The sequence below is a fragment of the Agrobacterium sp. rho-13.3 genome (assembly GCF_033957765.2).
Classification (GTDB): domain Bacteria; phylum Pseudomonadota; class Alphaproteobacteria; order Rhizobiales; family Rhizobiaceae; genus Agrobacterium.
In genome coordinates, this window is sequence record NZ_CP192774.1 from 1 (window position 1) to 114348 (window position 114348).

Annotated in this window: 108 protein-coding genes, 2 tRNA genes and 1 pseudogene (1 of these 111 only partly in view); 68 read left to right on the forward strand and 43 right to left on the reverse strand. The window is 56.9% G+C overall.

Annotation, left to right across the window (positions count from 1 at the left end; translation table 11 throughout):
• The 3 genes from dnaA to RMR16_RS00015 all read left to right on the forward strand — a co-directional run bounded on the left by dnaA (position 1) and on the right by RMR16_RS00015 (position 3969).
• Positions 1-1467, forward strand: a complete 1467-nt coding sequence (dnaA, locus tag RMR16_RS00005; protein WP_320201322.1) for a chromosomal replication initiator protein DnaA — start codon at positions 1-3, stop codon at positions 1465-1467.
• Between the two features lie 105 nt (positions 1468-1572).
• Positions 1573-2025, forward strand: a complete 453-nt coding sequence (locus tag RMR16_RS00010; protein ID WP_320201191.1) for a GNAT family N-acetyltransferase — start codon at positions 1573-1575, stop codon at positions 2023-2025.
• 219 nt (positions 2026-2244) lie between these two features.
• Positions 2245-3969: a methyl-accepting chemotaxis protein gene (locus RMR16_RS00015; RefSeq protein WP_320201192.1), complete on the forward strand. Its 1725-nt coding sequence runs from the start codon at positions 2245-2247 to the stop codon at positions 3967-3969.
• A gap of 109 nt (positions 3970-4078) precedes the next feature.
• Here RMR16_RS00015 and hemW read toward each other — a convergent pair whose 3' ends face one another.
• From hemW to rph, 3 genes are read right to left on the reverse strand one after another with little or no spacing between them, the layout of a single operon-like run.
• Positions 4079-5281 (reverse strand): radical SAM family heme chaperone HemW, encoded by a 1203-nt coding sequence (gene hemW, locus RMR16_RS00020; RefSeq protein WP_320201323.1) that lies wholly within the window; start codon positions 5279-5281, stop codon positions 4079-4081.
• Positions 5281-5925, reverse strand: a complete 645-nt coding sequence (rdgB, locus tag RMR16_RS00025; RefSeq protein WP_320201193.1) for an RdgB/HAM1 family non-canonical purine NTP pyrophosphatase — start codon at positions 5923-5925, stop codon at positions 5281-5283. Before rdgB ends, hemW begins: the two co-directional genes overlap by 1 nt.
• Positions 5926-5942: 17 nt before the next feature.
• Positions 5943-6659 carry a ribonuclease PH gene (gene rph, locus RMR16_RS00030; RefSeq protein WP_320201194.1) on the reverse strand — a complete coding sequence of 239 codons (717 nt, stop codon included), beginning with the start codon at positions 6657-6659 and terminating at the stop codon, positions 5943-5945.
• Positions 6660-6831: 172 nt separating this feature from the next.
• Here rph and hrcA point away from each other — a divergent pair, with 172 nt between their 5' ends.
• Positions 6832-7923, forward strand: coding sequence for a heat-inducible transcriptional repressor HrcA (gene hrcA, locus RMR16_RS00035; protein WP_320201195.1), 1092 nt, complete (start codon positions 6832-6834; stop codon positions 7921-7923).
• Between the two features lie 113 nt (positions 7924-8036).
• Entirely contained in the window at positions 8037-8672 is a 636-nt protein-coding gene (gene grpE / locus RMR16_RS00040) for a nucleotide exchange factor GrpE (RefSeq protein WP_320201196.1), read from the forward strand.
• Position 8673: 1 nt separating this feature from the next.
• On the opposite strand, the gene RMR16_RS00045 is transcribed toward grpE, so the two are convergent.
• From RMR16_RS00045 to RMR16_RS00080, 8 genes are all read right to left on the reverse strand, one after another.
• Positions 8674-8820 (reverse strand): hypothetical protein, encoded by a 147-nt coding sequence (locus RMR16_RS00045; protein ID WP_432353928.1) that lies wholly within the window; start codon positions 8818-8820, stop codon positions 8674-8676.
• Complete coding sequence (locus tag RMR16_RS00050; RefSeq protein WP_320201197.1) at positions 8817-9932, reverse strand: dienelactone hydrolase family protein; 1116 nt, start codon at positions 9930-9932, stop codon at positions 8817-8819. Before RMR16_RS00050 ends, RMR16_RS00045 begins: the two co-directional genes overlap by 4 nt.
• 29 nt (positions 9933-9961) lie before the next feature.
• Positions 9962-10423 (reverse strand): PTS IIA-like nitrogen regulatory protein PtsN, encoded by a 462-nt coding sequence (gene ptsN, locus RMR16_RS00055; protein ID WP_320201198.1) that lies wholly within the window; start codon positions 10421-10423, stop codon positions 9962-9964.
• Positions 10424-10505: 82 nt separating this feature from the next.
• Positions 10506-11084 (reverse strand): ribosome hibernation-promoting factor, HPF/YfiA family, encoded by a 579-nt coding sequence (gene hpf, locus RMR16_RS00060; protein ID WP_320201199.1) that lies wholly within the window; start codon positions 11082-11084, stop codon positions 10506-10508.
• A 224-nt stretch (positions 11085-11308) separates the two neighbouring features.
• Positions 11309-12856, reverse strand: coding sequence for an RNA polymerase factor sigma-54 (gene rpoN, locus RMR16_RS00065; RefSeq protein ID WP_320201200.1), 1548 nt, complete (start codon positions 12854-12856; stop codon positions 11309-11311).
• Positions 12857-13027: 171 nt separating this feature from the next.
• Entirely contained in the window at positions 13028-13816 is a 789-nt protein-coding gene (lptB, locus tag RMR16_RS00070; protein ID WP_413786031.1) for an LPS export ABC transporter ATP-binding protein, read from the reverse strand.
• Between the two features lie 34 nt (positions 13817-13850).
• Positions 13851-14429 (reverse strand): LptA/OstA family protein, encoded by a 579-nt coding sequence (locus RMR16_RS00075; RefSeq protein ID WP_413786030.1) that lies wholly within the window; start codon positions 14427-14429, stop codon positions 13851-13853.
• A 13-nt stretch (positions 14430-14442) separates the two neighbouring features.
• Positions 14443-15108 (reverse strand): LPS export ABC transporter periplasmic protein LptC, encoded by a 666-nt coding sequence (locus tag RMR16_RS00080; RefSeq protein WP_320201201.1) that lies wholly within the window; start codon positions 15106-15108, stop codon positions 14443-14445.
• A 254-nt stretch (positions 15109-15362) separates the two neighbouring features.
• Between RMR16_RS00080 and sppA the strand changes: the two genes are divergently transcribed.
• The 26 genes from sppA (at position 15363) to trmB (ending at position 44609) form a co-directional block, all read left to right on the forward strand.
• The gene (gene sppA / locus RMR16_RS00085) at positions 15363-16316 is read left to right on the forward strand and encodes a signal peptide peptidase SppA (RefSeq protein WP_320201202.1); all 954 of its coding nucleotides are present in this window, start codon (positions 15363-15365) and stop codon (positions 16314-16316) included.
• Between the two features lie 26 nt (positions 16317-16342).
• Complete coding sequence (locus RMR16_RS00090) at positions 16343-16648, forward strand: integration host factor subunit beta (protein ID WP_432353932.1); 306 nt, start codon at positions 16343-16345, stop codon at positions 16646-16648.
• Between the two features lie 83 nt (positions 16649-16731).
• Entirely contained in the window at positions 16732-17097 is a 366-nt protein-coding gene (locus tag RMR16_RS00095; RefSeq protein WP_320201203.1) for a DUF1049 domain-containing protein, read from the forward strand.
• Positions 17098-17197: 100 nt separating this feature from the next.
• Positions 17198-18346, forward strand: a complete 1149-nt coding sequence (locus RMR16_RS00100) for a class I SAM-dependent methyltransferase (protein ID WP_320201204.1) — start codon at positions 17198-17200, stop codon at positions 18344-18346.
• Positions 18343-19203, forward strand: a complete 861-nt coding sequence (locus RMR16_RS00105) for a TrmH family RNA methyltransferase (protein ID WP_320201205.1) — start codon at positions 18343-18345, stop codon at positions 19201-19203. The genes RMR16_RS00100 and RMR16_RS00105 overlap by 4 nt, the downstream gene beginning before the upstream one ends.
• On the forward strand, positions 19203-19700 hold the full coding sequence (gene lspA, locus RMR16_RS00110; RefSeq protein ID WP_320201206.1) for a signal peptidase II: 498 nt from the start codon (positions 19203-19205) through the stop codon (positions 19698-19700). Before RMR16_RS00105 ends, lspA begins: the two co-directional genes overlap by 1 nt.
• Before the next feature lie 56 nt (positions 19701-19756).
• Entirely contained in the window at positions 19757-22015 is a 2259-nt protein-coding gene (locus RMR16_RS00115; protein WP_320201207.1) for a hybrid sensor histidine kinase/response regulator, read from the forward strand.
• A 97-nt stretch (positions 22016-22112) separates the two neighbouring features.
• Positions 22113-22994: a GNAT family N-acetyltransferase gene (locus RMR16_RS00120; protein ID WP_320201208.1), complete on the forward strand. Its 882-nt coding sequence runs from the start codon at positions 22113-22115 to the stop codon at positions 22992-22994.
• A 227-nt stretch (positions 22995-23221) separates the two neighbouring features.
• Positions 23222-25876: a DNA mismatch repair protein MutS gene (gene mutS, locus RMR16_RS00125; RefSeq protein WP_413786032.1), complete on the forward strand. Its 2655-nt coding sequence runs from the start codon at positions 23222-23224 to the stop codon at positions 25874-25876.
• A gap of 81 nt (positions 25877-25957) precedes the next feature.
• Positions 25958-28786 (forward strand): [protein-PII] uridylyltransferase, encoded by a 2829-nt coding sequence (locus RMR16_RS00130; protein ID WP_320201210.1) that lies wholly within the window; start codon positions 25958-25960, stop codon positions 28784-28786.
• 6 nt (positions 28787-28792) lie between these two features.
• A complete protein-coding gene (gene murJ / locus RMR16_RS00135; protein ID WP_320201211.1) occupies positions 28793-30394 on the forward strand; it encodes a murein biosynthesis integral membrane protein MurJ in 1602 nt (533 codons plus the stop codon).
• Between the two features lie 82 nt (positions 30395-30476).
• The gene (gene trpS / locus RMR16_RS00140) at positions 30477-31541 is read left to right on the forward strand and encodes a tryptophan--tRNA ligase (protein WP_320201212.1); all 1065 of its coding nucleotides are present in this window, start codon (positions 30477-30479) and stop codon (positions 31539-31541) included.
• 123 nt (positions 31542-31664) lie between these two features.
• Entirely contained in the window at positions 31665-32156 is a 492-nt protein-coding gene (locus RMR16_RS00145; protein ID WP_320201213.1) for a universal stress protein, read from the forward strand.
• 112 nt (positions 32157-32268) lie between these two features.
• On the forward strand, positions 32269-32832 hold the full coding sequence (locus RMR16_RS00150; protein ID WP_320201214.1) for a NifU family protein: 564 nt from the start codon (positions 32269-32271) through the stop codon (positions 32830-32832).
• A 16-nt stretch (positions 32833-32848) separates the two neighbouring features.
• A complete protein-coding gene (gene tsaB, locus RMR16_RS00155; RefSeq protein WP_320201215.1) occupies positions 32849-33526 on the forward strand; it encodes a tRNA (adenosine(37)-N6)-threonylcarbamoyltransferase complex dimerization subunit type 1 TsaB in 678 nt (225 codons plus the stop codon).
• Between the two features lie 132 nt (positions 33527-33658).
• On the forward strand, positions 33659-34153 hold the full coding sequence (locus RMR16_RS00160) for an N-acetyltransferase (protein WP_320201216.1): 495 nt from the start codon (positions 33659-33661) through the stop codon (positions 34151-34153).
• A 67-nt stretch (positions 34154-34220) separates the two neighbouring features.
• On the forward strand, positions 34221-34649 hold the full coding sequence (locus RMR16_RS00165; RefSeq protein ID WP_320201217.1) for a Fur family transcriptional regulator: 429 nt from the start codon (positions 34221-34223) through the stop codon (positions 34647-34649).
• Between the two features lie 32 nt (positions 34650-34681).
• Entirely contained in the window at positions 34682-35482 is an 801-nt protein-coding gene (locus tag RMR16_RS00170; protein ID WP_320201218.1) for a lysophospholipid acyltransferase family protein, read from the forward strand.
• Between the two features lie 112 nt (positions 35483-35594).
• Positions 35595-36998, forward strand: coding sequence for a tRNA (N6-isopentenyl adenosine(37)-C2)-methylthiotransferase MiaB (miaB, locus tag RMR16_RS00175; RefSeq protein WP_320201219.1), 1404 nt, complete (start codon positions 35595-35597; stop codon positions 36996-36998).
• A gap of 40 nt (positions 36999-37038) precedes the next feature.
• Positions 37039-38094, forward strand: coding sequence for a PhoH family protein (locus RMR16_RS00180; RefSeq protein ID WP_320201220.1), 1056 nt, complete (start codon positions 37039-37041; stop codon positions 38092-38094).
• A 191-nt stretch (positions 38095-38285) separates the two neighbouring features.
• The gene (ybeY, locus tag RMR16_RS00185; RefSeq protein WP_320201221.1) at positions 38286-38792 is read left to right on the forward strand and encodes an rRNA maturation RNase YbeY; all 507 of its coding nucleotides are present in this window, start codon (positions 38286-38288) and stop codon (positions 38790-38792) included.
• A 17-nt stretch (positions 38793-38809) separates the two neighbouring features.
• Entirely contained in the window at positions 38810-39946 is a 1137-nt protein-coding gene (locus tag RMR16_RS00190; RefSeq protein WP_320201222.1) for a hemolysin family protein, read from the forward strand.
• 218 nt (positions 39947-40164) lie between these two features.
• Positions 40165-41754, forward strand: a complete 1590-nt coding sequence (gene lnt, locus RMR16_RS00195) for an apolipoprotein N-acyltransferase (RefSeq protein ID WP_320201223.1) — start codon at positions 40165-40167, stop codon at positions 41752-41754.
• 145 nt (positions 41755-41899) lie between these two features.
• Positions 41900-42319 (forward strand): helix-turn-helix domain-containing protein, encoded by a 420-nt coding sequence (locus RMR16_RS00200; protein ID WP_320201224.1) that lies wholly within the window; start codon positions 41900-41902, stop codon positions 42317-42319.
• Positions 42320-42547: 228 nt separating this feature from the next.
• The gene (gene metK / locus RMR16_RS00205) at positions 42548-43813 is read left to right on the forward strand and encodes a methionine adenosyltransferase (protein ID WP_320201225.1); all 1266 of its coding nucleotides are present in this window, start codon (positions 42548-42550) and stop codon (positions 43811-43813) included.
• Positions 43814-43910: 97 nt separating this feature from the next.
• Complete coding sequence (trmB, locus tag RMR16_RS00210; protein WP_320201226.1) at positions 43911-44609, forward strand: tRNA (guanosine(46)-N7)-methyltransferase TrmB; 699 nt, start codon at positions 43911-43913, stop codon at positions 44607-44609.
• Here the strand turns inward: trmB and RMR16_RS00215 are convergent.
• Both RMR16_RS00215 and RMR16_RS00220 read right to left on the reverse strand, forming a co-directional pair.
• On the reverse strand, positions 44606-45505 hold the full coding sequence (locus RMR16_RS00215; protein ID WP_320201227.1) for a ribokinase: 900 nt from the start codon (positions 45503-45505) through the stop codon (positions 44606-44608). The genes trmB and RMR16_RS00215 overlap by 4 nt on opposite strands.
• A 63-nt stretch (positions 45506-45568) precedes the next feature.
• Entirely contained in the window at positions 45569-46765 is a 1197-nt protein-coding gene (locus RMR16_RS00220) for a DNA recombination protein RmuC (protein WP_320201228.1), read from the reverse strand.
• A gap of 149 nt (positions 46766-46914) precedes the next feature.
• Here RMR16_RS00220 and def point away from each other — a divergent pair, with 149 nt between their 5' ends.
• The 4 genes and pseudogenes from def to arsC all read left to right on the forward strand — a co-directional run bounded on the left by def (position 46915) and on the right by arsC (position 49598).
• Positions 46915-47427 (forward strand): peptide deformylase, encoded by a 513-nt coding sequence (gene def, locus RMR16_RS00225; RefSeq protein WP_320201229.1) that lies wholly within the window; start codon positions 46915-46917, stop codon positions 47425-47427.
• Positions 47428-47475: 48 nt separating this feature from the next.
• On the forward strand, positions 47476-48411 hold the full coding sequence (fmt, locus tag RMR16_RS00230; protein WP_320201230.1) for a methionyl-tRNA formyltransferase: 936 nt from the start codon (positions 47476-47478) through the stop codon (positions 48409-48411).
• Complete coding sequence (gene truA / locus RMR16_RS00235) at positions 48411-49217, forward strand: tRNA pseudouridine(38-40) synthase TruA (RefSeq protein WP_320201231.1); 807 nt, start codon at positions 48411-48413, stop codon at positions 49215-49217. Before fmt ends, truA begins: the two co-directional genes overlap by 1 nt.
• A pseudogene (gene arsC, locus RMR16_RS00240) lies at positions 49195-49598 on the forward strand (arsenate reductase (glutaredoxin)). The gene truA and the pseudogene arsC overlap by 23 nt, the downstream one beginning before the upstream one ends.
• Before the next feature lie 54 nt (positions 49599-49652).
• Here the strand turns inward: arsC and RMR16_RS00245 are convergent.
• Genes RMR16_RS00245 through dapD form a run of 3 tightly spaced genes read right to left on the reverse strand, consistent with a single transcriptional unit; the run spans position 49653 to position 52301 of the window.
• Complete coding sequence (locus RMR16_RS00245) at positions 49653-50249, reverse strand: hypothetical protein (protein WP_320201232.1); 597 nt, start codon at positions 50247-50249, stop codon at positions 49653-49655.
• Positions 50236-51429 (reverse strand): succinyl-diaminopimelate desuccinylase, encoded by a 1194-nt coding sequence (dapE, locus tag RMR16_RS00250; protein WP_320201233.1) that lies wholly within the window; start codon positions 51427-51429, stop codon positions 50236-50238. Before dapE ends, RMR16_RS00245 begins: the two co-directional genes overlap by 14 nt.
• A 17-nt stretch (positions 51430-51446) precedes the next feature.
• Entirely contained in the window at positions 51447-52301 is an 855-nt protein-coding gene (gene dapD, locus RMR16_RS00255; protein ID WP_320201234.1) for a 2,3,4,5-tetrahydropyridine-2,6-dicarboxylate N-succinyltransferase, read from the reverse strand.
• Positions 52302-52456: 155 nt separating this feature from the next.
• Here dapD and RMR16_RS00260 point away from each other — a divergent pair, with 155 nt between their 5' ends.
• A complete protein-coding gene (locus RMR16_RS00260; RefSeq protein ID WP_320201235.1) occupies positions 52457-53317 on the forward strand; it encodes an LOG family protein in 861 nt (286 codons plus the stop codon).
• 149 nt (positions 53318-53466) lie between these two features.
• Here RMR16_RS00260 and RMR16_RS00265 read toward each other — a convergent pair whose 3' ends face one another.
• The gene (locus RMR16_RS00265) at positions 53467-54411 is read right to left on the reverse strand and encodes a nucleoside hydrolase (RefSeq protein ID WP_320201236.1); all 945 of its coding nucleotides are present in this window, start codon (positions 54409-54411) and stop codon (positions 53467-53469) included.
• A 182-nt stretch (positions 54412-54593) separates the two neighbouring features.
• On the opposite strand from RMR16_RS00265, the gene RMR16_RS00270 reads away from it, so the two are divergent.
• Together RMR16_RS00270 and RMR16_RS00275 are read left to right on the forward strand one after the other, a co-directional pair.
• Complete coding sequence (locus tag RMR16_RS00270) at positions 54594-55019, forward strand: Hsp20 family protein (protein ID WP_320201237.1); 426 nt, start codon at positions 54594-54596, stop codon at positions 55017-55019.
• A 60-nt stretch (positions 55020-55079) separates the two neighbouring features.
• Positions 55080-55337, forward strand: a complete 258-nt coding sequence (locus RMR16_RS00275) for a DUF1150 family protein (protein WP_320201238.1) — start codon at positions 55080-55082, stop codon at positions 55335-55337.
• Positions 55338-55412: 75 nt separating this feature from the next.
• Here RMR16_RS00275 and RMR16_RS00280 read toward each other — a convergent pair whose 3' ends face one another.
• Positions 55413-56018, reverse strand: a complete 606-nt coding sequence (locus tag RMR16_RS00280) for an EF-hand domain-containing protein (protein WP_320201239.1) — start codon at positions 56016-56018, stop codon at positions 55413-55415.
• A 103-nt stretch (positions 56019-56121) separates the two neighbouring features.
• Positions 56122-56841 carry a pyrimidine 5'-nucleotidase gene (locus tag RMR16_RS00285; protein WP_320201240.1) on the reverse strand — a complete coding sequence of 240 codons (720 nt, stop codon included), beginning with the start codon at positions 56839-56841 and terminating at the stop codon, positions 56122-56124.
• 105 nt (positions 56842-56946) lie between these two features.
• Between RMR16_RS00285 and RMR16_RS00290 the strand changes: the two genes are divergently transcribed.
• Complete coding sequence (locus tag RMR16_RS00290; protein ID WP_320201241.1) at positions 56947-57849, forward strand: DMT family transporter; 903 nt, start codon at positions 56947-56949, stop codon at positions 57847-57849.
• 56 nt (positions 57850-57905) lie between these two features.
• On the opposite strand, the gene argB is transcribed toward RMR16_RS00290, so the two are convergent.
• Complete coding sequence (argB, locus tag RMR16_RS00295) at positions 57906-58790, reverse strand: acetylglutamate kinase (RefSeq protein ID WP_320201242.1); 885 nt, start codon at positions 58788-58790, stop codon at positions 57906-57908.
• Between the two features lie 241 nt (positions 58791-59031).
• On the opposite strand from argB, the gene RMR16_RS00300 reads away from it, so the two are divergent.
• Positions 59032-59409, forward strand: a complete 378-nt coding sequence (locus tag RMR16_RS00300; protein ID WP_320201243.1) for a hypothetical protein — start codon at positions 59032-59034, stop codon at positions 59407-59409.
• 49 nt (positions 59410-59458) lie between these two features.
• On the opposite strand, the gene yihA is transcribed toward RMR16_RS00300, so the two are convergent.
• Genes yihA through rpmH form a run of 4 tightly spaced genes read right to left on the reverse strand, consistent with a single transcriptional unit; the run spans position 59459 to position 62533 of the window.
• Positions 59459-60178 carry a ribosome biogenesis GTP-binding protein YihA/YsxC gene (gene yihA / locus RMR16_RS00305; protein ID WP_320201244.1) on the reverse strand — a complete coding sequence of 240 codons (720 nt, stop codon included), beginning with the start codon at positions 60176-60178 and terminating at the stop codon, positions 59459-59461.
• A complete protein-coding gene (gene yidC / locus RMR16_RS00310; protein ID WP_320201245.1) occupies positions 60175-61980 on the reverse strand; it encodes a membrane protein insertase YidC in 1806 nt (601 codons plus the stop codon). Before yidC ends, yihA begins: the two co-directional genes overlap by 4 nt.
• Positions 61980-62363 carry a ribonuclease P protein component gene (gene rnpA, locus RMR16_RS00315; protein WP_320201246.1) on the reverse strand — a complete coding sequence of 128 codons (384 nt, stop codon included), beginning with the start codon at positions 62361-62363 and terminating at the stop codon, positions 61980-61982. The genes yidC and rnpA overlap by 1 nt, the downstream gene beginning before the upstream one ends.
• Positions 62364-62395: 32 nt before the next feature.
• The gene (gene rpmH / locus RMR16_RS00320) at positions 62396-62533 is read right to left on the reverse strand and encodes a 50S ribosomal protein L34 (RefSeq protein ID WP_320201247.1); all 138 of its coding nucleotides are present in this window, start codon (positions 62531-62533) and stop codon (positions 62396-62398) included.
• A gap of 373 nt (positions 62534-62906) precedes the next feature.
• Here rpmH and RMR16_RS00325 point away from each other — a divergent pair, with 373 nt between their 5' ends.
• The 9 genes from RMR16_RS00325 to RMR16_RS00365 all read left to right on the forward strand — a co-directional run bounded on the left by RMR16_RS00325 (position 62907) and on the right by RMR16_RS00365 (position 72952).
• A complete protein-coding gene (locus RMR16_RS00325; RefSeq protein WP_320201248.1) occupies positions 62907-64934 on the forward strand; it encodes a methyl-accepting chemotaxis protein in 2028 nt (675 codons plus the stop codon).
• 300 nt (positions 64935-65234) lie between these two features.
• On the forward strand, positions 65235-66599 hold the full coding sequence (locus RMR16_RS00330) for a HAMP domain-containing sensor histidine kinase (protein ID WP_320201326.1): 1365 nt from the start codon (positions 65235-65237) through the stop codon (positions 66597-66599).
• Positions 66600-66811: 212 nt separating this feature from the next.
• Positions 66812-66888, forward strand: a tRNA-Arg gene (locus RMR16_RS00335).
• Between the two features lie 225 nt (positions 66889-67113).
• Complete coding sequence (locus tag RMR16_RS00340; RefSeq protein ID WP_320201249.1) at positions 67114-68445, forward strand: alpha/beta hydrolase; 1332 nt, start codon at positions 67114-67116, stop codon at positions 68443-68445.
• Positions 68446-68512: 67 nt separating this feature from the next.
• The gene (locus tag RMR16_RS00345; protein WP_320201250.1) at positions 68513-69550 is read left to right on the forward strand and encodes a 4-hydroxyproline epimerase; all 1038 of its coding nucleotides are present in this window, start codon (positions 68513-68515) and stop codon (positions 69548-69550) included.
• Positions 69551-69647: 97 nt separating this feature from the next.
• Positions 69648-70685 (forward strand): dihydroorotase, encoded by a 1038-nt coding sequence (pyrC, locus tag RMR16_RS00350; RefSeq protein WP_320201251.1) that lies wholly within the window; start codon positions 69648-69650, stop codon positions 70683-70685.
• A gap of 69 nt (positions 70686-70754) precedes the next feature.
• Entirely contained in the window at positions 70755-71453 is a 699-nt protein-coding gene (locus RMR16_RS00355; protein ID WP_320201252.1) for an orotate phosphoribosyltransferase, read from the forward strand.
• 81 nt (positions 71454-71534) lie between these two features.
• Positions 71535-72461: a carbohydrate kinase family protein gene (locus tag RMR16_RS00360; RefSeq protein ID WP_320201253.1), complete on the forward strand. Its 927-nt coding sequence runs from the start codon at positions 71535-71537 to the stop codon at positions 72459-72461.
• A gap of 26 nt (positions 72462-72487) precedes the next feature.
• A complete protein-coding gene (locus RMR16_RS00365) occupies positions 72488-72952 on the forward strand; it encodes a GNAT family N-acetyltransferase (RefSeq protein ID WP_320201254.1) in 465 nt (154 codons plus the stop codon).
• 12 nt (positions 72953-72964) lie between these two features.
• On the opposite strand, the gene RMR16_RS00370 is transcribed toward RMR16_RS00365, so the two are convergent.
• Both RMR16_RS00370 and RMR16_RS00375 read right to left on the reverse strand, forming a co-directional pair.
• On the reverse strand, positions 72965-73552 hold the full coding sequence (locus tag RMR16_RS00370) for a hypothetical protein (RefSeq protein WP_320201255.1): 588 nt from the start codon (positions 73550-73552) through the stop codon (positions 72965-72967).
• Positions 73553-73569: 17 nt separating this feature from the next.
• Positions 73570-74562 carry an AraC family transcriptional regulator gene (locus RMR16_RS00375; protein ID WP_320201256.1) on the reverse strand — a complete coding sequence of 331 codons (993 nt, stop codon included), beginning with the start codon at positions 74560-74562 and terminating at the stop codon, positions 73570-73572.
• A 78-nt stretch (positions 74563-74640) separates the two neighbouring features.
• Between RMR16_RS00375 and RMR16_RS00380 the strand changes: the two genes are divergently transcribed.
• The gene (locus RMR16_RS00380; RefSeq protein WP_320201257.1) at positions 74641-75855 is read left to right on the forward strand and encodes an MFS transporter; all 1215 of its coding nucleotides are present in this window, start codon (positions 74641-74643) and stop codon (positions 75853-75855) included.
• Positions 75856-75909: 54 nt separating this feature from the next.
• Here the strand turns inward: RMR16_RS00380 and pgi are convergent, their stop codons facing one another.
• Positions 75910-77538: a glucose-6-phosphate isomerase gene (gene pgi / locus RMR16_RS00385; protein WP_320201258.1), complete on the reverse strand. Its 1629-nt coding sequence runs from the start codon at positions 77536-77538 to the stop codon at positions 75910-75912.
• Between the two features lie 107 nt (positions 77539-77645).
• Complete coding sequence (locus RMR16_RS00390) at positions 77646-79358, reverse strand: long-chain-fatty-acid--CoA ligase (protein ID WP_320201259.1); 1713 nt, start codon at positions 79356-79358, stop codon at positions 77646-77648.
• A gap of 247 nt (positions 79359-79605) precedes the next feature.
• On the opposite strand from RMR16_RS00390, the gene RMR16_RS00395 reads away from it, so the two are divergent.
• The 5 genes from RMR16_RS00395 (at position 79606) to RMR16_RS00415 (ending at position 84664) form a co-directional block, all read left to right on the forward strand.
• Positions 79606-80658, forward strand: a complete 1053-nt coding sequence (locus tag RMR16_RS00395; protein ID WP_320201260.1) for an ABC transporter ATP-binding protein — start codon at positions 79606-79608, stop codon at positions 80656-80658.
• Between the two features lie 147 nt (positions 80659-80805).
• The gene (locus RMR16_RS00400) at positions 80806-81828 is read left to right on the forward strand and encodes a Fe(3+) ABC transporter substrate-binding protein (RefSeq protein ID WP_320201261.1); all 1023 of its coding nucleotides are present in this window, start codon (positions 80806-80808) and stop codon (positions 81826-81828) included.
• Positions 81829-82217: 389 nt separating this feature from the next.
• On the forward strand, positions 82218-83792 hold the full coding sequence (locus tag RMR16_RS00405) for an ABC transporter permease (protein WP_320201327.1): 1575 nt from the start codon (positions 82218-82220) through the stop codon (positions 83790-83792).
• Positions 83793-83913: 121 nt separating this feature from the next.
• The gene (locus RMR16_RS00410) at positions 83914-84195 is read left to right on the forward strand and encodes a DUF2218 domain-containing protein (RefSeq protein WP_320201262.1); all 282 of its coding nucleotides are present in this window, start codon (positions 83914-83916) and stop codon (positions 84193-84195) included.
• Between the two features lie 76 nt (positions 84196-84271).
• Positions 84272-84664 (forward strand): PRC-barrel domain-containing protein, encoded by a 393-nt coding sequence (locus RMR16_RS00415; protein ID WP_320201263.1) that lies wholly within the window; start codon positions 84272-84274, stop codon positions 84662-84664.
• 131 nt (positions 84665-84795) lie between these two features.
• Here the strand turns inward: RMR16_RS00415 and RMR16_RS00420 are convergent, their stop codons facing one another.
• The 4 genes from RMR16_RS00420 to RMR16_RS00435 form a co-directional block, all read right to left on the reverse strand.
• Positions 84796-85041, reverse strand: a complete 246-nt coding sequence (locus tag RMR16_RS00420; RefSeq protein WP_320201264.1) for a DUF982 domain-containing protein — start codon at positions 85039-85041, stop codon at positions 84796-84798.
• Positions 85042-85399: 358 nt separating this feature from the next.
• Positions 85400-86617, reverse strand: coding sequence for a cyclopropane-fatty-acyl-phospholipid synthase family protein (locus RMR16_RS00425; protein ID WP_320201266.1), 1218 nt, complete (start codon positions 86615-86617; stop codon positions 85400-85402).
• The gene (locus tag RMR16_RS00430; RefSeq protein ID WP_320201267.1) at positions 86604-87431 is read right to left on the reverse strand and encodes a DUF1365 domain-containing protein; all 828 of its coding nucleotides are present in this window, start codon (positions 87429-87431) and stop codon (positions 86604-86606) included. The genes RMR16_RS00425 and RMR16_RS00430 overlap by 14 nt, the downstream gene beginning before the upstream one ends.
• Positions 87428-88789 carry an NAD(P)/FAD-dependent oxidoreductase gene (locus tag RMR16_RS00435; protein ID WP_320201268.1) on the reverse strand — a complete coding sequence of 454 codons (1362 nt, stop codon included), beginning with the start codon at positions 88787-88789 and terminating at the stop codon, positions 87428-87430. Before RMR16_RS00435 ends, RMR16_RS00430 begins: the two co-directional genes overlap by 4 nt.
• Positions 88790-89017: 228 nt before the next feature.
• On the opposite strand from RMR16_RS00435, the gene RMR16_RS00440 reads away from it, so the two are divergent.
• From RMR16_RS00440 to RMR16_RS00450, 3 genes are read left to right on the forward strand one after another with little or no spacing between them, the layout of a single operon-like run.
• Positions 89018-89587: a sigma-70 family RNA polymerase sigma factor gene (locus tag RMR16_RS00440; RefSeq protein WP_320201269.1), complete on the forward strand. Its 570-nt coding sequence runs from the start codon at positions 89018-89020 to the stop codon at positions 89585-89587.
• Entirely contained in the window at positions 89584-90243 is a 660-nt protein-coding gene (locus RMR16_RS00445) for a ChrR family anti-sigma-E factor (RefSeq protein WP_320201270.1), read from the forward strand. Before RMR16_RS00440 ends, RMR16_RS00445 begins: the two co-directional genes overlap by 4 nt.
• Positions 90244-90256: 13 nt before the next feature.
• Positions 90257-90652, forward strand: a complete 396-nt coding sequence (locus RMR16_RS00450) for a DUF2177 family protein (RefSeq protein WP_320201271.1) — start codon at positions 90257-90259, stop codon at positions 90650-90652.
• On the opposite strand, the gene RMR16_RS00455 is transcribed toward RMR16_RS00450, so the two are convergent.
• From RMR16_RS00455 to RMR16_RS00485, 7 genes are all read right to left on the reverse strand, one after another.
• Positions 90633-92015 (reverse strand): FGGY-family carbohydrate kinase, encoded by a 1383-nt coding sequence (locus RMR16_RS00455; protein ID WP_320201272.1) that lies wholly within the window; start codon positions 92013-92015, stop codon positions 90633-90635. The genes RMR16_RS00450 and RMR16_RS00455 overlap by 20 nt on opposite strands.
• The gene (gene rhaM / locus RMR16_RS00460) at positions 92012-92335 is read right to left on the reverse strand and encodes an L-rhamnose mutarotase (RefSeq protein WP_320201273.1); all 324 of its coding nucleotides are present in this window, start codon (positions 92333-92335) and stop codon (positions 92012-92014) included. Before rhaM ends, RMR16_RS00455 begins: the two co-directional genes overlap by 4 nt.
• 3 nt (positions 92336-92338) lie before the next feature.
• Positions 92339-93343 carry an ABC transporter permease gene (locus RMR16_RS00465; protein WP_320201328.1) on the reverse strand — a complete coding sequence of 335 codons (1005 nt, stop codon included), beginning with the start codon at positions 93341-93343 and terminating at the stop codon, positions 92339-92341.
• Positions 93344-93345: 2 nt separating this feature from the next.
• The gene (locus RMR16_RS00470; RefSeq protein ID WP_320201274.1) at positions 93346-94347 is read right to left on the reverse strand and encodes an ABC transporter permease; all 1002 of its coding nucleotides are present in this window, start codon (positions 94345-94347) and stop codon (positions 93346-93348) included.
• A gap of 13 nt (positions 94348-94360) precedes the next feature.
• Entirely contained in the window at positions 94361-95890 is a 1530-nt protein-coding gene (locus RMR16_RS00475; protein WP_320201329.1) for a sugar ABC transporter ATP-binding protein, read from the reverse strand.
• A 236-nt stretch (positions 95891-96126) separates the two neighbouring features.
• Entirely contained in the window at positions 96127-97137 is a 1011-nt protein-coding gene (gene rhaS / locus RMR16_RS00480) for a rhamnose ABC transporter substrate-binding protein (RefSeq protein ID WP_320201275.1), read from the reverse strand.
• 47 nt (positions 97138-97184) lie between these two features.
• Entirely contained in the window at positions 97185-98012 is an 828-nt protein-coding gene (locus RMR16_RS00485) for a DeoR/GlpR family DNA-binding transcription regulator (RefSeq protein ID WP_320201276.1), read from the reverse strand.
• Positions 98013-98226: 214 nt separating this feature from the next.
• Between RMR16_RS00485 and RMR16_RS00490 the strand changes: the two genes are divergently transcribed.
• Positions 98227-100323 (forward strand): bifunctional rhamnulose-1-phosphate aldolase/short-chain dehydrogenase, encoded by a 2097-nt coding sequence (locus RMR16_RS00490; RefSeq protein WP_320201277.1) that lies wholly within the window; start codon positions 98227-98229, stop codon positions 100321-100323.
• A 15-nt stretch (positions 100324-100338) separates the two neighbouring features.
• Here the strand turns inward: RMR16_RS00490 and RMR16_RS00495 are convergent, their stop codons facing one another.
• Complete coding sequence (locus RMR16_RS00495) at positions 100339-100497, reverse strand: YqaE/Pmp3 family membrane protein (RefSeq protein ID WP_082453484.1); 159 nt, start codon at positions 100495-100497, stop codon at positions 100339-100341.
• A 92-nt stretch (positions 100498-100589) separates the two neighbouring features.
• Here RMR16_RS00495 and rhaI point away from each other — a divergent pair, with 92 nt between their 5' ends.
• Positions 100590-101882 (forward strand): L-rhamnose catabolism isomerase, encoded by a 1293-nt coding sequence (gene rhaI, locus RMR16_RS00500; protein ID WP_320201278.1) that lies wholly within the window; start codon positions 100590-100592, stop codon positions 101880-101882.
• A gap of 690 nt (positions 101883-102572) precedes the next feature.
• Here rhaI and RMR16_RS00505 read toward each other — a convergent pair.
• Both RMR16_RS00505 and RMR16_RS00510 read right to left on the reverse strand, forming a co-directional pair.
• Positions 102573-102648: transfer RNA gene (locus RMR16_RS00505), tRNA-Thr, on the reverse strand.
• Positions 102649-102775: 127 nt separating this feature from the next.
• Complete coding sequence (locus RMR16_RS00510; RefSeq protein ID WP_320201279.1) at positions 102776-103732, reverse strand: NAD(P)H-dependent flavin oxidoreductase; 957 nt, start codon at positions 103730-103732, stop codon at positions 102776-102778.
• A gap of 253 nt (positions 103733-103985) precedes the next feature.
• On the opposite strand from RMR16_RS00510, the gene RMR16_RS00515 reads away from it, so the two are divergent.
• A complete protein-coding gene (locus RMR16_RS00515) occupies positions 103986-105146 on the forward strand; it encodes a hypothetical protein (RefSeq protein ID WP_320201280.1) in 1161 nt (386 codons plus the stop codon).
• 223 nt (positions 105147-105369) lie between these two features.
• Here RMR16_RS00515 and ppk2 read toward each other — a convergent pair whose 3' ends face one another.
• Positions 105370-106251 (reverse strand): polyphosphate kinase 2, encoded by an 882-nt coding sequence (gene ppk2, locus RMR16_RS00520; RefSeq protein ID WP_320201281.1) that lies wholly within the window; start codon positions 106249-106251, stop codon positions 105370-105372.
• A 191-nt stretch (positions 106252-106442) separates the two neighbouring features.
• Here ppk2 and phoR point away from each other — a divergent pair, with 191 nt between their 5' ends.
• From phoR to phoB, 7 genes are all read left to right on the forward strand, one after another.
• A complete protein-coding gene (gene phoR, locus RMR16_RS00525) occupies positions 106443-107714 on the forward strand; it encodes a phosphate regulon sensor histidine kinase PhoR (protein WP_320201282.1) in 1272 nt (423 codons plus the stop codon).
• 217 nt (positions 107715-107931) lie between these two features.
• Positions 107932-108966, forward strand: a complete 1035-nt coding sequence (locus tag RMR16_RS00530; protein ID WP_320201283.1) for a substrate-binding domain-containing protein — start codon at positions 107932-107934, stop codon at positions 108964-108966.
• A 248-nt stretch (positions 108967-109214) separates the two neighbouring features.
• Positions 109215-110699 carry a phosphate ABC transporter permease subunit PstC gene (gene pstC, locus RMR16_RS00535; RefSeq protein WP_320201284.1) on the forward strand — a complete coding sequence of 495 codons (1485 nt, stop codon included), beginning with the start codon at positions 109215-109217 and terminating at the stop codon, positions 110697-110699.
• Entirely contained in the window at positions 110696-112018 is a 1323-nt protein-coding gene (gene pstA, locus RMR16_RS00540; RefSeq protein ID WP_320201285.1) for a phosphate ABC transporter permease PstA, read from the forward strand. The genes pstC and pstA overlap by 4 nt, the downstream gene beginning before the upstream one ends.
• A 75-nt stretch (positions 112019-112093) precedes the next feature.
• Positions 112094-112909 (forward strand): phosphate ABC transporter ATP-binding protein PstB, encoded by an 816-nt coding sequence (pstB, locus tag RMR16_RS00545; protein ID WP_320201286.1) that lies wholly within the window; start codon positions 112094-112096, stop codon positions 112907-112909.
• Between the two features lie 85 nt (positions 112910-112994).
• Complete coding sequence (gene phoU / locus RMR16_RS00550; RefSeq protein ID WP_320201287.1) at positions 112995-113711, forward strand: phosphate signaling complex protein PhoU; 717 nt, start codon at positions 112995-112997, stop codon at positions 113709-113711.
• A 32-nt stretch (positions 113712-113743) separates the two neighbouring features.
• Positions 113744-114348, forward strand: partial view of a phosphate regulon transcriptional regulator PhoB gene (phoB, locus tag RMR16_RS00555; RefSeq protein ID WP_320201288.1) — the 5' portion only. It continues 79 nt past the right edge of the window; only the first 605 of its 684 coding nucleotides appear in the window; the start codon lies at positions 113744-113746; the stop codon falls past the right edge of the window.

Genomic DNA, 114348 nt, shown 5'->3' on the forward strand with positions numbered 1-114348 from the left:
ATGAAATATGACGCGCTATTCGAACGTTTTAGCGCGCGGTTGAAGGCGCAGGTTGGACCGGAAGTTTATGCAAGCTGGTTCGCGCGTCTGAAACTTCACTCCGTATCCAAAAGCGTCGTGCGTTTTACCGTTCCAACGACGTTTCTGAAATCCTGGATCAACAACCGTTACATCGACCTCATCACCACGCTGGTGCAGGCCGAAGATGCGGATGTCTTGAAGGTCGAAATTCTGGTGCGCTCGGCAAGCCGCCCTGTGCAGCCTGCACGGGTCGAAGAACGCGCTTTGCCCGTATCGGACATGAATGGCACGGCGCAGCGCGCCAAGCCGTTCATTCCGCCACAGCCAACAACGGCTGCACAGACCCATGCTGCGGCATCTGCACCCGTGGTGCGCCACTCGGGTTCCGGCCCGCTGTTTGGCTCTCCTTTGGACACACGCTTCACCTTTGATACCTTTGTCGAAGGCGCGTCCAACCGCGTGGCTCTGGCTGCGGCAAAAACGATTGCCGAAGCTGGCGCCGGTGCCGTGCGCTTCAACCCGCTGTTCATTCATGCGGGTGTGGGCCTTGGAAAGACGCATCTTCTTCAGGCCATCGCCAATGCAGCCATTGACAGCCCGCGCAATCCGCGTGTGGTCTATCTGACGGCGGAATATTTCATGTGGCGTTTCGCAACCGCGATCCGTGACAATGATGCGCTGACGCTGAAGGACACGCTGCGCAATATCGACCTTCTGGTCATCGATGACATGCAGTTCCTGCAAGGCAAGATGATCCAGCACGAATTCTGCCATCTGCTGAATATGTTGCTGGACAGCGCCAAGCAGGTTGTCGTGGCCGCAGACCGCGCGCCATGGGAGCTGGAATCGCTTGATCCGCGTGTGCGTTCGCGCCTTCAGGGTGGCATGGCCATCGAAATCGAAGGCCCGGATTACGAAATGCGATATGAGATGCTGACACAGCGTATCGCAACGGCCCGCGTCGAAGATCCCGGTTTCGACATTCCCGAAGACATCGTCTCTCACGTTGCCCGCAGCGTCACCGCCAGCGGTCGTGAACTGGAAGGCGCGTTCAACCAGCTGATTTTCCGCCGCTCTTTCGAACCGAACCTTTCGGTCGAGCGCGTGGACGAATTGCTGGCGCATCTGGTGGGTGCTGGCGAAGCCAAACGCGTTCGCATCGAAGACATTCAGCGTATCGTCGCACGACACTACAATGTCTCGCGTCAGGAGCTGGTCTCCAACCGCCGCACCCGTGTCATCGTCAAGCCGCGTCAGGTCGCCATGTATCTTGCCAAGATGCTGACCCCACGCTCCTTCCCCGAAATCGGTCGCCGCTTCGGCGGACGCGATCACACCACAGTGCTTCACGCCGTGCGCAAGATCGAGGAACTGATCGGTGGAGACACGAAACTCGGTCACGAGGTGGAGTTGCTGAAGCGGTTGATCAACGAAAACAACGCTTAAGATTAAAGCTTAAGATTAAAACGGCCAAGGACACTTGGCCGTTTTACAATTCAGTCTCAACAGATGGTTGAATGCGGGATTGGTTGACGCAAGAAGACGATGGCCATGCCCGAAACAGACATAAGGTTCAGCGCTGCCAGCACGGCAGATGCGGAAGAGCTTGCAGACATCCGGGTTGAAGCCATGCGGCCTAGCCTGGAGGCTGTGGGGCGATTTGATCGCCAGCGCGCGAAAGATCGCTTCCTCAATTCTTTCAATCCCACGGAAACGAGTATCATTCGCAGAGCGGAAGAAACCGTTGGCTTCTTTGTCGTGCGCAAAAAGGTGGATCATCTTTACCTTGATCACCTCTACATTCGTGATCGTCATCAAGGCATGGGTATCGGCCGTATTGTGGTCGATACGCTAAAAAATCAAGCGCGGGACTTGTCGTTGCCGATACGGTTGATGGCATTGAAGGGCAGTCCTGCGAACACCTTTTATCTGTCACTGGGTTTTGAGTTTGTCTCGGCTGACGCCTTCGACACCCTCTACCAATGGTTGCCTGAACCTGCATAGGGCGCGGATTGGTCGACATTTGGGATCGATGAGCGATAAGGCGATATGGATCGAGCTTTTTTCGAGAAGCCGGGATTTTACACCACCGGCATAATTGTTGTGTTTAAATACTAATTAACGGTCTTTATTTACTGTTCCCCCTTGGTACGGTTGCGCCGCCTTTTCCCTCGCTGGCAGAGCGCGTGCGGCTTCGACAGTTTTATCTTTCAGGGGTCCGGAATGTCTCGTTTTCCTCAATTCGGCTTTGATGCGTCGGCCGTGCTTGATGCCCTTGGGCGGTCACAGGCTATCATCGAGTTCGATCTTTCCGGTAACATCCTGACGGCGAATGAAAATTTCTGCAAGGCTGTCGGTTATGGCAAGGCCGAGATCGTCGGTCGTCATCATAGCATCTTCGTTTTGCCGGAAGAGGTTGCCTCGCCCGAATATAAGGCGTTCTGGGCAAGGCTGGCGCGTGGCGAATACGACCGCCGCCAATACCGCAGACTGGCAAAAAATGGCGACGAGATATGGATTGAAGCGTCCTATAATCCGGTCTTCCGTTTCGGCAAGCCCTACAAGGTCGTCAAGATCGCCACCGACATCACGCTTTTGAAGCGCAAGAGCGCTGAGGATGAAGGCAAGCTCGCGGCGTTGTCACGGGCGCAAGCCGTCATCGAATTTACGCCGGATGGCCAGATTGTCAGCGCCAACGAGAACTTTCTCGCCACGCTGGGCTATAGTGCGGACGAGATTATCGGCAAACATCATTCTATGTTCTGCGAGCCTGCCCATGCGCAATCGCCGGAATACAAAAACTTCTGGAAAGAGCTCCGCGCAGGCAGATTTTCGGTTGGACAGTTTATGCGGATCGGCAAGGATAACCGTCGCGTTTTCATCCAGGCCTCCTACAACCCGATCTTTGATGACAAGGGGCGGGTGTTCAAGGTGGTTAAATTCGCCGCAGATGTGACGGAGCGCATGCATGCGGTAGAAGAAATCGGTGCCGCGCTGGAGCGACTGTCGCAGTGCAATATTCGCGTGACGATGGATCAACCCTTCGTCGGTGAGTTCGAACGGCTGCGGCAGGACTTCAACAAGTCTATTGGCGAATTCCAGCGCACTCTTGTCAATGTTCTCGGGCAAACCGGTGATCTCAGCAAGGGCAGCCAAGAGGTGCGCGAAGCCTCCGAGGATCTGGCGCAACGCTCTCTCAAGCAAGCGGCCGCCCTTGATGAGACATCTGCCGCGCTCGGCGAGATTACCAGCACCGTTGTTTCCGCCACCGAGAACACGAAGCAAACGCGCCAGCTTGTGCAGAGCGCCCGTGCCTCCACGGCGACGTCGACCGAGGTTGTGGAGCAGACAATCAACGCCATGCGCCGCATCGAGACCGCATCGGGAGAAATCAGCCAGATCATCGGCGTGATTGATGAAATTGCATTCCAGACCAATCTTCTGGCCTTGAATGCAGGCGTGGAAGCTGCCCGTGCAGGCGAGGCTGGCAAAGGTTTTGCGGTGGTGGCGCAGGAAGTGCGTGAACTGGCACAGCGCTCTGCCAATGCCGCCAAGGAAATCAAGATTCTCATCAACAATTCCGGCACCGAAGTGCTCGAAGGCGTGAGGTTGGTCGGCAGGACCGGCGAAGCGCTGAAGGAGATCAACACGCTGGTGAAGGAAATCGATGACAATGTCGAAAAGATCGCCCATGCCGCCGATGAGCAGGCATCAAGCCTGAGCGATATCAGCCAAGCCGTCAGCCGCTTGGACAAGATGACCAAGGAAAACACGGCCATGAGCGCCCGCACGACCGCGATCAGCAGCACGCTGGCGCATGGTGCTGAGGCGCTTGCGGAACTCGTCAGCCTGTTTAAACTCAACCGCCGTAACGTGCAACGCGAAGACGGTTCGTCGATAAAGTCGGATTATCCGGCCCGTCAAGGTTCAGGTAGCAAGGCCGCATAGGGACGGTAGAAGTCATCATCGCGAATGTTCGTCAGACGGTGGTTCGGCGTCACGGCGATGATAAGGGCAAGGCTCTAAAAGCTGGCGAAGTGTTTCTTTCACCGGCTACTCACGCCAGATCGGCCACGACCGAATCCAATATCAACATGCCGGATGGCGTGCAGCGCAGGCGGGAATTGCCGATGCGCTCGATAAAACCGTGTTGAAGAAGGAAGTCTTCCTTATCCGGGTCAAGATCACGGCCGGAGAGGTCGCTCCAGCGGGCAAGGTCTATGCCTTCGCGCAGGCGCAGGCCCATGAGCAACAACTCGTCGGACTGTTCTTCGACGCCTAAAAGCTCCTGATCGACGATGCCGTGGCCTTCGCGTTCGACGGCGTCCAACCATGTTTCCGGGTGCCGTTCAGTGGCGGTGGCGAGTTTTGCGTTGCCTTTGGTCAGGCGTCCGTGCGCGCCGGGGCCGATACCGGCGTAATCGCCATAACGCCAATAGGTCAGGTTATGGCGGCTTTCCGCGCCGGGGACGGCGTGGTTGGAGACCTCGTAAGCGAGCATCCCGTGGCGCGCGGTGATTTCTTGCGTGGCTTCATAGAGAAGGGCAGATTGATCGCCATCCGGCACGATGAGTTTGCCGGCCTTGTGCAGACCGTAAAAGGCCGTGCCTTCTTCAATCGTCAACTGGTAAAGCGACAGGTGATCGACCGCATAGGAAATGGCTTCCGCGAGCTCTTTTTCCCATTCCTCGACAGTCTGGTTGGGGCGGGCATAGATGAGGTCGAAAGACATGCGCGGAAAAATTTCGCGGGCAAGCCTGATGGCCTTCAGCGCATCGGCCACATCATGCAGGCGTCCAAGAAATTTCAGGTCGCGGTCGTTCAGTGCCTGCACGCCCATGGACACGCGGTTGACACCCGCGGCGCGGTAGCCGCGAAAACGCTCCGCTTCCACGCTGGAAGGGTTGGCTTCCATGGTGATCTCAATACCGTCAGGCACATGCCAGAAACGGGCGATGCCATCCAGAATGGCACCCACAGTCTGCGGATCCATGAGGGAGGGCGTGCCGCCGCCCATGAAGATGCTGGTGACGACTTTAGAGCCACTCAGCTGCCGCATCGTGTCCATTTCCTTCAGGAAAGCGGCAACGAAACGGTCCTGATCCACCGGCTTGTGGCGGACATGGCTGTTGAAATCGCAATAGGGACATTTGGCCGCGCAGAAGGGCCAGTGCACATAAACGCCGAAACCGGGATCACCTGTATCCGGCGCTATTGTGTTATTTGGGGCAGGGGAGAACCTGCTCCCAAGATCGGTCATCATGCGCTGAGACAGGTTTCGACGAATTTCTTGAAGGCGCGGGCGCGGTGGGACAGGGCGTGTTCATCGCCCGGTTTCCAGCCGTGTTTTTCCTCTGCACTCATCTCGCCGAATGTCGTCTCATAACCTTCCGGCTGAAACACAGGGTCATAACCAAAGCCGCTGAGACCACGGGGCGGCCATGCGACCGCACCTTCGACCTCGCCTCGGAAAAACTCCGTGTGGCCATCCGGCCATGCAAGGCACAGAACGCTGACGAAACGGGCAGTGCGGGCTTGGCTCTCGGTTGCGCCGCGCTCTTGAAGCGCGTCTTCAACCTTCTGCATCGCCATGGCGAAGTCGCGGGTGCCATCAGCCGTTTCTGCCCAGTTGGCGGTGTAAACGCCCGGTGCGCCATCCAGCGCATCGATCACCAAACCGCTGTCGTCGGAAAGGGCTGGCAGGCCGGAGGCCTTGGCGGATGCCAGCGCCTTGATTTCCGCGTTTTCTTCAAACGTCGTGCCTGTTTCGTCAGGCTCTGCGAAGTTCAGTTCCGCAGCAGATTTGGCAGAGAAACCGAATGGGCCGATCAGGTCGGCGATTTCGGCAATCTTGCCCTTGTTGTGGCTGGCAACGACGATGGTTCTGGTATCGAGTTTGCGCATGGTTTTCCGGTCCCGGTTCAGGCAATCGCCTGCTTTTGCAGCGCGACAAGCTCGGCGCAGCCGTTTTTGGCAAGGCCGAGCAGGGTCAGGAATTCGTCTTCCGAGAAAGGTGCGCCCTCGGCAGTGCCTTGAATTTCCACGATGCCGCCGGACCCCGTGATGACGAAGTTGGCATCGGTTTCAGCCGAGGAATCTTCAAGATAATCCAGATCGATCACGGGCTGGCTGGCAAAGATGCCGCAAGAGATCGCAGCGATATGGTCTTTGAGAACCTTTTCGACCTTGATCATGTTGCGGCTTTCCATCCACTTCAAGCAATCGTGAAGGGCGATCCACGCGCCGGTGATGGAGGCTGTGCGGGTGCCGCCATCGGCCTGAATGACATCGCAATCGATGCTGATCTGGCGCTCGCCCAGCGCCTGAAGATCGACCACGGCGCGCAGCGAACGACCAATGAGACGCTGGATTTCCTGCGTTCTGCCGCCCTGCTTGCCTGTCGAGGCTTCGCGCTTCATACGCTCATGGGTGGAGCGGGGCAACATGCCGTATTCGGCTGTGACCCAGCCTTTGCCGCTGTTGCGCAGCCATGGCGGCGTTTTTTCTTCAAGGCTGGCGGTGACGAGAACATGCGTATCGCCAAATTTGACCAGACAGGAACCCTCAGCGTGCTTGGAGAAATTGCGCTCGAAGGAAACCTTGCGCATCTGGTCGGTTTTTCTGCCTGAAGGCCGCATGTCTTGTGTCTCCGTTTTAATCTCCGCCTTCTACGGCGGCGTTAACGGTTTTGCAAAGGAAAAGCGGGGCGGAGTACGGCAGAGGCAGAATTTCCGCAGAATATCCATTGTGAGTTCTGGACGGGGGCGACTATATTCATTGTGCTGAATTCCATTAAAAAGAACGGGCGATATGAGCATCTCTCCTCCAATCGGTAAAGAACCGGGTGCACTTCTGGATGATCGCTCCCGCGAGATATTCCGGCGCATCGTGGAAGGTTATCTCGAAAACGGCGAACCGCTCGGCTCGCGCAATCTGTCGCGCGTGTTGCCGATGTCGCTATCGCCCGCGTCCGTTCGCAATGTGATGAGCGATCTGGAAGAGCTTGGCCTGATCTATTCGCCGCATATCAGCGCTGGCCGTCTGCCGACGCAGATTGGTCTGCGGTTCTTCGTGGACGCCTTCATGCAGGTGGGTGATCTGCCGGAAGAGCAGCGCGCCAGCATAGACCGGCAGATTGGCCCGGTCTCTGGCCGCGAGCAGCCGATCGAGGGGTTGCTGACGGAGGCAAGCCGCATGTTGTCCGGCATGTCCCGCGGGGCAGGGCTGGTGTTGACCACCAAAAGCGATGCGGTGCTGAAACATGTGGAGTTCATTCGTCTGGAGCCCACCAAGGGGCTTGCCATTCTGGTGGGCGACCACAATCAGGTCGAAAACCGCATTATCGAACTGCCCGCCGGCATTACCTCTTCGCAACTGACGGAAGCGGCCAATTTCATCAACGCGCATCTGGGCGGTCAGACGCTGCCGGAGTTGCGCAATTCGTTGCTGCGGCAAAAGAACGAGCTTCAGACCGCACTCAGCACACTGGCGCAGGATCTGGTGGAGCGCGGGCTGGCGGTGTGGTCTGGCGACAATGAAGAGGGCAAGATCGGGCGGCTGATCGTGCGCGGGCGCTCCAACCTTCTGGAAGGTCTGGCGGGGGAAGAGGACATCGACCGCGTGCGCCTGCTGTTTGATGATCTGGAGCGCAAGGACAATCTGATCGAGGTTCTCAATCTGGCCGAAACCGGCTCAGGGGTTAGAATCTTCATCGGCTCGGAGAACAAGCTGTTTTCGCTGTCCGGGTCATCGTTGATCGTGGCGCCTTACCGGGATGACGAAAACCGGGTCGTGGGCGCGGTGGGCGTGATCGGTCCGACGCGGCTGAATTACTCGCGTATCGTGCCGATGGTGGACTATACCGCGCAAATCATGGCCCGCCTTTCCAGCAAAAGACGCTGATTGTTAAAAGCTTGGTCGAAAAAGCGGCGGTTTTATCTGCGAGCCTTGATTTTTGCATGGCAAAGTTCGATATCGGGCTCAACCTATGAACATTTGTGAAGCTGGAGAACGTCATGACCGATAACACCAATAAAGCCGGACCTGACGCAGACGTCGTTGACGAGGCGCTTGAAGCCGAAGTTGCGGAAAATGCAGTGCCTGAGCAGGCAGAGCCGGATCCGCTGGACGTGCTGAAGGCCGAGAATGCCGATCTGCGCGACAAGTTCCTGCGCCTTGCTGCCGAAATGGACAATCTGCGCCGTCGCACCGAGCGTGAAGTCAAGGACGCCAAGGCCTATTCCGTTTCAGGTTTCGCCCGCGACATGCTGGCCGTTTCCGACAATCTTCGTCGTGCACTGGAAACCATTCCGGCTGAACTCAAGGCCAACGCCGATGCCGCCATCACCGGCGTGATCGAAGGCGTGGACATGACCGAACGCTCCATGCTGTCGGCGCTGGAACGTCACGGCATCCGCAAGATCGACGCGGAAGGCGAAAAGTTCGACCCGAACTTCCACCAGGCCATGTTTGAAATCCCAAACACCGCCGTGCCGAACAACACGGTTGTTCAGGTGGTGCAGGCTGGCTTTACCATCGGCGACCGCGTTCTGCGCCCTGCCATGGTGGGCGTCGCCAAGGGTGGCCCGAAGGGTGATGTGCCTGCGGGTGCAGAGCCGGGTACGAGCAGCGTGAACGAGAAAGACGCTTGAGTTAAACCGTCATGCTGGACTTGATCCGTCCAGCAGCGCCGCGTCTGCGGCGCGCAAGAGCCTTTTGACCGCGCAGATGCGCGGTCGCTGGACCCCGGATCGGGTTCGCGGTGACGGAGGATTTGGGGTAGGTCAGGCGTCTAATCACCGCCCAAACCGACCATCCAGCCAACCAAAAGCATAATCCTGCTGTTCCGTCTCGAACACATGGCCACAAGGCCAGAATTTGCTTTCGAAGCGGTCTGCTGCATTCCAGGCAGCCCAGACATTTTTCATTTTATCAAAAGCGTCGTTTACGGATGGCACGGGGAAGAGTCTATCTTCCTCACCGGCAAACATCAGCATCGGGTTTGGCGCGCTGAGGCTTGCGACATCTGGGTAATCCAGATGCTGCATCAGTCCCGGATGGGTCATGTGCCAGGCCGAACCGCCCCGTAACTGATTGTTGCCGGGCACCATCAGCCCGCCTGCCGTCCCCATCCAGTTGACGGCAATGGTTGCCTTGATGGTGTCGGTGAGAGCTGCGGCCTGCCATGCGCGGAATGCGCCCATGGAAAAACCGACCGACGCGATGCGCGATGTGTCCACTCGGCGAATGCTGGCGAGAAAACCTGCGGCGCGTGTGTCCTCCAACGCCATCAAGCCCGCCAGCGAAAGGCCCAGATTGGCGACGTTGGCAGCAAGGGCCTGCTGGCCGTCATAAATGAGGGGGCCACGATCGCCCCAGCCCAAAGCATCGGCTGCCAGCACGACATAACCACGTCGCGCCAATTCATCACCGACAAAGCGACCGGAGAAAAACCGCTCGGCCCAGGCTTGGGAGGATTGTGATCTGGCATCGTTCCCCCACGTCTCGATCAGCTTTTCCTTGCCGATATCGAAGGTCGAGCCGTGATCGTGGTAGACCACCGCAGCGGGGAACGGGCCATCACCCTTCGGCACCAGCAAGAGGGCCAGCACGCGGCTGTCGCGTGTGAGATTGAAGGCAATCTTCTTGGCAACATATGTGCCGCGATCGACTTCATCTATGATCTCTGCGTTAAAGTCCGTCTGATCAGGGTTTTGCAGCGTCAGTTCCCAGAGCTTGGCTCGGGCTTTTTTTTTCCATTCGGGAAGATCGGTGACGTGCGCCGACCAGCCCATCGGGAAGGTCAGCCGCTGTTTCAGCGCATCTGCGAACACCGGTAGATTGTCAGCTGTAATCCCACTTGTCTGGTAGCCCGCACCGTTTGCCGAAAGGGTGTCGTTGCAGCCAGCCATGACCAATGCATCCGCCGTCACGTTTCGGATCAGGCGGCGTTGGCCTGTTCCTGATTGAGAAAGGTGTAAATTGCCGTATCGGAATCCGTGGCACGCAATTTGGCCACCAGTTCCGTGTCGCGCAGAACGCGGGCGATGCGTGACAGTGCCTTCAAATGGTCGGCACCAGCACCTTCCGGTGCCAGCAACAGAAAGACGAGATCGACCGGCTGGTCATCCAGTGCTTCAAAATCCACGGCATTGTCCAGCCGTGCGAACACGCCGACAATCGAATTGATGCTGGCGAGCTTTCCATGTGGAATGGCGATGCCATGGCCGACACCTGTGGAGCCAAGCCGCTCACGCTGCAAGATGACGTCGAAAACTTCCCGTTCCGGCACTCCGGTGATCCGGGCTGCCTTTGCCGCCAGTTCCTGCAAGAGTTGCTTTTTGGAATTGACCTTGAGGGCGGGAATAATCGCATCTTGTTGCAGCAAATCTGCCAACGCCATTCTGTATATCCTTAATGCCATCCAGACAAACCGGGAGTGCAGCCGCGTTAGGGGCCGCACTCCCGGTGTCTTGTCAGACTATTCAGCTCTTTATCGTCGCCGCGTCGATCCAGCCGATGTTTCCATCGTTGCGACGGTAGACGATATTCAGTTCCTTACCCGGGCTGCGGAACAGCAACACCGGCTCGTCTGTCATGTCCAGCGCCATAACCGCGCTTGCAACCGTCATTGTTTTGACCTGCTTTGAGGTTTCCGCAACGATTGTTGGCGCGAAATCTTCCGGCACTTCATCATCTTCATCTGGCACGGCATCCATGACCGTGTAGGCATATTCTTCCAGAGTGCCATTGGACGAAGACGCGTTGTGATGATGGTCCTTCAGTTTTCTCTTGTATCTGCGAAGCCGTTTTTCAATTCTCAAGGCTGCCGCATCGAAACTCACCTGTGGATCGTTCGCCTCGCCAGCAGCATGCAACACAACCCCGGTATCGAGGTGGATTTTGCAATCGCTAGAGAAACGCGAACCGGATTTCTCCACAGTCACTTGACCAGAATACCCCCCATCAAAGTATTTGGTAATCGCCAGGCTAATGTTGTCCTCGATCCGCTGACGGAACGATTCGCCGATATCCATATGTTTACCAGATACACGCACACTCATGGAATTTTTCCTTCTTCAGTGATTTGCGCATACCAGCTTACGTCAACCTAAGCGCTCCTCCAAGCCTTTCGAGTCTCTTTCGAACTCATTCCAGCTTTGCGCCCCGGCACGGTGAACACTTTATCGTTGGTCTAGGCCCTGCCTTCTGTGCGGCGAGCTTCTAGCCTTGGTGGCATGAAGAGTCAATTAAGATTATTAACAACTTGAAATGTATGAATTTTTGGTTACGCCATCGCAACTTTTGCCATGGCTTTTTTCTCCCGACGCCTCTGGACGGACGAGGGAATATTCATGGCTTCACGATATTTTGCGACCGTTCGCCGCGCCAGATCGACGCCATTTTTTTTCAGATTTTCAACGATATCGTCATCCGACAGCACCGCATTCGAAGCTTCCTGCGCAATCATGATCTTGATGCGGTGGCGCACGGCTTCCGCAGAATGATTGTCGCCGCCCTCGACGGCGCCAATCGAGACGCTGAAGAAATATTTCAGCTCGAAAAGACCGCGTGGCGTGAGCATGTATTTGCGTGAGGTTACACGGCTGACGGTGGATTCATGCATCTTGATGGCGTCTGCCACCTGCCTGAGATTGAGCGGACGCAGGTGATCCACGCCATGCATCAGGAAGGCATCCTGCTGGCGCACAATCTCGCTGGCGACCTTCATGATGGTCTTGGCACGCTGATCCAGGCTGCGGGTCAGCCAACTGGCGGTCTGCATACATTCCGACAGAAAATCTCCATCCTCACCTTCACGCACCTTCACCTTGGAGACCTGCGCAAAATAAGTCTGGTTGACCAGAACGCGCGGCAAGGTTTCGGGGTTCAGTTCAATCAGCCAGCTTCCGTCGCTCGCTGGTCGCACGATGATGTCAGGCACGATGGTTTCTGAAATGCCGGTTTCAAACCCCGCACCGGGGCGGGGATTGAGGGAGCGGATTTCCGACAGCATATCGAGAAGATCTTCCTCACCCACGCCGCAGAGTTTTTTGAGAGAGGCAAAATCACGCTTGGCCAGCACTTCCAGATTGGAGACAAATGCCTTCATCGCGGGATCAAGGCGATCTTTCTGGGCAAGCTGGATGGACAGGCATTCGCTGAGCGATCGGGCGAAAATGCCGGGCGGGTCGAGACTTTGCAATGTGTGGAGAACGCGTTCCACGTCACGCTCGGCTTTGCCCAGCCGGCTCGATATTTCAGGCACGGCATCGGTCGCAATATAGCCGGTCTCATCCAGATGATCGAGCAGCGCATCCGCAATCAGACGGTCCTGCGGCGAAGAGATGGTGAAGGGAAGCTGCTGGCCGATATGGTCGCGAAGGCTGGGTTTGCTGGCAACGAAGTCGTCGAGGTCATAGGCTTCCGTGGAATTTGCGCCCGGCATGGACTTCCACTGCCCGACGAGTTCCGGGGCGTCGGCTTTCTGCTGCGCGACATCATCTTGAAAGACGTTTTCGAAACTCGTGTCGAGCTGTTCGTTCAGGCTGCTGGCGCGGTCGCCATACCATTCCTCTGGTTCTGCGGAGGGTTCTGAAAACGGTTCTTGCGGTTCGCCCGGGCCATCGAAACTGTCATCATTGGCGGCAGACGTGCTGCCTAAATCGCTGTCATTCGCCACAATTTCAAGCAGCGGGTTCTTTTCGACTTCCTGCGCGATGAATTGCGTCAGCTCAATATGCGTCATCTGAAGCAGCTGTATGGACTGCATCAATTGAGGGGTCATGACCAGAGACTGGCTTTGACGCAGCAGAAGACTGGCGGATAAGGCCATGGTGGACGCAATACTCCCCTGAACCCCTGTTTTTTTAAGAATTACAGGGGCAAAGTCTCAACTGGCCCAAAAATTGCTTTTTATTTTTGTTTGGTCAAGCTCAACGAGGGGCTGGGCGGAAGAATCTTTGCTGTACGCGCTAGCCAAGCGTCGTTTTTTCTAACCAGCCACTTAGAGGCTAAAATTATTGCCTAGATACAGGCGTCGAACATCCGCATTGTTCACAATCTCGGAAGCCCTGCCATGGGTCAAGACTTCGCCCGCATGAATGATATAGGCGCGGTCGATGAGGCCCAAGGTCTCACGCACATTATGGTCGGTGATCAAAACGCCGATGCCGCGTGCGGTGAGGTGGCGAACGAGATTCTGGATATCGCTGACGGAAATCGGATCAACGCCCGCAAAAGGCTCGTCCAGCAACATGAAGGTCGGGTCTGTCGCCAAGGCGCGGGCAATTTCCAAACGGCGGCGCTCACCACCTGACAAGGCAACGGCGGGAGACTTGCGCAGTTGCGAGATGTGAAACTCTTCCAGAAGCTCATCAAGCTTGCGGTTGCGCTTCGTTTCGTCCTTCTCATGCACTTCCAGAACAGCACGAATATTATCTTCGACCGTCAATCCACGGAAAATCGAGGCTTCCTGCGGAAGATAACCGACGCCAAGACGCGAGCGGCGATACATCGGCATACCGGTGACGTCATTGCCGTTGATGGCGATCTTGCCGCTATCAACCGGAACGAGACCGGTGATCATGTAAAAACAGGTGGTTTTGCCAGCACCGTTCGGGCCCAGGAGGCCAACGGCTTCGCCACGGCGAACGACCAGCGACACGCCGTTGACAACACGGCGCGTGTTGTAGGTCTTCGTCAAGCCGTGGGCGATCAACGTGCCTTCGTAACGCGCCTTGTCACCAAGGGCGCTATCGGTTTCCGCTGGGCGCGGCTGATCTTTGCCGAACAACTTTGAAATGGAAGGTATCTTCACGGGGTACGGACTACTGCTTTTTCTGTGTTTTCGGGTCGAGCATGATGCGCACTGGCCCGCCACAGCTTTCCAGCTTCGCTTCGCCTGTGGTCATGAAGACTGTCAGTTTGCAGCCGGTGAAGACATTCGTTTCCTGCGACAGCACAACCTGCTTGCCGGACAGAATGAAGGTCTGCGCCGCCATGTCGAACTCACCCTTGTCGGCGGTCGCCTTCTGGGTGCCGGATGTCAGGTAGACGGAGTTGTCGACAAAAATCTTGTCGATATCCGCGCCACCGCTGGTGATCGACGAATTTGCGGCCGCGCCATCGCCCTTGCTCTTATAAAGAACGGTCATCTTGCCGGCCTGCAAGGTTGTCGTTCCCTGAACGACTTTCACATTGCCGGTGAAATAAGCCTTGTGCTCCTGATCGCGCACCTCGAGCTGATCGCTTTCGATCGCGATAGGCTGATCATTGGAAAGCTTGAGGCCTTCCATGCTGCTTGTCGCGTTTTGCGCGGCCACGGGACCGGCAAGACAGCCAAGCGTCATGGCAGCGGCGAAATAAGCGGCGTTGGTGCAACGGACGTGGCGCAAAATCTGCATCATCTGGGTCGGGCTCTCACTTGCCTGCGTTCTGAATGGTCGATGCAGCTATACGAGCTCGTACCTGCCCCGAAAATGTAATCGTTCTGCCATTATCTGCAATACGTAAACTTTCTGCAACAATCGAACCGTCATTTGTCGTGATGGTGACAGTCTCTTGGCTGTCCATCGTTCCGGCTTTCAGGTCGACATTCGCAGATTTGAACTTAGCTTGTATGCCATTGCTAAGATTGATGTCAAAGGGCGCGGTCATTTGCAACTTGTTTGTGGCGCGATCAAAAAGACCTTCCTGCGCAACAACCTGAGCCACGATATCATTCATCGGCACTGCCGCCAGCACTTTTTCCAGTGTCATCAGGTTGGGGCTGGTAATATCCTGCAAGGCGCGCTCGGCATTCATGGAGTAGTCGAAGCCCTTATTGTTGCGTCCGGCAAGGGCAGGTTTTTCCATGACGATCTTGCCGTCTTCCACCGTTGCGCTTTTGAGAGACACCTCATCGGGAACCCATGTGCGGGCAAGAGACACGGCAATGAAGGCAAACGAAATGATGGCTGCGCCAAGAGGCAGGATGATCTTCAACCGTCTGACCCGCGCAGAATGGCGCAACGCCAATTCATAGGCACGTATGTGCCCATCGGCGAAAGGAAAACCGGGCGCTGGCTGGGTTAGTCGTTCAAGCATCTTTTACGGGTCCGAGGTCAATATCGGCGCGGCATGGGGCACTTGGGAGGCACACGGGCGACGTCATCCATCATTACGGTTGTCTTTGGCACGAGGGCCTTGCTCTGCCAATATGGTTTTTATCTGAAATAGCGCAAGGGTTACGATATTTTTATCAAAACAATGCTTTCCCGTTTGTTTCCTTGCAAGAGGTCGGTACAAGGCTCATATGGCGAGGCTTGAAAGCTCTAGCTAATCTTATCAAGGGTGAGACAATGGACCAGATGGCAATCGCAGATCGCAGACAGTTGCGGCGCAAGCTGACATTCTGGCGCGTGGCTGCCGTTGTTCTTCTGGTCGCGGCGTGTTTTGCGATTTACCGTTTCGCTTTCTCCGAGCCTCAACAAAGTATGCGCCCGCACATTGCACGTGTGGACATCAGCGGTCTTATTCAGGACGATACCGAGCTTCTGGAGCGTCTGCAAAAAATTGCCGATAGCGATAATGCCAAGGGGCTGATCGTTTCCATCTCTTCACCCGGCGGCACGACATACGGCGGCGAGCGCATTTTCAAGGCCATTCGCGCCGTTGCCGAAAAGAAGCCGGTTGTGTCTGACGTCCGTACCCTGGCGGCGTCCGCTGGTTATATGATTGCCACCGCAGGCGACACGATCATCGCAGGCGATACCTCGATCACCGGATCGATTGGCGTTATCTTCCAATATCCGCAGGTTGGACCGCTGCTGGACAAGCTTGGCGTTTCCTTGCAGGAAATCAAATCCTCACCGCTGAAGGCTGAGCCTTCGCCCTTCCACGAACCGCCGGAAGAAGCGAAAACCGTGATCCGCAACATGGTGATGGACAGCTACAACTGGTTTGTCGATCTGGTGGCAGATCGTCGCAAGCTACCGCGTGAAGACGTTTTGAAACTGGCCGACGGGTCTATTTTTACCGGACGTCAGGCCGTTGCCGTCAAGCTGGTCGACACGCTTGGTGGCGAAAAAGAAATTCGGGCCTATTTCGACACGCGCAAGGTGGCCAAGGATTTGCCGATCGTGGAATGGACGGCACCATCCAAACGCTCGCCGTTTTCGCTCTTTAGCGTTGCGGGTGTTGCCAAACTGCTCGGTTATGATGAATTTCTACCCTTTTCTGCCGCCCGCCAGCTCGGTGCCGACAAGTTGTTTCTTGACGGTCTTGTTTCCGTTTGGCAGGTTGGTGAGCGTTAAAAGTCCAATTCTTTCAGGGGGCAACCGTGATTAAGTCTGAACTGGTGCAGATCGTTGCTGCGCACAACCCGCACCTCTACCACCGTGACGTGGAAAATATCGTCAATGCGGTGCTGGACGAGATCACGGATGCTTTGGCCGCAGGCAATCGCGTCGAGCTACGCGGCTTTGGGGCATTCTCGGTGAAAAACCGTCCATCACGTTCCGGACGGAACCCGCGCACGGGTGAGTCTGTTTTTGTCGAAGAAAAATGGGTTCCTTTCTTCAAGACCGGCAAAGAGCTGCGTGAGCGGCTTAACCCCGGCATGGGCGATGTGGAAGACGAAGACTGAGTTCCTTGAACTTGGTGTTCGGCTTCTTAGATGGACGTCCATGCAGGTTTGTCTGAAGGCCCCTAAAGACGGAGTATTGTTGGATGTCAAAAAAGATCGTCAACCTCGTGGTTCTCGTGCCGCTGGCCATCATTCTGGTGGTGTTGTGCGTAGCGAACCGTCAGGCCGTTACGTTGGCGCTCAACCCTTTCCGGCCAGATGACAGCGTTTTGTCGTTTTCCGCACCGTTCTTCGTGTTCATTCTTTTGTCGGTTATTTTCGGCATCGGGCTGGGTTCGCTTGTCACCTGGTTTTCGCAGGGCAAACACCGCAAGCGCGCTCGTGTCGAAGCCAAGGAAGCCATTCGCTGGCACAATGAAGCAGACCGGCACAAGGCTGCTGCCAGTGCGGTTGCCATCGGCGCACCTGCGGATGCGCGCATTGCTGCGAAGTCACTAAACCAGAATTGATAGGCGTTATCGCCACACCCTTTGATAATATCGCGCCGTGATGTTATTCGCTGTCGCATGAGATACGGTCAGACTTGGCCAAGAGCTGGAAAGATTCCCGTTGAAGAAAAATGATAACCGCCCGGGCGGAAAAACACGCGCGGGGCAGGATAACCGGCAAAAAGGTCCAGCCAAGCCGACACGGCAGAAGGATAGCGCACCGCGCGGTCGCTCTGCCGACTATGTGCGCCCTGCCGCCACTGCCAGCGTGAAGGCCCCCGTAAAAGAAAAAGTGCAGGTCGCGCCGCCAACGACCGACCAGGCCCCACCACGCCCGTTGAAGGAGCGCACCGGCGCTCTGCCGGGTGAGCAGGTTCCTGTCATTCTGGAATCAATGGGTGCCGGTGATTTCCATCTGATCGACATGGGCAACGGGTTGAAGCTGGAACAATACGGCCAATACCGCATCGTGCGCCCGGAAGCGCAGGCGCTGTGGCGTCCGGCGCTGCCGCAGCGCGTGTGGGACAATGCCGACGCCATCTTCACCGGCGATACGGATGAAGACGGCATGGGCCGCTGGCGCTTTTCGAAAGAAGCGACCGGCGAAACATGGCCGCTGTCTCTTCTCGGCGTTAATTTTCTGGGCCGGTTCACCGCCTTTCGCCATGTCGGTGTTTTCCCGGAACAGATCGTTCATTGGGAATGGCTGAAAAACACCATCGAGGCTGCTGATCGCCCGCTGAAGGTGCTCAATCTGTTCGGTTATACCGGTGTTGCCTCGCTGGTGGCGGCGGCTGCCGGTGCGGAAGTGACGCATGTGGACGCCTCCAAGAAAGCCATTGGCTGGGCGCGGGAAAATCAGGCGCTGGCCGGGTTGGAAAACGCGCCGATCCGCTGGATTTGCGAAGATGCAATGAAGTTTATCCAGCGCGAAGAACGGCGCGGCAACACGTATGACATCATTCTCACTGATCCGCCGCACTTTGGCCGTGGCACCCATGGCGAGATCTGGCAACTGTTCGAACATTTGCCGCTGATGCTGGATATCTGCCGTGATATTCTGTCGCCGAAAGCCGTCGGCCTCGTCCTCACAGCCTATTCGATCCGCGCCAGCTTCTATTCCATGCACGAGTTGATGCGGGAAACCATGCGCGGCGCGGGCGGCGAGGTCACCTCCGGCGAACTCGTTATTCGGGAAGCCGGGCTTGATGGCAAAACGCCGGGCCGTGTGCTTTCCACCTCACTCTTCAGCCGCTGGATGCCGAAATGACCGATGATCGCCGTGAAAACAGACCGGGGCGGGTAGGGCAGGTCAAAGAGGTCACGAGCCTCGCCAACCCCATTATCAAAGACATCAAGAACCTGACCCAGAAAAAGGGCCGGGAAGAGACCGGCACCTTCATGGCCGAAGGCCTGAAGCTGGTGATCGATGCGTTGGAACTGGGCTGGACCATCCGCACGCTGGTGTATGCCAAAAACGTCAAGGGCAAGCCTTTGGTCGAGCAGGTGGCGGCGAAGACCGTTGCCTCCGGCGGATTGGTGCTGGAAGTCACCGAAAAAGTGCTTTCCTCCATCACGCGGCGCGACAATCCGCAGATGGTGGTGGGCATTTTCGACCAGAAATGGACGCCGCTGAAGGATATCGAGCCGCAGGATGGCCAGACCTATATCGCGCTCGACCGCGTGCGTGATCCGGGCAATCTCGGCACGATTATTCGCACGGCAGACGCTGCTGGCGCGTCCGGCGTTATTCTGGTGGGCGATTGCACCGATCCGTTTTCGCTGGAAACCGTGCGCGCCACGATGGGCTCTGTGTTTGCGATACCTGTCGCACACGCCACCGTCGACGAGTTTCTGAGCTGGAAGAAATCCGCCGGTGTCAGCGTTGTTGCCACGCATCTGGCCGGTTCGGTGGATTATCGCACCATCGATTACAAAAAGAAGCCGACCGTGATCTTGATGGGCAACGAACAGGCCGGCCTGCCGTCTGAACTGGCGTCCAAGGCTGACCAGCTGGCCCGTATTCCACAACAGGGACGGGCCGACTCGCTTAATCTGGCGATTGCAACAGCGGTCATGCTGTTTGAATCCCGCCGTCATCTTCTCGAACTTGCACCGGTAAAATGATGGCAAAAGCCGCCCTGTTCTCAAAGCCTGTTCCAGCCGTGGCGTTTATCGCCTTTGCGCTGATTGCCGACCAGATCATCAAGCTGTTGGTGGAAGCCTATCTTCCCTTGCAGAAATTGGTGCCGGTCATCCCGTTCTGGGCGCTTTATCGCACCTATAATCTGGGCGTCGCCTTCTCCATGCTGTCTGGCATGGAAGGCTGGTTCATCGTCACCATGCGCCTGGTCATCGTGGCTTTCGTGATCTGGTTGTGGCGCAAGACAGATAAAGACCGCACCTTCGCGCATCTGGGTTTCGCGCTGATTATCGCGGGCGCGGCGGGCAATATTTTCGACCGTTTTCTCTATGGCCATGTGATCGACTATATTCTGTTCCACACGGATACCTGGTCCTTTGCGGTGTTCAATCTGGCGGATTCGTTCATTACGATTGGTGCCGGTTGCGTCATTCTGGACGAGATTCTGCACGCAAGGACATCGAAAGCCGAGAAAAGCTAAAAGTTTAGCGTTCACGCCAAGCCAATCAACACCGCTGCCGTGGTAGCGGTGTAGGCATGAGCGAACTGGCGAAACTGAAAGACCGGCTTTCCGATGCGTTCGGCCCCACCGAGGCGGATGGGGTTTCTCCTGTCGCGCCCGCCATCGAGGCCTCGCAGGTCAGCGGTCAAAAACCGTCAGTCTCGCGTTTTTATCTCGATCTTCTGCGCGCTATCACGCTGTTTACGGCAGGCTGTGGCTTTGCGTTTGCCAGTGCGGTTTATCTGGGTGGCAATGTCGCGCTCTACATGGCGGCGTTGTCGGTTTCCATTTGTGTGTCCTGCGCCTTCTACATGATGCTGCGGGCAGCAGCGTTGCGTCAGGCATCGGTGCGCGATGTGAAAGTCGTGGAAGCAAGGCAGATGCAGAACGCCGCACTGGTGGCGGAAATGCATGAAGCCATGGGCGATATCGTCGTGACCCGCGACATGAACCGCCGCATTGTGCACGCCAATGGCATCTTTAGCGAAATGACCGGCTGCGGCGAGCCGCACGGCAAGACATGCGAGGAAATCGGCATCGCCTTCCGCCCCGGCGGCAAGGTGCATTGTTACGATGTCGAGATCGCCACGCCTTACGGCCAGCGGATTTTCACATGGCATGATGTGATTACGCATGATGGAACCAGCAGCCGTCTGGTCATCAGCAGCATCGCTCGTGATGTGACGGACGAACGCGCCGCTCTCGTGACCCGTGAAGATGCAAGGCAAAGAGCCGAAAATGCCAACGCGGCCAAGGGTCGTCTGCTGGCCACCGTCAGTCACGAAATCCGCCTGCCGCTTTCCGGCATTCTGGGCATGAACCATCTTCTGTCGCAAACACGGCTGAACCACGAGCAGCGCAATTATCTGGATGGTATGCGCCAGTCCGGTCAGGCGCTCGTGCAGTTGGTCGAGGATTTGCTGGATTTTTCCACCATGGAAGCGGGCCGTTTCCGGCTCAATCCAAGGGCAGAAAACCTTCGGCAGTTGATCGAAAGCGTTGTAGAAATGCTGGCGCACCGCGCCCATGAAAAAGGCATCGAAATCGCCTCTATCGTGATGCCCGATGTGCCGGATTATCTGGATTTTGACCCGGCGCGGCTGCGGCAGGTGCTATTCAACCTCATTGGCAACGCGGTCAAATTTACGGCCAAAGGCGGTGTAGTGGTTCGAGCTTCGATGATAGACAACGCACTGTCCATCGCCGTGGAAGACACCGGCCCTGGCATGAGCAAGGTGGAACAGGCGCGGGTTTTTGGTGAGTTCGAACAGGCAGGCTCCACCGCCCAGCGCAGTGCAGGAACCGGCCTTGGCCTTGCCATTTCTGCCCGTATCATTCGCGAATTCGGTGGTTCGCTGACTGTATCCAGCAAAAAAGGCAGGGGCAGCACTTTCATGCTCTCCTTCAAACCGGTGGAAAACGGCGCACAGATGCAGTCATCCAGCCGTCACGGCGCGTTGGACCAATCCCGCGTTTTGCTGCTCGTGCCGAAAGGCATCGTCGCAAACGCAACGGCGCAGTCGATCCGCGCCTTGGGCGGCATGTGTTTCGAGGCTGCCACGGCTGCCGATGTGGATGGGTTGCGGATGCGGGATCCCGAAAGTCTGACGATGATCACCGACATCATCGTCGATCACCGTGTGGCGCCGGAATTCCGCAAAATGCTCCAGAACTGGCCATCCGTTCCCGGTCGTGCCGTGCGGCACATCTTGCTCGTCAACCCGGAAGAACGCGCCTCGCAGCCGCAGGACGAGTTTGATGCGTGGTTGATCCGGCCTTTGCGGGAAAAGTCGCTGACGGACGTTCTGTGCGGTCGCTTGCGTGGCGTGGAACGGCGCGATGCGATCAATGACAATCATCCCGGTTTCGGCTTTTCCGACCTGCTGGATGAAAAGACGCACGAACTTGATATTCTGGTGGCCGAGGATGATCCGGTCAATGCGCGCATCATCCGCGCCGTGCTGGAAAAATCTGGCTGCAAGGTGCGGCTTGTGGCGGATTTCAAGGCTCTTTCCGACGTGCTCTCTGGCACGGAAAGCCTGCCCGATCTGGTGATCTCCGATATCAACATGCCCGGTGGCGATGGGCTGAACATTCTGCCACGCCTCTGCGCCATGTTGCGCGCCAAAAAACCGGTCCCACTGATCGTGCTGAGCGGGGATACGGCACCGGATACGCGCTCTCATTTGCTGGATGCAGGCGTTGCGACGGTTCTGGCAAAACCGGTTGAGCCGAAACGGTTGATCGAAGAAGTCCTTCGACTGTTTCCGCAAAAACGCATCGGCCGAATTTAGCTTTGCGGACTGTCATATGGGCCGGGATCTGTCACTGTTCTGTCGTCAATAAGTGATTTATGACAGCAAGAACCAGTTGGTTGCGGGGCGATTCTGCATGGTCACGGAAATTCTAGAATATGACATTGGCGAACGTAATGTCGCCAGCAATGTGCTTCCCATTACTGCGAAGCGCAACGACGATGTTTTGGGTCGCATCGGCAAATTGGAAACGCGCCTCGCCAGAAACGAGCGCGAGGTGGACGCTGCACAGCATGTCCGCTTCCGCGTTTTCGTGGAGGAAATGGGCGCGCGTCTTCCGGCAGACACGATGCGCCGCAACCGCGATATCGACGCTTTCGATGCGGTCTGTGACCATCTGCTGGTGCTGGACACCTCCATCGAAGGCGACCCGGAAGATCAGATCGTCGGCACCTACCGCCTGCTGCGGCAGGAAACGGCCTTTGCCCATAATGGTTTTTATTCGGCCAGCGAATTTGATATTGCCGGGCTGATCGAACGTCATCCGGGCAAGCGTTTTATGGAGCTGGGCCGCTCTTGCGTGCTGCCGGAATATCGCACCAAAAGAACCGTCGAGCTGCTGTGGCAGGGCAATTGGGCCTATGCTGTGCGGCACCGCATGGATGCGATGATCGGTTGCGCGTCCTTCCCCGGTGTGCAGCCGGAAGCTCACGCGCTGGCGCTGTCCTTCCTGCATCACAGCTGTGGTGCCAAGGGTGACTGGTTTGCCGCCGCAAGGCCAGAGCTTTACCATGAAATGGATATGATGCCGATGGAGGCGATCAATCCACGCCGGGCGCTGTTTGCCATGCCACCGCTGATCAAGGGTTACATGCGCATCGGTGCCGTGTTCGGCTCTGGCGCTGTGGTGGATCATGCGTTCAACACCACGGATGTGCTGGTCATTCTGCCGGTGTCATCCATCGCGGGGCGCTACATCAATTATTATGGCAGTGAGGCTCAACGCTTCAACGGCTGAAGCATGTCCCGCAAAAGTGTGAGGCGGTTTTGCGATAACGACATGCGCAAAACAAAGAGTGCAGCTTCCTGTGGGCAGGCGCATTGGGCGTGTTGTCCTGATGATGGCGGGCGGTTAGTGTCTGCGCTTCTTTCCCGCAACACGAAGCTGATATTGAAAAGCCATTGACGGACGTTCATTCCACCGCCTCGCTCATTTCGGAAGAGAGCCGTGCTTCGGCCACGCCGATGATGGAGCAGTATATCGAGATCAAGGCGAACAATCCCGGTTCGCTGCTGTTCTATCGCATGGGCGATTTCTACGAGCTGTTTTTCGAAGATGCGGTGGAAGCATCACGGGCGCTGGGCATTACTCTGACCAAGCGCGGCCAGCATCTGGGGCAGGATATCGCCATGTGTGGCGTGCCGATCCATGCTGCCGATGACTATCTGCAAAAGCTGATCCAGCGCGGTTATCGCGTGTCCGTCTGTGAGCAGATGGAAGACCCGGCGGAAGCCAAAAAGCGTGGTTCGAAATCCGTGGTGCGGCGGGATGTGGTGCGGTTGGTCACGCCCGGTACGCTGACTGAAGAAAAGCTGCTGTCGCCGACCGAATCCAATTACCTAATGGCACTTGCCCGCATTCGCGGCGGTGGTGACGCACAGTTTGCGCTGGCATGGATCGATATTTCCACTGGCGTTTTTCGTCTGGCCGAAACCACGTTGACGCGGCTTCTGGCCGATATCTGGCGTATCGATCCGCGTGAACTGATTGTCGCTGACAGCCTGTTTCACGATGAGGAATTGAAGCCAGTCTTCGATATGCTTGGTCGCGTGGCTGTGCCGCAACCTGCCGTACTGTTCGACAGTGCTGTGGCGGAGGGCCGTATTGCCCGTTATTTCGGTGTTTCGACGCTGGATGGTTTTGGCACGTTTTCCCGTGTCGAGATGGCCGCTGCCGCTGCTGCCGTGGCCTATGTGGAAAAAACCCAGATTGCCGAACGTCCTGCGCTGGCTGCTCCGGAGCGGGAAAGTGCTGCCTCCACGCTGTTCATCGACCCCGCCACACGTGCCAATCTGGAGCTGACGAAGACCCTTTCGGGTGAGCGTGACGGATCGCTGCTGCATTCGATCAACCGCACCGTCACCGGCGGCGGCGCGCGGCTTTTGGCAGAGCGGCTGATGTCGCCGTTGACGGATGCGCAAAAAATCAATGCGCGGCTGGATGCGGTTGCCTATCTGCTGGATGATGTTTCGCTATCGGATAGCCTGCGGGATGCGCTGAAACAGGTGGCGGATATGCCGCGTGCGCTGTCTCGCCTTGCGCTGGACCGCGGTGGGCCACGTGATCTCGGTGCAATCAGGCAGGGGCTTGTTGCTGCCACTGAGGTTGCGCAATTGCTGGATCACGGGTTGTTGCCGGATGAGCTGGCGGAGGCGCTGGCCAATCTGAAAGCGTTGCCCGCAGCCCTTGAGGCCATGTTGGGCGCAACGCTTGGCGAAGAACTGCCCTTGCTGAAACGCGATGGCGGTTTTGTGCGTGAAGGCTCCGACGCGGAACTGGATGAGATTCGTGCGCTGCGTGACCAGTCTCGCCGCGTGATTGCCGGGTTGCAACTGCAATATTCCGAAGAAACCGGCATCAAGTCGCTGAAGATCAAGCACAACAATGTGCTGGGGTATTTCATCGAGGTCACGGCGGGAAATGCCGATGTGATGATGGGAACGGATGAGGCGAAGGCTCGTTTCATCCACCGTCAGACCATGGCGGGCGCCATGCGTTTTACCACCACCGAACTTGCCGATCTGGAAAGCCGCATTGCCAATGCCGCCTCGCAGGCACTGACCATAGAGTTGGCGGCTTTCGCGCAAATGGTTGAGGCGGTGGTGTCTCATGCCGAGGCTATCAAGGCAGGTGCATCCGCGCTTGCCGCAATCGATGTTTCTACGGCTCTGGCCTATCTTGCGGCTGAACAGGCCTATTGCCGTCCTGTTATCGATGGGTCGATGATGTTTGCGATCAAGGGTGGGCGACACCCGGTGGTGGAGCAGGCCTTGCGCCGCCAATCGACCGGCCCGTTCATTGCCAACCATTGTGATCTTTCGGCGGTGAATGGCAATCGCAATGGCGCAATCTGGCTGCTGACCGGCCCGAACATGGGTGGTAAGTCCACCTTCCTGCGTCAGAATGCGTTGATTGCCATTCTCGGCCAGATCGGTTCTTTCGTTCCGGCGGAATCCGCGCATATCGGCATTGTCGACCGTCTATTCTCCCGTGTTGGCGCATCGGATGATCTGGCGCGGGGACGCTCCACCTTCATGGTGGAAATGGTGGAAACCGCCGCAATCCTCAATCAAGCCACGGATCGCTCACTGGTGATCCTCGACGAGATTGGGCGCGGCACGGCGACCTTTGATGGTCTTTCGATTGCGTGGGCAGCGGTGGAGCATCTGCATGAGGTGAACCGCTGCCGTGGTCTTTTCGCCACCCATTTTCACGAGTTGACGGTGCTGTCCGAAAAGCTTGGACGTCTTTCCAACGCCACCATGAAGGTGCGCGAGTGGGAAGGTGATGTGATTTTCCTGCATGAAGTTGGCCCCGGCGCGGCGGATCGTTCCTACGGTATTCAGGTGGCGAAGCTCGCGGGGCTTCCTGCCTCTGTAGTCGAGCGTGCGCGGGCGGTGCTGACCCAGCTGGAGGATGCCGACCGCAAGAACCCGGCCAGCCAGCTGATCGATGATCTACCGCTGTTTCAGATCGCCGTGCGGCGCGAGGAAAGCCGTTCCCAGGGAAATTCCAAGGTGGATGATGCACTGAAAGCGCTGAACCCGGATGAAATGACGCCGCGTGAGGCGCTGGACGCGCTTTATGCGCTCAAGAAACAACTTGGAAACGCTTCATAATTACAGTCCTGTCCATCACGCCTAAAAATCGCTATAGCGCTATGCCAAAAGCTAGCCTGCATGGAATGGATATCGGCATCAATGGCCTCTAAGGACCTGGATTATTCCGCGATACTGGATGTTGCGGCACTCAAGCATGAATGCGACCTCGTCTTTCAGGGCGATGGAAAACGTGTTGCCGATGTGCGCTCAGATTTGCTACCGATTTTTAAGAAAGCCAGCGCGCAGGGGCGCGACAAGGCGCGGGAATTGCTGGACACCGAAGGCGGCGGCATTGATTGCGCCCGCCGTATTTCATGGCTTCAGGATCGCCTGATCGAAGTTCTCTACGAACTGGCCTGCCAATATGTTTATCCGAATGATGCATCGCAGGTCGGCATCACAGCCGTTGGCGGTTATGGGCGCGGCACACTGGCACCGGGGTCGGATATCGACCTTCTGTTCCTGCTTCCGCCCAAGAATACACCGGATATGAACAAGGCTATCGAGTTCGTTCTCTATATTCTCTGGGATCTGGGTTTCAAGGTTGGCCACGCCACCCGCACGGTGGATGAGTGCATTCGCCTGTCCAAAGCCGATATGACCATCCGCACCGCCATTCTGGAAATGCGCGCCATCTGCGGCAAACGATCGCTTGCCGATGAGCTTGAGCGGCGCTTCGAAACCGAAGTCGTGACCAATAGCGGCCCGGAATTCATCGCTGCAAAGCTGGCCGAACGCGACCAGCGCCACCGTAAGGCGGGGGATACGCGCTATCTGGTGGAACCGAATGTGAAGGAAGGCAAGGGCGGCCTTCGCGACCTGCACACGCTGTTCTGGATTGCCAAATATTACTACCATGTGCGCGACACCGCAGAACTGGTGAAGCTGGGCGTGCTGTCGCGGCGCGAGTTGAAACTGTTCGAGAAGGCCGATGATTTTCTCTGGACGGTGCGGTGCCAGATGCACTTCATCACGGGCAAAGCCGAAGAGCGGCTGTCTTTCGATATTCAGCGCGAAATCGCAGCGTCATTGAATTATCAGCCACGGCCCGGCCTGTCTGCGGTCGAGCGTTTTATGAAGCATTACTTTCTTGTGGCCAAGGATGTGGGTGATCTGACGCGCATTCTGTGTGCGGCGCTGGAAGACAAGCAGGCGAAAGATGTGCCGGGCCTTTCCGGCGTGTTCAGCCGTTTTGCCCACCGCCTGCGCAAAATTCCGGGGTCGACAGAATTCGTGGAAGACCGGGGCCGCATCGCGCTCGCCAATGCCGATGTGTTCCGCAATGATCCGGTCAGCCTGATCCGGCTTTTTCATGTGGCCGACATCAACAATCTGGAGCTGCATCCGGATGCGCTGCGCGTCGTCACCCGCTCTCTGGCGCTGATCAACCATGAACTGCGTGAAAACGAAGAAGCCAACCGGCTGTTTCTGGCAATCCTGACCTCACGGCGCGATCCGGCACTGACGCTGCGGCGCATGAACGAGGCCGGTGTGCTGGGCAAGTTCATCCCGGAGTTCGGCAAGATCGTCGCGATGATGCAGTTCAACATGTACCACCATTATACGGTGGATGAGCATTTGATCCGTTCCGTGGCTGTATTGTCCGAGGTCGATAAGGGGCAGGCGGTCGATACCCATCCTCTGGTCAATCAACTCATGCCAGCCATCGAGGATCGCGAAGCGCTTTATATCGCTGTGTTGCTGCATGATGTGGCAAAGGGCCGGCAGGAGGATCATTCCATTGCGGGTGCGCGTGTGGCGCGCAAGCTTTGCCAGCGTTTCCGGTTGAACAGCAAGCGAACGGAAACCGTCGTCTGGCTGATTGAACAGCATTTGCTGATGTCTATGGTGGCGCAGACGCGTGACCTGCACGACCGCAAGACGATCACCGATTTTGCCGACAAGGTGCAGTCCATGGAGCGGCTGAAAATGCTGCTGATCCTGACGGTCTGCGATATTCGCGCGGTCGGGCCGGATGTGTGGAATGGCTGGAAAGGCCAGCTTCTGCGCACGCTCTATTATGAAACCGAGCTTCTTCTCTCCGGCGGCTTCTCGGAAACATCACGCAAGGAGCGCGCCAAGATCGCCCGTCAGGCGTTGTATGATTCGCTGACCGACTGGGGCCAGAAGGCGCGGCGCAAATACACCAACCTTCATTACGAACCTTATTTGCTCTCTGTCGCGCTGGAAGACCAGATTCGCCACACGCGGTTCCTGCGTGAAGCGGACAAGCAGGAAAAAGCGCTGTCCACCATCGTGCGCACCCATTCGTTTCACGCGATTACGGAAATCACCGTTCTGGCACCGGACCATCCGCGTCTGCTATCGATTATCACCGGGGCGTGTGCGGCGGCGGGTGCCAACATTGCCGATGCGCAAATCTTCACCACATCGGATGGGCGGGCGCTGGATACCATTCTCATCAACCGCGAATTCCCGATTGATGAGGACGAGATGCGCCGAGGCAACAACATCGGCAAGCTGATCGAAGAAGTTCTTTCGGGCAAAAAGCGCATCCCGGAAATGATTGCGACGCGCACAAAGGGCCGCAAGAAAAGCAAGACATTCAACATTCCGCCGTCCGTCACCATTTCGAACGGCCTGTCCAACAAGTTCTCGGTGATTGAGGTCGAATGCCTCGACCGCACCGGACTGTTGGCGGATATGACGGCTGTTCTGGCTGACCTTTCGCTGGACATCACCTCTGCCCGCATCACCACCTTTGGTGAAAAGGTCATCGATACGTTTTACGTCACCGACCTTTTCGGCCAGAAGGTGATGACCGAAAACCGGCAGGCCAGCATCGCCTCGCGCCTGAAAGCCGTGATGGCGGATCAGGAAGACGAACTGCGCGACCTGATGCCTTCCGGCATTATTGCCCACCCCGATGTTGCGGCTCTGCCCGCCGCACGCACCGCGAAGGCGTAAAATCCGATGGGCCTGATCGCCAAATTCGCAACTGTCGGCACGGCGACATTAGGCAGCCGTCTTTTCGGTTTCGTCCGTGAAATGCTGATGGCCGCTGCCGTTGGCACGGGGCCGGTGGCGGATGCGTTTAATGCGGCATTCCGTTTTCCCAACACGTTTCGACGCCTGTTTGCCGAAGGTGCATTCAACTCCGCTTTCGTGCCGCTGTTTGCCAAGGAGATCGAGGCAAACGGCATGGAAGGCGCAAAACGCTTTTCCGAAGAGGTTTTCGGCGTTCTGTTCACCGTGCTGATGACGTTGACGATCCTCATGGAATTGTCGATGCCGTTTCTGGTCAGCACCATCATTGCGCCGGGTTTCGTGGAAGACCCGGTGAAATTCGACAACACCGTGCGGCTTGCGACCATCATGTTCCCTTATCTCGCCTGCATGTCGCTGGCGGCAATGATGGGTGGGATGCTGAATTCGCTGCATCGGTATTTTGCGGCAGCGATTGCGCCGGTTTTCCTCAATATCATCCTCATCGGCGTGCTGGGTTTTGCGTGGTGGAAAAATTACCACCCGCTGGAGATTGGTTACGCCCTGTCCTGGGGGGTGATGGCGGCGGGTTTCGTGCAGCTTGCCATTGTCTGGATCGCCGTGCGGAACGCCGGTATCAAGATAGGCTTTCGACGCCCGCGCCTGACGAAAAACGTGTCGCGTCTGCTTGTGCTGGCCTTTCCCGCCGCGATTACCGGCGGCATCACCCAGATCAACCTGTTGATCAACACCAGCATTGCATCGGGGGGCGAGGGCGTGATTTCTTCGCTGGCCTATGCGGACCGAATCTATCAACTGCCGCTCGGCGTCGTCGGTATTGCGGTGGCAACGGTGCTGTTGCCGGAACTGGCCCGCGCCCTGCGCGGCGGGCATCAGGTGGAAGCGGCCAATCTGCAAAACCGTTCTGTGGAATTCGTGCTGTTTTTGACCCTGCCAGCGGCGGCAGCTTTGCTGGTCATGGCAGAACCTATCGTGCGGTTCCTCTATGAGCGCGGCAATTTTTCGCCGTCCGCGACGATCACCGTTGCCGAAATTCTCGGTATTTACGGTCTGGGACTTCCGGCCTTCGTGCTGATAAAAGCCTTTATTCCCGGCTTTTTCGCCCGGGAGGACACCCGCACGCCGATGATATTTGCAGCGATTTCGGTCGTCGTGAATGTCTCATTGGCGCTGACGCTGTTTCCGATTTACGGCGGTCCGGGCATCGCGACTGCGGAAATCACGGCGGGTTGGGTGAATGCGGCTCTGCTGTTCGGAATGCTGCTGTGGCGCGGTCACTGGAAGATCGACATTCCGTTGCTGACCCGTATTCCACGGCTGGTTTTCGCGGCGGGCCTGATGGCGGTGGCGATCCATTATGCGCTTGCCTATTTTGCGTTTGAGCTGTCGTCCGCTTCGCCGATTGCCGTGCGGGCCGGAACGCTACTCGCCCTCGTGGGTGCGGCCATGCTGGTCTATTTCGGACTGGCATTTGCCTCGGGTGGTGCAAGTCTTGCCATGATGAAACGCGGGTTGAAACGGCGGAAGGCAAAAACGGAAACTCAGCCGGACACTGCCGAAAACCCTTGATTGCAGGCTGTTGCGGGTGCATAAGCGCGGCGAAATTTGAAACACAGGGCAAGGCCCTCCACCAGCCTTTTCGGGGATGATTATGAACGAATTCAAGCCGCTGGTTTTCTCAGGTGTCCAGCCAACCGGAAACCTGCATCTCGGCAATTATCTCGGTGCCATCCGCAAGTTCGTCGCCCTGCAAGACGAAAACGACTGCATTTATTGCGTTGTGGATATGCACGCGATTACCGCGCAGCTGGTTCATAGCGACCTGAAGGCGCAGACGCGTTCCATCGCGGCTGCTTTCATCGCGTCGGGGATCGATCCGGTCAAACACATCGTGTTCAACCAGTCTGCCGTGCCGCAACATGCGGAACTGGCATGGGTGTTCAACTGTGTGGCGCGCATCGGCTGGATGGAGCGGATGACGCAGTTCAAGGACAAGTCCGGCAAGAATGCCGAGCAGGTCTCCCTTGGTCTCCTGGCCTATCCGAGCCTGATGGCGGCGGATATTCTGGTTTACCGCGCCACCCATGTACCTGTGGGCGATGACCAGAAACAGCATCTGGAACTGGCCCGCGACATTGCCCAGAAGTTCAACATCGACTTCAGCGATCATATCCACAAGACTGGCCTCGGTGTGGATATCAAGGTCGGCGATGAGCCGGTGCACGCCTATTTCCCGATGGTGGAGCCGCTGATCGGTGGCCCGGCACCGCGTGTCATGTCCTTGAAGGACGGCACGAAGAAAATGTCGAAGTCCGATCCGTCTGATCTGTCGCGCATCAACCTGATGGATGATGTCGATGCGATTTCCAGAAAGATCAAGAAGGCAAAGACCGACCCGGATGCGCTGCCGAGCGAAGTCGATGGTTTGAAGGGCCGTGCGGAAGCGGAAAATCTGGTCGGTATTTATGCGGCACTGTCGGATAAAACCAAGGCGGACGTGTTGGCCGAATTTGGTGGACAGCAGTTTTCCGCCTTCAAGCCTGCGCTTGTTGAACTGGCGGTCGACGTACTGGCCCCGATCAACGGCGAGATGCGCCGCCTGCTGGATGATGTCAGCCATATCGACGCCATTCTGAAACAGGGTGGTGAGCGGGCCGGTGCCATCGCGGAAAAGACGATGAACGAGGTTCGTGATATCATTGGTTTCCTGCGCTGATCGTCAGACGTTTTCCTCTGCGAGAAACGGGCGCAGAAACGTTTTGCAATCTCAGGATTTGATATAAAGTCCGCCCGGAACCTTCGGGCGACTTTTTATCGCGGCGAGAATACGGAGTACGCAATGGTATCGAAACGGCTTTCGCGTCTCGAAGGACACCGCCGCAAATTTCTGGCGGTGATTGACGGAACGCCTGAATGCGAAAAGGCCGTTCATTATGCCGGTCGCCGCGCCAAAAACTCCAACGGCGGTCTGGTTCTGCTTTATGTGATCCCGGAAGGCGATTTCCAGCAATGGCTGGGCGTGGAGCAGATCATGCGGGCCGAGGCAATGGAAGAGGCGGAGGCCTCGCTTGCCAAGGTGGCGCAAAAGGTGCGCGAAAGCGTGGGAATAGAGCCGGAAACGGTGATCCGCGAAGGCAATGCTGCCGAGCAGATCCATGGGCTGATCGAGGAGGATCGCGATATCGCGATTCTGGTGCTGGCAGCCGGCTCCACCAAGGAAGGTCCGGGTCCGCTGGTATCGTCTATCGCAGGACGTGGTGCGGCATTTCCTATTCCTGTCACCGTCTTGCCTGACACGCTGACGGATGAGGAAATGGATGCGCTGTCATAAGATTTCTTGACTATGTTTATCATGTCAGGGCTTGAAGTCGTGCAGCGTTCGTCATACTTTGGAAGAGTTCTAAGTTCCGGGGCGCAACTGCGCTGCCTCGAAGGAGATTGAAATGTTCATTCAGACCGAATCCACGCCTAACCCTGCCACGCTGAAGTTTCTTCCGGGCAAGGTTGTTCTGGAAACCGGCACAGCGGAATTCCTGAATGCCGCGCAGGCGCAAGCCTCGCCGCTGGCGTCAGTTTTGTTCGAAATTCCGGGCGTTACCGGCGTGTATTACGGTTTCGACTTCATCACCGTGTCCAAGGACGGCGCCGAGTGGCAGCATCTAAAGCCAGCCATTCTGGGTTCGATCATGGAACATTTCATGTCCGGTCGCCCATTGATGGGAACGGCTGTGGCTGCTGAGATTTCCGATGAAGAAGAAGAGTTTTTTGAACCGGGTGATGAAACCATCGTTGCCACCATCAAGGAACTTCTGGAAACCCGCGTTCGTCCCGCTGTTGCGCAGGACGGCGGCGACATTACCTTTCGCGGCTTCCGCGATGGCACCGTGTTCCTCAACATGAAGGGCGCGTGCTCCGGTTGCCCGTCTTCGACGGCGACGTTGAAGCACGGCGTGCAGAACCTGCTGCGCCACTTTGTGCCTGAGGTACAAGAGGTCGAGGCCGTTTGATAAACGGCCTCACATCATGATCGTTCTTTCCATCGATACATCTGGCGTGGATTGCGCTGCCTGTGTTTATGACAGCGCGGCGGATGCCGTGCTGGGTGAAGTGACCGAAAACATCGGCAAGGGCCATGCGGAACTTTTGATGGGCATCATTGATGGTGCCTTGCAGCAGGCGTCCGTGACGCTTCAAGAAATTGAGCGGATTGCGGTCACCATCGGTCCCGGCTCCTTTACGGGCATCCGCGTCGGCGTTGCTGCGGCGCGGGGTTTTGCCCTGTCGCTCGGCATTGATGCGGTGGGTGTGACCACGCTCGAAACGCTGGCGGCGCACCATTTGCGGGAGCATCCCGGTCAGCCGGTCGCGGTTGGTTTCGATGCCAAACGAGAAGAATGTTATCTCCAGACATTTGCGGCGGATGGATCGCCAACCAGCGATGCCGCTTTGCTGTCTCTGGAAGACGCAAAAGCCATCCTCGTAAAATTTGATGGTGTCATCATCGGCTCTGCCGCGCCGCTGTTCGCAGGCGCTGAAACCGGCTCCGGGCCGGATCATTTCCTTATTTCGACGGTGGCCCGCATTGGTGCACAAAAGCCGCAAGGCATGCCCAAACCAGCACCGCTTTATTTGCGCGGACCAGACGCCAAGCCCCAATCAGGATTTGCATTAGAGCGCCGTGCCCCCTTACAGGCGCCCTAAGGACGCTCTGCTGTTTGAATCTGCGCATCGTGCTCTCCGAAAATCGTTTCGATTTTCGGGCCGATGCGCTGGAACGTCTTGCGGTTGCCTGATACGGGCCTGTGATAGCCTGAATGCGGATGATTCCTTGCGATGTTTGACGATTACCTGAGCTGGAAACCTTATTTCGAAATCGTGCCGATGGAGCACGCGGACTGTGCGGAGGTTTCCGAACTTCACGCCGTGCGGTTCCCGCGCCCATGGAATGATGGCGAGTTTTCAAGCCTTCTCAGTCAGGGTAGCGTGTTCGGTGCCGTTGCCCGCCAGACGAATGCATTTTTCAGCAAGCCAATGGGCGGGTTCATTCTGGCGAGAGAGGCGGGTGGCGAGGCGGAAATTCTGACCGTGGCCGTTGGTGAAAAATACGGGCGTTGCGGCCTTGGCTGGCGGCTGATGCAGGCGGCAATGCGGGAAGCCGTGATGCGCGGTGCGGAAACCATGTTTCTGGAGGTCGACGGCGGCAATGTGCCGGCAATCGGTCTCTACAAGAAGCTCGGTTTCAAGACGGTGGCCGAGCGGCAGGCCTATTACACCGCCAAAGACGGTACGAAATCGACAGCGCTTGTCATGCGGCGCGATCTTCGTTAGGTCGAATAGACGATTAAACTGGCGCTGACCGCGTCATTCCAATGAAAGCACCTGAAGGCCAGAAGACGTGATAGACCTTTCGAAAACGCTGGAAGAATTATGTGCCGAGCGCGGTATGCGCATGACCGATCAGCGTCGTGTGATTGCCCGCGTTATTCAGGAATCCGTGGATCACCCGGATGTCGAAGAACTTTATCGCCGTTCGTCGGCCGTCGATCCGCGCATCTCCATTTCCACGGTCTATCGAACCGTGAAGCTTTTCGAAGATGCAGGCATCATCGAGCGGCACGATTTCCGCGATGGCCGCTCTCGTTATGAAACGATGCCGGAAGAACATCACGATCATCTGATTGACCTCAAGCATGGCGTTGTGATCGAGTTTCACTCCGCCGAGATCGAAGCATTGCAAGAAAAGATTGCGCGTGAACACGGTTTCAAGCTGGTGGATCACCGCCTTGAGCTTTACGGTGTTCCGCTCAAGCCCGAAGATCGCTGAACAGGAACCGGGGCCACGGAGCATATGACGCGATGATGTGGCTGAGGTTTGTGTATATGATCGTGGTCATGGCGCTCGCGACGCTCATCTTGTTGCCCGTTCAGCTTGTCGGGCTTTATTTTGATTTGCCTTTCCGCCGCCGCTTGCCGAGGCTTTGGCACAGGATCGCGTGTCATGCGCTGGGGATCAAGGTTCAGGTCCATGGCGATCTAGAGCGGGCAAAGCCGCTACTGCTGGTGGTCAACCATGTGTCGTGGAAAGACATCATGGTTCTCGGCAGCGTTGTCGATGTGGTGTTCATCGCCAAGACGGAAGTGCGGGATTGGCCCATTTTCGGCATTCTGGCCCGCTTGCAGAAAACCATTTTCGTGACGCGAGAGCAGAAGCGCAGCACCGGAACGCAGGTCAACGACATTGCCGACCGGCTGGCGAAGGGTGAGATCGTCGTTCTTTTTCCGGAGGGGACCACATCTGATGGCAACCGGCTTTTGCCCATCAAGTCGTCGCTTTTCGGGGCGGCCTCCAGTGCGGCGGATCAGGTGCCGGGGCAGCTGGTGTATGTCCAGCCGGTAGCAATTGCCTATACCGGCATTCAAGGCATGGCGATGGGCCGTTACCACCGCAGCGTTGCGGCATGGCCGGGAAGTCTTGAACTGCTGCCCTCCCTTTTTGGCCTGATGAAAGCCGGGGCCATCGATGTCGATGTGTCCTTCGGCGATGCGATCCCCTTTCATCGCGGCGATAATCGCAAGGCATTGAGCGCAGATTCCACGGCCTCCATCCGCACCATGCTGAATTTCAGCCTTCGTGGCGGATGGCGAAAGTCTCGCTAATGCCGTGTTGAATCATCGGATTTTCCGAAAACCGCGGTGCACTTTTCGGTCCGATGCTCTGACCACACATTTTTCTGTTTAATATGGACGCTAGAATCATTAGATAATGGCCATGACCCAGGAAACACGCAGCCACGACGCCACACCCACCACCCTTCGCGATGGCGCGAACAGCCGCAAGGTCTTCATCAAGACCTATGGCTGTCAGATGAACGTCTACGATTCCGTTCGCATGACCGACGCTTTGGCGAAAGACGGGTACGTTGCCACCGAGGATATGGGCGAGGCCGATCTGGTTCTGCTCAACACCTGTCATATTCGCGAAAAGGCTGCGGAAAAGGTGTATTCCGCACTAGGCCGTTTGCGCGACATGAAGAAGGTCCGCGAGGCGGAAGGCCGCGAATTCATGATCGGTGTTGCCGGTTGCGTGGCGCAGGCGGAAGGCGAGGAAATTCTGCGCCGTGCGCCCGTCGTGGACGTTGTCATCGGCCCACAGACCTACCATCGCCTGCCGGAAGCGCTGAAACGTGCACGGGGCGGTGAGCGGGTCATCGAAACGGAATATGCGGTCGAGGACAAATTCGAGCATCTGCCGATGGCGGAAAAAGCGATGCTGCGCAAGCGCGGCGTCACGGCTTTTCTGACCGTGCAGGAAGGCTGCGACAAGTTCTGTACCTTCTGCGTTGTACCATACACACGCGGTTCAGAGGTGTCCCGGCCCGTGCACCAGATCGTCGATGAGGCGAAGAAGCTCGTCGATGCCGGTGTGCGTGAAATCACCCTGCTGGGGCAAAACGTCAATGCCTGGCGCAGCACTGGTGCCAATGGCGAACAATTGGGCCTTGCCGAGTTGCTCTACAGGCTGGCGGAAATTCCGGGCCTTGCCCGTCTGCGCTACACCACCAGCCATCCGCGTGACATGGATGACGCGCTGATTGGCGCGCATCGTGATCTGCGGATTTTGATGCCCTATCTGCATCTGCCGGTGCAATCCGGCTCGGACCGTATTCTGAAGGCCATGAACCGCCGCCACACCGGCGAAGAGTATATTAGGCTTGTCGAAAAAATTCGCGCCGCCCGCCCTGATATTGCCATGTCGGGGGATTTTATTGTGGGTTTCCCCGGTGAGACGGATCAGGATTTCGAAGATACGCTCTCCATCGTGGAACAGGTGAAATACGCGCAGGCCTTTTCGTTCAAATATTCCACACGTCCCGGCACGCCGGGTGCAGATTTGACCGATCAGGTGCCGGAAGACGTAAAGTCCGAAAGGTTGGAGCGTCTTCAGGCTTTGTTGTTGAAACAACAGCATGAATTTGCCGCTTCGCTTGTGGATAAAACCATGGATGTGTTGCTGGAAAAGCCGGGTCGTATGCCTGGTCAGCTGATTGGACGATCTCCTTGGCTGCAATCTGTGAATCTTGATGCAAAAGACATGAAAATCGGCGACATTATTCATGTACGAATCACCGCTACGGGTCCAAACAGCTTGTTTGCCGAGGTGGCAGAAAGCTAGAGTGAGGAACCGACACTGAATTGGACGGGAGCCTGACCGCTTGAACGCACATGAATTGGTATCACCCTCATCGCGCCAGCCACGCTCAGCCGCGACCGACGCCAATCACTTCGTCCTCACGTTCGAGAATAACAGGATAGCGGGAGAGCTATTCGGTCAGTTCGATCAAAACCTCAAATTGCTGGAACAACGCCTCCACGTCGATGCGCGCCCACGCGGTAATTCTGTTGCCATCACGGGTGATCTCGTTGCCACCAATCAGGCACGCCGCGCACTGGATTTTCTCTACCAACGCCTGCTGAAAGGCGGAAGCGTCGAGGAGTCCGATGTCGAAGGCGCGATCCGCATGGCGGTTGCCGCTGATGACCAGTTGACGTTGCCGACCATGGAGCGCAAAGCCAAGGTTTCCATGGCGCAAATCTCCACCCGCAAGAAAACCATTGCCGCCCGCACACCGACGCAGGACGTCTATATGCGGGCGCTGGAACAGTCCGAGCTTGTTTTCGGGGTCGGTCCAGCCGGTACGGGCAAGACCTATCTTGCTGTGGCCCATGCCGCGCAATTGCTGGAACGGGGTGCTGTGGACCGCATCATCCTGTCGCGTCCGGCTGTTGAGGCGGGTGAGCGTCTGGGCTTCCTGCCCGGCGACATGAAGGAAAAGGTCGATCCTTACCTTCGTCCGCTGTATGACGCGCTTTATGACATGATGCCGGGTGACAAGGTGGAGCGTGCCATTCAGGCGGGCGTCATCGAAATCGCGCCTTTGGCTTTCATGCGTGGACGCACGCTTGCCAATGCTGCTGTCATTCTGGACGAAGCGCAAAACACCACCGCGATGCAGATGAAGATGTTTCTGACGCGCCTTGGTGAAAATGGCCGCATGATCGTGACCGGCGATCCAAGCCAGGTGGACTTGCCGCGCGGCGTGAAATCCGGACTTGTCGAGGCTCTGCAAATCCTCCCCGAAGTCGAGGGCGTGTCGATCGTCCGCTTCAAGGATGTGGATGTCGTTCGTCATCCCATGGTCGCACGCATCGTTCGCGCCTATGAAGCACAGACGGCGGTGCCGGATGAAAGTCTTCCAAGAGGTAACTAAAAAGGAAATCTTTAGATTTCCGTCATCCTCGGGCTTGTCCCGAGGATCTGTTACGCCTCATTTATGTCAACGTGATTAGATACTTGGGACAGACCCGAGGATGACGGAATACTGGGAAAACGTTCTCATATTAGAAACAGCCTTCAGCCATAGTTTGTCAAAAGGCTGGCAAGGGAAACTAAAGCAAGCATATGTCGTCACTGGATATTCAGATCAGCGTCGAGGCCGAAGCATGGCCCTCGGAAGAAGAGCTTTTTGATTTCAGCAGCCGAGTTTTGAACCCGGCTGTCGATTTTCTGACATCGGAAGAACAGCAGCCGTTTCCGAAAATGCCCACGGAATTATCGCTGGTCTTCACCGATGATGCGGCAATCCGGGAAATAAATGCCGAGTGGCGTGACAAGGACAAGGCAACGAATGTGCTGTCTTTTCCGGCATTTCCGCTGGAACCGGGCGGTATGCCGGGGCCAATGTTGGGCGATATCGTCATCGCACGCGAGACAGTGGAGCGGGAAGCCCTTGATCTTGACAAGAGTTTCGAGGATCATTTGACACATCTGCTGGTGCACGGATTTCTGCATCTCTTCGGTTACGACCACATGGACACCGAAGATGCGGAAGAAATGGAAGGGCTTGAGACTCGCATTTTGGCGAAGCTTGGGCTATCTGATCCATACGCGGGACAAGAGCCGCTTTGATTTAACAGTTTGGGACAATGAACGAGAACTCTGCAAGACCGCCCCACGAGGGCAAAGAAACCGGGGAGCAATCCTCATCGGAGGAGGGCAGTAGTCCCTTACGTGTGGAATATAACGCCAAACCCAGAGCGACACTCTGGGCGCGTATTGCGAGGCTGCTAAAGCCATCGCAGGGCGAGCGCCTCCGGGAAGACATTACCGATGCGCTAATGACCGATACCGAAATCGGTGCCGCCTTCACGCCCGAAGAACGGGCGATGCTCAACAATATTCTGCGGTTCAGAGAAGTTCGCGTCGAAGACATCATGATCCCCCGTGTCGATATTGACGGGCTGGATCAGAACATGACGGTTGGCGAAGCGATGATCCTGTTTGAAGAAACAGGGCGTTCCCGTATGCCGGTTTACGATGAGACGCTGGATAATCCCAAGGGCATGATCCATATTCGCGATCTGCTGTCCTTCGTCGGAAAGCAGGCCCGCAACAAACGCCGTGTCGGGTCTCGTTATGCCGCCAATGGTGAACCCAAAGCGCCGAAATCACCCCGCGCAAACTTCGATCTTGCCCGCGTCGATCTCGAAAAGACTTTGGCCGAAGCCGGTCTGGTGCGCAAAATTCTCTTTGCACCCGCGTCCATGCTGGCCTCAAGCCTTTTGAAAACCATGCAGGCTCAGCGCACGCAGCTTGCGCTTATCATCGATGAATATGGCGGAACCGATGGTCTCGTCAGCCACGAAGACATCGTCGAAATGGTGATCGGTGATATTGACGACGAGCATGACAAGGACGAGACGATGTTCTCGCAGCTGTCAGACGATGTTTTGATCGCCGATGCGCGCGCTGAACTGACCGAGCTTGCAGAGGCCATTGGCCCGGATTTCGATGTGCGCGAACATATCGAGGAAATCGACACGCTGGGCGGATTGATTTTCTTCGCTCTCGGTCGCATTCCGACGAAGGGCGAGGTTGTCCGTGCCGTGCCGGGCTTCGAGTTCCATATTCTCGACGCCGACAGCCGCCGTATCAAGGGTGTTCGTATCGTGCGCAATCAGTCCTCCGAAGGTGAGGACGATCAGGCGCCGGCAAATGCCGGAGCGGAAGTGGTGCTTGCACTGCCCGCGCCGTCCAACCGCGCAGACAGCGCCTCGGCCTGATTTGGCGTGGATTTATCCATCGACAGCCGTAGAGCAACCACTCTGCGGCTGTCTTGCATTTGGACGAGCTGCATTTGGCGAAAACGCTTGTTCTGCCCGACGTGTAGGGCTGTGGACGTGCGCTTTTTTTTACAGTAAGTCCCGTTATACAAAGGCAGGACAGCGTGTGTCGCTTCCCGTGTGAGTCGGACGGTGCCTTGAAACGGGTTGGAGACTGCATGGAGCGACTGGCGGGCAAAATCATGTTGGGCAGTGGTTTTGGCCGCGTTTGTATTGCCATTTTTGCTGGAGCCTTTGGCGCTCTGGCATTTCCGCCATTTGGTTTTTTCGCCGCTCTTTTCATCTCATTTACGCTGCTGGTTTGGTTGATCGATGGCACCACGGGCAATGCCGATGGCGGCGTCTTTTCACGTGGCTGGAAAACCTTCGTTCTCGGCTGGCTCTTTGGCTTTGGCTATTTCGTCGCCGGTCTTTGGTGGATGGGCAATGCGCTGCTTCTGGAGGCGGATGAATTCGCTTGGGCGCTGCCGCTGGCAATATTCGGTTTACCCGCCTGCCTGGCTATTTTTTACGGTCTTGCCGTCATGCTCGCAAACCTGCTGTGGTCTGACGGTTGGGGCAGGATCGCGGCCTTGGCAGCATCCTTCGGTCTTATCGAATGGATACGTAGTTTTATTCTGACCGGATTTCCCTGGAATGCCATCGGTTACGGCCTGATGCCCATTCCCCTCATGATGCAAACCTCCAATCTGATCGGCATTTTCGGAATGTCGATGGTCGCCGTTTTCGTGTTTTCCAGCCCCGCTCTGCTGGGTACGAAAAAAGGCATGTTGCCCGGATTGTCGATCGCTGCTTTGCTGATGGCGCTTCATCTGGGTTACGGCGCGTACCGCTTGCAACAGCCATTGCCGCCGGTTGAAGGTGATATGACGGTGCGGATCGTTCAGCCTGGCATCGACCAATCCCGCAAGATGCTAAATGCCGATCGCGCCGAGATTTTCAAGGAACACCTGCGCCTTTCGGCCCTGCCGCCCTCTGCGGGACAAAAGCGGCCCGATATCATTGTGTGGCCGGAAACATCGGTTCCGTTCATTTTGACGCAGAACCCGGATGCTCTGGAAGAGATCGCCAATACGCTGGAAGACGGGCAGATATTGCTGACGGGTGCCGTGCGCATGGAGGATGCGGGTGCTGGCCATGCGCCGCGCTATTATAACTCGGTCTACGCCATCGATAGTCAGGGGCAGATCATCGGCGCCACCGACAAGGTGCACCTTGTGCCGTTTGGCGAATACGTCCCGTTCGAGGATGTGCTGCGGCACTTTGGAATCACCAATATCATAAGCCTGCCGGGCGGTTTTTCACCCGCGGCGACACGCAACCCGATTACCCTTCCTTCGGGTAAAAAACTGCATTCCTTCATCTGTTACGAAATCATTTTTCCGGGGGAGGTTCCCGCCGATATCGCGTCGTCCACAGCCATTGTGAATGTCACGAATGACGGCTGGTTTGGAGATACACCCGGTCCTTATCAACATTTTCAGCAGGCGCGACTGCGTGCAGTGGAGACGGGTGTTCCTGTGATTCGCGCCGCAAATACGGGCATTTCGGCTATAATTGATCCTCTGGGGCGAATTGTCGCAGGTCTTGACTATGGTCAAAAAGGAATAATCGATTCCACTTTGGGTGGCGTGGTGACTGGCGCACTCACTTCAGATATGCGACAGATACACTTTTGGTTGTCCTTTGGTGTATTGCTCGTCGTCGCGGTGATTTCGCGACTTGGTTTGATTGATCGAAAGAATTGACCAAAAACCCCTAAAATTGCATAGTGCACTTGTTAGGTTGCACAACGCACATGATATATATTGTGCTGTGACAATCCTACGGTTCAGGATTTTTACAAGCGTGTCGTCGATAACCCCGAATAATCTGAATGTCAGGACCACAACAATGACAGAGAACAAGAAAAAGCCGAACCCGATTGACATTCATGTCGGGAGCCGTATCCGCCTCCGCCGCACCATGCTGGGCATGAGCCAGGAGAAGCTGGGCGAAAGCCTCGGCATTACATTCCAGCAAATTCAGAAATATGAGAAGGGCACGAACCGCGTTGGTGCCAGCCGCCTGCAGAATATTTCGAGCATTCTGAACGTACCGGTTTCCTTTTTCTTCGAAGATGCACCGGGCGATCAGGGCGTCAGCGCTTCCGGCATGGCAGAGGCTTCGAGCTCCAACTATGTCGTGGATTTCCTTTCGTCTTCCGAAGGTTTGCAACTGAACCGCGCATTCGTGAAGATCAATGACCCGAAGGTTCGCCGCCGCCTCGTTGATCTGGTGAAGGCATTGGCTGCTGAAGGCGACGCTGAATAAGCGAGTTAAAGCAGGGTTTTCTAAAGTATGTCGCGCTAAGTGCGAGGCGGTTTTGCGAAAACGACATGCATACAACAAAAAGTTAAACGGTCCTTCGGGGCCGTTTTTTATTGCGTAACCCACAGTTAGGAATTCCGATATAAAGATATATTTATGTCGTTGTGTCCTTGTTTTTCTCGGGCGAAATGGCTAACAAACGCAAAGCTATTTCTTTGAGGGGAATCCCGCATGCGCGCTAATTACCTGTTCACCAGCGAGTCTGTTGCTGAAGGCCATCCTGACAAGGTCTGTGACCGTATTTCAGATGAGATCGTTGATCTCGTCTACCGCGAGGCCGCCAAGACTGGCGTTGACCCATGGACTGTGCGCATTGCGTGTGAAACCCTTGCAACCACCAACCGCGTCATTATTGCCGGTGAAGTGCGTGTGCCCGACACATTGTTGAAGAAGGACAAGGACGGCAACGTCGTGAAGGACGCTGCTGGCCACCCGGTCATCAATCCATCCAAGTTCAAGTCTGCGGCCCGCAAGGCCATCCGCGACATCGGTTACGAGCAGGACGGCTTCCACTGGAAGACCGCCAAGATCGACGTGCTGCTCCATCCGCAGTCTGCGGACATCGCGCAGGGCGTGGATAACGCGTCTGACAAGCAGGGCGATGAAGGCGCTGGCGACCAGGGCATCATGTTCGGTTACGCCTGCCTGGAAACGCCGGACCTGATGCCGGCACCGATCTATTATTCGCACCGCATTCTTCAGCTTCTGGCCACGGCGCGTAAAAGTGGCGAAGGCGAAGCATCAAAGCTCGGTCCTGATGCCAAGAGCCAGGTGACCGTGCGTTATATCGATGGCAAGGCAGCGGAAGCTGTTTCCATTGTTCTGTCGACGCAGCATCTGGACGCAAGCTGGGACTCCAAGAAGGTTCGCGACGTTGTCGAACCTTACATCCGCGAAGCGCTGGGCGACCTTAAGATTGCCAATGATTGCCAGTGGTACATCAACCCAACCGGCAAATTCGTTATCGGTGGTCCTGATGGCGATGCCGGCCTGACCGGTCGCAAGATCATCGTGGATACCTATGGTGGGGCTGCTCCGCACGGTGGCGGCGCATTTTCCGGCAAGGACACCACCAAGGTTGACCGTTCGGCTGCTTACGCTGCGCGCTACATCGCCAAGAACGTCGTTGCGGCAGGATTGGCCGAGCGCTGCACGATCCAGCTCTCCTACGCCATCGGTGTTGCGCAGCCACTGTCGGTCTATGTCGATTTCCACCAGACCGGCAAGTTCAGCGAAGATGACGTCGAAGCCGCGATCCGCAAGGTCATCGACCTCTCGCCATCGGGCATTCGCCGCCACCTGGACCTGAACAAGCCGATCTATGCCAAGACATCGTCCTACGGCCATTTTGGTCGCAAGGCTGGCCGTGACGGCTCCTTCTCCTGGGAGAAGCTGGATCTCGTCAAGCCGCTCAAGGACGCATTGAAAGCCGCATAAGGCTTGTCAATCGGCCTAGACTAAGAGATATGACCCGTGCAGCGCCCCCAAAAGGTGCTGTGCGGGTTAAATTTATCTGTTTGAGAGTAGTGTTGAAATGACGGAAGAGCGACGCTCACGCGCAACCGAGGCGTTTTTTGGCCGGCGTAAAGGCAAGCCTTTGCGCACCCTTCAGGTGGATTCGATCGAGAACCTTCTGCCGTTGCTGAAAGTCGATCTTTCGACACAGCCCCCGAAGAATCTCGCGGCACTTTTCCCGGCAGATGTAAAATCCATCCGCCTCGAAATCGGCTTCGGCGGCGGCGAACATCTCATTCACCGCGCCTCAGAAAATCCCGCCACCGGCTTTATCGGCGTTGAGCCCTTCGTCAATTCCATGGCCAAACTGCTTGGCAGCGTTCGCGAGCTGGAGTTGATGAATATCCGTCTCTATGACGATGACGCGACGCAATTGCTGGATTGGCTGCCGGACGCATCGATCGACCATATCGATCTACTCTACCCTGATCCGTGGCCAAAGAAAAAACACTGGAAGCGTCGCTTCGTGTCAGATGTGAACCTGGCCCGTTTCCACCGTGTTTTGAAATCCGGTGGCAAATTCTGCTTCGCCTCGGATATCGACACCTATGTGAACTGGACGCTGCAACATTGCGCCAGCCATGGCGGTTTTGAATGGACAGCGAAGACGTCTGCCGATTGGCTGACGCCATATGACACATGGCCGGGCACACGGTATGAGAACAAGGCGAAGCGCGAAGGTCGCAGCTCCGCCTATCTCACGTTCATACGAACTTAAAGCCTCGCATCGACGTCCGACGCGACCGGGATAGAGGGCTGAGCGCCCTCTTTCGTGCAGGCCAACGAACCGGCGACGGCGGCGCGACGCAGTGCGGCCTCAAAATCAAGGCCTGCATCAAGGCTGGCGGCGAGATAACCGCAGAACGTATCCCCCGCGCCGACCGTATCGACCGGAACAATTTTGAGACCCTGCGCCTTGAAAACCTTGCCGTTGCGAATGGCGATAACGCCGTCCGCGCCAAGCGTGATGATGAGGGTTTGCCCTGTTTCGCCATGACGTGCCACGAGTTCCTTCTCCCGCTGTTCAGCGGAAAGGTCACTTTTACCGATCAGCAATTCAAATTCGGTTTCGTTGGCGATGACGATGTCGACCAAACGCGAAAGCTGCGCGGCCTGCGCTGTAAGCGGTGCGGTATTGATGATTGTTGTGACGCGCTTTGCCTTCGCAGCTTTCAGCGCTGCTTCGATGGCGTCGGCTGGCACTTCGAGTTGCAACATCAAAATGTCGCCCGCTGCCATTTCGGAGACGGCGCGTTCGGCATCTGTTTCCGACACTTCGCCATTGGCAGCCGGAATGACTGAAATCATGTTCTCGCCGCCCTCGCCAATGAGGATGACGGCAGTGCCGGTTGGACCTGCAACCGTCTTGACCAGAGAAAGATCAGCTTTCGCATCGCGCAACAGCGTCAGGGCGGGGGCTGCAAATGCGTCATCACCAATGGCGCCAGCCATCTTGACCTCTGCGCCCGCACGTCGCGCTGCAAGCGCCTGATTGGCACCTTTGCCGCCTGCTGCTGTGGCAAAGGCTTTGCCCGTTACAGTTTCGCCGGGTTTGGGCAGGCGGTCAGACGTGGCAACGAGGTCCATGTTGATGGAGCCGAAAACTGTGATCATGCGGAAAATTCCATGAAAGATGCGGGTGCGGTTCTAGACAGAAGGAGACTTTGCCCGACTGCATCACTCGTCGTCAACCACCCTTAGTTTGGCGGGGCTGGAGCGAACATCGGCCACGCGGCGCAAATGTTCCGCCTCCGTGTGGACGACTTCTTTTTGTGAGGGCGAAAAATCAAGACTCTCGATTTTCACGCCACGCGCTAGCACTTTTTCAGAGGATGTCAGCATCATGTCGACGTCCTTCTGGGCCAGCCCGAAATGTGCCTGCAATTTGCGGGTTCGCTCATCCAGCCGTTTCACATCGTCCATCAAAACGGCGACTTCGCCTTGAATGAGGTGCGCTTGCTCGCGCATACGCTGGTCTTTCAGCACGGACTGAATGACCTGCACGGACAGCATCAATAGCGACGGCGAAACGATGACCACGCGCGAGCGTTGGGCCCGCTGCACCAGATGTTCGAAATGCTGGTGGATATCCGCAAAGATCGATTCCGATGGTACGAAGATAAAGGCCGTATCCTGCGTTTCGCCCGAAATCAGATATTTTTCGGCCACATCGCGAATATGCACTTCCATATCGCGGCGAAACTGCTGGCTGGCGGCGCGTTTGGCCTCCGGCGTATCGTCGGCCTTCAGCGCGTTCCACGCTTCCAGCGGAAACTTCGCGTCGATGACCAAAGGCGGCGCGTTGTTGGGCATTCTGATGGTGCAATCGGGCCGGAAGCCGTTGGAAAGCGTCGGCTGCAAGCTATAGGACGATGAGGGCAGGGCATCGGCAATCAGCACTTCCATGCGGGCCTGGCCAAATGCACCGCGTGTCTGCTTGTTGGACAAAATCGCCTGCAAGCCAATCACGTCCTTTGCCAGATCGCGAATATTGCCCTGTGCAGCATCGATCACGGCCAGCCTCTCCTGAAGGCGGCTAAGGTTTTCGTGCGTGGAGCGGGTCTGTTCGGTAATGGTCGAGCCAATGCGTTGCGACATGCCATCCAGGCGCTCGTTCATCGTCTGGCTCATCTCGTTCTGGCGGGCACTCAGCGTCTCTGCCATGGCGGCGATGCGACCATGCAGTTCCGATTGGGTTTTTAGAAGTTCGGTGATGTCGTCACGGGATTGATCGGGCGCGGCAGGCTTGCGCAAAAACAGCGCAGTGACCAGCAAACACCCCGCCACAAAAATGCCGAGCAACGTGCCGACCGAAATAGGGATGCTGCCGAGACTGAAAGCCGTTGTGCCGAGCGCATTGAGATCGATGTTCATGAGCAAATCTAACAGATTTTGTGTGATTCGTAAGATCAAAACAAGAACATTTCCACGGCGGAATTGAGTCCTGATTTCTCCCGTAATTCCGGCTATTCGACACCTCTATTTTTTGTTTCCTCCAAAGATGAGATGCGTTATGGGAAGCCATGACGATCAAACCGCTTATTATTTTGCCCGATCCGCTGCTGCGCCAGCAATCCAAGCCCGTCGAACAGGTGGATGCCGAGATTTCGCGTCTTGCCGACGACATGCTGGAAACCATGTATGATGCGCCGGGAATTGGGCTTGCCGCCATCCAGATCGGCGTGCCGCGCCGCATGTTGGTCATCGATGTTTCGCGTGAGGATGAAGACAACAAGCCGGTTGTTTTCATCAACCCGGAAATCCTTAAAGTGTCGGACGAGGTTTCGACCTATGAGGAAGGCTGTCTCTCCATTCCGGATTATTATGCCGAGGTCGAGCGCCCTGCATCGCTGACGGTGAGCTACATCGACCGTGATGGCAAGAAGCAGACAGTCGAGGCTGATGGCCTGTTGGCCACCTGCCTGCAACACGAAATCGACCATCTGAACGGCATCCTGTTCATCGACCACATTTCTCGGCTGAAACGGGATATGGTCATCAAGAAATTCACCAAGGCGGCCCGCGCAAAGATTTGATCCTGTGTCGGAAGGCTGGCGATCACATCCAAAGGGCAGGGGATGAGCATGGCTCTTCGCATTATTTTCATGGGAACACCAGATTTTTCGGTTCCCACCCTGCGCGCACTGGTTGATGCCGGTCACGAGGTCGTGGCCGTTTATTCCCAGCCGCCGCGCCCCGGCGGGCGGCGTGGTCTGGATTTGCAGAAATCTCCGGTGCATCAAGCCGCCGAACTGCTCGGCATTCCGGTTTTCACGCCGCTGAATTTCAAGGCGGAAGAAGACAGGGCGCAGTTTAATGAATTCGAGGCGGATGTGGCTGTCGTCGTTGCTTATGGGTTGTTGTTGCCCGAGGCTATTCTGAAAGGCACGCGGCTCGGCTGTTACAACGGCCACGCATCGCTTCTGCCGCGCTGGCGCGGTGCCGCGCCGATCCAACGTGCCATCATGGCGGGAGACTCGGAAACCGGCATCATGGTGATGCAGATGGAAAAGGGGCTGGACACTGGCCCAGTTGCGCTGACAGCAAAGATCACCATCGGACCGAATATGACGGCGGGCGAGCTGCATGACGCTCTGATGCTGGCAGGGAGCCGCCTGATGCGCGAAGCGATGCAGAAGCTGGAAGACGGTGATCTGCCGCTGACACCACAAAACGAAGACGGTGTGCTTTACGCCGCCAAAATCGACAAAAGCGAGACGCGCATTAACTTCTCCCGGTCGGGACAGGACGTGCACAACCATATTCGCGGTCTGGCACCCTTTCCGGGCGCGTGGTTCGAGATGGACATCGGTGGCAAACCTGAGCGCGTGAAGGTGCTGGAAACGGAACTCACCACCGGCATGGGTGAGGCAGGTTCGGTTCTGGATGATGCCTTGACCGTTGCTTGTGGAAGCGGGGCCGTTCGGCTGGTGCGTTTGCAGAAGGCGGGCGGAAAGCCTTTGCTGGCAGCAGACTTTTTGCGCGGCACGCCTGTCTCTGTCGGAACGAGGCTCGGCTGATGCCGCGTTTTCGCATGACCGTGGAATATGATGGCTCCCCCTATTATGGCTGGCAGAGGCAAACCAACGGACCTTCCGTGCAGGGCGCGCTGGAAGCGGGCATTCTTTCGCTGACGGGTGAGGTCGTGAGCTTTCGCGGCGCTGGCCGCACCGATTCCGGTGTTCATGCCAAGGGACAGGTGACGCATGTGGACCTGTCTCGCGATTGGCAACCCTATAAGCTGCGCAACGCGCTCAACGCCCATCTTGCCATGGCGGGTGAGGCGGTTTCTGTGCTGGATGTGGAGGCCGTGACCGAGGATTTCGACGCGCGGTTTTCCGCACTTCGCCGCCATTATCTTTACCGCATCATCTGCCGCAAATCGCGGCTGGCGCTGGAGCATAAACGCGCTTGGTGGGTATCGAAAGATCTCGACCATGAGGCCATGCACACCGCTGCGCAGATGCTGGTCGGCAGGCATGATTTCACCACGTTCCGGTCTGTCCATTGTCAGGCCAACAGTCCGGTCAGAACGCTGGACCGGCTGGATGTGACACGCGATGGCGACCTGATTGAAATTCGCGCGACGGCGCAAAGCTTTCTGCACAATCAAATCCGCTCTTTCGCTGGCACGCTGAAGCTTGCAGGTGATGGTGGCATGACGCCGGATGATGTGAAGGCGGCGCTTGAGGCGCGCGACCGCAAGGCCTGTGGGCCGGTGGCACCGCCAGAGGGGCTTTATTTCATGCAGGTGGATTATCCCGATGTGATACCGCCACGGCAACCCAGAACGGAGATCAACGATGACGGTCACGATCTATCATAATCCCGCCTGCGGCACGTCGCGCAACACGCTGGAGATGATCCGCCAATCCGGCGAAGAACCTGTCATTATCGAATATCTGAAAACCCCGCCATCACGGCAGGAGATCGTTTCTCTGGCGGACAAGATCGGTGTGACGTTGCGCGAGATTTTGCGGGAAAAGGCACGCCTTACGCGGAGCTCGGTCTGGCGGATGAGAGCTTGGACGATGCGGAGTTGCTGGATGCCATTGAGGCGCATCCGATCCTGCTCAACCGGCCCATCGTGGTGACGGACAAAGGTGCGCGGCTTTGCCGTCCGTCTGAACTGGTGCTGGAGATTTTTCCGAATGACGCGATTGGTACGTTCACCAAGGAAGATGGCGAGATCGGACCAAAGCGCTGATTCTTAACGCATCATCCGGACGCAAAACCGCTTCGCACTTTTGTTGGAAATGCTCTAGTTCGGATAAACGCCCAAAAAGCGTTGCAGAATTTCGGACAGGATCATGCCGGGAACGAGCAGAGTCATCACCAGCGCCGTGACCAGCAGCGGTTGGTCACGGATAAAGAATTTGACGATCCGTGAGAAGCTGAACACCAGCGTCAGCAGCAGCACAAACCACAGGATGGCCACCAGCCCCTGCATGGAAGGCAGCAGCATGGCAATCAGGATCAGTGCCGCATAGCCATAGGAAAACGGCAGGGACAGCCAGTTTGCGACGACGACCAATGCCGGAAACTTTTCTTTCGCACCCAACGCGTACAGCAACAAACCGATGAGAATGAGTGGCACCATCCAGCAGATGGCTTCGACCATTGCCAGCCGCACGAAGAAGATCGGGCCGGTGCGGACACCTTCGGGGAATGTGGCTAGGTAGGCTTCGTGCCACCAATACCAGGATAGCGCCATGGAGGGCAGGCACCAAACGGCGGCATAAAAGGAGCGCGACATACCGCGTGACGTGAGATCCAGCAAACGTCCGCCTGCGGGATCGCCAAGAAACAGCAGCCACAGGCCGCGCATATAATAGGCGATTTCGCTACGCGGCGGCATGGGAAAACCAGCGTTCTATGAAGGTTTCGTAGATGCGGGTCAGTGTTTCAAGGTCCGCCACGGCCACGCGCTCATCCACCATATGCATGGTCTGGCCCACAAGCCCGAACTCCACCACCGGGCAATAATCCTTGATGAAGCGGGCATCCGATGTGCCGCCTGTCGTGGAAAGCTTCGGCTCGTTGCCTGTCACGTCCGCAACGGCACCGGACAGCGATGAAATCAGCGCGTTGTTGCGTGTGAGGAAAACATGGGCGGGGCGATCTGCCCAGACGAGATCATATTTCACCGGCGCACGATCCGGGCGGAGAACGCCGTTGACGGCGGCCTCATCCAGACGTCGGATGATTTCGGCGCGTAGCGTCTCAACGGTCCATGTATCGTTGAAACGGATATTGAAGGCAGCCGTTGCCTTGGACGGAATGACGTTGGTGGCCGGATTGCCGGTATCGATGGTTGTCACTTCCAGATTGGAGGGCTGGAAGTTGTCCGTGCCATTGTCGAATGGCGGGTCCATCAGCGCGTGGGTCAGCTGTAGCATCCCGCGAACGGGGTTGTCTGCCAGATGCGGATAGGCCGCATGGCCCTGAACGCCGTGGACCACAAGGCGACCCGACAGCGAGCCGCGACGACCGATCTTGATCATATCGCCAAGCTGGTCCGGGTTGGTCGGCTCACCCACCACGCAGGCATCCCATGTCTCGCCCTTGGCTGCGGCCCATTCCAGAAGCTTGGAGGTACCGTTGATCGACGGGCCTTCTTCATCGCCAGTGATGAGGAAAGAAACGGAGCCGTTCGGGTTCCCGTGCTTTTCGATATGGCGGGCAATTGCCGCCACGAAGCAGGCGATGCCGCCTTTCATATCCACCGCACCGCGACCAAACATCTCGCCACTGGCAATGTTGGCAGAAAACGGCGGGTGGCTCCAAGCCGCCTCATCGCCCACGGGTACGACATCGGTGTGGCCCGCAAACATAAGATGCGGACCGTCCGTGCCAATCCGGGCGTAGAGGTTTTCCACATCAGGCGTGCCTTCTTCCGTCGCCAACACCCGATCGACCTTAAAGCCCAAAGGCGTCAGCAGACTATCGAGCAGGGTCAGCGCTCCACCTTCTGCTGGCGTGACCGATGGGCAACGGATGAGGGCGGCAAGATTTGCGACGGGGTCGGTGGCGGTCATGTGCAGGTCTATCCGGTTCAGTCTCGCAGCAACTCGTTGATGCCAGTCTTGGAGCGGGTCTTCTCATCGACGGTCTTGACGATGACGGCGCAATAGAGGTTCGGGCCGGGTTCGCCATTCGGGAAAGGCTTGCCTGGCATGGTGCCAGCCACAACCACCGAATAAGGCGGCACTTCGCCATAGGTGATTGCGCCGGTGGCGCGGTCCACGATCTTGGTGGATTTGCCAATGAACACGCCCATGCCCAGAACGGCACCTTCACGCACGATGCAGCCTTCAACGACTTCGGAGCGGGCGCCGATAAAGCAATTGTCTTCGATGATGGTCGGGCCAGCCTGAAGCGGTTCCAGAACGCCGCCAATGCCAACGCCACCGGATAGGTGAACGTTCTTGCCGATCTGTGCGCAGGAGCCGACCGTTGCCCATGTATCGACCATCGTACCCTCATCGACATAAGCGCCGAGATTGACGAAGGACGGCATCAACACGACGTTCTTGCCGATATAGGCAGAGCGGCGCACGACGGCATTTGGCACGGCGCGGAAGCCTGCGGCGCGGAACTGGTTTTCACCCCAGTTTTCGAATTTGGACGGCACCTTGTCCCACCAGGTTGATTCGCCCGGACCGCCAGTGACGATTTCCATATCGTTGAGGCGGAAGGACAAAAGCACGGCCTTTTTCAGCCACTGGTTTACTGTCCAGTTTCCGTCGGCCTGCTTTTGGGCAACACGCACTTCACCGGCATCCAGCAGATTGAGGGAGGTGACCACGGCATCGCGAATTTCGCCCTTGGTCGAGACGTTGACGTTATCGCGATTATCGAATGCGGCTTCGATGATTTTTTCGAGGGAGCCAAGTTCCGAGCTGCTCATGAGAATTCCTTAAACTTCGCTGACTATCGTCAATGCAGGGAAACATCCGCACCGCTGGCCGGACACGGTTAATTGCTCTAAGCGAGTGTTTCGAGGGCGTCAATGTGATCTGGGCGATTTGAACGATTTGGCGCGGTCAGATGAAAGGCATGGAAATGGCAAAAGTGAAAAACGGCAAATTGCGGCGCAAGGATGGGGTTTGGGATCCGCTGAAAACCAGTTCGGATGACAAGCAACATGCGGAAGGCCTTCCCAAGACACCGCAATCGGCCTCGCCGTCCTATCGCCTTGCCTATAGCGACACGGATTTCCTGTGCCGGGAAGAGCTGCGTCCCATTCGGCTTCAGCTGGAGCTTTTGAAAACCGAAATGATCCTGTCCGAGCGTGGCATCAAATCCACGGTGGTGATGTTCGGTGGTGCGCGCATTCCAGAGCCCGGCGGCGAAGCTTGGGCGGCGCGCAACGAGACGCAGAAAAAGAACCTGACGGCGGCCTCTGTCTATTATGACGAAGCACGTAAATTCGCAAAACTCTGCGCCAGCGTGTCGGAAAAATACGATCATCGCGAATATGTGGTGATGACCGGCGGCGGGCCGGGCGTGATGGAAGCGGGCAATCGCGGTGCTTCAGAAGCCGGTGCACCATCCATCGGTCTCAACATTCTTCTGCCGCATGAACAGGCGCCCAACCCCTATGTGACACCGGAACTCAGCTTCAATTTCCACTACTTCGCCATCCGCAAAATGCACTTTCTGATGCGCGCCAAAGCCGTGGTGATTTTCCCCGGCGGCTTTGGCACCATGGATGAGCTGTTTGAAACGCTGACGCTGATCCAGACCAAACGTATGGCACCCATTCCGCTGGTTCTGTTCGGCGAGGCGTTCTGGCGCTCCGTTATCAATTTCGAAGCGCTGGCGGATTTCGGCACGATTTCCCCGGATGATATGAGCCTTCTGCATTTTGCAGAAACGGCTGATGATGCTTGGAAAGTGATTGCGGATAATTACGAGCTTTGAGAACACCCACCACCGTCACCCCGGACTAGATCCGGGGTCCAGTGCGGTCAAGTCCTTGATCGCGAAGATTTTTTGCGCCGCAGACGCGACGCTGCTGGACCCCGGCTCAAGGCCGGGGTGACGGAAGTTTGGCTCTTACGCAGCGGCTATCAAAGACGCGCAAAACGCTCCGTCAACAGTTCGAAGAAACCGTCTGCATCCACATCACGGTTCACGCGGGCATTGATTGCGCGATCCGTCACGCCCCACCAGTCCACCACTGTCATGCCGACGGTCAGTTCGGAGTTGACTTCGATTTCCACGTTGCAATCCCTGCCATCAAACAGCTCCGGTTTGATGAGATAGGCAATCACGGTCGGATCGTGCAGCGGCCCGCCGTCTGAACCATATTTCTCCACATCGAAGCGCTCGAAGAATTCCAGCATTTCCGCCATGGCAATGGCCGGGCGTGTGCCGATATCGCGAATGCGGGCGACGCGGGCTTTTGTCGTGAGAAGCTTGTGAGTCACGTCCAGCGGCATCACGACCAGCGGTATGCCGGAGCGGAACACGATATCTGCGGCATGAGGATCGACATAGATGTTGAATTCCGCAGCAGGCGTGATGTTGCCGCCTTCGAAGAAACCGCCACCCATCAGCACCAGTTCCTTGACGCGTGAGGCGATATCGGGAGCCTTCTGCAAGGCGGTCGCGATGTTGGTCAATGCGCCCAGCGTGCAAAGCGTAATCGTGCCTTCCGGCTCACGACGTAGCGTTTCGATGATGAAGTCCACGGCGTGTTGCGACTGCGCGGCCATTTCAGGCTCCGGCAGAATGGGGCCGTCGAGGCCGGTGCTGCCATGGACGTGTTCGGCGGTGATCGGGTCGCGCACCAGTGGGCGTTCGCAGCCTTCATAGACGGGGATTTCGGTGCGACTGCACAGTTCCAGAACGATGCGGATGTTGCGGCTGGTCAGTTTCAAAGGCACGTTGCCAGCGACAGCGCACAGGCCCAGAATCTCGATTTCGTCAGGGCTTGCCAAGGCCAGCATGATTGCGGCGGCATCGTCCTGTCCGGGGTCGGTGTCGATAATGATTTTTTTGCGCTCAGCCATGATGTTCCCGCTGTTAATGAGTGATGCCTTTTCAAGCCTGTTTGAACGGCTTGTCAAGCGTGGGCGTTGAGCGACTTTTCCCGTCCCGCCATTCTTGCGCTATCCCTCCTATATTCCCATATGCGGAAAAGCTGCCGTGAACGGGGCAAACAATCGTCGCTTGGATGCAAGGACTGAAAGACATGAGCCGTATGACACCTTTTACGCACCCGCTGATGCTGGGCTTCGATGCCATGGAAAAAACGCTGGAGCGGATGGCAAAGGCCAACGACGGATATCCTCCTTACAATATCGAACGTCTGATTGCTGAAGGTGGCAGCCCGGAGCGCCTGCGCATAACCATTGCGGTTGCAGGATTTTCGGAAGATGATCTTGATGTCACCACTGCTGAAAACCAGCTCATCATTCGCGGGCGTCAGCAGGAGCAGGATGCGCGCGACTACCTCTATCGCGGTATTGCCGCACGACAGTTTCAGCGTGTTTTCGTGCTGGCGGATGGCATGCAGGTCAGCGATGCGCGTCTGCGCAACGGGTTGTTGTCCATCGATCTGACCCGCCCGGAAATCTCAAGCATAGTAAAGAAAATTAACATTTCCGTCTCACAGTAGGACTCTGAACGCCAAATGATTCACATCAGCGCGGCGTCACAAGAATGTGGAGGCTGAAAAATGCTCTTGAAAGAAGCGCATGCGCGTTTGACCAAGTCCCAGCTCGCTCATATTGGAGCCGGCGAAGTGGGCTATATTCGAAAAATGTGCGCCGAAGAGGTCAATCGTTGTTTCCCGGAAGCTCCGAATATCGATCCCGGCCTTGATCTGTGGGCACTGTTCGGCGCAGACGGTACGCCAATCCTCTTGACGGACAATCGCTCCAGCACCTTTTTCAAGGCTGCCGAGGACGAGTTGCGCACCATCAGCCTGCACTGATCTCGCGAAGACAATCAAATGGCCTAAAAGTGCAAAGCCCGCGTCGAGCGGGCTTTGTCGTTCATGGTCGATCGATCAGAGGAACGGACGATCTGGCATGTCATCGATGCTGATGAAACCGTCATTGTTCTTGTCGAGGCGAGCGAAGAGTTTCTCACCAGCGGTCGTAAACTCTGCCTTGCTGATCTGGCCGTTGCCATCCGTGTCAACCATGGCGAACATGCCGTTCATCTTGCCGTGGCGACCCTTGCCACCTTCCATGCGGGCTTCGTGTTTGCGGCCCTCGTGGCGTTTTCCGTCACGATCCGCATGTTCTGGACCACCCTTTTTGCCATCCGGGCCTTTGGCGTCTTCACGCTCTGGGCGGGGATGAGCGGCGCGGAATTCTTCCATCTTGGCCTGGCGATAGTCGCGCATTTCCTTCGGCGTGATCGAGCCGTCCTTGTCCTTGTCGATCTCGGTGAAAAGCGCATCCTGACGGGCTGCAAACTCTTCCTTGGAAATCTTGCCGTCCTTGTTGGTATCGGCCATTTTCAGCAGATAGACAAAAGCGGCCTCAGGGCGCATTGGCGGACCGTGTCTATCCGGGCCACCGCGTGGTGCCGCCATGGCGAATGGAGCAGTCGCGCTCATCATAAGGGCTGCGCCAAGCGCAGTGAGAGCGATTTTTCGTTTCATCATCGTCGTTACCTTTCTAATGGTGTCCCTAAGAGAAAGGTAGGCTGCCGGTGCGGCCTTCACCACTTAAAGATAGGTAATGTGCATGACAAATCCGTAATGAGCGTCAGGCCGATACGGCGTGAAGCCCTTTCAGAAAGCCCGTCAGATCATCGGTGATGAAATCGATATGATCGTCGGTGGCCGCTGGAATTTCCCAGCGTTCCATGACGATGCCTTCGAGATTGCGCGGCACGAGCAGGACCGTTTTCATACCCAGCGCCTTGGGGGCGGCCAGATTGCGCGGAAGATCTTCGAACATCGCGGCCTTGTTCGTGTCGAGCTTGGCAAGGGCGGCAAACTTCTCGTATGTCGCGCTGGCAGGTTTCGGCAGATAGTTGGCCGCAACGATATCGAAAATATCTTCGAAATGGTCGAGAATGCCAAGCGCACCGGCGGCGGCCTCCGCATGCGGAACACTGCCATTGGTCAAAATAAACTTGCGACCCGGCAACGCCTTGATCGCTTCACCCAGTTCCGGGTTGGGCGAGAGCGCGGAATAATCGATGGCGTGGGCGCGCTCCAGAAATGCGTCGGGATCGATACCATAATTGATCATCAGGCCCTGAAGCGTCGTGCCATGTTCATGGTAATACCGCTTTTGCAAGGCGCGGGCGTCTTCCGGCTCCAATTTCAGCAATTCCGCCACATAGGCGGTCATGTTCCTGTCGATCTGTGAGAACAGGTTTATCTCATGCGGATAAAGCGTGTTGTCGAGATCGAACACCCATTCGGTCACATGGGAGAATTCGGAGGCGTCGGGCTGATTTTTCGGTTTCGTGCTCATGAGCATTGTTATGCAACGGCTTTGCCGCAAAGAAAATCGAAAAGGCGACGTTGCGCAAGAAAAGCGACCTTGGCGGATGCTTAAGGCCCATGATACCGCAGCTTTATGGAACTCTGGATCCCCATTACGATAGCCGCTGCTTTCATGCAGAACCTGCGCTCTGCCTTGCAGAAGCATTTGCAGGGATCGCTTGGCACGCGGGGCGCGAGCTTCGTCCGCTTCGGTTATGGTTTTCCGCTCGCCATCCTTTATGTGCTGTTTCTTCGCTTCGGCTTCGGTGAAATTCCTCCAACCTTCACACCGTCCTTTTTCGTGTGGGCTGTGGTGGGTGGACTGGCGCAAATCTTCGCCACGATGATGCTGGTGCATCTTTTCTCATTGCGAAATTTTGCGGTCGGCACGGCCTATTCCAAGACCGAGCCGGTACAAGCCGCCGTGTTTGGTTTTCTTCTGCTGGGCGAGAAGCTAACGCCGGGATCCATCGTGGCTATCATCGTCGGCGTTATTGGCGTGATGACCATATCGATGGCGCGCATGCCTTTGTCTGTGCGCAATACGGTGACGGCAATGACCAGCCGCACGGCTTTGATCGGCATCGCATCTGGCGGCGTCTTCGGCATATCGGCTGTGGCCTACCGAAGCGCGTCGCTCTCGCTGGAAGGGGCGGGGCCGATCATGTCTGCGGCGGTGACGCTGGCTTGCGTCACCACGTTCCAGACGGCGTTCATGTTGGTCTGGATGTTGTGGAAAGACAAACAGGAAATCGTGCAGGTTCTCGTCACATGGCGCTCGTCAGCGCTGGTGGGCATTGCCGGCGTGTTGGGCTCAGCCTGCTGGTTCACAGCCATGACCTTGCAACAGGTGGCCTATGTTCGTGCACTCGGCCAGATCGAACTGGTCTTCACCTTCATGGCATCGTGGTTTTTGTTCCGCGAACGTGTCAATGCCATGGAGCTGGCAGGATGCCTGCTGATCGTCAGCGGCATCCTGGGATTGCTGTTCTGGTAAAAGCGCGTGCAGGAAAAGTGTAAGCGGGTTTCCGTCCGGACGCGCGTAAACGAACATCAGGGAACGATGAGCGTTCCGGCACCTTCGGTAAAGATTTCCAGAAGCACGGCATGTGGCGTTTTGCCGTTGAGAATGACGACGCCCTGAACGCCCGCCTTGATGGCGTCGATGCAGGTTTCGACCTTCGGAATCATGCCGCCGGAAATCGTGCCATCCTTGATCAGTGCGCGCGCCTGCGACACCGTCAGTTCCTTGATGAGTTCCTTGTTCTTGTCGAGAACGCCCTCAACATCGGTCAGGAACAGCAGGCGGCTGGCATGAAGCGCACCGGCAATGGCACCGGCAAAGGTGTCGGCATTGATGTTGTAGGTCGCGCCATCGCGGCCCGGAGCAACCGGGGCGATAACCGGGATCATCTCGGATTTGGCCAGCAGGTCCAGCAAGGTGCGGTCTACTTCGACCACTTCGCCGACGAAGCCCAGGTCGAGAACGCGCTCGATATTGCTGTCCGGGTCGATGACGGTCTTCTTCGCCTTTTCGGCAAAGACCATGTTGCCATCCTTGCCGCACAGGCCAATGGCCCATTCGCCGGTCTGGTTGATGAGCGCCACGATCTGCTTGTTGATCGAACCGGCGAGAACCATTTCGACGATCTCGACTGTGCTGGCATCGGTGACGCGCAGGCCGCCTTCGAATTTCGATTCGATGCCCATCTTGCTCAGCATGGCGCCGATCTGCGGGCCGCCGCCATGCACGACGATGGGATTGATGCCGGACTGCTTGAGAAGCGCGATGTCTTCGGCAAAAGCCTTACCCAAGCCCGAATCGCCCATGGCATGGCCACCGTATTTCACGACGATGGTTTTATTCTCGTATTTCTGCATGAAGGGGAGGGCCTGAGCCAGAAGCCGGGCCTGCATTTCGCTTTCGGAACTCGCCATGAAAAAACCTCGTCATTGATTGCCGCGCTTTTAGCGCAAGTTTTTGACGGATGAAACAACGATGCGGCCTTTGAAGAGCAGAAAATTCAAACACCATCTCTTGAGTGGCGGTCAACGTGATTGACATGGCCGCATAATCGGACCAGCTTTGTGTTCGGGGAGTATGCGCCGGTGGGTCAAGGGTTGTGACCTGCAAGCCGCAATGAGTGCGGTGGCGTCTCAGCCAGGAGTTCGATGACGAATGACCTTGCCGGATCGGGAGAAGCGCAGCGGTTTGATGGATGAGGTGCTGGCGGGCGAATATGTGCTCGGCGCGCTGCCTGCCGATGTGAAGGCTGAGCTTGCCAAACGCATCAAAAAAGACCGCCAGTTTGCGGCCATGGTGCGCCGCTGGCAGGAAAATCTTTCCGACACCCACACGCAGGAGCGCCGGGCATTTTCATCTTACGTCGATGCGTCGATGGATCACGCTTTGCGGCGGTCGGACGACAAGCTTCACCGCAGCATCTATGGCCGCTTTGCCATTGTTTCAGCTTTGTGGAATTCGGCGCGGTTCTGGCGCTTGACGACGTCTGCGGCTCTGGTGTGGGCGGCTGTCGTGTTGTTCTCGGTTCACTGAGATCAGCGTGAGCGAGGTGGCGAACTATCTACGCCGCCACTTCGAAATCTTACTTGATGCCGACTGTCTTGCAAATCTCGGCGCGCACAGCATCCAGACCATCAAACTTTTCTGACGATGTCGCCAGAATTTCCGGGTAGGCAGCGGGACGCTTGCGGATTTTTTCCAGCGCCTCGTTGATGACCCGCGGAACGCCAACGTCCTTGATCTTGTCGGTTTTCGTCAACACGATCTGGTAGGAAACGGCGGCCTTGTCGAGAAGCGTCAAAACGTCCTCGTCATTTTTCTTGATGCCGTGGCGGGAGTCGATCAGCAGGTAGACGCGCTTCAAGGTGGCGCGGCCACGCAGATAGTCGAACACCAGCTTTGTCCAGGCATCCACATGGTCCTTGGGAGCCTGCGCGTATCCATAACCCGGCATATCCACAAGCGCCATCGGCGGAAGATCGCCCGGTTCGCCGGAATAGCCTTCAGGAACGAAGTAGTTCAGTTCCTGTGTGCGGCCCGGCGTGTTGGACGTGCGCGCCAGCCCTTTGTGGCCGACGAGCGCGTTGATGAGCGAAGACTTGCCAACGTTGGAGCGTCCGGCAAAGGCGATCTCCGGCGGGCCCTCCGGCGGCAAGAACTTCATGGAAGGCACGCCGCGGATGAAAATCCATGGTCGTCCGAAAAGCGGCTTTTCCTTTTCCGTTACCGGCTGCTCAGGCGCGACTTGCGCGCCTTTTGCTGGTCCACCCCTAATCGGCCCGCCCTTGACTGGCCCTGTCATTTTGATTCCACCGATTTCCGCTTGAACAGCCCTTTGATATTATCAAACAACTCGATCTTGGCACCGTGGCGCTTCATGATCAAGGCCTGCTGGGTAACCGACAGGGTGTTGTTCCATGCCCAGTAGATGACCAGACCGGCAGGGAAGGATGCCAGCATGAAGGTGAAGATCAGCGGCATCCACGTAAAGATCATCGCCTGTGTCGGATCTGGCGGTGTCGGGTTCATACGCATCTGCACGAACATGGTGATACCCATGATGAGCGGCCATACGCCGATCATCAGCATATGCGGCACATCGTAAGGCAACAGGCCGAACAGGTTGAACAGCGATGTTGGATCCGGCGCGGAAAGGTCGTGAATCCAGCCAAAGAACGGCGCGTGGCGCATTTCGATGGTGACGTAGATAACCTTGTAGAGCGCGAAGAACACCGGAATCTGCAACAGCATCGGCCAGCAACCGGCCACCGGGTTGATCTTCTCTTCCTTGTAGAGCGCCATCATCGCCTGCTGCATGCCCATGCGGTCATCGCCGTGCTTGGCTTTCAGCTCTTCCATCTTCGGCTGCACGCGCTTCATGTTGGCCATGGAGGCGTATTGCTTGCTGGCCAGCGGGAAGAACAGCAGCTTGACGACGATGGTGGTCATAAGGATTGCAAGGCCGAAATTGCCAAAATAACGGAAGAAGAAGTCCATCATTTTGAACATCGGCTTGGTGATGAAGTAGAACCAGCCCCAGTCGATCAGGCGATCGAACTTCGGAATGCTGTATTCCGCCTCATAACGGTCAACCAGCGGCACTTCCTTGGCACCCGCGAACACGAGGTTCTTGAGTTCGATGGACTGGCCGGGTGCAACCGTGACGGCATCGCTGCGGTAATCGGCCTGATAACGCGGCTGACCATCCGTGAAGTGCGAGTAGCGGGTTTCAACGGCAACGCTCTGTGGCGGAACAATCGCCGCAGCCCAATATTTGTCGGTAATGCCGAGCCAGCCGCCCATTGCCTTTGGCAGCGTGACAGGCTTTTCCTCGATGTTCTTGTAGGTGTCTTCGGTCAGGCCCGCATCCGTGCCGGCCACGCCAAGGAAGCCTTCGTGAATCACGAACACGGCAGGCGTCGTTGGCTTGTTGTTGCGGGTAATACGGCCATAGGTCGAGAAGGACACAGGGTTCTGGCCGGGGTTCTCGATCTTGTCCGTCACCGTAATCATGTAATGATCGTCGATGGCGAGCGTGCGTGTGAACACCACGCCAGCCTCGTTGGTATAGGTCAACGTAACAGGTGTCGTTTCCGTCAGCTTCGCGCCGTCGGTTGCTGTCCAGACGGTGCCTGGGCCGGGAGCCGAACCGCCAGCCTCACCCGCGATATAACCAAGTTCGGTGAAATAACCGTCATGGGTATCGGAGGGAGAAAACAGGGTGATGAGCGGGCTCGAGTCGTCCACCGTCTCGTGATATTCCTTGAGGCGGATGTCATCGAGACGCGCGCCCGTCAGGTTGATGGAGCCTTGAACCGCGTTCGTGTCGATCTGAACGCGCTGCGATTTCGCCAGCGATTCCTCGCGCGAAACTGTCGCTGCCGGCTGGCCGGTGGCTCCGGGCAGGGAGCCGCTGGGCGCGGCTGATGTGCCGGGGGCAGCGTTGGTCGTAGTTTGTGTCTGTTGCGCGGCCTGCTGCGCCTGTCGCGTCTCTTCGACGCGGCGCTGCTGCTCGATGCGCGGATTCATATACAGGAACTGCCAGGCAAGCACGATGACAACCGAAAGGCCTATCGCGATAAAGTAGTTGCGGTTTTTTTCCATCATTCTTTCCTGGAGCGGGTCTCCCGGGAGCGTCCGGATTTCGCTCGTCCCTCGATCCGCTCTATGAGCAAGTGTTCCAGTACGGCGAATTCGGTATTCAATGCGTCCCTTCGGGCGACAATCACATAGTCATGTCCGGGTTTCATTGCAAACCCTGCTGAAAGCCTGACGGCTTCCCTTAAACGGCGGCGCATACGGTTGCGTTCAACCGAATTTCCCTGCCGTTTCGTTACAGTGAAACCCACGCGAGGTGCGGTTTCAGGGTCTTTGCGATCCAGCACTTCCAGAAGGAACGTGCTGCCACGCCTTTTTTCCCCTGCCTGAACAGCAAGAAACTCCGGTCGGTTTTTCAACCGACCGGGTATTTTTTTCTCATGCGTCATGTGCCACGACTTTCATCGGGCTCAAGGCCCAATTAGGCCGAGAGGCTTGCGCGGCCGCGTGTGCGGCGAGCAGCCAGAACCTTACGACCGCCGGCAGTCGCCATACGGGCACGGAAACCATGACGACGCTTGCGAACAAGCTTGGATGGCTGAAAAGTACGCTTCGACATTTATTTAATACCGCGGGGTGCGGCCCTTCTTGACTTTGCCCCTTCTGGAGCAAGAGCGTTTCGTTTGATGTCCGGGCCAACAGCACAAGCGGTAAAATGCCCGAACGTGCGGGCTTATAAGGGCTTAGGGGCTGTAAAGTCAATTGCTGCCAGTCAACCCTCTGTCATCAGTTTGATTGCTCTGCTGCGCGTTTGTTTCTGCCGACCGTTTGAATGCACCGCTAATGCCTTCTTTTCAAGAGCAAAGGGGCAAACCGTTAAAGTCCGAAATGCTTTCTTAATGGAGCATTGATAAAAGTTATCGCGACGGACAATTATTTCAGTTTCGTTCTCACGTATATGTGAGTGGGGCGTTTTTTGAGGGGAATACGCAGTGAGGATACGGGGTAGGATAAATCTTCTGGTGGGGCTTCTTAGTCTTGTCGCATGCGTCATCGGCGGCCTGTCGATCTATGCCGTGAACGAGTCTTACAATCAGACCATCAGGCTGGACGCGGTGGCTGACAGGGCGCGTCAGGGCGAAGCATTGAACCGTCTGGTGACGGCTGTAGTCATGGAAGCGCGTGGTATATACGCCGCCAAAGACACGGCAACTGCGGCAAAATTTGCCGATGGCGTGGTCAAGAACCTTGCCGATATGGAGGTGCTGCTCAAGCAGTGGAAGCCAGAGGTTCCTGCCAGCCAGTCCGCACAATTTGCCAATCTTGAAAAACGTTTCGCAGAATTCCGCACTTTCCGCCTGGAAACCGCGCGCCTGGGTCGAGATGTCAATCCTCAGGACGCCAACACGCAAGGCAACAACGAGGCAAACCGCGAGAACCGTAAAGCCTATCAGGCCGACATCGATGCCGTCGTAAAGTCCGACCTCGTGGAACTCGAAGCCGTCAAAGCGAATATTGAAAGTTTCGGCCGGTTTATTTTCCTCATCGTGGCTGTCGTGACGGTGGGTGGTGTCGTTGCCGGTGCCGCGTTCGGTCTTTACGTTGGTTCCAAGCAGCTCAGCGTGCCTATTCTCAAAGTTTCCGACGCGATGAACGCGGTTGCCGAGGGCAATCTCGAAACCGATGTCCCCTATCTTGGCCGCAAGGACGAAATTGGTGAGATGGCCGCCGCCGTCGAAGTGTTCAAGCGCAATGGCCTCGAGGTTCGCCGCATGAATGCGCAGGAAGCGGCAACGCGGGCAAGAAGTGACGACTTGCAGGCGGGTATGGCCGAAGTCGTCAGCGCTGCGGCTGCGGGCGATTTTTCGAGCCGCATCACCAAGGATTATGGTGACGAAAACCTCAACCGCTTCGCGCACAACATCAATGCCCTGCTTGGCAGCGTCGATAGCGGCGTAACGGAAACGGGCCGTGTCATCGCAAGCCTCGCACATGGCGATTTGACGCAGACCATGAATGGCAACTTCCACGGCGTATTTGCCGAACTTCAGGCCAATGTGAACGAAACATTTGCCAAGCTGAAGGATACGATGTCGGAGGTGCGCAGCACCACGGAAAGCATCAACGGTAACGGCAACGAGTTGCGCTCCGCCGCGGACGATCTTTCCAAACGGACCGAGCAGCAGGCTGCCGCGCTGGAAGAAACATCTGCCGCGCTGGATGAAATCACCGCCGTTGTTCGCTCTTCCACAGAGCGTGCACAGGAAGCCAGCACCATGGTTTCTGAAACCAAGGAAAAGACGGCACAATCTGCAAAGGTCGTGCGGGACGCCGTCACCGCCATGGGCCGCATCGAACAGGCCTCGCGTGAAATCAGCCAGATCATCAACGTCATCGATGAGATTGCTTTCCAGACCAACCTGCTGGCGCTGAATGCCGGTGTGGAAGCCGCACGCGCTGGTGAAGCGGGCAAGGGCTTTGCGGTTGTTGCGCAGGAAGTGCGTGAACTGGCGCAACGCTCTGCCAATGCGGCAAAGGACATCAAGGCGCTGATCACCAAGTCGGGTGAAGAGGTTGGCAACGGTGTGAAGCTGGTGCAACGCACCGGCGAGGCGCTGGACGAGATCGAAACGCGCGTTCTCGGCATCAACGACCACATTCATTCCATTGCAACCGCTGCGAAGGAACAGTCGACCGGCTTGCAGGAAGTGAACACGGCCATCAACCAGATGGATCAGGTCACACAGCGCAACGCGGCCATGGTGGAGGAAACCTCCGCTGCCACCCATAAGCTGAGCGGTGAGGCGGCAAATCTCGTTTCGCTGGTCGGTCGCTTCCGGCTGGGCAACGAAACGGGCTCCAGAGTGGCCTATGCGGCACCTGCTGTCAGACCCGCTGCTGCATCCACCAGATCAGCGCCGGTGGTATCGCCCGCCCGCAAGATGATGGGCAATGTGGCCCGCGCTTTTAACGGTTCGGCAGCCGTTGCCCAGAGCAAGGATGATTGGGAAGAGTTCTGAGAACTACAACAATCGAGACATCGGACGCCGCCAGACATGGCGGCGTTTTCGTTTTTGGGGTGCGGTTCACCGCAAGGATTGCCATGCATTTGAAAAACGAATGAAAAACCTTATTATGGCTTGGAATTCAGTCCTCGCGCCGATATGAAACCAGAGGCCCACGCATCAACAGGAACTGGCCCGGTGTTTTCGAAAGTCATAAACAGGACCGACCGTCAGAATGCGGAAACGCAGAGTGAGGTGCCTGCCTTGACCAAAGGGCTGTCCGGTCGTCTGCTGTTGCTGACCGTGATCTTCGTCATGATCGCCGAAGTGCTGATTTTCGTTCCCTCCGTCGCCAATATGCGCCTCTCATGGCTGCGTGACCGGCTCAACACCGCCGCCGCCGCAGGCGTGGTGATCGACGGCTTGCAGACCGAACTGCCCAGAAGCGTGCAAAACGACACGTTGCTGGCAACCGGCGCCAAACTCATAGCCTTGAAAAAAGATGGCACCTCTACGCTTCTTGCCGCCACCGAAGTGCCGCCCAGCGTCGATGACCAATATGATCTGTCCGATGTTTCACAACTGGAGGCGGTGCGCGACGCGTTTTCCGTTCTGCTGTTTGGCGGCAACCGCGTGATTCGCGTGTTCGACGTGATCGGTGACAGCAACATGATCATCGAAATCGTGATTGGAGAACACAAGCTCAGGGGGGCGATGATCGCTTACGCGGGCAATGTGCTGATGATTTCGATTGCCCTGTCGCTGATCACTGCAAGCCTGATTTTCGTGTCGATCAATCGTATTCTCATCCGCCCCATCCGCCGCCTGACGCTGGGTATGCAGGGTTTTTCCGAGCAGCCGGACGATCCTTCGCGTGTGTTCAAACCGGATGACGGCAGTGATGAACTGGCGGTGGCCGGACGGCATCTGGCCGATATGCAGACGCAACTTCAAAAAACCCTGAAGCAGCAAAAGAACCTTGCCGATCTCGGTCTTGCCGTCTCGAAGATCAACCACGACATGCGCAACATCCTGTCGTCCGCGCAACTGATGTCGGACAGGCTGGTGGATGTGGAAGACCCGATGGTGCGCAGCTTTGCGCCAAAACTGCTGCGCACGATTGACCGGGCCGTCGGTTATACAAGCGAGGTGCTGGCTTACGGGCAGGCGACCGAGGGCGCGCCGAAACGGCGTGTCATCAATCTGGATGAGCTTGTGCAGGATGTGAAAGACATTCTCGCCATCGATCCGGCAGGTGGCATAGAATTTATCGATCACGTTCCGCCAGAGCTGCGCATTGACGCCGATAGCGAGCAATTGTTCCGGGTGCTCTACAATCTCTGTCGCAACGCCGTGCAGGCGCTGCAACAGGCCAGTGGTGAGGCTTATCCTGACAAACGGCTGACCATTGCTGCCCAGCGCAACGCAAACGTTGTCAGCATCGTTATCGATGACAACGGGCCGGGTATGCCGCAGAAGGCAAGGGAGAACCTTTTCTCCGCCTTCAGAGGCTCCGCCCGCTCTGGTGGAACGGGCCTTGGTCTGGTCATTGCCCGCGAACTGGTGCTGTCCCACAAGGGCACCATCGCTCTCGTGGAGAAGCCCGGCCACGGCACCCAATTCCGCATCGAAATCGCCGATCGCACGGACGGTGAGCATGGTTCGTCCAACGGCGGCTGAACGTCCACTCCCATTTCGCATCCGAAAATTTTCAGCCAATTTTTAAGACCGTTTTTTTGGTCCTTATTTTATGCTTATCAAAAAAACCAATGATTTCAGCGCATTGCAAAATTCATTACACGAAAATGACAATTTCTCAGCAAAATCGCTTGCATTCGGAATGAGGACGTTTTAGAGGATCGCCACGCCAACGGAACACGCTTCCACGGCACGCACCCGTAGCTCAGCTGGATAGAGCACCAGACTACGAATCTGGGGGTCAGGAGTTCGAATCTCTTCGGGTGCGCCATTTTTTTTCCTAAAACCAACGGGTTTCCGGTGCAAAGCTGCAAATTGTTTGCGCTGAAAATCGCGCTTCTGTCTTGCCGTCTTGCCTAATCGACACAGTGTCTTTGAAAAACTGCCGCAGTCATTGCGATGGCTGGTCTCGCGGCTTCGCTTCTGCGATAACCGGATGAAGTTGAAGCCCTGTATCCGCGTGTTTTGGGCTGTGTGGCGTCCGGGAGAGTATACGATGGCCTTCAGGCTAGTGGCGATGTTGACGATGATCGCCTTTCTTGCGAGCTGCGGGGGCCGTCCTATTGGCGTGATGACGCCGACCGGGCAAATGGTGCAGGGCACGGCGCCGGTCAATCTTCTTGTTGCGACCACGCGTAAGCCGTCTGACGACAAGGCTATTCTGTTTGGTGGTGAGCGCGGCACAGGCTTGAAGGTCGATGCCATCACCGTGTCCATTCCACCGGCGGCCAACCGCACGGTTGGTCAGGTGCAATGGCCGAAGAAACTGCCGGCCGATCCGCTGAAAAGCTTCACCACCGTTTCCGTAGAGCCGATTGCCAATGAAGCGGAAAGCCGCAGCTGGATCAAACGCAATAGTTTGAAAAACAAGCGCGTGCTGGTCTTCGTGCATGGTTTCAACAACCGTTATGAGGAATCGGTCTATCGCTTTGCGCAGATCGTCCATGATTCCGGTTCCGACGTTTTGCCGGTGGTGTTCACATGGCCGTCACGCGCCAGCGTTTTCGATTATAATTACGATAAGGAAAGCACCAACTACTCCCGCGATGCGCTGGAAGAGATGTTAACGCGGCTGGCCAAGGATGGCTCTGTCAGCGATATCACCATCATGGCGCATTCCATGGGCACCTGGCTGGCCGTTGAGGCACTGCGCCAGATGGCAATCCGCAACGGTCAGGTCTATCCGAAAATCAACAATGTCATTCTCGCTGCACCTGATCTCGACGTGGATGTGTTCGCCCGTCAATATGAAAGCCTCGGCAAGAAAAAACCGAAATTCACCCTGTTCGTCTCGCAGGACGACAGGGCGCTCAGCCTTTCGCGCCGTATTTCCGGCAATGTCGACCGTCTCGGCCAGATCGATCCATCGGTGGAGCCTTATAGAAGCGCTCTGGAGAGTGCCGGCATTACGGTTCTGGACCTGACCAAGCTGAAATCCGGTGATAATCTCAACCATGGCAAATTTGCTGAAAGCCCGGAAGTCGTTCGCCTGATTGGGGACCGGCTGATTGCCGGGCAAACGGTCACGGACTCAGACGTGGGGCTGGGTGAAGCCATCGGCGCCGTGGGTATCGGTGCCGCGCAAACGGTCGGTACGGCGGCCAGCGTCGTCGTCAGTGCGCCGATTGCCGTGTTTGATCCGCGCACCCGTGAAAATTACGGACGTCAGGTGGAGCGGCTTGGCCGCTCGGTTGGCAACACGGTTGGTTCGGTGGGAGACACGGCAACCAGCGTCACCAATTCGCAGGGGCAGAGCAGCGGTGCGAACCGTTCCACCGATTGCGAATTATCGGTCAATCGCGGAAACTCGGAATGCCGGGATCGTTAAGTAATATACAAATAGTATATTATCGGCTATCACCGGCAAACGATAGTCCATTTTCGGAGTGACGCCCATGCGCATGAAACGCACCATTCAGCTTCTCGATGTTCATTGCGAGGGTGAAATCGGGCGTGTTGCGACTGGCGGCGTGCCGAAAATTCCGGGCAATACGGTGGCAGAACAGCTTGAATGGCTGAACACCGATCCAAAAGGCGAGGAGCTTCGCCGCTTTCTGACGCTGGAGCCGCGCGGCGCGCCCATCGGTTCCGTTAACCTGCTGTTGCCGCCCAAGCATCCGGATGCGGATGCGGCTTTCGTTATTCTCCAGCCTGATCAGGCACATGCAAGCTCCGGCTCCAACTCCATTTGCGCCACGACTGCGCTGCTGGAAAGCGGCATGGTGGAGATGAAAGAGCCGGAAACCATTGTGATGCTGGAAACGGCAGCCGGCCTGGTCAAGGCCACCGCCACCTGCCGCGATGGGCGTTGCGAGAAGGTGAAGCTCACCATGGTGCCGTCCTTCGTGCATGAGCTGGACGTGGAAATCGACACACCTGAATGGGGCCGCATCCGCATGGATATCGCCTATGGCGGCATTTTTTATGCGCTGGTGGATGTACAGCAGATCGGCCTGACGATCGATAAAGCCAATGCTGCGAAGCTGGTGGCGGCGGGCATGGTGCTGAAGGATATCGTCAACCGCGAAATCCCGGTGGCGCATCCTGAAATTCCTGCCATTTCTGGCGTGGCCTATGTGATGTTCCGCGATACGGAAGCCGATGGCACCATTCGCACCTGCACCACCATGTGGCCGGGCCGGGCAGATCGCTCTCCCTGCGGGACGGGCAATTCCGCCAATCTTGCCACGCTGCACGCACGTGGCAAGGTGAAGGTGGGTGACGTCTATAAATCCCGTTCCATCATCGGCACCGCGTTTGAAGTGGGCCTTTCCGCAACCACCGAGGTCGCTGGCAAGACGGCGGTGATCCCGACGATCGCCGGTCGTGGATTTACCTTCGGTTTGCACCAGGTATGGCTGGATCCGTTTGATCCGCTGGCGGATGGTTTTGCCATGACCGATGTGTGGGGTCCACAGGCGGGCGCGATTTAACCATTCTTTTGCGCTGAAAAAGTCGCTTCGGACGCTGTTTTCTTGCCGGGAAAGATGTTAAGCGGGCGGCACCCCAGCAAGTTCCGAGGTTCCCACGATGAAGTCGATCACCCTTCGCCGCCCTGATGACTGGCACCTGCACCTGCGCGATGGCGCAATGCTGGAAGGCGTGATTGGTGATAGCAGCCGGCATTTTGCCCGCGCCATCATCATGCCGAACCTCGTGCCGCCAGTGGTCACGACCGCAGATGCGATTGCCTACAGGGACCGCATCGTCAAAGCTATTCCGGCAGGCGACCGTTTCCAGCCGTTGATGACACTCTATCTCACCGAGCATACCAGCGCCGATGATGTGGAAGAGGGCAAAAACAGCGGACTCATCACTGCCGTCAAACTTTATCCCGCCGGTGCCACCACCAATTCCCACGGCGGCGTGCGGGATATGGACAAGGCGATGCCGGTGCTGGAGCGCATGGCGAAAATCGGCCTGCCGCTCTGCGTGCATGGTGAAGTCACGACCCCGGAAGTGGATATTTTCGACCGCGAAAAAGTGTTCATCGATACGGTTCTCGAGCCGCTGCGCCAGCGGCTGCCGGAACTGAAAGTGACGATGGAGCATGTGACGACCAAGGACGGTGTGGATTACATCAAGGCGTCCAAGGCCAATCTGGCCGGTTCCATCACCACCCATCACCTCATCATCAATCGCAACGCCATTCTGGTGGGTGGCATCAAGCCGCATTATTATTGCCTGCCGGTGGCCAAGCGTGAAGAACATCGCCTGGCCTTGCGCGCTGCCGCCATTTCTGGCGACAAGCACTTCTTCCTCGGCACGGATTCGGCCCCGCATGTGGACCCGCTGAAAGAATGCGCCTGTGGCTGCGCTGGCATTTACACCTCCATCAACACCATGAGTTGCCTAGCCCATGTGTTCGAGCAGGAGGAGGCGCTGGATAAGCTGGAGGCTTTCACCTCGCTCAACGGCCCGGCCTGGTATGGTCTGGCACCGAACGAGGACACCATCACTCTGGTCAAGCGCGATGCGCCGGTGAGCTTTCCAGGAAAAATCGAAACGGGCGATGGTCCGGTGACGGTGTTCGACCCCATGTTCCCGCTGCATTGGGACGTTGCCTGAATTTTCAATTGCTGCCGGTTCATCCGGCAGTTTTTTTATGCACTCGATGATCAAAAGAGGAAAACGCCGATGTCCCAATTCACATTCACGGATCGCGCCATTGTGGCAGAGCTTGTTGCGAAAATGTTGTGGGAGATAAAGGCGGTTCACTTCAATTCGGCCAGTCCTTACACGTTTGCATCCGGCATGAAGAGCCCCGTTTACATCGACATGCGCAAGCTGATTTCCTATCCGCGCATCCGCTCCGCGGTCATGGATTTTGCAGCGGCAAAGATCGTTGCCGATGCGGGCTTCGAGAAATTCGATTGCGTGGCCGGTGGCGAAACGGCTGGTATTCCGTTTGCGGCCTTTCTGGCGGAACGCCTCGGACTGCCAATGATCTACTGCCGCAAGAAGCCGAAGGGCCATGGCCGCAATGCGCAGATCGAAGGCCATATGCCGGAAGGTTCGCGCGTGCTGGTCATCGAAGATTTGACCACCGCTGGCGGCTCCATGTTTACCTTTATCGATGCAATCCGCGCAGCCGGTGGCATTGTCGATCACGGCATTGCGCTGTTTTATTACGGCATCTTCCCGGAAGCAGAAGCGCGTTTTGCCAACGGCAATGTGAAGCTGCACTACCTCAGCACATGGCGTGATGTCGTGGCTGCCGCGCGTGCTGAAAATCTGTTCGATGACAAGACCTTATCGGAAGTCGAGGCGTTTCTGGACAACCCGCTGCCATGGTCCGCTGCACAAGGCGGCGTCAGTGAATTGCCGCAATCCTGATTTTGGGTAGGGAAGAGCTTGACCGGCTGAATGCACAGCCGGTAAGCATCTAAATCGATTAGTATTCTGGAGGAGAGCCGAATGATCCTGTGTTGTGGTGAAGCCCTGATCGACATGCTGCCGCGTGAAACCACGAAAGGCGAGGCGGGTTTCGCACCCTATGCAGGCGGTGCGGTCTTCAACACAGCCATTGCTCTCGGTCGCCTCGGCGTCCCCTCCGCATTCTTCTCCGGCATTGCCGATGATATGATGGGCGAAATTCTGAAAGACACGCTGAAGGCCAGCAAGGTCGACTACAGCCTCTGCGCCTTCGCCAACCGCCCTTCCACAATCGCCTTCGTCAAACTGGTGGATGGCCACGCGACCTATGCTTTCTACGATGAGGGCACGGCGGGGCGGATGCTCTCTGAAACGGATTTGCCGAATTTGGGTGGCGATTGCGAAGCAATGCATTTTGGCGCCATCAGCCTCATTCCCGAACCCTGTGGTAGCACCTATGAAGCGCTGTTGGTGCGCGAACACGAAAAACGCGTCATCTCGCTAGACCCCAACATTCGCCCGGGTTTCATCAAGGACAAGCAGAAACACCTGGACCGCATCAACCGCATGGCCGCGCTGTCGGATATTGTCAAATTCTCCGATGAGGATCTGGCATGGTTCGGTCTGGAAGGCGATGAAGACACACTCGCCCGCCACTGGCTGCACCACGGCGCAAAACTCGTCGTCGTCACCCGTGGCTCCAAGGGCGCGGTTGGTTATACGGCAGGTCTGCGCGTCGAAGTGCCGAGCGAACGGGTCGAGGTCGTGGACACCGTCGGCGCTGGCGACACGTTTGATGCAGGCATCCTCGCGTCCCTCAAACTGCAAGGTCTCCTCACGAAGCCACAAGTTGCCGCGTTGACTGAAGATCAGATTGCCAAGGCGCTTGCACTAGGCGCGAAGGCTGCTGCGGTGACTGTGTCACGCGCGGGAGCAAACCCGCCTTGGGCGAATGAGATTGGGCTTTAAGCTTCAGGCGAGAACGGGCAGAACGAATGTTGCAGGTCAGAGCAGCCAATCGAAGCGACCTTCCTCAGTTGCTCGATCTCTATCAGCACCTTTCCGCAGGTGATGCGCGCCCGACTTTGGCTGAAGCGGAGAAGGTGTTTGAGCATTTCAACGCGTACTCCGGCAGCGTGATCTTCATCGGGGAGGTCGATGGTCTCGTTGTCGTATCCTGTTCGCTCATTGTCGTTCCGAACCTTACCCGCGGCGGCACGCCCTATGGGCTGATTGAAAACGTCGTTACGCACAGCGAGTTTAGAAAACGCGGCTTCGGCAAACGCGTTTTGCAATCCGCCACGGATGCGGCATGGGATGCGGGCTGTTACAAGGTTATGCTGATGACCGGTTCGCGGAACCCCGAAACGCTCAATTTCTACATGGGCGCTGGCTTTGAACAATCGAAGACGGGATTTCAGAAGCGGCGCGTGGAGGCGAGAGCAGAGTTCTCTCACTAAACTCCATATCTTTCATCGTTCACTGCTCCGTACCAACTCGTCGAAAAGAGCAGCTAAGGCAACGTCATCTGACACATCGACGGTTCTTAAACCGTGTTCCCGAGCAGTTGCATACATTTCCGAATTGTCACGCAAAGATCGATTTATGAATTTGTCGATGAGGCCGCGCCTGTTCTCGTCAGAGTGCGCGTAATGCGCTTCTGAACGCATTCTCTCTTTGAGGAAATCATTATCGGCGTGAAGACAAACACCCAACAGCCCGTCATTAAGGAGTGGTTTTATGTACTCCGGTCGAAGAGCGGTCCCTTCAAAAACGAATGGCTTGTTACGGTCGCTCTCCGCCTTGATTTTTTGTTTGATGCCAGGCCAAATGTTTTCGTGATGGACTTTGAGAAACCAGTAGATCGTCTCGTCAGACAGTCGAGAATAATATTCAGCTACGGGAACTGGCAGATTTGGCCAGGGCCTGCCCGGATGACGTGCCAAATTGTCGGTGGACGTTAGGCTGCATCTAAGAGCCTGAGCCAACAGTGTCGCAAATGTCGTTTTGCCAACGTGGGAACTTCCAGAGATCAATACGCCAAATGATTGTTTGGACATGTCCACCCACTATTTTTTCACGACGCTGCTTGTCCCAGACCGTCGCCCCTCGCATTCAAAGACCCCGGCGGATGTCCAACAATGCGTTTAAACGCACGGCTGAAGGCGGCTTGGGAGCCGTAGCCGAGTTTGAGGGCTGCTGTTTCGATGGGCATATGGTTTTTACCGATCCATTGCAGGGCGAGGCGCATGCGCAGTTCGGTGAGGTACCGCAGCGGCGTGACGCCGGTGACCTCTAGAAACCGTTCGGCAAAGACGGAGCGCGATGCGCCCATCTTGCTGGCGAGTTCGGCCAGCGACCAGTCGTGACCGGGATCATTGTGAATGGCCAGAATGACGCGGCCAAGGCGAGGGTCGCGGAGTGCTGCGATCCAGCCGGACGAATCGCCGCAGCCGCATTCCACCCATGCCCGTACGATGAAGGCGGCAACCACATCGGCAAGCCGTGCCAGAATGCCTGCAAAGCCCGCCCGCGCCTGCCGCGTTTCCCGCTCCATCGCTTCCAGCATTGGCAGCAGTTCGGGATAGCGGGTGATCAGTGTACTGACGAACATCACCTCCGGCATCAGGCCGACAAGCGGGTGCAGCCCACCCAGATCGAACTCCATGCAGCCGCTAAAAACCAAAATACGTTGTTCGTTTGGTGTGTCAGGATTGCAGGTCTTAATCGCGCTAACGGAATTGCACAGCGGCGCGGCATCCAGTAAGTGGATGTTCTGACAGGGCATGTCCGGGCTGGACACCAGCGAATGCGCCCCGCCACGCGGCAGCAGCACGGCATCACCCGTGTTCATGGTGTTGATGGTGCCAGATTGCGTTCGCAGATAGACGGGGCCACGTGCCACGAAATGGAACTGGGCCCGTCCTTCCACTTCGCCAAAGGTCAGACCAAAGGGGGCAGCGGCCTCTATCCGGCGGTAATCCAACCCGACCAGACGCATGCCCATCAGCAATTCACTGACAATATCGGGATCGGGCGAAAGATGATTTTCGGACGTTTGATCAAGCATAACGGATTATGTGACATAGATCGTCCGAAAAGTCCAGTTTATGGTGCATCATTCTCATCCTCCCCAAAGGACACGACTATGAACCCCACCTTTAATCCCGCTTCGACCGGGACAAGTCCGCAGGCGCCCGCTTGGGGCGCTGTTATTTCCATGGCACTTGGCGTATTCGGGCTGGTCACGGCAGAGTTTTTGCCTGCAAGCCTGTTGACACCCATTGCCGCTGAACTCGGCATTACCGAAGGCGCCGCCGGACAGGCCGTGACGGTCACAGCCGTTGTCGGCGTGTTCGCCAGCCTGTTCATCACCTCCGTTGCCAAAAACATAGACCGGCGGCATCTGATGATGTTGTTTTCGGCTCTGCTGGTTATCTCCAACCTGATGGTCGCTGCCGCACCCGACCTGACGATGCTTTTGATCGGGCGTCTGTTGCTGGGCGTGGCGCTAGGCGGCTTCTGGGCCATGTCGACGGCCATCGTCATTCGGCTCGTGCCGCCAGCCAGCATTCCGCGCGCCTTGTCCATAGTCTTCAGTGGTGTGTCTGCGGCAACCATCGCAGCGGCTCCCATCGGCAGCTATGTCGGTGAACTCGCCGGCTGGCGCTTCGTGTTCGTGCTGACGGCACTGTTGGGCGTCGTGGCTTTCGTCATGCAGTTCCTGACATTGCCAAAGCTGCCCGCCACTGGCACAAGCAGCTTGAAAACCCTCGGCGTCGTGCTGGCACGGCCCGGCATTGCACTGGGCCTTGCAGCGGCAACGCTGGTCTTCGGCGGTCATTTCGCCTTCTTCACGTACCTGCGGCCTTATCTGGAAGCAGATATCGGCGCGGGGATTGGCATGGTTTCGGCTTTGCTGCTCGGTTTCGGCCTTGCGAATTTCGTCGGCACACTGCTGGCCGGTTCGTTGATCAGCCGCAGTCTCAGATTTTCGCTGGCAGCCTTGCCGTTGCTGATGGCGTTGATTGCCTTGCTGATCGTGACGACCGAACCTCCTCTGCCATTCGCTGCGGTGATGGTTGCCGTCTGGGGCTTTTTGTTTGGTGCCGTTCCCGTGTCGTGGTCCACATGGCTGGCACGCACCATCCCGGATGAAGCCGAAAGTGCAGGCGGTCTGCTGGTGGCGTCGATCCAGTTTGCGATTGCCATGGGCGCCGCCGTTGGCGGAATTATCTTCGATCTGAACGGTGCGACAAGTGTGTTCGCCACAAGCGGTCTGGTCTTGGCCATCGCCGCAATCGGCATCATTCTCGGCGTAAAGCCGGGGCGGCAGGTGAGCGCGGCCATACCCGCAGAATAAATCGCAATAAAAAGCCGGGGCGCAAACCCCGGCTTTTTTGTTTTGTCGTGGTCGTTAGGCCTTCGCCAATCCGGCAAGCGCCTTGACCAATCCCTGCGTCGAGCTGTCGTGCCCGGCAGCACTCTCCTTGCCTTCCACCACAGGCAGCAGGCCGGTTGCCAGTTCCTTGCCCAGTTCCACGCCCCACTGGTCGAAGGAATTGATGCGGAACAGCACGCCTTCCACGAAGACGCGGTGTTCGTAAAGCGCGATCAGGCGACCCAGTGCAAAAGGCGTCAGCTTGTCATAGACGAAGGTGATCGACGGGCGATTGCCGGTGAAGACACGGTGCGGAGCAATGAAGTCAGCGTGTTTGTCGTCCGCACCCTTGGACGTCAGCTGAGCTTTGGCTTCTGCCAGCGTGCGGCCCTTCATCAAGGCCTCAGACTGCGCAAGGCAATTGGCGATCAACAACTGGTGCTGGTGGCGCAAATTCGGCTCGAAAGCGTTGGCGGCTATCAAGAATTCGGCGGGAATGACGCTCGTTCCCTGATGGATGAGCTGATAAAATGCGTGCTGGCCATTGGTGCCGGGCTCACCCCAAACCACAGGACCGGAATTGCCTTCCACCGGCGTGCCATCGATGGTGACGCCCTTGCCGTTGGATTCCATGTCGAGCTGTTGCAGATAGGCAGGGAAGCGCGACAGGCGCTGGTCGTAAGGCAGGATGGCGCGGGTCGAATAATCCAGAACATTGCGGTGATAAAAACCGATGAGGCCCAGCAGCACGGGCAGGTTCTGTCGTACCGGCGCTTCGCGGAAATGCGTGTCCATGGCGTGTGCGCCATCCAGGAATTTACCGAAGTTTTCTGGCCCGATGGCCAGCATCAACGGCAGGCCGATGGCGGACCAGATGGAGTACCGTCCGCCCACCCAATCCCAGAAACCGAAAACACGGTCGCTATCGATACCGAAGGCGGCAACCTTGTCGAGCGCGGTGGACACGGCAGCGAAGTGATGCTTCACGGCCTCTTCGCCCAGCTTGTCGGCGATGAATTTGCGGGCGGTGGCCGCATTCGTCATCGTTTCGATCGTGGTAAAAGTCTTGGACGCAACGATGAACAGCGATGTTTCCGGGTCAACCAGCTTTAGCGTATCGGCAATATGCGCGCCATCGATGTTGGAGACGAAATGCGCGCGCGGGCCGTCATGGAAAGGCGCCAGCGCCAGCGTCACCATCACCGGGCCAAGATCCGAACCGCCGATACCGATGTTGATGACATCGGTGATCTTTTTGCCGGTTGCGCCCTTGAGCGTACCGGAGCGGATGGCATCCGAGAACTTGCCCATGGCGGCCAGTACGCCGTTGACGTCAGGCATGACATCCTTGCCGTCCACCAGTACAGACGTGTTGGAACGGTTGCGCAAAGCCGTGTGCAAAACGGCGCGGTCTTCGGTGAAGTTGATGGCCTTGCCGGAGAACATCTCTTCGCGCTTGGTTTCGACGCCGCCTTCGATGGCCAGCTTTTCCAGCAGCGCCAGAATGTCGTCATTCACGGCACATTTGGAAAAATCCATCAGCAGGTCATCGAACCGCACGCTGAACCGCTCGAACCGTTTGTCGTCGGCGGCAAAAGCAGCGCGAATATCGGTGGCGTGGGTTGCGGCGGCGGTAGATTTCAGGGTCTCGACGATGGCCTGCATGGAATGCTCCTCATGCTCCGGGGAAGGATGAGGAAACTATTCTTTTTCATCAGCCTAAATCAAGGTGCGTTCCTCTAAATCGATTGAAATATCGCAAATGACCCCAATCAGTTAGCCAGCTTACGAAGTTCCCGACGCAATATCTTGCCAACATTGCTCTTGGGCAGTTCCGCAATGAACTCGATGTGTCTTGGCCGCTTGTAGTTTGTAAGGCTTTTGGCGCAGAAGGCTTTCAACTCTTCCACCGTCAGAGACTGATCTTTTTTCACCACATACAGTTTCACGGTTTCGCCGGAATGCTCATCGGCTACGCCAACGGCTGCACATTCCTGAACGCCGGGATGGGCCGCGGCCACTTCCTCGATTTCATTGGGATAAACGTTGAAGCCGGAAACCAGAATCATGTCCTTCTTGCGGTCCACGATTTTTGTGTAGCCGCGCTCATCCATGAAACCCATGTCGCCGGAGCGGAAAAACCCGTCCGCCGTCATCACCTTGGCGGTTTCATCCGGGCGCTGCCAGTAACCCGTCATCACCTGCGGGCCGCGAATACAAATCTCGCCCACGTCACCCAAAGCCAAACTGTTGCCGTCATCGTCGCGAATATCGACGTCGGTAGAAGGCATGGGCAGGCCGATGGTGCCGCTGAAATCCGATGTGCCCAGCGGGTTGACGGTGGCAACGGGCGAGGTCTCGGAAAGGCCATAGCCTTCACAGATGTGCGTGCTGGTGACAGAGGCCCAGCGCTCCGCGATGGGACGCTGCACGGCCATACCGCCGCCCATCACCAGAATAAGCGATGAGAGATCGAGCTTGCGGAAATCTTCGTTGTTCAGCAACGCGTTGAACAGCGTGTTGATGCCGGGGAAAATATGCGGTTTGTAGGTGGAAAGCTCCTTCACGAAGCCGGGAATATCGCGCGGGTTGGCAATAAGAAGATTGTGGCCTCCCAGCGCGATGCCCATCAGCGAATTCACCGTCAGCGCGAAAATATGATAGAGCGGCAGGGCGCAGACGAAATTCAGCACGTCTGGCCTGCTTTTGGCGACGAAACCGGGTTCCATCCAGAGCGCGATCTGGGCCTTGTTGGCCAGCAGATTGGCGTTGGACAGCGCAGCGCCCTTTGATATGCCCGTGGTGCCGCCGGTATATTGCAGGAAAGCAATGTCGTTCAGCTTGGCGCTGATGGGTTTCAGCTGCATCTGTCGGGATTGGTTGAGAACAGTCTTGAAGCTGATGGCCTGTGGCAAGGCAAAAGCGGGAACGAGCTTTTTGACCTTGCGCACCACCAGATTGACGATGTGGCCCTTGAGGCCGAGCATGTCGCCCATGGTCGCGACGATGACGTGTTTCACATCGGTTTTCGGCAGCGCCTGCTGCACCACATGGGCAAAATTTTCCAGCACGAACAGCGCCTTGGCACCGGAGTCCTTCAGCTGGTATTCCAGCTCCCGCGGGGTGTAGAGCGGGTTGACGTTTACGACCGTCAGGCCAGCGCGCAAAATCGCGTAGGTGGCAACCGGGTTCTGAAGAATATTCGGCATCATCACCGCAACGCGGTCGCCTTTTTGCAGGCCCAGCTGCTGAAGCCACGCGCCAATCCGGCGGGTCTGCTCTTCAAGCTGCCGGTAAGTCAGCGACTTTCCCATGCTGGTAAAAGCCTTGCGGTCCGCATAGCGGGCGCAGCTTTTTTCCAGAAGCTCTGCAATGGAGTTATGAACGGGATCGGGAAGCTCGGCAGGCACACCTGCGGGATAAGAGGCGAGCCAGGGACGCTGCACAATGCGCATTTGCTCGCTGCTCAAATTCGTGTCGCTCATAGTCTTCCTCCCATGCTGGCATTTGCAGCAATCCCCGGCATTCTATCACATGTGTCAGTTCCTCATCCCGACAGATATGGCCAGCGATTTTTGCAATCGTAGATGAAGCCTCCAAAACCATCTACTCACATCAGCGTATTTAACTCTAACGTAAACGTCAACTGTGGTTGTGGTGCGATTGGCTTTTGACTTTAATCCTGATTTGCGCGATCAACAAAACCACCAGCAATATATATGGAAACCGGGAATGTCAGATATAGCGGCGCTACAGCTCAACAATGTCGGAAAACACTTCGGCGGCGTAGAGGTTTTGGCCGGGATAGACCTTGATGTGAAGCGCGGTGAGATCATTTGCCTTGTTGGGCGTTCCGGCTGCGGCAAATCCACGTTGCTGCGCATTATTGCGGGTGTGGAAACCCCTGACGCCGGTTCCGTCAGCATGAATGGACAGGAAATCGCCGGTCCTGCCGCTTTCGTGGAACCGGAAAAACGCCGGATCGGCTTTGTGTTTCAAGACTACGCGCTGTTTCCGCATCTGACGGTTGAGCAGAACGTGCTCTTTGGCCTCAAAGGTCTGCCCAAGGCGCAAGCGCTGGCGCGCGCTGCGGATATGATCGAACATGTGCGCCTGACGGATCTGGCCAAGCGTTATCCGCACACGCTGTCGGGTGGCGAGCAGCAACGTGTGGCACTGGCGCGTGCGCTTGCACCAAAGCCCGATATTCTGCTGATGGATGAGCCGTTCTCCAATCTGGATCGCGGCCTTCGTGACAGCGTGCGGGAAGAAACCCTTGGCCTTTTGCGGGCGCTGAAAACCACCGCCATCATGGTGACTCATGACCCGGAAGAAGCGCTTTCGGCGGGAGACCGCGTGGTGTTGATGCAAAAGGGCTGTATCGTGCAGAGCGGTACGGGCTATGAGGTGCACGACAACCCCGTCAGCCGTTATGCCGCAGATTTTTTCTGCGCCTTCAACAAGGTGGAAGGCACAGTTCGCAACGGGCATCTGGAAACGCCGGTCGGTAATTTTCCGCATGGCGGTGATCTTCGTGAGGGCAGTGTGGCCCTTGCCTATATTCGCCCGAGCGCAATTACCCTTTCGCCACAGGGCGCGGGCACCGATATTTCCGGACGCATTGAAAGCAAAGTTTTTCTAGGCGAGATCGAACAGGTCTCCGTCAGCGTGCCTGGACTTGCGCATGAATTGCGCGTTCGCAGCATGGGTCGTAGCCCGGCAGAGATGCAGAATGTCAGCCTTTGGGTTGCTCCGGCAAGTGTTCTGGTTTTTACCGCTGATTGAATGGAGAGCTTTTCACCCACAAAATTGGCCGTTTATTCAACTCAAAGTGAAGATTGCCCCTAGGAATCTATGGGAAATAACTTGATCTTTTACATCATGTATGGTCGATGCATCTCCGACGTCAGTTTCAAGTGATAGGGGATACACATGACATCGTTGACTGCTACCAAGATCGCGCTTCTCGCGGGAACATTTGCTTTTGCGACCGGCACCGTAAACGCCGCCGAGCTGAACATCTACACCACTCGCGAACCTGCACTGGTTCAGCCGCTGCTGGATGCTTTCACCAAGGAAAGCGGCGTGAAGGTCAACACGGTGTTCCTCAAGGACGGTTTGGCCGAGCGTGTTCTTTCCGAAGGTGCCAGCTCTCCTGCCGACGTGCTGATGACGGTCGATGCCGGTAATCTGGTTGATCTGGCTGAGAAGGGCGTCACACAGCCGGTCGAGTCGGATGTTCTGACGAAGGCCATTCCAGCGGAACTTCGTGATGGCAAAGGCAACTGGTTTGCGCTTTCTCTGCGTGCCCGCGTTCTTTATGCTGCTAAAGACGTCGACGTTTCCTCATTCAACTACGAAGACCTTGCAGACGCCAAGTGGAAGGGCAAGGTTTGCATTCGCTCCGGCCAGCACCCTTACAACACGGCATTGTTTGCAGACTACATCGCCCACCATGGCGCTGAAGCCACTGAAACGTGGTTGGCAGGCGTGAAGGACAATCTGGCCCGCAAGGCTGGCGGCGGTGACCGTGACGTTGCCAAGGACATCCTCGGCGGCATTTGCGATATCGGCATCGCCAACTCTTACTATGTTGGCCTGATGAAGTCCGGCAAGGGCGGCGAAGAGCAGGTCAAGTGGGCCGAGGCTATCAAGGTCGTTCTGCCGACCTTCAAGGATGGCGGTACGCAGGTCAACGTATCAGGTGCGGCTGTTGCCAAGAACGCACCAAACAAGGCTGAAGCCGTGAAGCTTCTCGAATATCTGGTGTCCGATGAAGCCCAGAAGATTTACGCCGAAGCCAATTTCGAATATCCGGTCAAAAAGGGTGCAGCCCTGAACGACATCGTGGCATCCTTCGGCGATCTGAAGATCGACAACAAGCCTCTGGCTGAAATCGTTTCCCATCGTAAGGAAGCAAGCCAGTTGGTCGACAAGGTCGGTTTTGACAACTAAAGGCTGATGCGTAACTAACGCGGTCAATTTGGTGCATATAGCGCTCTTCAAACTCCGTCACTCCGCACTTGATGCGGGGTCCAGCCGCCCAAGTCATTGGGCGTAAGACTCTTCTACCGCGCAGACGCGCGGTGCTGGATACCGGCTCAAGGCCGGTATGACGGAACATGGTGTTTTTAACGCTACAGAAGTTGGCCGCCATTCATCTAAAGGCACCCGTTTTCAAACGGGTGCCTTGCCTGTTTTCAGCATCCGGTGTTCCTGCACGGCAAATTCTCAAGATCAGCATGGTTTCCAATATCAGCACCGCCACCTCCGCCAAACCACGCGTCCGGATCACCTCCGCGCTGTGGTGGCTGGTGGCGTCATGCATCATTGCCGCGCTTGCCATGCTGCCCGTTCTGGCGCTGTTGTCGCAAGCGATTCAGGGGTCGGAAGGCCTGTGGGCGCATCTCGGCAATACCGTCCTTGCCACCGCCCTGCCTGAAACGCTGATCCTGCTTCTCGGTGTCGGCGTGCTTGCCGGCGTTTTGGGAACCGGCACCGCGTGGCTGGTGTCGGCCTATGAGTTTCCCGGGCGCAAATTGCTTGAATGGGCCTTGCTGCTTCCTCTGGCCATGCCGACCTACATCATCGCCTATGCTTATCTGGATATCATGCATCCGCTGGGGCCGGTGCAGGGTGCCGTGCGCTGGGTGCTTGGATATTCCAGCCCGCGAGAGTTTCGCCTACCCGATATCCGCAACATGACCGGCTGCATTTTTCTGCTCGGTTTTGTGCTTTATCCCTATGTCTACATTCCTGTGCGGGCCATGTTCATGACGCAGGCCGGAAATCTGCTGGAAGCGGCGCGGATGCTGGGAACCTCACAGCGCTCTCTTTTCCTCCGGGTTGCCGTGCCTCTCGCTCGACCGGCCATTGCGGTCGGTGTCAGTCTGGCGTTGATGGAAGCGCTGAACGATATCGGCGCCTCGGAATTCCTCGGCGTTCGAACGTTGACCGTCTCGATCTACACCACATGGGTCACGAAGTCTGACCTGCCGGGCGCTTCGCAGATTGCGCTTTGTATGTTGCTTCTGGTGGTCGCGCTGGTGGCGATGGAGCGATGGGCGCGGCGCAGGCAGCGCTACTCTGTCTCGGCGCAGAAAAGCAACGTCCTGTCACCTCAGCGCCTCAACGGTTTGCGAGGCTGGTCGGCCTTTCTGCTGGGGACGGGGCCGATTGTTGTCGGCTTTATTGCCCCGGCCATCTATCTGGTGGTCGAGGCGTGGAAGCGGTTTCAGTTCAGCGGTCTGTCGTCCCGGTTTGCCGCGGAAGCGCTCAACACCATCATTTTTGCGGGCATCGCGACGTTTGCAACGCTGTGCGCAGGGCTGATCGTTGCTTATGCCATGCGGCTTTCTCCCGGCAAGACATCTCTCTGGTCCTTCCGTCTCGCGACCGTCGGCTACGCCGCGCCCGGAACCGTCATCGCTATTGGTGTTCTCATCGCACTCGGCGGGTTTGACAGATTTCTCGATCAAACCATGCAGCACTGGTTCGGCGTTTCGACGGGTCTTCTGCTCATCGGCAGCGGCGCGGCTTTGATCTTTGCCTACACAGTGCGGTTCCTGACCATTGCGGGTGGCGGCATCGATGCGGGGCTGAGCCGAATTCCGGTTTCGTTCGATCAGGCGTCGCGCACTTTGGGGCGCACGTCCACGTCCACATTTCGGGCGGTGCACCTGCCTTTGTCCAAAGCGGCCATGGCGGCAGCGGCACTCTTGGTTTTCGTGGACTGTGTGAAGGAACTGCCCGCAACCTTGCTTCTTCGCCCGCTGAATTTCGAAACCTTCTCCACCCATCTTTACGGTGAAGCGGCGCGCGGAACCTATGAGGAGGCCTCCATTGCCGCACTCGCCATCGTTCTGATTGGGATTTTACCCGTTATGTTGCTCGCCCGCGTCGGGCGAATAAAGTCGTAAAGCAGAGCGCTGCCGCTGCGGGTGGTGGGCGGAGTTTTGTTACCGCTTGTTCATTTGCCAAGTTTGTTCTCTCACTATAATCATGATTATGAAATTCATATTATAAGAGAAAGGCGATGACATGCTGGAAGCCAAGTCTGAATTGAAGACCGAAAGCGCGAGCAAATATCTCGTGCAACTTTTCAAACATTTTGCCCATAAAAGAGAAGTTACCTATACCGAAACGCACGGCGAAATCGCCTTCGATTTCGGAACCGCCAGCCTGGATGCAGAGCCGGACACGCTCAAAATTTTCGTGACTGCACCGGATGAAGAAAGTCTCGGACGTGCCAAGTCTGTCGTCGAAAGCCACCTGCTTCGGTTTGCGTTTCGCGAAAAAATCGAAACTCTCCACTGGCATTGATGAAATAAAACGCGGAACGATTTCGGCGTTGCGGGGTTTATAAACCATAACTGATACGAACAAAGAGGAGTATGTTATGGTACATCAGGAACCCACAGCTGGTCAGGATCCATACGTCAAGGATACGCCAAGCTTTATCGCCAGTGATAAAGTAGAGGGCACCAATGTATACGGTGCCGATAGCAAAAAGATCGGTTCCATCCAGCGCATAATTCTTGAAAAGCGCGGTGGAAAGGTTGCTTATGCTGTCCTTAGCTTCGGCGGCTTCCTAGGCATCGGTGATGACTATTACCCGCTGCCATGGGAGAAACTCCGCTACGACGAGGAGCTCGATGGCTACCGCATCGACCTGACGAAAGCGCAGCTTGAGAACGCTCCACGTTTCTCGGACCTCGACGACGAGAGCTATCTCGGTCGCGATGACCGGAAGGTCTATGATCACTATGGCGTACCGCCGTATTGGATGTAAAACCTAAAAAGAACGGCCCCGAAAGGGGCCGTTTCTTTATGCGCACTCACAGATGATGCCGTACTGTTAAGTACGCAATTACGACAAGCAAAAGCGCCATGCCTCTTTCGATGCACGGCGCTTGAAACTTTTTAATGTGAACTGTCACGCGTCGCTTCTGACACCGCATCCTCGAAGCATCTGCGGGCTTCTTCGGGCGTTTTGCGTCCATCCAGCGCTGCACGGCACGCACTTCGTGCTCTCACAAACGTCAGGCCACGCACATGCGGCCAATTGTCAGTCAGCAGCTCAAGGGCATCAAAAGGCCCGGAGACGACGTTTCTGGTATTTGTGTCGAAACTCACTTCGACTGGCTCTGTCCATATTGTTGGTTTCATCGGACGCCTCCCTAATAGCCCATGTCAACGATCAAGCCGTCGCCATGGTTCCCATCAAAGAGAATATTCGCAACTTCCGAAATTTACAATCACAATGTCGCGTTCAGCGGAAGCCGAAGAAAGACAGGATGGCGAGCACGATAACGACCAGGCCGACGATGTAGATAATCTGGTTCATGACACTATTCTCCGCGTTGTGGGCCGAGCTGAAGCTTGAGTTTGTTTGCGACAACATCCGGCTTTGATACATAAGACACTCACGCTAACGTGAGTGTCTTCGCGAAGTTCCATGGTCATTGGTTTTTTCGTTGTGCACGAACAGATTGTGCTCTGCGCAGACGGACCCAAAAGCTTTCGCTCAAGCCGCTTTCAGTTTGAACTGCACGACGTCGATCGTGCCGGCTCTGAAACCCGCCGCGCAATAGTGCAGATAATATTGCCACATTCTGCGGAAGCGTTCATCGAAACCAAGCGGCTCGATGCGGTGCCAGTTGTTGATGAAGGCCCGGTCCCACAGCATCAATGTGTGGTCGTAATCCTTGCCAAAACGAAGCAAATCCGGCACGGCAAATCCTTCGGTCGCTGCCGCCTCACGAAAAGCGGTAATGGAAGGCAGCATTCCGCCCGGAAAGATGTAGGTCTGGATAAAATCGGCGTTACGACGATATTCGTCAAAACGCTCCTCATCGATGGTGATGACCTGCACCATGGCTTCGCCGCCTGCCGCCAGCAGTTCGCGCACACGGCGGAAATAGGTGGGCCAATTTTCCTCACCCACAGCCTCGAACATTTCAATGGACACGATCTTGGAATAATGGCCCTGACAATCGCGGTAGTCTTCAAGCCTGATATCGGTGCGGTCTGCAAGACCCGCTTTTGCAAGGCGGGCTTTGGCAAAATCCGCCTGTTCGCGTGACAGTGTCAGGCCGGTGATGCGACATCCCGTTTTGGCCGCCGCATATTCTGCAAAACCGCCCCAACCGCAGCCGATTTCCAGCACGTGGTCATCAGCGCCAATCTGCAACTGCTCGACAATGCGGTCGTATTTGGCATTTTGCGCATCTGCCAGACTTTGCCCCGGATGCTCGAAAAGAGCCGAAGAATAGGTCATCGTCTCGTCAAGCCACGCCGAATAAAAGCGGTTGCCGAGATCATAGTGGAAGGCAATGTTGCGGCGGCTGCCGGATTTGGAATTGCGGCGCAGGCGGTGACGAAGATAGGCGAAGGCGGAGAAAAGGCGCGACGGCTCGGACACGGACGACCAGTTCTTCTCATTGGCAATGGCGACTTCCAGCAGGGTCGCAATATCAGGCGTGTCCCAATCTCCATCCATGTAGGATTGCGCAAAACCAAGGCTTCCGCCCATCAGCAACCGGCGCACAACGCGGCCGCGGTTCAGGGAAATGACGCCATGCGGGCCGGGATATTGCCCGTGCACCACATATTCATATCCGCCGGGAAATAACACAGTCAGACGCCCGTGTTGCATGTTGGTCAGGCGACGGCACAGCATACGTTGCCAGAGGGGGGCGTCCTCCATGAGAAAGGGAATGGTTTCCTGCTCAGCGTGGCTCATTTTTCATTCCTCCCATTGGTGCGCCCGCTGCAACGTCATTGACGTTGATAGAGCTGGCGATGCGATTGCTCGCGGGTTTGTGTCGGTAGATTGGATTGCCTTTTGCCCAAAGAAGCAGCGCTTCCCAATGGATCGCGCCCATGATTTTGAGCGTCATCAGCGGATAGGAAAGCAGTGCCCGCAGCAGTGCGCCGCTTGTCAGCGGGCGGCGTTCGCCAGCGAAGGACGCGAATAACAATGCGCCTTGGTCGTCGCTCTCGTTGATGGCGACAAGAACCTTTTCGCTGGGCGGCAGGATGCGAAAATCATAGGTGCATTCCATCGGCACGAAAGGCGAGACATACATCTCCTTGGCGCAGGAATGCCGCACCGTTCCGGTCTGCTCTGCATCTGTTGGGATGATATAGGTGTGGCGCTCGTGAAAGGTGTTGCGCACTTCGTAGAGAATGGCGACGAGCTGATTTTGGTCATAACAAAAATAGACGGTCAGCGGATTGAAGACATAACCGAACATGCGCGGATAACACAGCATATCGACGCGCAAGCTGCCGTCCGACACGGCCACGCCCGCATCCGCCAAATGCTGTCCCACCCAGCGCTTCAAACCGCCTGTTTCGCCTGCGCCATGGTCACTGTCACGGAAGCTGAACACGGCGCGGCGGTTATGGCCGAACAGGCGCAAGCCCTTATCCAGCAGTGGCAATTCATCCAGATCGAGCAGAAGCGAAAAAACCCGATAGCGCATTTTATGCGCACGAGGGCGGTGGCGCGCATGCACGACGTGACCGGCGTAGATGGCGGAGCGAAGGGTCATGGTGCCAGCACCGTTTCCGGGTTCAGGAAAATCCGCCCGGACTCGTTTTCCACTGTCCATGGACGTTTCACGCCGCCCAGGGCTTCGGCCACGGCGAGGCCCGATTGAATGCCATCCTCATGGAAGCCGCTGCCGAAATGCGCGCCGCAGAACCATGTGTTGCGCCGGCCTTGCAGGCTCCACAACAGCTTTTGCGCCTCCAGCGCCTTGGTGTTGAACAGCGGGTGCGCATAATCGAAGGCCCGGATCAGCTTGGCGGGATCGATGGCGCGGGACGGGTTGAGTGTGACGAACAGCGGGGTCGCCTCATCGATGTTTTGCAGCTTGTTCATCCAATAGGTCAGGCATAACTGTTCCGTGCCATCGGAATTGGGCTCGCTCAGATAATTCCAGCTGGACCAGACATTACGGCGCTTCGGCATCAATGTTTCGTCGGAGTGCAGAACGGCGGCGTTTCGGGTATATTCGAAGGCACCCAGCAACGAACGTTCGTCTGCATCCGCATCCGCCAGCAGCGCCAAAGCCTGATCGGCATGGGTGGCGATGACCACATCGTCAAAAACCGAAAGATGGCCGTATCGATCCAGCACCTTCACGCCTTCGTCGCTGCGTTGAATGCCGGCAATCTGGCTATCCAGAACGATGGTGCCTTTAAACTCCGCAATCAGGCGAGAGATATATTCACGGCTTCCGCGCTTCACCGTCCGCCATTGGGGGCGATCCGAAAGCTGAACGAGGCCGTGATTGACAAAAAACCGGATGAATGCTTGCAGAGGATAAGCACGCATATCGGCTGCGGTCGTGGACCAGATCGCCGCGCCCATCGGCAGCAGATGGTCATCGATGAAGCTTTTCGAATAACGGTTCCTATCCAGATAGTCGCCAAGGCTCATGCCATGCAACGAAGCATCGTTCAGCAAGGCAGGCGCCTGTTTGTAAAACCGCAGCACATCCCGCACCATGCGCCAGAAGCGTGGGCGAAACAGGTTCGACTTTTGCCCGAAAAGGCCGCCGAGACTGGAGCCGGAATATTCCAGACGGCCCGCCTGCAACGAAGCGGCAAAGGACATGTCCGAGGCTTCGGTCGGCACATCTAAATGTTCGAACAGTGCGACGAGGTTGGGGTAGTTGCGCACATTATAGACGATGAAGCCAGTATCGACGGGAATGGCGGCCTTGCCGGGTTGATCCACGAAAACCGTATTGGCGTGGCCGCCCAGTCGGCTATCGGATTCAAACAGGGTCACATCTGCGGATTTATCCAGCAACCAAGCCGCCGAAAGACCGGAGATGCCGGAACCGATGACGGCAATCCGACGCTTTGCATCTCGTTTGTTGGTCCCTGTCGTCAGATCCATATTATGCAGTCCCATTTTCTTTATGACAAACAATACGCACGGGGCGGGCATACGGATTGCTCGGATCGCATTTTTTTGTTCGGAGTGATCCACAAGGGCAGGGTTGGCGTAATCCGTTTCATGACAATAAACGTTTCCATAGCCGCGCCTGCGTGCCAGTATATAAGCCGAAACCGAAACGATCCGGTTGCGGTGAAACTGTTTGGAAGCGGAGTGAAGCCGATCCGCATGAATGATACCGTCAAGAACAATATCGATAGCGTGTGTCCGGGATTGCTCAAGGCAGTTGCGACAGAGCGTAGCGTCGAGGCGTTTGAAGTGATTTTCCGTCACTTCGGGCCACGCGTGCGGATTTATATGTTACGGCAGGTGCGTGATGCGCAGGCCGCTGAGGAACTGATGCAAGAAACCATGATGACGGTCTGGAACAAGGCCGCCCTGTTTGATCCGGCGCGAGGCAATGTCTCGGCGTGGATATTCAGAATAGCCAGAAATCTGAGAATAGACGCCCACCGCAGGGACAAGCGCCCCGAATTCGACATCAACGACCCCGCCTTCGTGCCGGATGATGCCCCTGCCGCTGATGTTCAGATGGAAGAGGTGCAGGATGCGGAGCGTCTGCACCGGGCGCTGGCGCTTCTGCCAAAAGAGCAGCTCGATCTTCTGAAACGCTCGTTTTTTGATGAGGTTTCTCACAGTGCCATTGCCGAGCAGTTGGGTCTGCCCATCGGCACGGTCAAATCGCGCATCCGGCTTGCCTTTGCCAAGCTGCGCGCAGCCTTGGAGTCACGCACATGAGTGTACGGCACCACGTTAGTGATGAATTGCTGATGGACTACGCATCCGGAAGTCTCGGCGAAAGCTGGAGCCTTGCAGTATCCACCCATCTGGCCCTGTGTCCTGAAAGCCGCCAGCGGCTTGCTGCATTTGAAATGACGGGCGGCGCGCTGCTGGACGATATCGAACCGACGCAACCGGCATCTGATGACGAGTGGCAGAAGATGCGGGCGCTGTTGCAGGCCCGTCCAGACCATGCCTCAGTGAACGGTACGCAAGACCAGACGAGACCCGCCGTGCTGCCGGAACCTCTTCGCTCTTATGCGGGCGGGGATGTGGACGCCTTGAAATGGAAGCCGCTTGGTCCCGGTGCCTATCATTTCCCCATTCGCACCGGCGATGGCGAAGCGAATGTCCGGTTGCTGCGCATCCCGGCTGGAAAACCGGTGCCGGAACATACCCATGGCGGACGGGAACTGACGGTCGTTCTTTCCGGCTATTTCCGCGATGGAGAAGACGTCTTTCGCCGTGGCGATTTCGAAGAGGCAGACGAGGATTTGACGCATCAGCCGATTGCGGGTGAAGGCGAAGATTGCATCTGCCTTGCCGTGACCGACGCGCCGCTGAAATTCAAAAGCTGGCTCGTTCGTCTGGTGCAGCCGGTTTTGGGTATTTAAGGAAAGTTGAACGATGGAATTTCTAGTCGCCTACATCGGCACGGCCATCGTTTTCTTCGGACTGGATTTCGTCTGGCTTTCGAAAGCATCCGGTTTCTACAAACGCGAGATTGGGCCGCTTTTGCTGCCGAAGCCCAACCTCACTGCTGCCGGTGTGTTCTATCTCTTTTACATCGCCGGCATCGTCTATTTCGCTGTTATGCCCGCGCTGAATGGCGGCGGCTGGCACACGGCGCTGCTTTCCGGCGCGGTCCTCGGTTTTATTGCTTATGGCACCTATGAGATGACCAACCTTTCCACGTTGAAAGGCTGGTCATTGCGGATGTGTCTTGTCGACATCGTCTGGGGAACGGCGCTGACCGGCGTTGCCTCCGTTGGCGGGTTCTGGATCACACGGGCCGTTGCGTAAGTTCACGCCACGTCCGATAATACTCTGAAATACCCTCAAGCGGCTGCGATGGGTGATAGGACTGTCTGGGCGCGTGGCGCGTTGCCAGCAATGCAGCCCCAAGCGCAGTGCCCGATGGGCTATTGCCATCCGTCACCAAGACGTGCCCACCGGTAATCCCAGCCAGCGCTTGCGTGAAATGCACATTCCCCCCAAACGGTCCTTCCACGATGGTCGTTTCCGCATGGCCGACAAGGTCAAGGCAAGTCGCGGTCATCATCGCCGCGTAGAAGGATGCGGCGACATAACGCTCCGCGTCGCTGCGCGGCTCATGCAGCCACCGACCTTTGCGACCCGGAAATGGCCCTGAACCCTCCACCGCATTTGGCAGATAGAGAATATTCCCAGCCAGAACACTTTGCCGCGCCGCGTTGAGTTCAGATTGTGTAAGCGGCGTTAGGCCTGCGGTCAGCATCTCGAATTCCCGCCCGCCCATGAAGCGGGCCGAAGGCACGGGTTTTCCGAAAGCATCGACATTGACGAGCGTATCGCGTGCCGGGTCCAGCTTTTCGAGCGGCGCACCGACACCAAAACAAATAACCCATGTTCCCGTCGAAACGACAGAGAAAGGCCCTTTGCGCACCATCAGATGCGGCAGAAGCGAGGCGTTGGAATCGTGCAGCCCGCAATAGACTGGCATATCGCCGGCAATGCCAATCCTGCCTGCGATTTCCGGAAGCACCGGCCCCAACGCATCGAAAGCGGAACGCACGGGCGGGAAAAGATCGGCGATGCCGAGCGTTTCCGGCAGGCTGGAAAAAGTGGCTTTGCCCGGTTGCCAGAGATCGGTGTGGCAACCCAGCGACGTCGATTCATTGGCTTTTACGCCAGTCAGGCGATAGGCCCAATATTGCGGATAGGTCAGAATATCGGTCACAGAGCCGAACGCATCGGCAAAGGCCATTTTCTGATAATGCAACTGCGCGCCGACATTCAGCCCCATGGACAGCGCGGGGGAGAAGGTTTCCGCAAAGGGCGGGCGCAGCGCGGCATAGGCCCTTTGAATGTCGTCTGGATAGCTGTGTTCATAATCCAGAACCGGCAGGGCAAGCTCACCTGTTGCATTCAACAGCACGGCACTCGCGCCATGGGTGGTGATGGAAATCGCCTGATATCCCGGCTGGGCGTGAAACGCCGCCAACCCTTCGATCATAAAATTCCAGAGCGTTTCGATGTCGTAATGCGGGTAGGGTGGCCCGCTCAAAACCCTGTTGGCAATTTTTCGAGAGGCGATTTCCTCGCCGGTCTCACCATCCACCACGATCAGTTTTGCATGGGTTTTGCCGATATCGATGACGGCGATATTGCGGATGGCTGCGCTCATGGCAGATGAAACAGCGTCACGAGGTTACGTACAACCGGGGAATTATCCGGGTTGCTTTCCATGATATCCGCCATATGCGCCCACCATCTTTTCATCACCGGATGATCGGGCAGCGATGCCATGCCATGGTTCTTCGGGCGGGTCAAAACGCCGAAGAGGATGTTGGTTTCCGAGTCCAGATGAATGGAATAATCGCTAACGCCAGCCTCGTGCAGAAGCTCTACAAGTTCCGGCCAGATGTCATCATGGCGCTTCTGGTACTCAGCCTGTTTGCCGGGAAAGAGCTTCATTTTGAAAGCGTGTTTTTCGAACTCTGACATAGCTCAAGACCTCATAAGGCGAAGACGGCGAACGACGATTGGGATGGCAATCGTCACGATCAGCAACAGGCCGACGAAGATCGACATGACGATGCCGGGTACGTTGAGCAGGCCCAAGCCGAAGGTGACGAGGCCCATGACAAAGGCCGCGATGACCACACCCCCGATGGTGCCGGAGCCACCGAGGATCGACACACCACCCAACACCACCATCGTCACCACTTCCAGCTCCCAGCCTTGGGCGATGGAAGGGCGGGTGGAGCCGAGGCGCGAGGTGAGGCAGACGGCGGCGATACCGCTCATCAAGCCGGTTAGCAGGAAGAGGATGAACTTCACCTTCTCCACCGGAATGCCGGAAAAGCGTGCGGCAAACGGATTGGTGCCGATGACGAAGACCTGGCGGCCGAAGTTTGTCGCGTGCAGCAGGATGGCGAAAATCACCGCCATCACGACGAACAAGACAAATTCAAACGAGATGACCCAGAACACATAACCCTGGCCGAAATAGGCGAAGTCTTCGGGGTATTTGCCAAACGCCTGATCGCCCAAAACCAGATAGGAAATGCCACGAAACAGGCTCATGGTGCCGATCGTGACGACAATGGAAGGCAGCTTTAGCCCTGCCACCAGAAAGCCGTTGAACGCGCCGCAGGCAAGGCCGGTGCCGATGCCTATCGCAACGAGGCCCGGCGTGCCAACGCCCATCTGCACTGCATACCCCATGGCCGTCGAGGCCAGCGCGATGATGGCGGCGACCGAAAGATCGATTTCACCGGCAATGATCAGAAGTGCCATGGCGAAGGCGATCAGGGCTTTTTCGGTGAAATTGAAGGTGGCGTCCGAGAGGTTATAGGCATCGAGGAAATAGGGCGAGGCAAGCGAGTTGGCGATGAAGATGAGGATCGCAACGCCTAGAAGCAGTACTTCCCAGCTTGCCATGATGCGTTTGAACGGCGTGCCGAGCTTATCGGGAATGACGCGCGGTGTTGTGGTGTCCGGTGCGGTCATGCTCATGCAGAGACCTCCTTGGCGATATCGGTTGCCGCCCTGTCACGCAGGATGATGCGGCCCTTCTTGGCTTCGGCGCGGGCGTTGAAGACCACGGCCAGAACGATGACGATGCCGGAAATCGCCATCTGCGCGAAGGGCGAAATGCCGATGACGGGCAGGGCGTTTTTGATAACGCCGAGGAACAGCGCGCCAAGCACGGCACCCGCGACCGAGCCGATGCCGCCCGCGATGGAAATGCCGCCGATGACATTGGCCGCAACGCTGTCCAGTTCGAAACCGGAAGCGATATCCACATAGGCCACGGCGTAACGCGATACCCAGAGATAGCTGGCAAGACCCGCCAGTGCGCCAGACAGCACGAAGGCCAGAAACCTCGTGCGACCCACATCAATGCCGGCATAAACGGCGGCGCCAGGATTGCCGCCGGAAGCATAGGCCGAGCGCCCGAATGACGTTCTGCTCAGCACCAGCCATGCGCCTGCCACGATGATGATCGCGACCCATGAGAGTGCAGGCACTCCAAGGATTGGCGTACGAGGCACATTCAGGAATGTTGGTGACATCTGGTGCGCGTTGACCCAGCTTCCGCCCGACAGAACGAAGGCCATGCCGCGGTAAATAGTGAGTGTACCCAATGTCACGACAATCGGCGGAATGCGCAGCCACCAGACGAGAACGCCGTTGATGGAACCGAGAAACGCGCCGATAGCCACCGCCATGATGACCAGCAGGGGCAGGGGGACACCCGGAAGGGCGGCATTGGTCATGGCCACGGCCATGCCGGTGAAGGCAAGATTGGCGGCGACGGAAAGATCGATGGATTTCGTCAGGATCACCGCCATCTGGCCGAGCGCCAGAATGATGAGGATCGACGTATCATTGAAGATATTGACCAGATTACCCGGCTTTTCGAAACCGGGTGCGCGCAGCGAAAACCCGGCGATCATCAGCACGATAATGCCTGCCAGCAGCACTTCGCGATTTTTGAGAAAACGTTGCATGGTCTGGCCCTTTTTAAGCATTACCCGTGGCTGCTCGCACCAGCTTTTCCGGTGAAAAATCGGCCCGGGCAAATTCCCCGGCCATCAGCCCTTCGCGCATGACGATGGCGCGGTCGGACATGCCGAGAATTTCCGGCAGCTCGGATGAAATCATGATGATGGAAAGCCCCTCTGCCGCCAGTTCGCTGATGAAACCGTGGACGGCAGCTTTGGAGCCGATATCGATGCCCTTTGTCGGTTCATCCAGAATGATGACCTTGGGCTGTGTCGCCAGCCACTTGCCAATGACCACCTTCTGCTGATTGCCACCGGACAGCGTGCCGACCGGAACGGAAAGGGCGGCGGCGCGAAGATCAAGCCGAGAGGCATATTTGCGGGCAAGCGCGAATTCATTGGCCGCAGTCAGAAAGCCCTTGCGGGAGGTGCGCGCCAGCGACGGCAGCGACATGTTCTGGTAAATCGGCATGTCCAGCGCCAGCCCATGCCGTCCGCGCTCTTCCGGCACATAAACGATACCGGCGCGGATCGCATCTTCCGGGGAGCGAATGGTGAGCGGCTGACCATTCAGCGTTAGCGCACCGGAGGCCGGGCGGGTAATGCCGAACAGCGACTGGCAAAGCTCGGAACGTCCCGCACCAATCAGGCCGTAAAGGCCGAGAATTTCGCCCTTGCGCAGATCAAAGGAAATGTCGCGGAACTCGGTGTCGTGGCAATATTTCTGCACGGAAAGAACGGTGCTGCCGATGTTGACTGCCTGTTTGGGGAAGGCGTCCTTCACATCGCGACCGACCATCAGGCGCACGATCTCATCCTGCGGCGTTTGCGCAAGCTCTCCGGAACCGACCATTTTTCCGTCCCGGAAAACGGCGTAGTTTTCGGCAATTTCATAAACTTCATCGAACTTGTGGCTGATGAAGAGGATGGCTTTGCCTTGACGTTTCAGGTTTTCGACAATGCGGAATAGATCGTCGATTTCCTTGCGCGAAAGCGCAGCTGTCGGCTCATCCATAATGACGATGCGTGCCTCCACAGACAGCGCACGGGCAATGGCCACCAGATGCCGCTGTGCAATCGACAGGTCTTTAAGGCGGATCGTCGGGTCGATCTTGCTTTCCAGCCGCTCCAGCAGGGCGCGGGATTTTTCGTTGATGGTTTTCCAGTCGATCAGTCCGAAACGACCTTTTGGCGCATGGCCGAGGAATATGTTTTCGCCCACCGATAACTCATCGAACAGCACGGTTTCCTGATGAATGGCGGTGACGCCCGCGTCGATGGCATCCTGTGCGCTGTGGAAATGGACCGGCTGATCATCCAGCAGAATTTCGCCCTCGTTGGGGCGGTAAATGCCGGTGAGGATTTTGACGAGCGTGGATTTGCCAGCACCGTTTTCGCCGATCAAGGCCGTGACTTTGCCGGCATAAAGGCGGATGTTGACGCCATCCAGCGCTTTGACACCGGGGAATATCTGGCTGATGCCGCGCATTTCGAGAATGGGCGTGGAGCTCGCCAATACCTGTGCGTGAGGCGCTACCGCGTCGGTCATTTTTTCTACAGCCATCGTCATTTACTGCGAACCTGAGCGCTCGTGATTGAGCAAGAAGAACACCACACACTCGACGTCATCCTCGGGCTTGTCCCGAGGATCTACTCACGTTGAATAATCCGATACGTCGCAGATCCTCGGGACAAGCCCGAGGATGACGTCGAGTGTGTGGTTTAAGGCGAAGGGCTCCCGGCGACGGTCTTCAAAAGAACGATGCCGCCGGGAGAACCGTCAGATCAGAAAATCTTCGAGAACTGATCGATGTTCTTCGCGTCATAAACAAACGGATCGGCCATGGCCGCTTCGCTGTTTTCACCGACCTTGATCTTGCCCATGCGGCCCGCCGCAATGTCCGAACCCGGCTTGCCGTCGGTTTCACCCTTTACCAAACGATAGGCGATCTGGGTTGCGGAGTAGCCGAGGTCGATCGGGTTCCAGATGGCGAATTCCTTTGTCGCACCGGACTTGATGGCACCCGCCATTTCAGAGGGAAGGCCAAGGCCGGTGACAAAAACCTTGCCGATCTTGCCCGCATCCTTCACCGCCTGAGACGCCGCCAGCACACCAACGGTGGTCGGGGCTACGATGACCTTGACGTTTGGCTGCGAGGTCAACAGGCCCTGTGCTTCACGGTAGCTCTTGTCGGCCAAGTCATCCCCATAAACGGTGGTAACGAGATTGAGACCGGGGAAATCCTTCAGCTGCTTTTTCATCTCGTCGATCCAGATATTCTGGTTCGTGGAAGTGGTGGTGGCAGAGAGGATTGCAAAATCACCCTTGCCGCCGTCCAGATGCGCTGCGGCGAGTTGCAGGCACATCTTGCCGATCAGCGCGTTGGACGATGGGTTGAGCTGAAGAATGCGGCCTGCCGGTGCAACGCCACTGTCCCAGGAAATAACCTTTATGCCGCGCTGTGCAGCTTTTTTCAGCGCTGGAACAACGGCATCCGGGTCGTTGGCGGAGATGGCGATGGCATCCACGCCCTGCGCGATCAGCGAGTTGATGACTTCGATCTGGCCTTCCGCCGTGGTGCTGGTCGGGCCGGTGTAGATGATCTCGACGCCGCCGAGTTCCTTGGCCGCTTCCTGCGCGCCCTTGTTGGCGGCTTCAAAGAAGCCATTGCCGAGCGACTTGACGACGAGCGCGATCTTGATGTCTTTCGCCTGTGCCACGCCGCCAAAACCGGCAACGCCGATTGCAACGCTGAGTGCCAAAGCCTGGCTGAGTTTTCTGCGTGTAAGTTTCATGTCCCTTTTCCTCCCGTTATGAACATTATTTTCCCCTGCGGTGCTCCTCAAGCAACCGAAGCGGAACTCTCCCCATCCGGCGGTCGCTGCGTTTGCGCAGCCACGGCACCGGCAATCAATAATTGAACGCCTGCATTTTCCACCATGCGGGCCGCCTCATCTGAAATCCCCTCATCGGTGATGATGGTGGTGACGTTTTCCAGTGGGCATAAAATAAGGCTGGAGCGTTTGCGGAACTTCGAGGAATCGACCATCACGATCAGCTCTTCGGCTTGGCGCATCAGCTTCTGTTCGCTCTGGATGACCATTGCGTCCGATTCCATGATGCCGAGTGCACCGATGCCCTGTGCGCCCAGAAAAATGCGGCGCGCATAAAAATTGCGGATCGCATCATTTTCGAACGGCGACAGGATCAGGCTCTGGTCGCGATAGATCGCGCCGCCGGGAACGCTGACATTGCACTTGGAATGTTTGACCAGATGTTCGGCAATGGCGAAAGAATTGGTCATGACCTGCAAACGGCGGGCGGCCATGTAATGCACCATCTGAAACGTCGTGGTGCCGCCATTGAGGATAATGGCGTCACCATCCTCACAGAGATCAACGGCTTTGCGCGCGATTGCGCGTTTCTTATCGATATTGACCGATTCGGATACGCGGAAAGGCCGTGCGGCCAGATTGCCGAGCTGCGGAGGGTGGACAGCTTCTGCCCCGCCACGCACACGGCGCAACTTTCCCTGCACATGCAAAGACGCGATATCCCGGCGGATTGTCGCTTCGGACGCATCCGTCAGTTCGGCAATATCCTGCACCGTCACCACAGGTTTTTCCTGTATCGCGCTCAAGATTATGCGATGGCGTTCGCGTTCGTGCATGGTGTCCTCCTGATCGCAATTATTCGTAAACTCTTTACAATGTCAATCAAGAACGATCAAATTATTCTATGTTGCGGCGCACAATGAAAATTTATGATCGTTTATGATTGACATTGCGCTTTTGAATGCGCGATACCTGCGTGCAATGGGAGGCGGGTCAGCATTGCGGCCCGCGAGTGAAGCGCACGATAGTTAAGTAATGGGAGGAAACGTCATGACGGGCAAAACCCGCCTTCTCGATAATCGCTGGGATGATGCCTATGCGGCCAAGCTGGATGAACCCGGCAAGCTGCTGTATCGCTCCAACCTCTTGGGTGCGGACAAGCGCATCACCAATTACGGTGGCGGCAACACCTCCGCGAAAGTTCTGGAAACCGATCCGCTGACGGGCGAAAAAGTTCGCGTCATGTGGGTCAAAGGTTCCGGTGGCGATGTCGGCACCATCAAGCTTGACGGGTTTTCGACGCTCTATCTCGATAAGCTGGAAGCCCTGAAGGGCATCTATAAGGGTGTGGAAGACGAAGACCGCATGGTCGGTTTCCTTCCCCATTGCACATACAATCTCAATCCGCGCGCGGCCTCCATCGATACGCCGCTGCATGGTTTTGTGCCGTTCGCGCATGTCGATCACATGCACCCGGATGCGATCATCGCCATCGCGGCCTCCAAGAACTCCAAGGAACTGACTCAGAAGATTTTCGGTGCCGATATCGGCTGGCTGCCATGGCGCCGCCCCGGTTTCCAGTTGGGTCTGGATCTGGAAGCTTTCGTCAAGGCAAACCCGAATTCCAAGGGCGTCGTGCTGGAAAGCCACGGCCTGTTTACGTGGGATAATGATGCAAAGGCCTGCTACGAGCTGACGCTGGATATCATCAACAAGGCCATTGAGTGGTTTGCCGCGGAAACCCAAGGCAAGACGATTTTCGGCGGTGCCGTTGCCAAGAGCCTGAGCGTTGAAGAACGCCGCACCATTGCCGCCCGCCTGATGCCGGAAATCCGTGGCCGCATCGGTCGTGCGGAACGCAAACTCGGTCATTTCGATGATCAGGATGCGGTGCTGGAATTCGTCAATTCCAAGGAGTTGAAGCCGCTGGGCGCTCTCGGCACATCCTGCCCAGACCACTTCCTGCGCACCAAAATCCGCCCGCTGATCCTCGATCTCGACACGGCAAAGCCGGATGTCGATGCTGTCGTGGCCGGTCTGGACAAGGCGCTGGAAGATTACCGCGCCGATTACACCCGCTATTACGAAACCTGCAAGCACGACAATTCACCAAAAATCCGCGATCCGAACCCGGTGATTTTTCTCATTCCCGGCGTCGGCCTGCTGTCCTTCGCCAAGGACAAGGCAACGGCGCGCATTGCCGGTGAGTTTTACGTCAACGCCATCAACGTCATGCGCGGTGCATCCACCGTGTCCGAATATCAGGGCCTGCCGGAACAGGAAGCTTTCGATATCGAATATTGGTTGCTGGAAGAGGCAAAACTTCAGCGTATGCCAAAGCCGAAAAGCCTTGCGGGCCGCGTGGCCTTCATCACCGGCGGCGCTGGCGGTATTGGCCGTGCGACAGCGGAGCGATTGGCCAATGAAGGTGCTTGCGTTGTGCTGGCGGATATCGATGAAAGCGCGCTGGAAAGCACCAAAGTCGATTTCGAGAAGCGTTTCAGCGCCGATGCGGTTCGCACAGTCAAGCTTGATGTGACGAAAGAAGATGCCGTGCTGTCTGCCTTTGTGGAAGCGAGCGTCGAGTTTGGTGGCGTCGATATTCTGGTGTCCAATGCGGGCATCGCCTCGTCCGCGCCGGTGGAAGATACAACGCTGGCCATGTGGAACAAAAACATCGATATTCTGGCGACGGGTTATTTTCTCGTGTCACGAGAAGCCTTCCGCCTGTTCCGCCGTCAAAATCTGGGTGGCAATGTTGTCTTCGTGGCATCCAAAAACGGCTTGGCCTCATCGCCCAACGCTTCCGCCTATTGCACGGCGAAGGCTGCGGAAATCCATCTGGCCCGTTGCCTGGCACTGGAGGGCGCAGACGCCGGTATTCGCGTCAACACGGTCAACCCGGATGCGGTTCTGCGCGGTTCGAAAATCTGGAATGGCGAGTGGCGCGAACAGCGTGCGGCTTCTTCCAAGATCGAAATCGATGATCTGGAGGAGCATTACCGCAAGCGTTCCATGCTGAAGCTGAATGTCTTCCCGGAAGACATTGCCGAGGCGATCTACTTCCTCGCCTCGGATGTTTCGGCAAAATCAACTGGTAACATCATCAATGTCGATGCCGGAAACGCACAGAGTTTCACCCGCTAATCGCGGGTGAAAACCTTATCTGCGCAGGATGACCCAGATGGCGTGAATAATGCCGGGGATGTAACCGCACAGCGTCAATAGAATGTTTAGCCAGAACTGAAGGCCAAGCCCGACCTGCAGAAACACGCCGACTGGCGGCAGGAAAATGGCAAGAAGAATACGAATAACGTCCACGATTGAATGCCCCATCTGTTTGTTTGCACGCTCATAACGTGGGAAGTGCGCAATTGGTTTCAATCGGCTGGCAAAAGGAGAGGGAGGAAGACATGACGGAATTGAAAATTGCGGCAGATATCGTAACCCGCGAGAATGAGAAGCGCGCTACCGCCCATGCCGCTGACTACGATGCGCTCGGCGCAAATCTGGCCCGCCGCAATATCGATATTGAAGCCATAACAGTGCAGGCCTCGAAATTTTTCGTGGCCGTTCCCTCCTGGGGTGTTGGCACCGGCGGTACGCGCTTTGCCCGCTTTCCCGGCACGGGAGAGCCGCGCGGCATTTTCGACAAGCTGGACGATTGCTCCGTCATCAATCAGTTGACTTCGGCAACGCCGAATGTGTCGCTGCATATTCCGTGGGACAAGGAAGATCCGAAAAAGCTGAAAGCTCACGCCAATGCTCTGGGCCTCGGCTTCGATGCCATGAATTCCAACACGTTTTCGGATGCGCCTGATCAAAAGCATTCTTACAAATACGGCTCTCTCAGCCACGCCGATGCGGCAACACGCAGCCAGGCGGTGGACCACAACATCGAATGTATCGAAATCGGTAATGCCCTTGGCTCCAAGGCACTGACGGTGTGGGTTGGCGATGGCTCGAATTTCCCCGGCCAGAGCAATTTCACCAGAAGCTTCGAGCGTTATCTGGCCGGAATGGCGGAGATTTATAAGGCTCTGCCGGATGACTGGCGGCTGTTCTCCGAACATAAAATGTACGAACCGGCCTTCTATTCCACGGTCGTGCAGGATTGGGGCACGAACTATCTCATCGCCAATACGCTGGGTGAAAAAGCCTTCTGCCTCGTCGATCTTGGCCACCACGCGCCAAACACCAACATCGAAATGATCGTCGCCCGCCTCATTCAGTTCGGCAAACTCGGCGGCTTCCACTTCAATGACAGCAAATACGGCGATGACGATCTGGATGCAGGCTCCATCGATCCTTACCGTCTGTTCCTCGTGTTCAACGAGTTGGTGGATGCTGAATATCGCGGCGTCAAAGCCTTCCATCCAGCCCACATGATCGATCAGTCGCACAATGTGACGGACCCGATTGAAAGCCTGATCTCCAGCGCCAACGAAATCCGCCGCGCCTATGCGCAGGCGCTGCTCGTGGACCGCAAAGCGCTGGATGGTTTCCAGCAGGACAATGATGCGCTGATGGCATCCGATACGCTAAAACGCGCCTATCGCACCGATGTGGAGCCCATTCTGGCCGAAGCCCGCAAACGCGCAGGCGGTGCCATCGATCCTGTAGCGACCTACCGCGCCAGCGGTTACCGCGCGAAAGTCGCAGGCGAACGCCCCGCATCCAAAGGCGGCAGCGGCGGCATCATCTAACGCGAACGCGCACCAACATGGTCAAAACAGTTACGGCACTCCATCGCGGGTGCCGTAACTGTTTGATAACCAAATATGTCCCGCCGTAAAGAAATGTGTGCTCCGCCCCACCATCTCCACATTCAAGTCTATGGTTGCGTCACATGAGAAAGCCAATAGACAAAGCAGGCCTGATTTTCGTGGCGCTCCTATGCGTGCTGATCGGCATCGTTCTCAGCATCACATTGCTGAATAAAAACAATCAGTTTGCTCCACAAACGCAAGATGGATCATTGATCCCGCGGACCGTGCAGCCGCAGCAATAATTGCTTGTGGTATTGAGCGTCAGTCAGATGTCCCGGATAATGAAATACTCCATAGGGTCTTCACCTTTGGTGTGGTCCCCTTTTCGGAACTTTAATCCGGCGCGCCCCAAAGTTTTTGAAAGATTGACAGGGCAAAGGCACAAATCCATTCGACGCCAATCTTGATCAACAGGCCAGCGTGAAAAAGGGTTTTTGTCTTGCCACACCAGGTTATCTATTCCGACGAGTTTTATCAACTCGTCGGGCCGGCTATACCCAAGATTGCCATCGATCACTGCGTTACACATCTCATCCTCTGTGGTTTTAAATGAGCGACCAAGTATTCCATTCGCGGAGAAATTCGCGTGGTTTCATATGTGTTGGTTCTGTCAAGCATATGGAAAACTGGTGCCGCTTACAGGACTCGAACCTGTGACCCCATCATTACGAATGATGTGCTCTACCACCTGAGCTAAAGCGGCTTGCCAAGCGCGGATGTAAGTCGGCGCGGCGTTATGGCGGGCTGATACAGGCAATGGGGATGGATTTCAAGTCTTGAGTTTGGCTTTGACAAAAAATCCATCACCGTTTTCACGCCCGCCTTGGCCGTCACGCGCAGAGCTTGGCCTTGGCTACGGTATATTCCGACGCGAGGCGGTCGACGAGTGCCGATACAGGCTCGACTGCCTTCACCGCGCCCACGCCTTGGCCTGCACCCCAAATATCCTTCCAGGCTTTTGCGCCGGTGGCGGCGGCTGCGAAATCCATTTTGGATGGATCGGCTTCTGGCAGGTTCTCCGGGTCGAGACCCGCGGCGATGATCGAGGCTTTCATGTAATTGCCGTGAATGCCGGTGAAATAGTTGGAATAGATGATGTCGCCGGCTTGGGCGTCCACGATGGCTTGTTTGTAGGCATCGGTTGCCCGCGCTTCTTTCGTGGCGATGAAGGGAGAGCCGATATAGGCCATGTCCGCGCCCATCGCTTGAGCGGCAAGGATTGCGCCGCCATTGGCAATCGCACCGGCCAGAAGCAGCGGGCCGTCAAACCATTCGCGAATTTCCTGCACCAGCGCGAAGGGTGAGAGCGTGCCAGCATGGCCGCCTGCACCCGTGGCGACGGCAATCAGCCCGTCTGCGCCTTTGCGAATAGCGGAATTGGCGTGGCGGTTGTTGATGATGTCATGCAACACGATGCCGCCATAAGAATGGATTGCGGCATTCACCTCCGGCACGGCGCCGAGCGACGAGATGACAATTGGTACTTTATATTTGACGCAAAGGCCGAGATCATGCTCCAGCCGCTTGTTGGAAGTATGGACGATCTGGTTGACGGCAAAGGGTGCTGCCGGGCGCTCGGGGTTGGCCGCATTGTGGGCAGCAAGGTCTTCCGTCAACATCGCCAGCCATTCATCCAGCTGGCTTTCCGGGCGTGCATTCAGCGCTGGAAATGAACCCACGACGCCAGCTTTACACTGCGCCAGTGTCAGTTCCGGGTGAGAAATGATGAACAGCGGGGATGCGACCACCGGCAGTCGAAGATTGTCCCTGAGTACGGACGGCAGCATGTTTCCTCCCATGAGTGACGTTTACGCGCACGTAAGATGTAGCGAAGCCGCTTTGATATGGAAAGCGAAAAGAGCAGAGTTTTGCGGTTTCTCGCCATGTCCTTCGGGCTATATTATGGATGTTTTCCCCAAGCCATTCCGACATTTGCGCAAGACTTCCCTTGCGGTTGGTCGTGCTTGTCGTTACCGAATCGTAAATGAGCATGGCGTAATGCCCAAAACCTTTTTGCATGGCAAAGAATAAGGACCGGTAGTGAGCGGACTGGAAACGGCAATCAGAAATGCCCTCGATAAATCGGACCGATCAAGCGCCGAGGTTCGTGCACGCATTTACCAGTCTTCGCGCCAGGCGCTGGAAGCGGGTTTGCGCAAGCAGGGTGTCGATGATCCCAATGTCGTGGCGCAGCAGCGCCAGCGGCTGGAGGCGCTTATTCACGCCATCGAGGGTGAAGAGCGAAACCGCCTTCTGGATGTCGTGCAGGATCACGTTCGCCGTGAGGCTTCAAGAACGACCGCTCCGCCGCCGCCCACGCGGCCGGTGACACCGAGTGTTTCTGCGACGCGGGATGACGACGATTTCTCCGTGGATGCGGAGGTGCGCGGTGACACACAGGATGCATCCGCGCCTGCTCAGGATAACGGTGATTTTCGCGCAGACCGTGGGCCTGAAACCGTTGCTCCAAGACCGATTGGCGGCGCCGATGCCGCATCGCTTGCTTTCACGCCGGAACGAGCCGCAAAGGCGCGTCGCAAGAAAGGGCTTGTCGCCCGACTTTTCATTTATTTCACGCTGCTGGCATTTATCGGCTTTGGCGCGTGGTGGGTGTATAGTTCCGGTCTGCTTTTGACGCCGGAGCAGCGCGATACCGGCGTGCCAAACCCGCCACCGGAAGTGCAATCGGAAGATTTCACCGGGGCGGAAGCAAAGCCACAACCAAGTCTTGAGGCGGGTCGCGGCTTTTCCGATGCATGGGAAGAAATCTTCAATGCCGAGAGCGGCAGCGCGGCTCTCAAGGCCGGCTCCTCCGCCGGTTTGGAAGGGATTGCGACCCCTGCCGGAAAAGCAGTTCGTCTCACCTCCCGCAGCGCGGATGACGCAGGTAATATTGCGATTACCGTTCCCGCTGATGTCCTGCGCGAAATGGCTGGCAAATCCTCGACCATCGCCGTGACCCTGCAATCATCCAGCGACCGGCAGACCCAGCTTTCCATCAGTTGCGATTTCGGCAGCCTCGGCAATTGCTCACGCCATCGGTTTACGGCAACGCCGGAACGGGCGGATATGTTGATCAACGTCACCTTCAACCGCACGCTGGCACCCAACAGCCCTGGCCGCATTCTCATCAACAGCGATATCGATGGCAGTGGCCGCCCGGTTAATCTCTATTCTGCGCGGATTTTGCCGGGAGAGTGAGGGAACCGGAAGGTGAGGGTGGACGAGCGTACTCACCACGTTCCACCGTCATGCCGGGCTTGACCCGGCATCCAGTGACCGCGCGTCTGCGCGGTCGAAGGAGTCTTTCATGATCAAGGACTTGATCATGCTGGACCCCGGATCAAGTCCGAGGTGCCGGAGATTTGGGAGACGTTTTCGGATACAATAAACTCTCGAGAACGTTTGCTGGCCATAACTCCTGCTACTTCAAAAAATCCGGCCCAAACCCCAAAATCTTGTCATCAACGTCACCAATCACCTTCTTGTCCTTGCCGTCATAATCCAGCGATTTCAAAATGTGCTTGATGAGGTTGATGCGCGCCCGGCGTTTGTCATTGGCCCGCACCACCGTCCACGGTGCGTCGTCGATGTGGGTTTTTTCCAGCATCAGGTCACGCATGGCGGTGTAGTCGTCCCACTTGGTCAGGGCAGCAATGTCCATGTCGGAAAGTTTCCACGATTTCAGCAGGCTGTGCCGCCGGTCGTGAAAGCGGTCGATCTGGGTTTCCCGGCCGGTGTCCAGCCAGAATTTGAACAGATAGGTGCCTTCATGCACCACCATCTTTTCAAGGCGCGGTGTTTCTTTCAGAAAACGCTTGTGTTCCTCCGGCGTGCAGAACCCCATAACGGGTTCGACACCGGCGCGGTTGTACCAGGAACGGTCGAACAGCACGAACTCGCCCGCCGTTGGGAAATGCGAAATGTAGCGCTGGAAATACCATTGGCCGCGTTCGGTTTCCGTCGGTTTCGTCAACGCCACGACGCGGGCGGCGCGGGGGTTGAGATATTGCGTTACGACCGAAATCGCCCCGCCTTTTCCGGCAGCATCGCGGCCCTCGAAAACAGACATGACGCGCTTGCCGGTTGCCTGAAGCCAGAACTGAACCTTCACCAGCTCGACTTGCAACGCCTCAAGCGTCTTGTCATAGTCGTCGCGGTTCATCTTTTTGTCGTAGGGAAAGCCGCCAGCGGAAAGCTTCTTGTCTTCCACCCAGTCCGGCAAAACAGGATCATCGATGTTAAAGATGCGGGTCTTTCCGTCGATTTGAAGTTCAACCGAACGGTCCTTGGCGTTTTCGCTCATCGTCGCTCCCTGTGTTCTGCCGTCTGGTCTCCGGCGTTGTTTTGATCAGGTCATATGTCGTGCTGGATTTCAAGAAGGCGCATCCGGCAAGAAGTAGCTGTGGGAAAAGACATAGTGATGAATCTCTGTCATGAAAGAGGGATAAGAGGTTTCGTTGCGCCGATTGCGACGCACGAGGAAAGCGGATGGATATGGCAGTGACGGAAGGCGGCGGCACGTTGGGGCGGTATTTGCGGAATCTTCGCCGCAGTTGGCTGCCCATTCTGGTTGTTTCCATGCTTGCTGTTGCGGCACTTTCAGAATTGCGGACGCCTTATGTCCCGGTGGTCCTGTGGTTAAGCGCCGTGCTGGCCATTCTGGCGTTACGCTCTGGCACAGGTGCGAAAGCGCCGAAACAAGTCGCCGCCAAGGAGGATACGGATTCAGAGCAAACCGTCAGCGAAAGCATGATTGCCGGTGTAAGGGCCGGTCTTGCCGCTCTCGACACGCCGGTTTTTATTCTGGATCGCAATGCCAGCGTGCTGTTTGAAAACAGTGCCGCAGACCGTGCTTTCGGCACGCTTCCCGTCGGTTCGCATATTTCAGGCCGCTTGCGTTCGCCAGGATTGCTGGATGCCATTCGCGAAACCATCGCAACCGGCGAACCCAACCAGTTGGAACATTCAGAACGCCTGCCGTCTGAGCGTGTCTTCACCATGCGCATCGCGCCTGCCGCCGCTCAGGCCCAACCCAGCGCGCCACTCTATATCCTCTCCTTCCGCGATATTTCAGAGCTGCGCCGTCTGGACCGGATGCGCAGTGATTTCGTTGCCAATGCCAGCCATGAGCTGCGTACGCCGCTGGCCTCGCTGCGCGGTTTCATCGAAACCATGCAAGGCCCGGCGCGGGACGATCCGAAGGCGCGTGAGCGGTTTCTGGGCATCATGCTGGACCAGGCCACCCGCATGAGCCGCCTTGTGGACGATCTCATGTCGCTCTCGCGGCTGGAACTGCGCGCCAATATTGCCCCGGATCAGAAGGTCGATCTCGTGCCGCTTCTAGGGCATGTGCGCGATGCACTTCTGCCGCTGGCGGGAGACCTCGATATCGCCATCAATCTCCACATGCCGGAAGGTAAGGTGGAGGTGACCGGCGACCGGGACGAGCTTGTGCAGGTCTTCCAGAACCTTGTCGAAAATGCCTGCAAATACGGGCAGGATGGCAAAGTGGTGGACGTGTTTTTGCGCACTGAGGTGGGAAAACACGTTGAGGTCAGCATCGTGGACAAGGGGCCGGGCATTCCGGCAGAGCACGTTCCGCGTCTGACGGAGCGGTTTTACCGCGTCAGTGTGGCCGATAGCCGCTCCAAAAAAGGCACGGGGCTGGGCCTTGCCATCGTCAAACACATCCTCACCCGCCATCGCGCCCGGCTTCTCATTCGCTCGGAACTCGAGGTCGGAACTGACTTTACCGTGAGATTTTGACATAAAGCCATTTAGTAGATTGTTTGAAAATAAAAAAGACCAATAAAATCAATAGATTAATCTGTCACAAATACTTCATCAAAGTGACATAAAAGGGTGTGGCAAGACTGGGTATGAAGAGGCCGCCGGGGCAGCTCAGTTTTGGGCGATAGGGTAAAAAGCTCGATGCCGGCAGCGTCCACAAAAGCCCACCACGGGCCCCATACGGGAGAGTCACATGAATATTCTTAAGTTGTCCGCAGCAGCCCTGGTGGCTTCCGTTGCTTTTGCCGGTGCTGCCGCTGCTCGCGATCAGATCCAGGTTGCTGGTTCGTCCACCGTTCTGCCTTACGCAAAGATCGTTGCTGAAACCTTCGCTGAGACCTATCCCGATTTCAAGGCTCCGGTCGTTGAATCCGGCGGCACAGGCGGCGGCTTGAAGGCATTCTGCTCCGGCGTTGGCGAAGGCACCATCGACGTTGCCAATGCTTCGCGGAAGATCAAAGCTGATGAGCTTGCAGCGTGCAAGGCCACTGGCGTGACCGACGTTCAGGAAGTGAAGATCGGTTATGACGGCATCGTGTTTGCGATGGACAAGTCCAACAAGGACGTCAAGCTCGAGCCTAAGGACCTCTACCTCGGTCTCGCCGCTGAAGTTGTCAAAGACGGCAAGCTGGTTGCCAACCCTTACAAGAAGTGGTCGGAAATCAACAAGGAACTGCCGGACGTAACGATTGCAGCTTACATTCCTGGTTCCAAGCACGGCACACGCGAAGTCTTCGAAGAGAAGATCATGGCTGACGGCTGCAAGGAAGCTGGCGCGACGGACGCTCTCAAGACCCTCGTTCCCGACGCCAAGCAGGCTGCTGCAAAGTGCATCGCAGTCCGTAAGGATGGCGCTGCTGTTGATATCGACGGCGACTACAGCGAAACGCTTGCTCGCATCGACGCCAACAAGACCGGCCTCGGCGTCTTCGGTCTGGCGTTCTACGAAAACAACAAGGACAAGCTGAAGGTTGCGACCGTCAGCGGCGTTGTTCCTTCCACTGAAACCGTTGCAAGCGGCAAGTACCCGGTTTCTCGCCCACTGTTCTTCTACGTCAAGAAGGCACATGTCGGCGTTATTCCTGGTCTCAAGGAATATGTAGAGTTCTTCGTTTCTGACGAAATGATCGGCCCTGACTCTCCACTCGCAAACTACGGTCTGGTTGCTGCTCCAGAAGCAGAGCGCAAGGAAATCCGCGCCCAGTTCGAAAAGGGCGTTGGCCTTTAATTTTACCGGAAAGCGCGGCTTAACCGCCGCGCTTTCCACCCAACTTTCTGTTGGCAAGCCTTTGTGTGGGTTGACAGTTCCTATTTATCATATGACCAAGCCGCTGATAAATATGATGTATCAACCCGGAATACTTGAGCCGAAATAAGAAGACGGCACGTCCATGCCTAACACGCTGAAAGCCGTTTTCTTCTCTGAACGTGTCTGATACCCGCATCGCGCCTGTTGGTGCGCCAAGGAAAGTTTCCATGAACACATCCATCCTTTTGCTGATATTGGCGCTGATCGGCATTGCCAGCTATCTGCTCGGCTCGCGCCGCGCCGTGGCTTTGGCGGGCGGTCGTCCATCGTCCATGCACTCCCGTGCCGGTTATCATGGCTCCTATGTTCTGATCTGGGCTATCATCCCCTCGGCGCTCATTCTGGGCCTGTGGCTTGTTATCAGCCCGCTTATCGTCACATCGTCGGTGCGCAGCGGATTTCCCGATGAGATCAAGGCGCAGTCCGAAGCCCAGCAGAGCCTGAGCTATGGCATGGTCGGCTCGATTGCCCGCGGCCTTTCGCTTCTGACGCCGGATGAGTTCAAGCAGGCGAAAGCCGATCCCGCCGCGGTGCGTCCGCTGCTCGGCGCCAAGGGCGTTGCCATCGCGGGTGATCCTCAGCCCTACATGATCGAGGCGGCCGAAACGCTCAACGCGCTGACGACAGCCAGCCGTATCGGGATGATCCTTGTGGTGTTCGGTGCAGCAATCGGTGGCGCAGTTTATGCTCTGCGCGGCATTGCACCACGGTTTCGTGCACGCAATACGGTCGAGAAAGTTATTCTCGGCGCTCTGGTGCTGGCGTCGTCCATCGCCATTCTCACGACGGTCGGCATCGTCCTGTCGATGCTGTCGGAGGCGATCCAGTTCTTCAACATGGTGCCGGCCCACGAGTTTTTCTTTGGAACCGTCTGGGATCCGCGTTTTGCTGCGGCTGGTTCCACGGATAGCTCGGGTCAGTTCGGTCTTATTCCTCTGCTGGCTGGTACGCTCTACATCGGCTTCGTCGCCATGGTGGTTGCCGTTCCGGTGGGTCTGTTTTCGGCCATCTACATGGCGGAATATGCCACGCCGCGTTTCCGCTCTGTGGTAAAGCCGCTGCTGGAAGTGCTGGCCGGTATTCCAACCATCGTTTACGGCTTCTTCGCGCTCACCACCGTTGGCCCGTTCCTGCGGGATATCTCCGCGCAGATCAACGGTCTGGCCACGGGCGACTACTCCAACTTCATTCAGGCACAGAGCGTCATCACCGCCGGTTTCGTCATGGGCATCATGTTGATCCCTTACGTCTCCTCGCTGTCGGATGACATCATCACCGCTGTTCCTGGAGCGATGCGTGACGGTTCGCTTGGACTTGGTGCGACGCGATCGGAAACGATCAAAAAGGTCATCCTTCCCGCCGCCCTTCCTGGCATCGTGGGCGCTATTTTGATGACCGGTTCGCGCGCCATCGGTGAAACGATGATTGTGGTTCTGGCTGCCGGTGTTGCCGCCCGCCTGCAACTCAACCCGTTCGAGCCGATGACGACTGTGACCGTCAAGATCGTCAGCCAGCTGACGGGTGACCTTGAGTTCACCTCGCCACAGACACTGGTTGCCTTCGCGCTTGGCATCACACTCTTTGCCATCACGCTTTGCCTCAATATCTACGCGCTCTATATTGTGCGCAAATACCGGGAGCAGTACGAATGACCGACATCGTGACTTCGGGTATCAATGCCCCAGCCGCAACGAAGAAGGTCCGTCGCGATATCGGCATCAAGCGCCGCTACGCCGCCGAGCGCCGCTTCCGGACTTACGGACTTGCCGCGATTTCCTTCGGCCTGCTTTTCCTGGCCCTGCTTCTCTGGTCCGTCGTCGGCAAAGGCTATACGGCCTTCCAGCAGACCATGATTACGGTGCCGGTCGAGTTCTCCGAAAAGGTTATCGACCCCGATAACGTCCGCGCCCAGAACCCAGGCAAGCTGATGACGGCCAACTATCCCGTCATCGCCCGCAATGCCGTGGCAAAGGTGCTGGGTGTTTCGCCGGATAACCGCGATGGTCTGAAAGCTGTCAACGCCTTGATTTCGGACAGTGTCCGCACCCAGCTTCGCGACATCGTCGTGTCCGATCCATCCGTGATCGGCACCACACGCAACGTGTCCCTGCTCGCTGCGGGAGATATCGACAGCGCCGTCAAAGGCCAGGTCGATCTCTCCGTGAACGAGGCGAACCGCCGCGTTTCCGATCAGCAGCTTGGCTGGATGAAACAACTGACCGATAGTGGCCAGATGGCCAAACAGTTCAACACCGGCATCTTCTTCAACGGCGCATCCAGCCGTCCGGAAGCCGCAGGTGTGGGCGTGGCCCTCATCGGCTCCTTCTACATGATGCTCATCGTGCTGGTGTTGTCGCTGCCGATCGGTGTTGCCGCGTCCATCTATCTGGAAGAGTTCGCACCGAAGAACCGCCTGACGGATCTTATCGAGGTCAATATCAACAACCTCGCTGCCGTTCCGTCCATTGTTTATGGTCTGCTTGGCCTTTCGGTGTTCATCAACTTCATGGGCTTTCCGCGCTCGGCCTCGCTGGTGGGTGGTCTGGTTCTCACGCTGATGACGCTGCCCACCATCATCATCGCCACCCGCGCTGCCCTGAAGGCCGTGCCGCCATCCATCCGCGCCGCAGCCCTTGGCCTTGGCGCGTCGAAAATGCAGACGATTTTCCACCATGTGCTGCCGCTGGCCATGCCCGGTATTCTGACCGGCACCATCATCGGTCTGGCACATGCCCTTGGCGAAACCGCACCGCTGCTGCTCATCGGCATGGTGGCCTTCGTCGCGAATTATCCGACAACACCCATGGATCCATCCACGGCCTTGCCGGTCCAGATTTACATGTGGGCGAACGAAGCTGAGCGTGCCTTTGTTGAAAGAACCTCTGGCGCTATCATCATCCTGCTTATGTTCCTCATCGTCATGAATGTTGGCGCAATCCTGTTGCGTCGCCGCTTTGAACGGCGCTGGTAGAGCATCTCCACACACAGTGGAGATGGTTTTTCCGTTCGGAAATGCGACGAAACGCTCTAAGAAGGAGCTGAAGCTATGAACATGTTGTCGGAAGCAGCAGTTGAAAAGGCGCTGGACAAGAAAATGAATGAAGTTTCATACAAGATGATCGGCAAGGACGTTTCCGTCTATTACGGTGAAAAACGCGCCCTTTACGATGTGAACCTGAACGTTCGCGAAAACACCGTTACCGCACTGATCGGTCCTTCGGGCTGCGGCAAGTCCACGTTCCTGCGCACATTGAACCGCATGAACGATACCATCGATGGCTGCCGCGTCACCGGCAAGATCACGCTGGATGAGGACGATGTTTACGATCCAGCCATCGATGTGGTGGAGCTGCGCGCCCGTGTTGGCATGGTGTTCCAGAAGCCGAACCCATTCCCGAAGACGATCTATGAAAACATCGCCTACGGCCCGCGCATCCATGGTCTTGCCCGCAACAAGGCGGATATGGACCAGATCGTTGAAGCCAGCTTGCAGAAGGCCGGTCTCTGGAACGAAGCCAAGGATCGCCTGCATGAATCCGGCACGGGTCTGTCCGGCGGTCAGCAGCAGCGTCTGTGCATCGCACGCGCCATCGCTGTTTCCCCTGAAGTCATCCTCATGGATGAGCCATGCTCGGCGCTGGACCCGATTGCGACGGCCAAGGTGGAGGAGTTGATCCACGAACTGCGCGCCAATTACACCATCGTCATCGTTACCCACTCCATGCAGCAGGCTGCCCGCGTTTCGCAGCGCACGGCCATGTTCCACCTCGGTCATCTGGTGGAAGAGAACGACACCGACAAGATGTTCACCAACCCGGATGACCAGCGCACACAGGACTACATCATGGGTCGCTTCGGCTGATCCAGCCATTGCTGTGAGGAAATCGCGCTGCCGCTTGAGCCTGATAGGGCTTGTGGAGCGCGCCACGAAACTGGAGAATTCGAACATGCCGACACATTCGCATATTATGTCCGCTTACGATGAAGAGCTGAAGTTCCTCAGCCGCCGCATTGCCGAAATGGGCGGTCTGGCTGAGCAGATGTGTGCCGATGCGGTGCGCGCGCTCGTCAATTCGGATATGGCGCTGGCCCAGAAGGTCATCTCGGATGATGCCATCCTCGATCACGCAGAACGCGAGATCGGCGATAAGGCCATCGTCACCATCGCCAAACGCCAGCCTATGGCGTCCGACCTGCGCGATATCATCGGTTCACTGCGCATCGCAGCCGATCTGGAGCGCGTTGGCGATCTGGGCAAGAACACGGCCAAGCGCGTGATCGCAGTGTCTGGAACCGGTGTGCCGCGCAAGCTGGCCCGCGGTCTGGAGCATCTGTCCGAACTGGCGCTGGTGCAGCTAAAAGAAGTGCTGGACGTCTATTCCACGCGCTCCGCAGAAAAGGCGCAGGCCATCCGCGAGCGCGACGAGGAAATCGACGCCATGTACACCTCGCTGTTCCGCGAGCTGTTGACCTACATGATGGAAGATCCGCGCAACATCACCACCTGCACACACCTCTTGTTCTGCGCCAAGAACATCGAGCGCGTCGGTGACCATGCCACCAACATCGCGGAAACCATCTATTATATGGCCACCGGCAGCCAGCCTGAGGGTGAGCGTCCGAAGGACGATAGTTCCAACACACTCGGCGCAGTCACCGAGTAAGCCACAGATAAGACTGGCGGAGTTTCATGCCCATGGTGCCGAAAATCGCAGTTGTTGAAGATGAAGAGGCTTTGAGCGTTCTTCTTCGCTACAATCTGGAATCCGAAGGTTACGACGTCGACACCATTCCGCGTGGTGACGAAGCGGAAATCCGCTTGCAGGAACGCACGCCGGACCTGCTGATCCTCGACTGGATGTTGCCCGGCGTTTCCGGCATCGAACTCTGCCGTCGCTTGCGGATGCGTCCAGAGACCGAACGCCTGCCGATCATCATGTTGACGGCACGCGGTGAGGAAAGCGAACGTGTTCGTGGCCTGGCAACGGGTGCGGATGACTATGTGGTCAAGCCGTTCTCCACGCCGGAGCTGATGGCGCGTGTGAAAGCCATGTTGCGCCGCGCCCGCCCGGAAGTGCTGTCTTCCGTGCTGAAATGTGGCGATATCGAACTGGATCGGGAAACCCACCGTGTTCACCGCAAGACCCGCGAAGTGCGCCTTGGGCCAACCGAGTTCCGCCTGCTGGAATTCCTGATGGCATCTCCCGGTCGTGTTTATTCGCGCTCCCAACTTCTCGATGGTGTCTGGGGTCACGATATCTATGTGGATGAACGCACCGTCGACGTCCATGTCGGGCGCCT

Excerpts from the sequence above, each read along its gene's own strand:
- RMR16_RS00405 (WP_320201327.1), top strand. The coding sequence starts at position 82,218 with ATGCTGCCCGTTCTGGCGCTGTTGTCGCAAGCGATTCAGGGGTCGGAA.
- RMR16_RS00375 (WP_320201256.1), bottom strand. The coding sequence starts at position 74,562 with ATGCTTGATCAAACGTCCGAAAATCATCTTTCGCCCGATCCCGATATT.
- RMR16_RS00145 (WP_320201213.1), top strand. The coding sequence starts at position 31,665 with ATGGTATCGAAACGGCTTTCGCGTCTCGAAGGACACCGCCGCAAATTT.
- hemW (WP_320201323.1), bottom strand. The coding sequence starts at position 5,281 with ATGACCGATCTTGGGAGCAGGTTCTCCCCTGCCCCAAATAACACAATA.
- RMR16_RS00435 (WP_320201268.1), bottom strand. The coding sequence starts at position 88,789 with ATGGATCTGACGACAGGGACCAACAAACGAGATGCAAAGCGTCGGATT.
- pgi (WP_320201258.1), bottom strand. The coding sequence starts at position 77,538 with ATGCAGGCCATCGTCGAGACCCTGAAATCTACCGCCGCCGCAACCCAC.
- RMR16_RS00420 (WP_320201264.1), bottom strand. The coding sequence starts at position 85,041 with ATGAAACCAACAATATGGACAGAGCCAGTCGAAGTGAGTTTCGACACA.
- ybeY (WP_320201221.1), top strand. The coding sequence starts at position 38,286 with ATGTCGTCACTGGATATTCAGATCAGCGTCGAGGCCGAAGCATGGCCC.
- rhaM (WP_320201273.1), bottom strand. The coding sequence starts at position 92,335 with ATGTCAGAGTTCGAAAAACACGCTTTCAAAATGAAGCTCTTTCCCGGC.
- lnt (WP_320201223.1), top strand. The coding sequence starts at position 40,165 with ATGGAGCGACTGGCGGGCAAAATCATGTTGGGCAGTGGTTTTGGCCGC.
- RMR16_RS00340 (WP_320201249.1), top strand. The coding sequence starts at position 67,114 with ATGGCCTTCAGGCTAGTGGCGATGTTGACGATGATCGCCTTTCTTGCG.
- RMR16_RS00465 (WP_320201328.1), bottom strand. The coding sequence starts at position 93,343 with ATGACCGCACCGGACACCACAACACCGCGCGTCATTCCCGATAAGCTC.
- RMR16_RS00530 (WP_320201283.1), top strand. The coding sequence starts at position 107,932 with ATGAATATTCTTAAGTTGTCCGCAGCAGCCCTGGTGGCTTCCGTTGCT.
- RMR16_RS00470 (WP_320201274.1), bottom strand. The coding sequence starts at position 94,347 with ATGCAACGTTTTCTCAAAAATCGCGAAGTGCTGCTGGCAGGCATTATC.
- sppA (WP_320201202.1), top strand. The coding sequence starts at position 15,363 with ATGGACCAGATGGCAATCGCAGATCGCAGACAGTTGCGGCGCAAGCTG.
- RMR16_RS00190 (WP_320201222.1), top strand. The coding sequence starts at position 38,810 with ATGAACGAGAACTCTGCAAGACCGCCCCACGAGGGCAAAGAAACCGGG.
- RMR16_RS00510 (WP_320201279.1), bottom strand. The coding sequence starts at position 103,732 with ATGCTGCCGTCCGTACTCAGGGACAATCTTCGACTGCCGGTGGTCGCA.
- murJ (WP_320201211.1), top strand. The coding sequence starts at position 28,793 with ATGGGCCTGATCGCCAAATTCGCAACTGTCGGCACGGCGACATTAGGC.
- RMR16_RS00170 (WP_320201218.1), top strand. The coding sequence starts at position 34,682 with ATGATGTGGCTGAGGTTTGTGTATATGATCGTGGTCATGGCGCTCGCG.
- RMR16_RS00105 (WP_320201205.1), top strand. The coding sequence starts at position 18,343 with ATGACCGATGATCGCCGTGAAAACAGACCGGGGCGGGTAGGGCAGGTC.
- RMR16_RS00160 (WP_320201216.1), top strand. The coding sequence starts at position 33,659 with ATGTTTGACGATTACCTGAGCTGGAAACCTTATTTCGAAATCGTGCCG.
- mutS (WP_413786032.1), top strand. The coding sequence starts at position 23,222 with ATGATGGAGCAGTATATCGAGATCAAGGCGAACAATCCCGGTTCGCTG.
- grpE (WP_320201196.1), top strand. The coding sequence starts at position 8,037 with ATGACCGATAACACCAATAAAGCCGGACCTGACGCAGACGTCGTTGAC.
- RMR16_RS00285 (WP_320201240.1), bottom strand. The coding sequence starts at position 56,841 with ATGAGCACGAAACCGAAAAATCAGCCCGACGCCTCCGAATTCTCCCAT.
- RMR16_RS00370 (WP_320201255.1), bottom strand. The coding sequence starts at position 73,552 with ATGTCCAAACAATCATTTGGCGTATTGATCTCTGGAAGTTCCCACGTT.
- metK (WP_320201225.1), top strand. The coding sequence starts at position 42,548 with ATGCGCGCTAATTACCTGTTCACCAGCGAGTCTGTTGCTGAAGGCCAT.
- RMR16_RS00130 (WP_320201210.1), top strand. The coding sequence starts at position 25,958 with ATGGCCTCTAAGGACCTGGATTATTCCGCGATACTGGATGTTGCGGCA.
- RMR16_RS00395 (WP_320201260.1), top strand. The coding sequence starts at position 79,606 with ATGTCAGATATAGCGGCGCTACAGCTCAACAATGTCGGAAAACACTTC.
- phoU (WP_320201287.1), top strand. The coding sequence starts at position 112,995 with ATGCCGACACATTCGCATATTATGTCCGCTTACGATGAAGAGCTGAAG.
- RMR16_RS00050 (WP_320201197.1), bottom strand. The coding sequence starts at position 9,932 with ATGGCTGGCTGCAACGACACCCTTTCGGCAAACGGTGCGGGCTACCAG.
- RMR16_RS00215 (WP_320201227.1), bottom strand. The coding sequence starts at position 45,505 with ATGATCACAGTTTTCGGCTCCATCAACATGGACCTCGTTGCCACGTCT.
- def (WP_320201229.1), top strand. The coding sequence starts at position 46,915 with ATGACGATCAAACCGCTTATTATTTTGCCCGATCCGCTGCTGCGCCAG.
- yihA (WP_320201244.1), bottom strand. The coding sequence starts at position 60,178 with ATGACAGGGCCAGTCAAGGGCGGGCCGATTAGGGGTGGACCAGCAAAA.
- RMR16_RS00150 (WP_320201214.1), top strand. The coding sequence starts at position 32,269 with ATGTTCATTCAGACCGAATCCACGCCTAACCCTGCCACGCTGAAGTTT.
- RMR16_RS00290 (WP_320201241.1), top strand. The coding sequence starts at position 56,947 with ATGGAACTCTGGATCCCCATTACGATAGCCGCTGCTTTCATGCAGAAC.
- RMR16_RS00270 (WP_320201237.1), top strand. The coding sequence starts at position 54,594 with ATGAGCCGTATGACACCTTTTACGCACCCGCTGATGCTGGGCTTCGAT.
- dapE (WP_320201233.1), bottom strand. The coding sequence starts at position 51,429 with ATGACCGCCACCGACCCCGTCGCAAATCTTGCCGCCCTCATCCGTTGC.
- RMR16_RS00410 (WP_320201262.1), top strand. The coding sequence starts at position 83,914 with ATGCTGGAAGCCAAGTCTGAATTGAAGACCGAAAGCGCGAGCAAATAT.
- RMR16_RS00095 (WP_320201203.1), top strand. The coding sequence starts at position 16,732 with ATGTCAAAAAAGATCGTCAACCTCGTGGTTCTCGTGCCGCTGGCCATC.
- ppk2 (WP_320201281.1), bottom strand. The coding sequence starts at position 106,251 with ATGAGCGAAAACGCCAAGGACCGTTCGGTTGAACTTCAAATCGACGGA.
- RMR16_RS00360 (WP_320201253.1), top strand. The coding sequence starts at position 71,535 with ATGATCCTGTGTTGTGGTGAAGCCCTGATCGACATGCTGCCGCGTGAA.
- miaB (WP_320201219.1), top strand. The coding sequence starts at position 35,595 with ATGACCCAGGAAACACGCAGCCACGACGCCACACCCACCACCCTTCGC.
- RMR16_RS00260 (WP_320201235.1), top strand. The coding sequence starts at position 52,457 with ATGGCAAAAGTGAAAAACGGCAAATTGCGGCGCAAGGATGGGGTTTGG.
- lspA (WP_320201206.1), top strand. The coding sequence starts at position 19,203 with ATGGCAAAAGCCGCCCTGTTCTCAAAGCCTGTTCCAGCCGTGGCGTTT.
- rhaI (WP_320201278.1), top strand. The coding sequence starts at position 100,590 with ATGACGGAATTGAAAATTGCGGCAGATATCGTAACCCGCGAGAATGAG.
- RMR16_RS00115 (WP_320201207.1), top strand. The coding sequence starts at position 19,757 with ATGAGCGAACTGGCGAAACTGAAAGACCGGCTTTCCGATGCGTTCGGC.
- RMR16_RS00275 (WP_320201238.1), top strand. The coding sequence starts at position 55,080 with ATGCTCTTGAAAGAAGCGCATGCGCGTTTGACCAAGTCCCAGCTCGCT.
- pyrC (WP_320201251.1), top strand. The coding sequence starts at position 69,648 with ATGAAGTCGATCACCCTTCGCCGCCCTGATGACTGGCACCTGCACCTG.
- RMR16_RS00450 (WP_320201271.1), top strand. The coding sequence starts at position 90,257 with ATGGAATTTCTAGTCGCCTACATCGGCACGGCCATCGTTTTCTTCGGA.
- RMR16_RS00380 (WP_320201257.1), top strand. The coding sequence starts at position 74,641 with ATGAACCCCACCTTTAATCCCGCTTCGACCGGGACAAGTCCGCAGGCG.
- rhaS (WP_320201275.1), bottom strand. The coding sequence starts at position 97,137 with ATGAAACTTACACGCAGAAAACTCAGCCAGGCTTTGGCACTCAGCGTT.
- RMR16_RS00400 (WP_320201261.1), top strand. The coding sequence starts at position 80,806 with ATGACATCGTTGACTGCTACCAAGATCGCGCTTCTCGCGGGAACATTT.
- argB (WP_320201242.1), bottom strand. The coding sequence starts at position 58,790 with ATGGCGAGTTCCGAAAGCGAAATGCAGGCCCGGCTTCTGGCTCAGGCC.
- RMR16_RS00010 (WP_320201191.1), top strand. The coding sequence starts at position 1,573 with ATGCCCGAAACAGACATAAGGTTCAGCGCTGCCAGCACGGCAGATGCG.
- rpoN (WP_320201200.1), bottom strand. The coding sequence starts at position 12,856 with ATGGCCTTATCCGCCAGTCTTCTGCTGCGTCAAAGCCAGTCTCTGGTC.
- RMR16_RS00355 (WP_320201252.1), top strand. The coding sequence starts at position 70,755 with ATGTCCCAATTCACATTCACGGATCGCGCCATTGTGGCAGAGCTTGTT.
- rpmH (WP_320201247.1), bottom strand. The coding sequence starts at position 62,533 with ATGTCGAAGCGTACTTTTCAGCCATCCAAGCTTGTTCGCAAGCGTCGT.
- trpS (WP_320201212.1), top strand. The coding sequence starts at position 30,477 with ATGAACGAATTCAAGCCGCTGGTTTTCTCAGGTGTCCAGCCAACCGGA.
- ptsN (WP_320201198.1), bottom strand. The coding sequence starts at position 10,423 with ATGGCGTTGGCAGATTTGCTGCAACAAGATGCGATTATTCCCGCCCTC.
- rdgB (WP_320201193.1), bottom strand. The coding sequence starts at position 5,925 with ATGCGCAAACTCGATACCAGAACCATCGTCGTTGCCAGCCACAACAAG.
- pstB (WP_320201286.1), top strand. The coding sequence starts at position 112,094 with ATGAACATGTTGTCGGAAGCAGCAGTTGAAAAGGCGCTGGACAAGAAA.
- hrcA (WP_320201195.1), top strand. The coding sequence starts at position 6,832 with ATGAGCATCTCTCCTCCAATCGGTAAAGAACCGGGTGCACTTCTGGAT.
- RMR16_RS00425 (WP_320201266.1), bottom strand. The coding sequence starts at position 86,617 with ATGAGCCACGCTGAGCAGGAAACCATTCCCTTTCTCATGGAGGACGCC.
- hpf (WP_320201199.1), bottom strand. The coding sequence starts at position 11,084 with ATGAGTGTGCGTGTATCTGGTAAACATATGGATATCGGCGAATCGTTC.
- rph (WP_320201194.1), bottom strand. The coding sequence starts at position 6,659 with ATGCGGCCTTCAGGCAGAAAAACCGACCAGATGCGCAAGGTTTCCTTC.
- dnaA (WP_320201322.1), top strand. The coding sequence starts at position 1 with ATGAAATATGACGCGCTATTCGAACGTTTTAGCGCGCGGTTGAAGGCG.
- tsaB (WP_320201215.1), top strand. The coding sequence starts at position 32,849 with ATGATCGTTCTTTCCATCGATACATCTGGCGTGGATTGCGCTGCCTGT.
- rnpA (WP_320201246.1), bottom strand. The coding sequence starts at position 62,363 with ATGACGCATGAGAAAAAAATACCCGGTCGGTTGAAAAACCGACCGGAG.
- RMR16_RS00365 (WP_320201254.1), top strand. The coding sequence starts at position 72,488 with ATGTTGCAGGTCAGAGCAGCCAATCGAAGCGACCTTCCTCAGTTGCTC.
- RMR16_RS00475 (WP_320201329.1), bottom strand. The coding sequence starts at position 95,890 with ATGACCGACGCGGTAGCGCCTCACGCACAGGTATTGGCGAGCTCCACG.
- pstC (WP_320201284.1), top strand. The coding sequence starts at position 109,215 with ATGAACACATCCATCCTTTTGCTGATATTGGCGCTGATCGGCATTGCC.
- dapD (WP_320201234.1), bottom strand. The coding sequence starts at position 52,301 with ATGAGCAGCTCGGAACTTGGCTCCCTCGAAAAAATCATCGAAGCCGCA.
- fmt (WP_320201230.1), top strand. The coding sequence starts at position 47,476 with ATGGCTCTTCGCATTATTTTCATGGGAACACCAGATTTTTCGGTTCCC.
- RMR16_RS00300 (WP_320201243.1), top strand. The coding sequence starts at position 59,032 with ATGACCTTGCCGGATCGGGAGAAGCGCAGCGGTTTGATGGATGAGGTG.
- RMR16_RS00430 (WP_320201267.1), bottom strand. The coding sequence starts at position 87,431 with ATGACCCTTCGCTCCGCCATCTACGCCGGTCACGTCGTGCATGCGCGC.
- RMR16_RS00280 (WP_320201239.1), bottom strand. The coding sequence starts at position 56,018 with ATGATGAAACGAAAAATCGCTCTCACTGCGCTTGGCGCAGCCCTTATG.
- RMR16_RS00455 (WP_320201272.1), bottom strand. The coding sequence starts at position 92,015 with ATGAGCGCAGCCATCCGCAATATCGCCGTCATCGATATCGGCAAAACC.
- pstA (WP_320201285.1), top strand. The coding sequence starts at position 110,696 with ATGACCGACATCGTGACTTCGGGTATCAATGCCCCAGCCGCAACGAAG.
- RMR16_RS00120 (WP_320201208.1), top strand. The coding sequence starts at position 22,113 with ATGGTCACGGAAATTCTAGAATATGACATTGGCGAACGTAATGTCGCC.
- trmB (WP_320201226.1), top strand. The coding sequence starts at position 43,911 with ATGACGGAAGAGCGACGCTCACGCGCAACCGAGGCGTTTTTTGGCCGG.
- phoR (WP_320201282.1), top strand. The coding sequence starts at position 106,443 with ATGGCAGTGACGGAAGGCGGCGGCACGTTGGGGCGGTATTTGCGGAAT.
- RMR16_RS00220 (WP_320201228.1), bottom strand. The coding sequence starts at position 46,765 with ATGAACATCGATCTCAATGCGCTCGGCACAACGGCTTTCAGTCTCGGC.
- RMR16_RS00075 (WP_413786030.1), bottom strand. The coding sequence starts at position 14,429 with ATGATGCAGATTTTGCGCCACGTCCGTTGCACCAACGCCGCTTATTTC.
- RMR16_RS00345 (WP_320201250.1), top strand. The coding sequence starts at position 68,513 with ATGCGCATGAAACGCACCATTCAGCTTCTCGATGTTCATTGCGAGGGT.
- RMR16_RS00490 (WP_320201277.1), top strand. The coding sequence starts at position 98,227 with ATGACGGGCAAAACCCGCCTTCTCGATAATCGCTGGGATGATGCCTAT.
- yidC (WP_320201245.1), bottom strand. The coding sequence starts at position 61,980 with ATGGAAAAAAACCGCAACTACTTTATCGCGATAGGCCTTTCGGTTGTC.
- RMR16_RS00445 (WP_320201270.1), top strand. The coding sequence starts at position 89,584 with ATGAGTGTACGGCACCACGTTAGTGATGAATTGCTGATGGACTACGCA.
- RMR16_RS00485 (WP_320201276.1), bottom strand. The coding sequence starts at position 98,012 with ATGCACGAACGCGAACGCCATCGCATAATCTTGAGCGCGATACAGGAA.
- truA (WP_320201231.1), top strand. The coding sequence starts at position 48,411 with ATGCCGCGTTTTCGCATGACCGTGGAATATGATGGCTCCCCCTATTAT.
- RMR16_RS00440 (WP_320201269.1), top strand. The coding sequence starts at position 89,018 with ATGAATGATACCGTCAAGAACAATATCGATAGCGTGTGTCCGGGATTG.
- RMR16_RS00200 (WP_320201224.1), top strand. The coding sequence starts at position 41,900 with ATGACAGAGAACAAGAAAAAGCCGAACCCGATTGACATTCATGTCGGG.
- RMR16_RS00265 (WP_320201236.1), bottom strand. The coding sequence starts at position 54,411 with ATGGCTGAGCGCAAAAAAATCATTATCGACACCGACCCCGGACAGGAC.
- RMR16_RS00415 (WP_320201263.1), top strand. The coding sequence starts at position 84,272 with ATGGTACATCAGGAACCCACAGCTGGTCAGGATCCATACGTCAAGGAT.
- RMR16_RS00390 (WP_320201259.1), bottom strand. The coding sequence starts at position 79,358 with ATGAGCGACACGAATTTGAGCAGCGAGCAAATGCGCATTGTGCAGCGT.
- RMR16_RS00245 (WP_320201232.1), bottom strand. The coding sequence starts at position 50,249 with ATGCCGCCGCGTAGCGAAATCGCCTATTATATGCGCGGCCTGTGGCTG.
- RMR16_RS00330 (WP_320201326.1), top strand. The coding sequence starts at position 65,235 with ATGATCGCCGAAGTGCTGATTTTCGTTCCCTCCGTCGCCAATATGCGC.
- RMR16_RS00080 (WP_320201201.1), bottom strand. The coding sequence starts at position 15,108 with ATGCTTGAACGACTAACCCAGCCAGCGCCCGGTTTTCCTTTCGCCGAT.
- RMR16_RS00015 (WP_320201192.1), top strand. The coding sequence starts at position 2,245 with ATGTCTCGTTTTCCTCAATTCGGCTTTGATGCGTCGGCCGTGCTTGAT.